The 109,469-nt window shown below is 60.2% G+C and carries 111 protein-coding genes, 2 tRNA genes, 4 pseudogenes and 1 riboswitch (2 of these 118 only partly in view); of the genes and pseudogenes, 53 read left to right on the top strand and 64 right to left on the bottom strand.

The window, feature by feature from the left end; all coding sequences use genetic code 11:
• A protein-coding gene (istB, locus tag ACA058_RS07025) for an IS21-like element ISPsy14 family helper ATPase IstB (RefSeq protein ID WP_024264899.1) crosses the window boundary here: on the bottom strand, positions 1-671 show its 5' portion. Its footprint begins 85 nt before the window's first position; 671 of the gene's 756 nt are visible here — the first part of the coding sequence; the start codon lies at positions 669-671; the stop codon falls past the left edge of the window.
• Between the two features lie 20 nt (positions 672-691).
• Entirely contained in the window at positions 692-2,206 is a 1,515-nt protein-coding gene (gene istA / locus ACA058_RS07020; protein ID WP_497635052.1) for an IS21 family transposase, read from the bottom strand.
• A 94-nt stretch (positions 2,207-2,300) separates the two neighbouring features.
• Here istA and ACA058_RS07015 point away from each other — a divergent pair, with 94 nt between their 5' ends.
• Positions 2,301-3,059 carry an Abi family protein gene (locus tag ACA058_RS07015; protein ID WP_497638454.1) on the top strand — a complete coding sequence of 253 codons (759 nt, stop codon included), beginning with the start codon at positions 2,301-2,303 and terminating at the stop codon, positions 3,057-3,059.
• A 65-nt stretch (positions 3,060-3,124) separates the two neighbouring features.
• On the opposite strand, the gene ACA058_RS07010 is transcribed toward ACA058_RS07015, so the two are convergent.
• From ACA058_RS07010 to dapA, 5 genes are all read right to left on the bottom strand, one after another.
• A tRNA-Ser gene (locus ACA058_RS07010) sits at positions 3,125-3,214 on the bottom strand.
• 84 nt (positions 3,215-3,298) lie between these two features.
• Complete coding sequence (gene purC / locus ACA058_RS07005; RefSeq protein ID WP_497638453.1) at positions 3,299-4,012, bottom strand: phosphoribosylaminoimidazolesuccinocarboxamide synthase; 714 nt, start codon at positions 4,010-4,012, stop codon at positions 3,299-3,301.
• Positions 4,013-4,040: 28 nt separating this feature from the next.
• Entirely contained in the window at positions 4,041-4,799 is a 759-nt protein-coding gene (locus ACA058_RS07000; RefSeq protein WP_497638452.1) for an MBL fold metallo-hydrolase, read from the bottom strand.
• A gap of 4 nt (positions 4,800-4,803) precedes the next feature.
• Positions 4,804-5,919, bottom strand: coding sequence for an NlpB/DapX family lipoprotein (gene bamC / locus ACA058_RS06995; RefSeq protein ID WP_497638451.1), 1,116 nt, complete (start codon positions 5,917-5,919; stop codon positions 4,804-4,806).
• A 17-nt stretch (positions 5,920-5,936) separates the two neighbouring features.
• Positions 5,937-6,815, bottom strand: coding sequence for a 4-hydroxy-tetrahydrodipicolinate synthase (dapA, locus tag ACA058_RS06990; RefSeq protein ID WP_110752523.1), 879 nt, complete (start codon positions 6,813-6,815; stop codon positions 5,937-5,939).
• A 330-nt stretch (positions 6,816-7,145) separates the two neighbouring features.
• Between dapA and ACA058_RS06985 the strand changes: the two genes are divergently transcribed.
• Together ACA058_RS06985 and ACA058_RS06980 are read left to right on the top strand one after the other, a co-directional pair.
• Positions 7,146-7,706, top strand: a complete 561-nt coding sequence (locus ACA058_RS06985) for a glycine cleavage system transcriptional repressor (RefSeq protein WP_497638450.1) — start codon at positions 7,146-7,148, stop codon at positions 7,704-7,706.
• Positions 7,707-7,716: 10 nt separating this feature from the next.
• On the top strand, positions 7,717-8,190 hold the full coding sequence (locus tag ACA058_RS06980) for a peroxiredoxin (RefSeq protein WP_497638449.1): 474 nt from the start codon (positions 7,717-7,719) through the stop codon (positions 8,188-8,190).
• 143 nt (positions 8,191-8,333) lie between these two features.
• Here ACA058_RS06980 and ACA058_RS06975 read toward each other — a convergent pair whose 3' ends face one another.
• Together ACA058_RS06975 and ACA058_RS06970 are read right to left on the bottom strand one after the other, a co-directional pair.
• Positions 8,334-9,404, bottom strand: coding sequence for an AI-2E family transporter (locus ACA058_RS06975; RefSeq protein WP_497638448.1), 1,071 nt, complete (start codon positions 9,402-9,404; stop codon positions 8,334-8,336).
• Positions 9,405-9,435: 31 nt separating this feature from the next.
• The gene (locus ACA058_RS06970; RefSeq protein WP_020797803.1) at positions 9,436-9,675 is read right to left on the bottom strand and encodes a sulfurtransferase TusA family protein; all 240 of its coding nucleotides are present in this window, start codon (positions 9,673-9,675) and stop codon (positions 9,436-9,438) included.
• A gap of 98 nt (positions 9,676-9,773) precedes the next feature.
• Here ACA058_RS06970 and ACA058_RS06965 point away from each other — a divergent pair, with 98 nt between their 5' ends.
• Positions 9,774-11,207, top strand: a complete 1,434-nt coding sequence (locus ACA058_RS06965) for a M48 family metalloprotease (RefSeq protein ID WP_497638446.1) — start codon at positions 9,774-9,776, stop codon at positions 11,205-11,207.
• Between the two features lie 64 nt (positions 11,208-11,271).
• Here the strand turns inward: ACA058_RS06965 and ACA058_RS06960 are convergent, their stop codons facing one another.
• The 4 genes from ACA058_RS06960 to rpoE form a co-directional block, all read right to left on the bottom strand.
• Positions 11,272-12,699, bottom strand: coding sequence for a DegQ family serine endoprotease (locus tag ACA058_RS06960; RefSeq protein WP_497638445.1), 1,428 nt, complete (start codon positions 12,697-12,699; stop codon positions 11,272-11,274).
• A 178-nt stretch (positions 12,700-12,877) separates the two neighbouring features.
• Positions 12,878-13,837, bottom strand: a complete 960-nt coding sequence (locus tag ACA058_RS06955; protein ID WP_497638444.1) for a MucB/RseB C-terminal domain-containing protein — start codon at positions 13,835-13,837, stop codon at positions 12,878-12,880.
• Between the two features lie 8 nt (positions 13,838-13,845).
• On the bottom strand, positions 13,846-14,433 hold the full coding sequence (locus ACA058_RS06950) for a sigma-E factor negative regulatory protein (protein ID WP_497638443.1): 588 nt from the start codon (positions 14,431-14,433) through the stop codon (positions 13,846-13,848).
• Between the two features lie 31 nt (positions 14,434-14,464).
• Positions 14,465-15,046: an RNA polymerase sigma factor RpoE/AlgU gene (gene rpoE / locus ACA058_RS06945; protein WP_003172477.1), complete on the bottom strand. Its 582-nt coding sequence runs from the start codon at positions 15,044-15,046 to the stop codon at positions 14,465-14,467.
• 557 nt (positions 15,047-15,603) lie between these two features.
• On the opposite strand from rpoE, the gene nadB reads away from it, so the two are divergent.
• Entirely contained in the window at positions 15,604-17,220 is a 1,617-nt protein-coding gene (gene nadB, locus ACA058_RS06940; RefSeq protein ID WP_497638442.1) for an L-aspartate oxidase, read from the top strand.
• Here the strand turns inward: nadB and ACA058_RS06935 are convergent.
• Positions 17,189-17,641 (bottom strand): protein YgfX, encoded by a 453-nt coding sequence (locus ACA058_RS06935; protein ID WP_497638441.1) that lies wholly within the window; start codon positions 17,639-17,641, stop codon positions 17,189-17,191. The genes nadB and ACA058_RS06935 overlap by 32 nt on opposite strands.
• On the bottom strand, positions 17,625-17,879 hold the full coding sequence (locus ACA058_RS06930; protein WP_007898624.1) for an FAD assembly factor SdhE: 255 nt from the start codon (positions 17,877-17,879) through the stop codon (positions 17,625-17,627). The genes ACA058_RS06935 and ACA058_RS06930 overlap by 17 nt, the downstream gene beginning before the upstream one ends.
• A 149-nt stretch (positions 17,880-18,028) precedes the next feature.
• On the opposite strand from ACA058_RS06930, the gene ygfZ reads away from it, so the two are divergent.
• Together ygfZ and ACA058_RS06920 are read left to right on the top strand one after the other, a co-directional pair.
• The gene (ygfZ, locus tag ACA058_RS06925; RefSeq protein WP_497638440.1) at positions 18,029-18,970 is read left to right on the top strand and encodes a CAF17-like 4Fe-4S cluster assembly/insertion protein YgfZ; all 942 of its coding nucleotides are present in this window, start codon (positions 18,029-18,031) and stop codon (positions 18,968-18,970) included.
• A gap of 36 nt (positions 18,971-19,006) precedes the next feature.
• The gene (locus ACA058_RS06920; protein ID WP_497638439.1) at positions 19,007-19,828 is read left to right on the top strand and encodes an HDOD domain-containing protein; all 822 of its coding nucleotides are present in this window, start codon (positions 19,007-19,009) and stop codon (positions 19,826-19,828) included.
• A 108-nt stretch (positions 19,829-19,936) separates the two neighbouring features.
• On the opposite strand, the gene ACA058_RS06915 is transcribed toward ACA058_RS06920, so the two are convergent.
• On the bottom strand, positions 19,937-21,325 hold the full coding sequence (locus tag ACA058_RS06915) for a sensor histidine kinase (protein ID WP_497638437.1): 1,389 nt from the start codon (positions 21,323-21,325) through the stop codon (positions 19,937-19,939).
• The gene (locus ACA058_RS06910; protein WP_497638436.1) at positions 21,318-21,989 is read right to left on the bottom strand and encodes a response regulator; all 672 of its coding nucleotides are present in this window, start codon (positions 21,987-21,989) and stop codon (positions 21,318-21,320) included. Before ACA058_RS06910 ends, ACA058_RS06915 begins: the two co-directional genes overlap by 8 nt.
• 438 nt (positions 21,990-22,427) lie before the next feature.
• On the opposite strand from ACA058_RS06910, the gene ACA058_RS06905 reads away from it, so the two are divergent.
• Genes ACA058_RS06905 through ACA058_RS06890 form a run of 4 tightly spaced genes read left to right on the top strand, consistent with a single transcriptional unit; the run spans position 22,428 to position 26,465 of the window.
• Complete coding sequence (locus ACA058_RS06905; RefSeq protein WP_497638435.1) at positions 22,428-23,405, top strand: Bug family tripartite tricarboxylate transporter substrate binding protein; 978 nt, start codon at positions 22,428-22,430, stop codon at positions 23,403-23,405.
• 58 nt (positions 23,406-23,463) lie between these two features.
• The gene (locus ACA058_RS06900; RefSeq protein WP_497638434.1) at positions 23,464-23,922 is read left to right on the top strand and encodes a tripartite tricarboxylate transporter TctB family protein; all 459 of its coding nucleotides are present in this window, start codon (positions 23,464-23,466) and stop codon (positions 23,920-23,922) included.
• Between the two features lies 1 nt (position 23,923).
• On the top strand, positions 23,924-25,438 hold the full coding sequence (locus ACA058_RS06895; protein WP_497638432.1) for a tripartite tricarboxylate transporter permease: 1,515 nt from the start codon (positions 23,924-23,926) through the stop codon (positions 25,436-25,438).
• Entirely contained in the window at positions 25,431-26,465 is a 1,035-nt protein-coding gene (locus ACA058_RS06890; protein WP_497638431.1) for an AbrB family transcriptional regulator, read from the top strand. Before ACA058_RS06895 ends, ACA058_RS06890 begins: the two co-directional genes overlap by 8 nt.
• A 113-nt stretch (positions 26,466-26,578) precedes the next feature.
• On the opposite strand, the gene ung is transcribed toward ACA058_RS06890, so the two are convergent.
• Positions 26,579-27,277 carry a uracil-DNA glycosylase gene (gene ung / locus ACA058_RS06885; RefSeq protein ID WP_497638430.1) on the bottom strand — a complete coding sequence of 233 codons (699 nt, stop codon included), beginning with the start codon at positions 27,275-27,277 and terminating at the stop codon, positions 26,579-26,581.
• 132 nt (positions 27,278-27,409) lie between these two features.
• Here ung and dspII point away from each other — a divergent pair, with 132 nt between their 5' ends.
• A complete protein-coding gene (gene dspII, locus ACA058_RS06880; RefSeq protein WP_497638429.1) occupies positions 27,410-28,522 on the top strand; it encodes an enoyl-CoA hydratase/isomerase DspII in 1,113 nt (370 codons plus the stop codon).
• Between the two features lie 79 nt (positions 28,523-28,601).
• Here dspII and ACA058_RS06875 read toward each other — a convergent pair.
• Positions 28,602-28,843 (bottom strand): annotated as a pseudogene (locus ACA058_RS06875) (group II intron reverse transcriptase/maturase); the annotation flags it as partial.
• 125 nt (positions 28,844-28,968) lie between these two features.
• Here ACA058_RS06875 and ACA058_RS06870 point away from each other — a divergent pair.
• Positions 28,969-29,409 carry a P-loop NTPase family protein gene (locus ACA058_RS06870; protein ID WP_497638427.1) on the top strand — a complete coding sequence of 147 codons (441 nt, stop codon included), beginning with the start codon at positions 28,969-28,971 and terminating at the stop codon, positions 29,407-29,409.
• Positions 29,410-29,621: 212 nt separating this feature from the next.
• Here ACA058_RS06870 and ACA058_RS06865 read toward each other — a convergent pair whose 3' ends face one another.
• Positions 29,622-30,071, bottom strand: coding sequence for a hypothetical protein (locus ACA058_RS06865; protein ID WP_497638426.1), 450 nt, complete (start codon positions 30,069-30,071; stop codon positions 29,622-29,624).
• A gap of 167 nt (positions 30,072-30,238) precedes the next feature.
• Positions 30,239-30,466 (bottom strand): hypothetical protein, encoded by a 228-nt coding sequence (locus ACA058_RS06860; RefSeq protein WP_497638425.1) that lies wholly within the window; start codon positions 30,464-30,466, stop codon positions 30,239-30,241.
• Positions 30,467-30,742: 276 nt separating this feature from the next.
• Positions 30,743-30,843: riboswitch (guanidine-I (ykkC/yxkD leader) on the top strand.
• A gap of 60 nt (positions 30,844-30,903) precedes the next feature.
• On the opposite strand from ACA058_RS06860, the gene ACA058_RS06855 reads away from it, so the two are divergent.
• The 17 genes and pseudogenes from ACA058_RS06855 (at position 30,904) to ACA058_RS06775 (ending at position 47,659) form a co-directional block, all read left to right on the top strand.
• Positions 30,904-31,971: a putative urea ABC transporter substrate-binding protein gene (locus ACA058_RS06855; protein ID WP_497638423.1), complete on the top strand. Its 1,068-nt coding sequence runs from the start codon at positions 30,904-30,906 to the stop codon at positions 31,969-31,971.
• Positions 31,972-31,986: 15 nt separating this feature from the next.
• Positions 31,987-32,802: an ABC transporter permease gene (locus tag ACA058_RS06850; protein ID WP_497638422.1), complete on the top strand. Its 816-nt coding sequence runs from the start codon at positions 31,987-31,989 to the stop codon at positions 32,800-32,802.
• Positions 32,799-33,578 carry an ABC transporter ATP-binding protein gene (locus ACA058_RS06845; protein ID WP_497638421.1) on the top strand — a complete coding sequence of 260 codons (780 nt, stop codon included), beginning with the start codon at positions 32,799-32,801 and terminating at the stop codon, positions 33,576-33,578. The genes ACA058_RS06850 and ACA058_RS06845 overlap by 4 nt, the downstream gene beginning before the upstream one ends.
• A gap of 22 nt (positions 33,579-33,600) precedes the next feature.
• Positions 33,601-34,326: an urea amidolyase associated protein UAAP1 gene (locus ACA058_RS06840; RefSeq protein WP_497638420.1), complete on the top strand. Its 726-nt coding sequence runs from the start codon at positions 33,601-33,603 to the stop codon at positions 34,324-34,326.
• Positions 34,327-34,337: 11 nt separating this feature from the next.
• Positions 34,338-34,991: an urea amidolyase associated protein UAAP2 gene (locus ACA058_RS06835; RefSeq protein WP_497638419.1), complete on the top strand. Its 654-nt coding sequence runs from the start codon at positions 34,338-34,340 to the stop codon at positions 34,989-34,991.
• Between the two features lie 282 nt (positions 34,992-35,273).
• Entirely contained in the window at positions 35,274-38,909 is a 3,636-nt protein-coding gene (gene uca / locus ACA058_RS06830) for an urea carboxylase (protein WP_497638418.1), read from the top strand.
• A gap of 25 nt (positions 38,910-38,934) precedes the next feature.
• Positions 38,935-40,713: an allophanate hydrolase gene (gene atzF, locus ACA058_RS06825; RefSeq protein WP_497638417.1), complete on the top strand. Its 1,779-nt coding sequence runs from the start codon at positions 38,935-38,937 to the stop codon at positions 40,711-40,713.
• Between the two features lie 145 nt (positions 40,714-40,858).
• A pseudogene (locus tag ACA058_RS06820) lies at positions 40,859-41,086 on the top strand (GGDEF domain-containing protein); the annotation flags it as partial.
• A complete protein-coding gene (locus tag ACA058_RS06815) occupies positions 41,083-41,301 on the top strand; it encodes a cysteine-rich CWC family protein (RefSeq protein WP_032831586.1) in 219 nt (72 codons plus the stop codon). The pseudogene ACA058_RS06820 and the gene ACA058_RS06815, both read left to right, overlap by 4 nt.
• Positions 41,302-41,336: 35 nt before the next feature.
• Positions 41,337-42,029 (top strand): pseudouridine synthase, encoded by a 693-nt coding sequence (locus tag ACA058_RS06810; protein WP_497638416.1) that lies wholly within the window; start codon positions 41,337-41,339, stop codon positions 42,027-42,029.
• A gap of 311 nt (positions 42,030-42,340) precedes the next feature.
• On the top strand, positions 42,341-43,225 hold the full coding sequence (locus tag ACA058_RS06805; protein WP_497638414.1) for an alpha/beta fold hydrolase: 885 nt from the start codon (positions 42,341-42,343) through the stop codon (positions 43,223-43,225).
• Between the two features lie 168 nt (positions 43,226-43,393).
• Positions 43,394-43,467 (top strand) — tRNA-Gly (locus ACA058_RS06800).
• A gap of 306 nt (positions 43,468-43,773) precedes the next feature.
• Positions 43,774-45,318 (top strand): Fic family protein, encoded by a 1,545-nt coding sequence (locus tag ACA058_RS06795; protein ID WP_497638413.1) that lies wholly within the window; start codon positions 43,774-43,776, stop codon positions 45,316-45,318.
• A 69-nt stretch (positions 45,319-45,387) separates the two neighbouring features.
• The gene (locus tag ACA058_RS06790) at positions 45,388-45,690 is read left to right on the top strand and encodes a type II toxin-antitoxin system HigB family toxin (RefSeq protein WP_497638412.1); all 303 of its coding nucleotides are present in this window, start codon (positions 45,388-45,390) and stop codon (positions 45,688-45,690) included.
• The gene (locus tag ACA058_RS06785; protein ID WP_497638410.1) at positions 45,690-46,049 is read left to right on the top strand and encodes a helix-turn-helix domain-containing protein; all 360 of its coding nucleotides are present in this window, start codon (positions 45,690-45,692) and stop codon (positions 46,047-46,049) included. Before ACA058_RS06790 ends, ACA058_RS06785 begins: the two co-directional genes overlap by 1 nt.
• Positions 46,050-46,522: 473 nt before the next feature.
• Positions 46,523-46,792, top strand: coding sequence for a short-chain dehydrogenase (locus ACA058_RS06780; protein ID WP_497638409.1), 270 nt, complete (start codon positions 46,523-46,525; stop codon positions 46,790-46,792).
• Between the two features lie 138 nt (positions 46,793-46,930).
• Entirely contained in the window at positions 46,931-47,659 is a 729-nt protein-coding gene (locus ACA058_RS06775; RefSeq protein ID WP_497638408.1) for a class I SAM-dependent methyltransferase, read from the top strand.
• An 8-nt stretch (positions 47,660-47,667) separates the two neighbouring features.
• On the opposite strand, the gene tam is transcribed toward ACA058_RS06775, so the two are convergent.
• On the bottom strand, positions 47,668-48,438 hold the full coding sequence (tam, locus tag ACA058_RS06770) for a trans-aconitate 2-methyltransferase (RefSeq protein WP_497638407.1): 771 nt from the start codon (positions 48,436-48,438) through the stop codon (positions 47,668-47,670).
• Between the two features lie 596 nt (positions 48,439-49,034).
• Between tam and ACA058_RS06765 the strand changes: the two genes are divergently transcribed.
• Positions 49,035-50,060, top strand: coding sequence for an IS110 family RNA-guided transposase (locus ACA058_RS06765; RefSeq protein ID WP_497634895.1), 1,026 nt, complete (start codon positions 49,035-49,037; stop codon positions 50,058-50,060).
• Between the two features lie 534 nt (positions 50,061-50,594).
• The gene (locus ACA058_RS06760; RefSeq protein WP_497638406.1) at positions 50,595-51,005 is read left to right on the top strand and encodes a low affinity iron permease family protein; all 411 of its coding nucleotides are present in this window, start codon (positions 50,595-50,597) and stop codon (positions 51,003-51,005) included.
• Between the two features lie 45 nt (positions 51,006-51,050).
• On the opposite strand, the gene ACA058_RS06755 is transcribed toward ACA058_RS06760, so the two are convergent.
• From ACA058_RS06755 to ACA058_RS06735, 5 genes are all read right to left on the bottom strand, one after another.
• Positions 51,051-51,554, bottom strand: a complete 504-nt coding sequence (locus tag ACA058_RS06755) for a DUF4142 domain-containing protein (RefSeq protein ID WP_497638405.1) — start codon at positions 51,552-51,554, stop codon at positions 51,051-51,053.
• A gap of 74 nt (positions 51,555-51,628) precedes the next feature.
• A complete protein-coding gene (locus ACA058_RS06750) occupies positions 51,629-51,784 on the bottom strand; it encodes a KGG domain-containing protein (RefSeq protein WP_497638404.1) in 156 nt (51 codons plus the stop codon).
• 118 nt (positions 51,785-51,902) lie between these two features.
• Complete coding sequence (locus ACA058_RS06745; RefSeq protein WP_497638402.1) at positions 51,903-53,249, bottom strand: sensor domain-containing protein; 1,347 nt, start codon at positions 53,247-53,249, stop codon at positions 51,903-51,905.
• Between the two features lie 104 nt (positions 53,250-53,353).
• Entirely contained in the window at positions 53,354-53,992 is a 639-nt protein-coding gene (locus ACA058_RS06740; RefSeq protein ID WP_497638401.1) for a LysE family translocator, read from the bottom strand.
• Positions 53,989-54,942 (bottom strand): LysR family transcriptional regulator, encoded by a 954-nt coding sequence (locus tag ACA058_RS06735; RefSeq protein WP_497639875.1) that lies wholly within the window; start codon positions 54,940-54,942, stop codon positions 53,989-53,991. The genes ACA058_RS06740 and ACA058_RS06735 overlap by 4 nt, the downstream gene beginning before the upstream one ends.
• A gap of 77 nt (positions 54,943-55,019) precedes the next feature.
• Here ACA058_RS06735 and ACA058_RS06730 point away from each other — a divergent pair, with 77 nt between their 5' ends.
• Positions 55,020-55,508, top strand: coding sequence for a DMT family transporter (locus ACA058_RS06730; protein ID WP_497638400.1), 489 nt, complete (start codon positions 55,020-55,022; stop codon positions 55,506-55,508).
• Positions 55,509-55,518: 10 nt separating this feature from the next.
• Here the strand turns inward: ACA058_RS06730 and ACA058_RS06725 are convergent.
• The 3 genes and pseudogenes from ACA058_RS06725 to ACA058_RS06715 all read right to left on the bottom strand — a co-directional run.
• A pseudogene (locus tag ACA058_RS06725) lies at positions 55,519-56,169 on the bottom strand (MFS transporter); the annotation flags it as partial.
• Between the two features lie 188 nt (positions 56,170-56,357).
• On the bottom strand, positions 56,358-57,284 hold the full coding sequence (locus tag ACA058_RS06720) for a hydroxymethylglutaryl-CoA lyase (RefSeq protein ID WP_497638399.1): 927 nt from the start codon (positions 57,282-57,284) through the stop codon (positions 56,358-56,360).
• A pseudogene (locus ACA058_RS06715) lies at positions 57,281-58,027 on the bottom strand (CaiB/BaiF CoA transferase family protein); the annotation flags it as partial. The pseudogene ACA058_RS06715 and the gene ACA058_RS06720, both read right to left, overlap by 4 nt.
• A 237-nt stretch (positions 58,028-58,264) precedes the next feature.
• Between ACA058_RS06715 and ACA058_RS06710 the strand changes: the two are divergent.
• Positions 58,265-59,284, top strand: coding sequence for a DUF4917 family protein (locus ACA058_RS06710; protein ID WP_497638398.1), 1,020 nt, complete (start codon positions 58,265-58,267; stop codon positions 59,282-59,284).
• A 125-nt stretch (positions 59,285-59,409) separates the two neighbouring features.
• On the opposite strand, the gene ACA058_RS06705 is transcribed toward ACA058_RS06710, so the two are convergent.
• On the bottom strand, positions 59,410-59,952 hold the full coding sequence (locus ACA058_RS06705) for a helix-turn-helix domain-containing protein (RefSeq protein WP_497638397.1): 543 nt from the start codon (positions 59,950-59,952) through the stop codon (positions 59,410-59,412).
• 111 nt (positions 59,953-60,063) lie between these two features.
• Between ACA058_RS06705 and ACA058_RS06700 the strand changes: the two genes are divergently transcribed.
• Both ACA058_RS06700 and ACA058_RS06695 read left to right on the top strand, forming a co-directional pair.
• Positions 60,064-60,846 (top strand): aldolase, encoded by a 783-nt coding sequence (locus ACA058_RS06700; RefSeq protein WP_497638396.1) that lies wholly within the window; start codon positions 60,064-60,066, stop codon positions 60,844-60,846.
• 31 nt (positions 60,847-60,877) lie between these two features.
• A complete protein-coding gene (locus ACA058_RS06695) occupies positions 60,878-61,765 on the top strand; it encodes a dihydrodipicolinate synthase family protein (RefSeq protein WP_497638395.1) in 888 nt (295 codons plus the stop codon).
• Positions 61,766-61,889: 124 nt separating this feature from the next.
• Here ACA058_RS06695 and ACA058_RS06690 read toward each other — a convergent pair whose 3' ends face one another.
• The 3 genes from ACA058_RS06690 to ACA058_RS06680 all read right to left on the bottom strand — a co-directional run bounded on the left by ACA058_RS06690 (position 61,890) and on the right by ACA058_RS06680 (position 63,230).
• Positions 61,890-62,234, bottom strand: a complete 345-nt coding sequence (locus ACA058_RS06690) for a YegP family protein (RefSeq protein WP_497638393.1) — start codon at positions 62,232-62,234, stop codon at positions 61,890-61,892.
• Positions 62,235-62,328: 94 nt separating this feature from the next.
• Entirely contained in the window at positions 62,329-62,634 is a 306-nt protein-coding gene (locus ACA058_RS06685; RefSeq protein ID WP_180203085.1) for a ribbon-helix-helix domain-containing protein, read from the bottom strand.
• 14 nt (positions 62,635-62,648) lie between these two features.
• Entirely contained in the window at positions 62,649-63,230 is a 582-nt protein-coding gene (locus ACA058_RS06680) for a DJ-1/PfpI family protein (protein WP_008055591.1), read from the bottom strand.
• Between the two features lie 303 nt (positions 63,231-63,533).
• Between ACA058_RS06680 and ACA058_RS06675 the strand changes: the two genes are divergently transcribed.
• On the top strand, positions 63,534-64,424 hold the full coding sequence (locus ACA058_RS06675) for a DMT family transporter (RefSeq protein WP_497638392.1): 891 nt from the start codon (positions 63,534-63,536) through the stop codon (positions 64,422-64,424).
• Between the two features lie 12 nt (positions 64,425-64,436).
• Here ACA058_RS06675 and ACA058_RS06670 read toward each other — a convergent pair whose 3' ends face one another.
• From ACA058_RS06670 to ACA058_RS06655, 4 genes are all read right to left on the bottom strand, one after another.
• Complete coding sequence (locus ACA058_RS06670; RefSeq protein WP_497638391.1) at positions 64,437-65,651, bottom strand: class I SAM-dependent methyltransferase; 1,215 nt, start codon at positions 65,649-65,651, stop codon at positions 64,437-64,439.
• 131 nt (positions 65,652-65,782) lie between these two features.
• Positions 65,783-66,145 carry a hypothetical protein gene (locus tag ACA058_RS06665; protein WP_497638390.1) on the bottom strand — a complete coding sequence of 121 codons (363 nt, stop codon included), beginning with the start codon at positions 66,143-66,145 and terminating at the stop codon, positions 65,783-65,785.
• A gap of 2 nt (positions 66,146-66,147) precedes the next feature.
• Positions 66,148-66,426: an Ogr/Delta-like zinc finger protein gene (locus ACA058_RS06660; RefSeq protein WP_497638389.1), complete on the bottom strand. Its 279-nt coding sequence runs from the start codon at positions 66,424-66,426 to the stop codon at positions 66,148-66,150.
• Positions 66,423-66,656, bottom strand: coding sequence for a hypothetical protein (locus ACA058_RS06655; RefSeq protein ID WP_497638388.1), 234 nt, complete (start codon positions 66,654-66,656; stop codon positions 66,423-66,425). Before ACA058_RS06655 ends, ACA058_RS06660 begins: the two co-directional genes overlap by 4 nt.
• Before the next feature lie 68 nt (positions 66,657-66,724).
• On the opposite strand from ACA058_RS06655, the gene ACA058_RS06650 reads away from it, so the two are divergent.
• Positions 66,725-67,153, top strand: coding sequence for a helix-turn-helix domain-containing protein (locus ACA058_RS06650; RefSeq protein ID WP_497638387.1), 429 nt, complete (start codon positions 66,725-66,727; stop codon positions 67,151-67,153).
• Between the two features lie 78 nt (positions 67,154-67,231).
• Here the strand turns inward: ACA058_RS06650 and ACA058_RS06645 are convergent, their stop codons facing one another.
• From ACA058_RS06645 to ACA058_RS06625, 5 genes are all read right to left on the bottom strand, one after another.
• Positions 67,232-67,588, bottom strand: coding sequence for a putative holin (locus ACA058_RS06645; RefSeq protein ID WP_497638386.1), 357 nt, complete (start codon positions 67,586-67,588; stop codon positions 67,232-67,234).
• On the bottom strand, positions 67,575-67,877 hold the full coding sequence (locus tag ACA058_RS06640) for a helix-turn-helix domain-containing protein (RefSeq protein WP_497638385.1): 303 nt from the start codon (positions 67,875-67,877) through the stop codon (positions 67,575-67,577). The genes ACA058_RS06645 and ACA058_RS06640 overlap by 14 nt, the downstream gene beginning before the upstream one ends.
• 135 nt (positions 67,878-68,012) lie before the next feature.
• The gene (locus ACA058_RS06635) at positions 68,013-68,630 is read right to left on the bottom strand and encodes a TPM domain-containing protein (protein ID WP_497638383.1); all 618 of its coding nucleotides are present in this window, start codon (positions 68,628-68,630) and stop codon (positions 68,013-68,015) included.
• Between the two features lie 43 nt (positions 68,631-68,673).
• A complete protein-coding gene (locus ACA058_RS06630; RefSeq protein WP_497638382.1) occupies positions 68,674-69,426 on the bottom strand; it encodes a TPM domain-containing protein in 753 nt (250 codons plus the stop codon).
• Positions 69,427-69,467: 41 nt separating this feature from the next.
• Positions 69,468-70,073 (bottom strand): LemA family protein, encoded by a 606-nt coding sequence (locus ACA058_RS06625; RefSeq protein WP_497638381.1) that lies wholly within the window; start codon positions 70,071-70,073, stop codon positions 69,468-69,470.
• Between the two features lie 260 nt (positions 70,074-70,333).
• Here ACA058_RS06625 and bglX point away from each other — a divergent pair, with 260 nt between their 5' ends.
• A complete protein-coding gene (gene bglX / locus ACA058_RS06620) occupies positions 70,334-72,625 on the top strand; it encodes a beta-glucosidase BglX (RefSeq protein ID WP_497638380.1) in 2,292 nt (763 codons plus the stop codon).
• A 121-nt stretch (positions 72,626-72,746) separates the two neighbouring features.
• Here bglX and ACA058_RS06615 read toward each other — a convergent pair whose 3' ends face one another.
• The 5 genes from ACA058_RS06615 to ACA058_RS06595 all read right to left on the bottom strand — a co-directional run bounded on the left by ACA058_RS06615 (position 72,747) and on the right by ACA058_RS06595 (position 77,119).
• On the bottom strand, positions 72,747-73,904 hold the full coding sequence (locus ACA058_RS06615) for a phospholipase D-like domain-containing protein (protein WP_497638379.1): 1,158 nt from the start codon (positions 73,902-73,904) through the stop codon (positions 72,747-72,749).
• Between the two features lies 1 nt (position 73,905).
• Positions 73,906-74,496: a YceI family protein gene (locus tag ACA058_RS06610; RefSeq protein WP_497638378.1), complete on the bottom strand. Its 591-nt coding sequence runs from the start codon at positions 74,494-74,496 to the stop codon at positions 73,906-73,908.
• A gap of 250 nt (positions 74,497-74,746) precedes the next feature.
• On the bottom strand, positions 74,747-75,070 hold the full coding sequence (locus tag ACA058_RS06605; RefSeq protein WP_497638377.1) for an amidase: 324 nt from the start codon (positions 75,068-75,070) through the stop codon (positions 74,747-74,749).
• A complete protein-coding gene (locus ACA058_RS06600; RefSeq protein WP_497638376.1) occupies positions 75,067-76,161 on the bottom strand; it encodes a serine hydrolase domain-containing protein in 1,095 nt (364 codons plus the stop codon). The genes ACA058_RS06605 and ACA058_RS06600 overlap by 4 nt, the downstream gene beginning before the upstream one ends.
• A 79-nt stretch (positions 76,162-76,240) precedes the next feature.
• Positions 76,241-77,119, bottom strand: coding sequence for an acyl-CoA dehydrogenase family protein (locus tag ACA058_RS06595; RefSeq protein ID WP_497638375.1), 879 nt, complete (start codon positions 77,117-77,119; stop codon positions 76,241-76,243).
• Between the two features lie 155 nt (positions 77,120-77,274).
• Between ACA058_RS06595 and olsB the strand changes: the two genes are divergently transcribed.
• Positions 77,275-78,030: an L-ornithine N(alpha)-acyltransferase gene (gene olsB, locus ACA058_RS06590; RefSeq protein WP_497638374.1), complete on the top strand. Its 756-nt coding sequence runs from the start codon at positions 77,275-77,277 to the stop codon at positions 78,028-78,030.
• Positions 78,030-78,824, top strand: coding sequence for a lysophospholipid acyltransferase family protein (locus ACA058_RS06585; protein ID WP_497638373.1), 795 nt, complete (start codon positions 78,030-78,032; stop codon positions 78,822-78,824). Before olsB ends, ACA058_RS06585 begins: the two co-directional genes overlap by 1 nt.
• Before the next feature lie 108 nt (positions 78,825-78,932).
• On the opposite strand, the gene ACA058_RS06580 is transcribed toward ACA058_RS06585, so the two are convergent.
• The gene (locus ACA058_RS06580) at positions 78,933-79,502 is read right to left on the bottom strand and encodes an acyl carrier protein phosphodiesterase (RefSeq protein WP_497638372.1); all 570 of its coding nucleotides are present in this window, start codon (positions 79,500-79,502) and stop codon (positions 78,933-78,935) included.
• 171 nt (positions 79,503-79,673) lie between these two features.
• Between ACA058_RS06580 and ACA058_RS06575 the strand changes: the two genes are divergently transcribed.
• The 3 genes from ACA058_RS06575 (at position 79,674) to ACA058_RS06565 (ending at position 82,308) form a co-directional block, all read left to right on the top strand.
• Positions 79,674-79,976: an ArsR/SmtB family transcription factor gene (locus ACA058_RS06575; protein ID WP_034146718.1), complete on the top strand. Its 303-nt coding sequence runs from the start codon at positions 79,674-79,676 to the stop codon at positions 79,974-79,976.
• Between the two features lie 94 nt (positions 79,977-80,070).
• Complete coding sequence (locus ACA058_RS06570) at positions 80,071-81,237, top strand: MFS transporter (protein WP_497638370.1); 1,167 nt, start codon at positions 80,071-80,073, stop codon at positions 81,235-81,237.
• Between the two features lie 21 nt (positions 81,238-81,258).
• Entirely contained in the window at positions 81,259-82,308 is a 1,050-nt protein-coding gene (locus tag ACA058_RS06565) for an alkene reductase (protein ID WP_497638369.1), read from the top strand.
• A gap of 473 nt (positions 82,309-82,781) precedes the next feature.
• On the opposite strand, the gene ACA058_RS06560 is transcribed toward ACA058_RS06565, so the two are convergent.
• Positions 82,782-83,414, bottom strand: coding sequence for a TetR family transcriptional regulator (locus ACA058_RS06560; RefSeq protein ID WP_497638368.1), 633 nt, complete (start codon positions 83,412-83,414; stop codon positions 82,782-82,784).
• A gap of 267 nt (positions 83,415-83,681) precedes the next feature.
• On the opposite strand from ACA058_RS06560, the gene emhA reads away from it, so the two are divergent.
• From emhA to ACA058_RS06540, 4 genes are all read left to right on the top strand, one after another.
• The gene (gene emhA / locus ACA058_RS06555; protein ID WP_497638367.1) at positions 83,682-84,839 is read left to right on the top strand and encodes an efflux RND transporter periplasmic adaptor subunit EmhA; all 1,158 of its coding nucleotides are present in this window, start codon (positions 83,682-83,684) and stop codon (positions 84,837-84,839) included.
• Between the two features lie 3 nt (positions 84,840-84,842).
• Entirely contained in the window at positions 84,843-88,004 is a 3,162-nt protein-coding gene (gene emhB, locus ACA058_RS06550; protein WP_497638366.1) for an efflux RND transporter permease subunit EmhB, read from the top strand.
• Positions 88,004-89,464 (top strand): efflux RND transporter outer membrane subunit EmhC, encoded by a 1,461-nt coding sequence (gene emhC / locus ACA058_RS06545; protein WP_497638365.1) that lies wholly within the window; start codon positions 88,004-88,006, stop codon positions 89,462-89,464. The genes emhB and emhC overlap by 1 nt, the downstream gene beginning before the upstream one ends.
• Before the next feature lie 270 nt (positions 89,465-89,734).
• Positions 89,735-90,994 carry an OprD family porin gene (locus ACA058_RS06540; protein WP_497638363.1) on the top strand — a complete coding sequence of 420 codons (1,260 nt, stop codon included), beginning with the start codon at positions 89,735-89,737 and terminating at the stop codon, positions 90,992-90,994.
• Positions 90,995-91,125: 131 nt separating this feature from the next.
• Here ACA058_RS06540 and pcaC read toward each other — a convergent pair whose 3' ends face one another.
• From pcaC to pcaR, 10 genes are all read right to left on the bottom strand, one after another.
• Complete coding sequence (gene pcaC, locus ACA058_RS06535; RefSeq protein ID WP_020798348.1) at positions 91,126-91,518, bottom strand: 4-carboxymuconolactone decarboxylase; 393 nt, start codon at positions 91,516-91,518, stop codon at positions 91,126-91,128.
• Between the two features lie 10 nt (positions 91,519-91,528).
• A complete protein-coding gene (gene pcaD / locus ACA058_RS06530; protein ID WP_497638361.1) occupies positions 91,529-92,335 on the bottom strand; it encodes a 3-oxoadipate enol-lactonase in 807 nt (268 codons plus the stop codon).
• Between the two features lie 11 nt (positions 92,336-92,346).
• The gene (locus ACA058_RS06525; protein ID WP_497638359.1) at positions 92,347-93,711 is read right to left on the bottom strand and encodes a 3-carboxy-cis,cis-muconate cycloisomerase; all 1,365 of its coding nucleotides are present in this window, start codon (positions 93,709-93,711) and stop codon (positions 92,347-92,349) included.
• 187 nt (positions 93,712-93,898) lie between these two features.
• The gene (pcaG, locus tag ACA058_RS06520; protein WP_497638358.1) at positions 93,899-94,465 is read right to left on the bottom strand and encodes a protocatechuate 3,4-dioxygenase subunit alpha; all 567 of its coding nucleotides are present in this window, start codon (positions 94,463-94,465) and stop codon (positions 93,899-93,901) included.
• Position 94,466: 1 nt separating this feature from the next.
• Positions 94,467-95,171 (bottom strand): protocatechuate 3,4-dioxygenase subunit beta, encoded by a 705-nt coding sequence (pcaH, locus tag ACA058_RS06515; protein WP_497638356.1) that lies wholly within the window; start codon positions 95,169-95,171, stop codon positions 94,467-94,469.
• Between the two features lie 38 nt (positions 95,172-95,209).
• Positions 95,210-96,415: a 3-oxoadipyl-CoA thiolase gene (gene pcaF, locus ACA058_RS06510; protein ID WP_497638355.1), complete on the bottom strand. Its 1,206-nt coding sequence runs from the start codon at positions 96,413-96,415 to the stop codon at positions 95,210-95,212.
• Positions 96,412-97,191 carry a CoA-transferase subunit beta gene (locus ACA058_RS06505; protein WP_497638354.1) on the bottom strand — a complete coding sequence of 260 codons (780 nt, stop codon included), beginning with the start codon at positions 97,189-97,191 and terminating at the stop codon, positions 96,412-96,414. The genes pcaF and ACA058_RS06505 overlap by 4 nt, the downstream gene beginning before the upstream one ends.
• Entirely contained in the window at positions 97,191-98,048 is an 858-nt protein-coding gene (locus ACA058_RS06500; RefSeq protein WP_008054173.1) for a CoA transferase subunit A, read from the bottom strand. Before ACA058_RS06500 ends, ACA058_RS06505 begins: the two co-directional genes overlap by 1 nt.
• A 279-nt stretch (positions 98,049-98,327) precedes the next feature.
• Positions 98,328-99,674 (bottom strand): 4-hydroxybenzoate transporter PcaK, encoded by a 1,347-nt coding sequence (pcaK, locus tag ACA058_RS06495; RefSeq protein WP_497638353.1) that lies wholly within the window; start codon positions 99,672-99,674, stop codon positions 98,328-98,330.
• Positions 99,675-99,804: 130 nt separating this feature from the next.
• Positions 99,805-100,647 carry a pca regulon transcriptional regulator PcaR gene (gene pcaR / locus ACA058_RS06490; RefSeq protein WP_150769781.1) on the bottom strand — a complete coding sequence of 281 codons (843 nt, stop codon included), beginning with the start codon at positions 100,645-100,647 and terminating at the stop codon, positions 99,805-99,807.
• A gap of 422 nt (positions 100,648-101,069) precedes the next feature.
• On the opposite strand from pcaR, the gene ACA058_RS06485 reads away from it, so the two are divergent.
• The 3 genes from ACA058_RS06485 to ACA058_RS06475 all read left to right on the top strand — a co-directional run bounded on the left by ACA058_RS06485 (position 101,070) and on the right by ACA058_RS06475 (position 103,371).
• Positions 101,070-101,330: a hypothetical protein gene (locus tag ACA058_RS06485; protein WP_497638351.1), complete on the top strand. Its 261-nt coding sequence runs from the start codon at positions 101,070-101,072 to the stop codon at positions 101,328-101,330.
• Positions 101,327-101,527 carry a hypothetical protein gene (locus ACA058_RS06480; RefSeq protein ID WP_008056863.1) on the top strand — a complete coding sequence of 67 codons (201 nt, stop codon included), beginning with the start codon at positions 101,327-101,329 and terminating at the stop codon, positions 101,525-101,527. Before ACA058_RS06485 ends, ACA058_RS06480 begins: the two co-directional genes overlap by 4 nt.
• Positions 101,528-101,895: 368 nt before the next feature.
• Positions 101,896-103,371, top strand: a complete 1,476-nt coding sequence (locus ACA058_RS06475; protein ID WP_497638349.1) for an inorganic phosphate transporter — start codon at positions 101,896-101,898, stop codon at positions 103,369-103,371.
• 268 nt (positions 103,372-103,639) lie between these two features.
• Here the strand turns inward: ACA058_RS06475 and ccoM are convergent, their stop codons facing one another.
• The 3 genes from ccoM to ACA058_RS06460 form a co-directional block, all read right to left on the bottom strand.
• Entirely contained in the window at positions 103,640-103,756 is a 117-nt protein-coding gene (ccoM, locus tag ACA058_RS06470) for a cytochrome c oxidase subunit CcoM (protein WP_306167737.1), read from the bottom strand.
• A 145-nt stretch (positions 103,757-103,901) separates the two neighbouring features.
• On the bottom strand, positions 103,902-104,063 hold the full coding sequence (locus ACA058_RS06465) for a hypothetical protein (RefSeq protein ID WP_095945394.1): 162 nt from the start codon (positions 104,061-104,063) through the stop codon (positions 103,902-103,904).
• A gap of 99 nt (positions 104,064-104,162) precedes the next feature.
• Positions 104,163-104,504, bottom strand: coding sequence for an aspartate-semialdehyde dehydrogenase (locus tag ACA058_RS06460; protein WP_497638348.1), 342 nt, complete (start codon positions 104,502-104,504; stop codon positions 104,163-104,165).
• Between the two features lie 231 nt (positions 104,505-104,735).
• On the opposite strand from ACA058_RS06460, the gene rapA reads away from it, so the two are divergent.
• Positions 104,736-107,582, top strand: a complete 2,847-nt coding sequence (gene rapA, locus ACA058_RS06455; protein WP_497638347.1) for an RNA polymerase-associated protein RapA — start codon at positions 104,736-104,738, stop codon at positions 107,580-107,582.
• A 192-nt stretch (positions 107,583-107,774) separates the two neighbouring features.
• Here rapA and ACA058_RS06450 read toward each other — a convergent pair whose 3' ends face one another.
• A complete protein-coding gene (locus ACA058_RS06450; protein WP_497638345.1) occupies positions 107,775-109,124 on the bottom strand; it encodes a spinster family MFS transporter in 1,350 nt (449 codons plus the stop codon).
• A 291-nt stretch (positions 109,125-109,415) separates the two neighbouring features.
• Between ACA058_RS06450 and ACA058_RS06445 the strand changes: the two genes are divergently transcribed.
• A protein-coding gene (locus tag ACA058_RS06445) for a putative bifunctional diguanylate cyclase/phosphodiesterase (protein ID WP_497638343.1) crosses the window boundary here: on the top strand, positions 109,416-109,469 show its start. The gene runs 2,163 nt beyond the window's last position; the window shows 54 of its 2,217 coding nt (coding positions 1-54); its start codon is at positions 109,416-109,418; its stop codon lies beyond the right edge, outside the window.

The following is a 109,469-nucleotide window of genomic DNA, read 5'->3' as shown; positions in this document are numbered from 1 at the left end:
ACCAGCCGGTCGAGGATCGCATCGCCCAAGGTCGGATCGCCGATCAGCGCGTGCCATTTGTCCACTGGCATCTGGCTGGTCACTAGCGTCGAGCGGTTACCGTAGCGGTCGTCCAGCAGTTCAAGCATGTCGCGCCGTTGCGCAGCGGTAAACGGCGCCAGGCCCCAGTCGTCCAGGATCAGCAAGTCAGTCTTGGCATAACCCGCCATCAGTTTCGCGAAGCGGCCGTCGCCGTGGGCCAGGCCTAGTTCTTCCATCAAGCGCGGCAAGCGCAGATAACGCACGCTGTAACCGTCGCGGCAGGCCTTATGAGCCAGCGCGCAGGCGAGCCAGGTTTTGCCTACGCCAGTTGGGCCGCCGATGATCAGGTTCAGACCATCGCGCAGCCACTGGCCGCTGCCCAGTTGCAGGATCAAGGCCTTGTCCAAGCCACGCGGACTGCGATAGTCAATGTCTTCCAGGCAGGCGTTATGGCGCAGTCGGGCCGCCTTGAGGCGAGTAGTCAGGCGGGCGTCTTCGCGCTCGGTCAGCTCGCGATCGACCATCAGACCGAGGCGTTCGTCGAAGCTGAGATCGTTGATGTCAGGCGTTGCGTGTTGTTCGCCAAGGGCCTTGATCATGCCGTGCAGGCGCAGGGTTTGCAGCTTGTCGAGTGTCGGGTTGGGCAGCATTTTGGTGCTCCTTTTTCAGGTCAGTGGTAGTAGCCAGGGCCGCGCAGGTTGATGTGTTCTTCAGGCAGTAACGGCAGGTTTTGCTGGGCCAGCGGCAGCCGTTCCAGCCCTTGGCGCAGGATCGATTCCAGGCTTTTGTAGCTGCACGCGCCCAGTGCCAGTGCTCGCTGGCAAGCGGCTTCCAGCCGCTCTTCGCCGTGCTGTTTGCTCAGGCGCAGGATCCCCAGGCAGGCGCGGAAGCCGTGCTGCGGATGGATCCGGCGTTCGAGGATGTAGGCGATGACACCAGCGGTGTTCGGCCCGGTCTGCTCAGCCCAGTGGATCAGTCGCTGCGGCGTCCATTCGGCATGTTCGCGGTGACTTTTGGGCATGTGCTCGGTTTGGGTGGTGTGGCGGCCTTTGTGCGGTGAGCGCAGATGGCTGGCTACCCGCTGGTTGGCGTGGAAGCACTCGACAGTCCTAGCGGTTAGCCGCACTTCGAGTTGGTGCTTCACCAGCTGGTATGGCACCGAGTAGTAATGACCATCGACCTCGACGTGGTAGTCGATGTGCACCCGCACCTTTTTCCATTCGGCGTAGACATACGGATGTTCTGGTAGCGGTTGCAGTGCGGGTTGGTCGATGGTCTCGAAGGCTGAGCGCCGTGAGCCGGGCAGCTTCTTGAAGGGCTTCTGATTGAGGCGATCGAGCAGCAGCGCGATGGCTGTGTTGAGTTCGCCCAAGGAGAAGAACTGGCGGTTGCGCAGCACCGCCAGGATCCAGCGCTCGACTACCTGTACGCCGACTTCAACCTTGGCTTTGTCCTTGGGTTTACGCGAGCGCGCGGGCAGCACAGCTACGCCGTAATGCTCGGCGAGATCGCGGTAACTGGGGTTGATATCCGGCTCATAGCGATGCGCCTTGGTGACGCCGCTGCGCAGATTGTCCGGTACCAGGATCTGCGATGTACCGCCGAGAAAGGCGAAGCAGCGCACGTGCGAGCCCAGCCAGTCGGGCAGTTTCTGCGACCAGGTGGCCTCGGCGAAGGTGTAGCTGGACGCGCCGAGGACGGCGACGAAGATCTGCGTTTGGCGGATCTCGCCGGTTCGCCGATCAATGACTGGCACGGTCTGGCCGGCGTAGTCGACAAACAGCTTTTCGCCGGCGCGATGTTCCTGGCGCATGACCACATCGATCTTCGCGGCCCAGAGGCGGTAGTGCTCGCAGAACCAGCTGTACTGGAAGCCTTGCGGGTGGGTGAGCCGATACTCTTGCCAAAGCAGGGCCAGGGTGACGCCGGGGCGACGTAACTCGGCATGGACATGAGCCCAGTCCGGCATCGGGCGTTGGTCGCTGGGAACATCGGGCGGAGGCGGAAAAAGGCGCCGTTGCAACTCAACGTCGCTCAAAGCACACGGCCAAATCAGCCCGCTGGCAGCAAAGCGATTGAGGTACTCACCGATGGTCGCGCGACCCACTTCCAAGCTGACAGCGATCTGGCGAGCAGACAGGCCGACCTCGAATTTGAGACGTAGCACTTCCTTAATTTTACGCATGGATAACCGCTCCACGACGACCTCTCTGCTTCGATAAAAGAGGTCGATGGTAGTGAATTAATCCTGCGTTGCTGCCTGCCTTATGAGTGGCCGGATGGCCGTGGAATGGGTGGCCGGATCATCGTGGAATCAGTGGCCGGATGTTCATGGAATAGATGGCCGGATGCCCGTGGAATCCGCATGCGATCGAGAAATTCGGGCAATCATTATGGAGTCGGCGGAAAGGCTTGAGGTCGCAGTCCGCACCGTGATCTGCAACATGCTGAGCCTCAAGTATTCCCCGCACTGGTATCTGAAAACAGAAATCTTTGCGCCAAAAGGACGAAATGGCATCGGACAAATGCTGTCGAAGATCGAAGGCGAGGTTGAGCGAGCCTCCTCTCGGCGTTACATAAAAGCCTACTATGAAAGTTATGAAGATCCCTACCTTCCACCCAGCTGGGCTATGAGCGAATGCGTAACGCTGGGCACCTGGTCTAAAATTTTCGCGATACTAAGAGATCCGATTGATCGGAAAGTCATTTCGTCAAAGTTTGGTATAGCGCAAGTGGAGGTGTTTGAAAGCTGGCTGCATGCGTTGACGGTGCTTCGGAACATGGCTGCTCATCACGACCGATTCATAGACGTGAAAATTGGAGTTTCCCCAACCAATCTGAAGCGAAAAGACATCAAATTCACCGACAACAAAACGGTGTATTCCTCGCTGACAGTGATTCATGTCTTACTGAGTTCTATAGGATTCAACGGCACCTTCAAATCAAGGCTTGCGTCAATGGAAGAAAGGTATGGTGCCGCGCATTTTCAGCGCATGGGCTTTCCTGAATACTGGAAGACTGACGCGAACGGCTGGTGAAACCCCAGAAACGAAAAAGCCCCCGTAATCATCAATGATTACAGGGGCTTAGTCTTATTCAATAATGGCGGAGAGATAGGGATTCGAACCCTAGGTACCGGTGAAGGTACAACGGATTTCGAATCCGTCCCATTCGGCCACTCTGGCATCTCTCCAACGGCGCGCATCATAACAACACTTTTGCCGGAAGCGAAGCCCCTAAGCGAAATATTTTCTGTGCTATCAGATGCTTGCGTCGATTAAAGCGGTACACCCAGACGATTGGCGACTTCTTCGTAGGCTTCGATGACGTCACCGAGGCCCTGGCGGAAGCGGTCCTTGTCCATTTTCTTCTTGGTGGCCTTGTCCCACAGGCGGCAGCCGTCCGGGCTGAATTCGTCGCCCAGGACGATGGTGCCGTCGTGGAATACGCCGAATTCCAGTTTGAAGTCGACCAGCAGCAGGCCGGCGTCGTCGAAGAGTTTGCTAAGGACTTCGTTGACCTTGAGCGACAGCTCTTTCATGCGCACCAGTTGCTCGGCAGTGCCCCAACCGAACGCCACGACGTGGGATTCATTGATGAACGGGTCGCCCTTGGCGTCGTCCTTCAGGAACAGTTCGAAGGTGTAAGGGTTGAGCTTCAAACCTTCTTCAACGCCCAGGCGCTTGACCAGGCTGCCGGCGGCGTAGTTACGCACGACGCACTCGACCGGGATCATGTCGAGCTTCTTCACCAGGCATTCGTTGTCGCCCAGCAGTTTGTCGAATTGGGTCGGCACGCCGGCAGCTTCGAGTTTCTGCATGATGAAGGCGTTGAACTTGTTGTTCACCATGCCTTTGCGGTCGAGCTGTTCGATGCGCTTGCCGTCGAACGCCGAAGTGTCGTTGCGAAACAGCAGGATCAAGCGGTTAGCGTCGTCGGTCTTGTAAACCGATTTGGCTTTGCCGCGGTAGAGTTCTTCACGTTTTTCCATGATGGGCTCCGCTTGCTAAGTAGGTGGGCTAGGCGATGTGTCGCCAGTCGAGCCCTGAATCTTGATCGGCCAGTTGCAGCCAGTCCGGGTCGCACCCGAGGGTGTCGACAAAACATTGCCGGGCCAGCCGCGGCAGGTTGTTCTTGCTGCTCAGATGTGCCAGGACCAGGTGTTGAAGGTCTTTCCAGCCCAACTCGGCCACCAGGAATGCCGCCTGATGGTTGTTCAAATGTCCCAGTTCACCGCCCACCCGCTGCTTGAGAAAGTACGGGTAATGACCGCGAGCCAGCATGTCCCGGCAATGGTTGGCCTCGATCATCAATGCATCGAGGTCGCGATAGCCGTCCAGCACCTTGTCGCAATACGAGCCCAGGTCGGTCAACAGGCCGAAGCGCCGCTCACCGTCACTGAAAACGTATTGCGTCGGCTCCTGCGCATCGTGGGCCACGGCAATGACACCAATGCTCAAGTCGCCGATCTGCAGTAGTTCGCCACCGGCCAGGAAGCCCGCGGGCTCGACCGGTTTGCGCATCCCGCGCAGGGTCCCGCGACTGAGGTAGACAGGCAGATTGTAACGCCGAGACAGCAAACCCACGCCATGCACGTGGTCGGCATGTTCGTGGGTCACGAGTATCGCGCTCAGCTGCGCAGGGTCTACACCCAGGCGCAGCAAGCGTTTTTCGGTTTCCCGCAGGGAGAAACCACAATCCACCAGCACATACGTATCAGCGCTGGCTATCAGCGTGCCATTCCCTTGGCTACCGCTGCCGAGAACGGCAAAACGCATGTGATCAGCCCAGGTTGTCCTGAATCACGCTCAACACTTTTCGCGCCACGTCAGCCGGCGCCACGGTGTTGATGTTTTTCTCGACGGTGACCTGGACGCTGTCGCCCACCTTGCTCAGGCGAACCTGATAGCGCTCGGCACGGGACTCGACTTCTTCCTTGCTCGGCGCACTGCCGAACAGGCTGCTGAAGAACCCTGGCTTGTCGTCCTTCTTCTCGGCTTTTTCAGCGATGTTGATGTAGTACAGGCCCAGGCTGCGGTTGATGTCTTCAACGCGCCATTCGCCCTGCTCCAGCGCACGACCGACGCTCGACCAGGCACGATCCAGGTCGGTACCGACGTTCAGCACCGGGTTGCCGCTGCCGTCTTCGCTGAGGCTGACGCGACTTGGCGCGTCGGAATCGCGAGAGGCCAGCATGGAGACCGAACCGCCCTTCTCGGAGATACGGCTCATGCTCGCCAGCATGTCGTCGACCAGTGCCGCGTCCAGGCCAGTGTTGACCGAACGGTTGGTGAAGGCGACGTCGGCAGTGCTGCCGGCAGGACGCTCGGCGCTGACCACGTAGATTTCACTGGTGTTGCGCTGTACGCCTGGCTCGATGCGTACCCGCACGCGGGTTTCGCTGTCAGTGCTGACACCGGCCGCGCTCAGGCGCTTGGCCATGGCGGCGGACAGTTCGTCGGCACGCTGCCAGGTGGTGGTGAATTCACCGGTTTGCGGACGTTGTTCGTCCAGGCGGAAACCGTTGTCCTGGAAGAACTGTACGGCCACGGGCCAAGCTTCCGCTGGCGGGTTCTGCGCCAGGATCGAACGCGTATCGCCGCTCTTTTGCAGGGAGTAGGCACTGGCGTCGGCTGCGGCCGTCAACGGCTGCGGACGAGGCACGATGTATTCGCCCTTGGCGGTGTCATCGGCGACGTTGCGCGGAATCGGCAACAGCGGATCCAGACGCTTGGCGGTGGTGATGTCCGGTGGAAGTTGCATCGGTGCAGTCTGTTGCGCTTCCAGGTAATCGCTACCACGGTCACGGAAATAACCTTCCGGGCCCCAGACCCATCCACAGCCACTGGTGCTGGAGATGATCAAGGCAAGTGCGGAAAGTCCGGCCATTCGCTTCATGCGTTGTACTTCCTCAATTAAACCAGGACGCCGGACTGGCGCATGGCCTGCCGCAGCGGTTCGTGACATTCAGCGCTGAGCCAGGTGAGCGGCAGACGGATTCCGTCCGGCATCAGGCCCATTTCATGCAGCGCCCATTTCACGGGAATAGGATTGGATTCGATAAACAGGGTTTTATTGAGTGGCATCAGCTTTTGGTGAATGGCACGTGCCTTCTCGGCTTCGCCGTTCAGCGCGGCAATGCACAGGTCGGCCATGTCACGCGGGGCGACGTTGGCCGTTACCGAAATGTTGCCCTTGCCGCCCAGCAGGATCAGCTCGACGGCGGTAGCGTCGTCACCGGAGATCACCAGGAAGTTGCTGTCGACACCGTCGATGATGGCCTTGGCGCGCTGCAGGTCGCCGGTGGCTTCCTTGATACCGATGATGTTCTTGACGCTCGACAGGCGGATCACGGTCTCGGCGAGCATGTCGCAGGCGGTGCGGCCTGGCACGTTGTAAAGGATCTGCGGGATGTCGACGGCTTCGGCGATCGCCTTGAAGTGCTGGTACAGGCCTTCCTGGGTCGGCTTGTTGTAGTACGGCGTGACCAGCAGGCAAGCATCGGCGCCTGCGGTCTTTGCATTGGTGGTCAGCTCGATCGCCTCGCGAGTCGAGTTGGCGCCGGTGCCGGCGATGACCGGAATGCGACCGTTGACCTGCTTGACAACGCGACGGATCACTTCGATGTGTTCGCTCACATCAAGAGTGGCCGATTCACCTGTGGTGCCGACCGCCACGATGGCGTGGGTGCCGTTTTGCAGGTGAAAGTCCACCAGTTTGCTCAGGCTGTCCCAGTCGAGACGACCTTGTGCATCCATGGGTGTGACCAGTGCCACCATACTGCCCGCAATCATGCAACCGCTCCTGCCGGAAAAAGAGAGCCGTAATGGTACTGGCGCCAAGATGCTTGCACAAGCGAAGTACTGCGCTGCCGCCATTCCCCTTGGCGCCGCTTTTCGCTACCCTTCAGACTTTGATCGATACTGCTAAGCTCGTATTTCGGGTTTGCGCCTCCGTTTTCGACATCACAAGCCCCCGATCCAGCGTTGCCACCCCCGCTCCTGTCACTCTGGAGCCACGTTGCGACCTTGTGCCCGGGGCTTTGATAATTCGCATGCGCAGGCGCGCTCCTGGCAAAACCAGCCGACAGAAGTACCGACCGCTCATCGCTTTAGGAATGCTGCATGTCCACCCCCACAGTTCGCGAACAATTCCTTGTCATCAGTGCCCTCGGCGCCAACCCCATGGAGCTGACTAACGTCCTGTGCCGCGCCAGCCATGAAAACCGCTGCGCCGTGGTCACCTCCCGCCTGACGCGTCATGGCGAATGCAGTGCGCTGATCCTCGAAATCTCCGGCAGCTGGGACGCCCTGGCTCGTCTGGAAGGCAGCCTGCCCACCCTGGCAAAACGGCATGCTTTTACCGTCAATGTGGTGCGCAGCGCCGCCCTGGAGAACCGTCCCCAGGCCCTGCCCTACGTGGCTTATGTCAGCTCTGCCTACCGCTCGGACATCATCAACGAGCTGTGCCAGTTCTTCATGGACCACAATGTCGAACTGGAAAACCTGACCTGTGACACCTATCAGGCACCCCAGACCGGCGGCACCATGCTCAATGCCACGTTTACCGTGACCTTGCCGGCCGGTGTGCAGATCAGCTGGTTGCGCGACCAGTTCCTGGACTTCGCCGACGCGCTGAACCTCGATGCCCTGATCGAACCGTGGCGCCCACAGAACCCAATGTAAGGAAGCATTCATGGCCGTTGCACTCGACCAACCGGTTGCCGACTTCGAAGCATCCGCCACCAGCGGGCAAACCGTCCGTCTCGCAGACCTCAAGGGCAAGCAGGTAGTGATCTACTTCTACCCCAAGGACAGCACGCCGGGCTGCACCACCCAGGGCCAGGGCTTTCGCGATCAGCTGGACGCCTTCGAGAACGCCAACACCGAAGTGTTCGGCGTGTCCCGCGACAGCCTGAAGTCCCATGAGAACTTCAAGGCCAAGCAGGCATTCACCTTCGAGCTGATCAGCGACAAGGAAGAAGCGCTCTGCCAACTGTTTGATGTGATCAAGTTGAAAAAGCTCTATGGCAAGGAATACATGGGCGTGGATCGCAGCACCTTCCTGATCGACAAGGATGGAGTGTTGCGTCAGGAATGGCGCGGCGTGAAGGTGCCGGGGCATGTGGATGCGGTTTTGGCGGCTGCCCAGGCCCTCAACCAAGCCTGATTAACTGGGCGTCTGTTCCGACGCCTTCGCGAGCAGGCTCGCTCCCACAGTTAACCGATATGACTGGACGACTCGGTCAACTGTGGGACCGAGCCTGCTCGGGAAGAGGCCATCAGCCCCACTGAAATGATCAGGGATGATAGTTAAAGCAACGGCGCCACCACGGGTTCCTTGCGCGGCCACGCATCCAGCACAGCCTTGAACAGCGTCGCCAGGGGAATCGCAAAGAACACCCCCCAGAAGCCCCACAGCCCGCCAAACAACAACACCGCGCAGATGATCGCCACCGGATGCAGGTTCACGGCTTCCGAGAACAACAGTGGCACCAGTACGTTGCCGTCCAGCGTCTGGATAATCCCGTAGACCGCCATCAAATAGATGAACTGATCGCTCCAGCCCCACTGGAACAGCGCAATCAGGAACACAGGCACGGTCACCACCACCGCCCCGACGTAGGGCACGACCACCGAGATGCCCACCAGCAAGGCCAGCAGCGCCGCATAGTTGAGATCCAGGACGACAAAGGCGACGTAGGTCACCCCGCCACAAATGAAAATCTCGATGACCTTGCCACGAATGTAGTTGGCGATCTGCCGGTTCATCTCATGGGCGACGCGGGTGATCAGCGCCCGCTCACGGGGCAGGTAGCCGCGCACCCACTCGCCGATCATTTGCCGGTCCTTGAGAAAGAAGAACACCAGGATCGGCACCAGCACCAGATAGATCATGATGTTGACCAGCAGCGGCAGGCTCGACAGCGAAAACGTCAGTGCCCATTGGCCAAACTTGCCGATCTCGCCCCGCGCCACTTCAATGGCTTGCAGCACCTGCTCGTCGGACACCAGATGCGGATAGCGCTCCGGCAGCAGCAACAACAGCGTCTGCCATTTGGCGAGCATGCCGGGCAATTCGTTGAACAAGGTGATCAGTTGATGCCAGAGCAAAGGCACCACGACCACGATGAACACCAGCAGCAGCCCCATGAACAGCGCGAAGACCAGCCCCACCGCGACCCCGCCAGGCACCCGCATTCGCTCCAGGCTCACCACCAGGCCCTGCATCAGGTAGGCCAGCACCATCCCGGCCAGCACCGGCGCAAGCATGCCGCCCAAGGTCAGCACGGCGGTGAATGCCAGGAACAACAGGACCGCCAGAACCACGGCCTCTTCATCGGAGAAGTAGCGCTGAATCCAGTCGCGCAACACTTTGAACATCAATATTCCTTAGGAACGAACGCTGCAGGTTTCAGGCTTTTTTCAACCAGTAACGGTAGATGCCCGCTTCATCTTCTTCACGAAGCAGCGTATGACCGGCCAATCGGGCAAAGGTGCGGAAATCACGCTGCGAACCTGCATCGGTGGCAATCACCTTGAGCACCGCGCCACTGGCCATCCGGTTGAGTTCCATCTTGGCCTTGAGCAACGGCAGCGGGCAATTGAGGCCACTGGCGTCGAGCTCAACGTCATGGGCTACAGCGTCGATCATTGCATCACTCCGGTTCAGGTGGTTGAGTTGCCTAGAATATCTGGTCGCAGGGCTGGTGTCCGGCTACAGTAAGCTCTTTGTCGACTAAGGCTTTGTGCATGACTTTTCTGCGCCCTACCCTGCTGACGCTCGCTTGCCTGCTTGCCTCACCAGGCTTCGCCGACGACCTGCCGTCACTCGGTGACGCCAGTTCTGCCATCGTCTCGCCGCAACAGGAGTACCAGTTGGGCCGCGCCTGGCTTGCCCTGTTGCGCAGCCAGGTAGCGCAGCTCAACGACCCGCAGCTCAAGGATTACGTCGAATCCAGCGTCTACCGGTTGGTGGAGACCAGCCAGGTCAATGACCGGCGCCTGGAGTTCATCCTGATCAACAGCCCACAGCTCAACGCATTCGCGGCGCCCGGCGGGATTGTCGGGGTCAATGGCGGCCTGTTCCTCAATGCGCAGACCGAAGGTGAATATGCCTCGGTACTGGCTCACGAATTGGCTCACTTGTCGCAGCGCCACTTTGCCCGTGGCGTCGAGGCCCAGCAGCGCATGCAGGTACCGATGATGGCCGCGTTGCTGGCCGGCATCGTGATTGCGGCGGCCGGTGCTGGCGACGCCGGTATTGCGGCGATTGCAGGGACGCAGGCGGCAGCCATCCAGGAACAGCGGCGATTCTCTCGCCAGAACGAACAGGAAGCCGACCGCATCGGTATCCTCAATCTAGAAAAGGCCGGCTACGACCCGCGCTCCATGCCAACCATGTTCGAACGCCTGGGGCGTCAGTACCGCTTCGACGCCAAGCCACCGGAATTCCTGCTGACTCACCCGGTCACCGAATCGCGGATCGCCGACACCCGCAACCGTGCCGAGCAGGCCTCAAAAGGCGGTATCGAAGATACCCTGCGTTATCAGTTGATTCGTACACGGGTTCAGCTGATCTATGAAGAAACCCCAGGCCTGGGCGCCAAGCGCTTTCGCGCCCTGCTGGAAGAAAATCCAAAAAACGATGCGGCTCGCTACGGCCTTGCGATCGCCCAGATCAAGGGCGGCCAGCTGAACGAAGCACGGGAAAACCTCAAGTTGCTGCTGGCCAAAGCCCCGAACGAGATCATCTACAACCTCGCTCAGGTCGATCTGGACATTACCAACAATCGCCTGCCGGATGCACAGTCCAGGGTTGACCGGTTGCTGACGCAATACCCCGGCAATTATCCGCTGAACCAGGTACGCGTCGACCTGCTGCTGAAACAGAACCGCGCCGCCGATGCCGAAAAGGCCCTCGAAGGCCTGCTCAAATCGCGCCCGGACGATCCGGACGTGTGGTATCAGGTTGCCGAAACCCGCGGCCTGTCAGGCAATATCATCGGCCTGCACCAGGCGCGCGCCGAGTATTTCGCGCTGGTGGGCGACTATCGCCAGGCCATCCAGCAACTGGATTTTGCCAAGCGCAAGGCGGGTACCAATTTCCCGCTGTCATCGCGAATCGATGCCCGCCAGCGAGAGCTGATGGAGCAGGAGCGCATGATCAAGGACATGATGGGCTGACAGGTTTGCGCACCAAAAAAAACCGCCTCTTTCGAGGCGGTTTTTCATTCAGCCGACCAGCGGATTATTCAGCCAGCTTGAAGGTGATGAAGCTCGCACGGTTCTGACGCAGTACGCGCATCGACACCGAGCGGTTCTTGGGCAACGCTTTGGCGATGTCCGTGAACTCCTTGGCCGAACCGATCGCCTGATTGTTCAGGTGAGTGATGATATCGCCTGGCTGCAGGCCGATCATCGAAGCAGGACCGTCCTGGACCTCCTTGATCACCACGCCACCCTTGAGTTCGTAGGTTTTCTTCTGTTCGTCCGTCAGCTCGGCCACGGAAACGCCAAGGCGGTTGCTGCTGCGCTCGATACTCGACTGTGGCAGGTTGTCCAGCTCCTTGCCTTCTTCCGGGATAGCGCCAACAGTCAGCTCGACATTCTTGCGCTTGCCTTCGCGGATCACTTCCAGATTGGCCTTGGAGCCCGCCTTCAATGCGCCCACCAGGTGTGGCAGATCGGCGGACATGACGATCGGCTGACCATTCATGGTCAGGATCACATCACCTACCAGCAGCCCACCCTTGGCAGCCGGGCCGTCATCCTGGATCTGAGCGACCAGTGCACCGGCCGGCTTTTCCAGGCCGAACGATTCGGCCAGATCCTTGTTCACTTCCTGGATCACCACTCCCAACCAGCCACGGCTGACCTTGCCACCGGCTTTCAGCTGATTGGAAACGTCCATCGCCACGTCGATAGGGATCGCGAACGATACGCCCATGAAGCCGCCAGATCGGGTGTAGATCTGCGAGTTGATCCCGACCACCTCACCATTGAGGTTGAACAGCGGCCCACCCGAGTTACCCGGGTTGATCGGCACGTCGGTCTGGATGAACGGCACATAGTTTTCATTCGGCAGGCTGCGACCGACGGCACTGACGATGCCCTGGGTCACGGTATGGTCGAAGCCGAACGGCGAGCCGATGGCCACGACCCATTGCCCGGCTTTCAGATCCTGGGATTTGCCCAGTTTCAGGACCGGAAGATCCTTGGCTTCGATTTTCAGCAACGCCACATCGGATCGCGGATCGGTGCCGATCAGCTTGGCCTTCATTTCACTGCGGTCGGACAGACGTACGAGGATTTCGTCGGCATCGGCGATCACATGATTATTGGTCAGGATGTAGCCGTCAGGCGAAATGATGAAACCCGAACCCAACGATTGCGCTTCGCGTTGGCGATCGCCTCGGGGCGATCGAGGCTGCGGCGGCATGCCGCGTTCGAAAAACTCGCGCAGCATCGGCGGCAAGCCTTCGAGGTCAGGCATCTGCTGGTTCACTTTGCGGTCAGGCAGTTTTTGCGTAGTGCTGATGTTCACCACCGCAGGCGACGCCTGTTCGACCAGTTGCGTGAAGTCAGGCAATTCGACCGCTTGAACAGCGACCGCCTGACCGAGCACCAGCACGGTGGCAAAAATGGAGAGGTAAGACTTCAAGCGTGGTATCGACATACGGCTCCCGTTACGACGAGCATGGTTAAGCGATATGGAGCAAGGAACACCGGGAAAGATACGCCGGTATTTTTGTTCCGGGAACAACAAACAAGGCCAGAGCCGAGGGGCTCTGACCTATAAAAAATTCTGGGGGGATTTGCAAATTGAAATGTTCACGAAACATTTCGACTGCGCATCACTGCTGGGTCGCAGTGGCGTCGGTGCGCATGGATAAGGCAATCCGTTCAGCGGTGCCGATCGGGATCTCGCCCACGACAGTCACGATCATCTCGCCTTGAGGTGTGCTCAAGCGCCGGGAAACGGCAACGGTTGGCCCTAGTTGAGTACGGGTGTCGGCGGCCCCAGAACCACTCAAAGGCTCGAGGAACACTGAAAACCGGGCGAGGCCATCGTCATACATCAGGCTGTTGACCAGAGCCTTGGTCTCTGGATCCTTGCGAGCCGAACTACTGGTCAGTTCGAAGCCCGGCGGCAACCAATCGGAATGCCAGACTCGCGCGTCCTTGACTGTGGAAGCCTTGTCGCTGTCGACCAAGACCTTCTTGCAATCGGAACCGGGCTGCAGGTCACTGTCGGACGGAACTGCGGCGGGATCGAGTCGAGTGAACTGGAAGCGCTCGAGCAGCCGCCCTTTGTCATCCAATAGCAATGACTTCAGAGGCAGGCCGGTTTCTTTATCCAGATGCAGTTCAAAACCGTAGCGGTGCTGGTCACGCGGGGTCAATGAGACAATCACTGCCGGGCGCCCAGCGACGCGCGACTTGCCGATGACAGCAAGGTCATACCAATTCTTGAGCTTTTGTGGATCAAGTGCACGAGCTGCGGAGCTGGAGGAATCCCCAACCCCTGCCATCAGGTTGCCGCTGACGCATTGAGTATGCCCATCAACGCGCACGACTTCCTGAGCAGTTCCATCGAGCTGGATCAAGCGCTCGCGGACCTTGCCATCCTGGACGCGGTGCCAGATGTTGTGGGTAGAAAAACTACCGTTACGCTCGTAGACAAAAGTACCTTGAAAGCTTTGCTGCTGCTCGGCCTGGCCCAGACGGGTCAACCAGTCTTGAGCCTCATCGGCGTGGGCTGGAACAACGAACCAGCCACTGAGCAAAAGCGTAAGTAGAGGTATGGCGCGCATGATCCTCCTTAACGGTTTTCCAGGCTTGCTGCACGAGCGTAAGGCAGAGCGCTCTCAGTACCTTTCAGTGCAGCCTGTTGAGCATGTTGGCGCAAGTAGCCTGGCAGACGCTGATCGTTCAAGCCTGGCTGACCTTGCAATACGCCATTGGCCATGGGGCCGGTGGCTTCCGAACTCTCATTGTAGCCTGCCAGAACAGCCGGACCCTTGACTTGAGGAACGGCCAGGCCTGGTTGGGTGGATTGCTGCGCCAGCTCGACACCAGCGATCTCGTCCTGGTTGTACAGACGAACACCTGCCAATACCGCCAGGGTCACCGATGCGGCAACGGCCAGACGACCCAGGCTGCGCCATGGACCACGGGTGGCTTTTGCCGGTACGGCTTCGTCAGCCAATGCAGCAGAAACAGCCGCGGCAATATCCAGGCGTGGCAGCAGGAGATCCTTGTGCATCACCGCCCGAGCGATCTGATAACGAGCCCAGGTTTCACGGGTTTCAACATCGTCGAAGGCATTCAATACCCGACGCAATTCCAATTCGTCCGCTTCGTTATCCATCACTGCGGACAGCGATTCCTGCAGGGCTTCACGACTCATGGCGTTCCTCTCTTGGCTGTCGCCGCTGTCTTTAGTTTTCCTGCAACAACGGCTGCAGGGCTTTATCGATGGCCTCCCGGGCGCGGAAGATCCGGGAGCGCACGGTACCCACCGGACACTGCATGACGCTCGCAATGTCCTCGTAACTCAGACCATCGAATTCACGTAAAGTTAAAGCCGTACGCAAATCTTCTGGCAGTTGCTGAATGGTTCGATGGACGGTGCCTTCGATCTCATCCCGCAGCAAAGCCCGTTCTGGCGACTCGAGGTCCTTGAGGCCATGATCGCCATCGTAGAACTCTGCATCCTCGGAACTGACATCGCTATCCGGCGGCCGACGGCCGCGTGAAACCAGATAGTTCTTCGCCGTGTTGATGGCGATGCGGTAAAGCCACGTATAAAACGCGCTGTCTCCGCGAAAATTACCAAGTGCGCGATAGGCCTTTATGAAGGCTTCCTGCGCTACATCCTGGGCTTCATGGGTGTCGTGCACGAAACGCACGATCAACCCGAGAATTTTGTGCTGGTATTTCAGCACTAGCAGATCGAATGCACGCTTGTCGCCGCGCTGAACGCGTTCGACCAGCTGCTGATCCTCTTCCTGGGTTAGCATGAACACTCCTCGATAAGCTCGGAGGAGGCTTGCATTACTAAATGACCGGGCTTGCAAACATAGACTCGGGCTTTTCGCAAAAGTTCTCCCCCTCCAGGCAAGTTTCCTGCGGGCTCTGATTCGGCACGCACGAAAAACGCAGCGCGAGATTCCCCGGCTGCGCGAATAATCTTGTCATCGGTTTGACCGGCAAGGATCCAACCGCGATCCTGCGATGAAACCGACACTGTCCCTTGATTCAGGCAACCGTCTATTGATCTTGGGCCTTTGGCAAAAGTTCCAAATATTTATAGCTGCGCAGAACCGACATTGTGCAACCCCGAAGCGAAAAAGAGTGTTAAATCCACGATACAGTTCGCTTGTCGCCGAACCAATGGAAAAAACATCCGACGAAGCGACAGCAGTTTTCCGTCACAGTAGTTTCACAATGCCATATCGGCTCGGCTATTGTGCCGCTCCCCCCCTCTATATACTAGTGGGCTGTGCGGCTGCCGGGCATGCCTGTCCAGATGTCTGGCGCCTACCCCGACCCGGGGCGCTTTGAGCGGAATCCTGAAATGAGCCAACAGTTTCAACACGATGTCCTGGTAATTGGCAGCGGTGCTGCCGGCTTGAGCCTTGCGCTGACCTTGCCCGGTCATTTGCGCATCGCCGTACTGAGCAAAGGCGACCTCGCCAATGGCTCGACGTTCTGGGCCCAGGGAGGGGTCGCCGCGGTTCTGGATGACACCGACACCGTCGAGTCCCACGTCGATGACACCCTCGACGCCGGCGGCGGGTTGTGTCACGAAGACGCCGTGCGCTTTACCGTCGAGCACAGCAAAGAGGCCATTCAATGGCTGATCGACCAGGGCGTGCCGTTCACCCGCGACGAACAGTCCGGCACCGAAGATGGCGGATTCGAATTCCACCTGACCCGTGAAGGCGGTCACAGCCATCGCCGCATCATCCATGCAGCCGACGCCACCGGCGCGGCGATTTTCAGAACGCTGCTCACCCAGGCCCAACAACGGCCCAACATCGAGTTGCTGGAACAGCGGGTCGCGGTCGACCTGATTACCGAAAAGCGCCTGGGTCTTGAAGGCGATCGCTGCCTGGGTGCCTACGTGCTCAATCGCGGCACCGGGGAAGTCGACACCTACGGCGCCCGTTTCGTGATCCTCGCCTCCGGTGGCGCAGCCAAGGTCTACCTCTATACCAGCAACCCCGACGGCGCCTGCGGTGATGGCATCGCCATGGCCTGGCGCTCGGGCTGCCGGGTGGCGAATCTGGAATTCAACCAGTTCCACCCCACCTGCCTGTATCACCCGCAAGCCAAGAGTTTCCTGATCACCGAAGCCCTGCGCGGAGAAGGTGCGCACCTGAAGCTGCCCAATGGCGAACGCTTCATGCAGCGCTTCGACCCCAGGGCGGAACTGGCGCCACGGGACATCGTCGCCCGGGCCATCGACCATGAGATGAAGCGACTTGGCGTCGACTGCGTGTACCTGGACATCAGCCACAAGTCCGAAGCGTTCATCAAGTCGCACTTCCCGACGGTGTACGAACGCTGCCTCGAATTTTCCATCGACATCACCAAACAACCGATCCCGGTGGTGCCGGCGGCGCATTACACCTGTGGCGGCGTCATGGTCGACCAGCAAGGTCGCACCGACGTGCCAGGGCTCTACGCGATTGGCGAAACCAGCTTCACCGGCCTGCACGGTGCCAACCGCATGGCCAGCAACTCATTGCTGGAGTGCTTCGTCTACGCCCGCTCGGCAGCGGCGGACATCCTGGAACAGTTGCCACAGGTGTCGGCACCTGTTGCCCTGCCCATCTGGGACGCGAGCCAGGTTACCGATTCCGATGAAGACGTTATCATTGCGCACAACTGGGATGAGCTGCGGCGATTCATGTGGGACTACGTCGGCATCGTGCGCACCAACAAGCGCCTGCAACGGGCGCAACACCGGGTGCGTCTGTTGCTCGACGAAATCGACGAGTTCTACAGCAACTACAAGGTCAGTCGTGATTTGATCGAATTGCGCAACCTGGCCCAGGTGGCCGAGCTGATGATCATTTCAGCCATGGAGCGCAAGGAGAGTCGCGGCCTGCACTACACCCTCGACTACCCGAACATGCTGCCGGTCGCCCGGGACACTATTCTGGTGCCGCCCACCTACGCCGACTGAACTTGAGCCGCACTCGCAGGCGTCGGTGCAGATCCGCCGCCTGCGAATCCCGGGGCACGCAAAGGGTCCTGACGCGCCGCTCGCCGCGCAGACGAAAACGCAACACCACCGCCAATGGCAGCGCCAGGCTGTCCGGACGCAGTTGCACCGGCTGCCATCCCCGCGCCTGATTCCATAATTGCCAGCCATCGGCGTCACGACGCAAGCCGCGAAAAGCCTGTGGGTGCGTCAGTAGTATCTGTCGAGGCAGCATCCAGGCGCCGTGCAACAGACAGCACAAGGCACCGGGCAGACTGGCCCACAGCGGTATGGCGAGCAAAAACAACGAACCCAGCGCGAACAGCTGGGCCACAAGATACGCCGCCAGCAACTGCCGTGAGGCATGCCAGCGGCATTCGAAGCCATTACTTGGGCTGGACACGATCCAGGATCATGCGAACCATGCGCTGAAGCTCCGGATCTTCCGATTCGGCGCGCTCCATGAACCAGCCGAACATGTCCTGATCTTCGCATTCGAGCAGCCTGACGTAGCAGGCGCGATCAACTTCGTTGAGGTGCGGATAAACCTCTTTCACAAACGGCACCAGCAACACGTCAAGCTCAAGCATGCCGCGGCGGCTGTGCCAGTAGAGGCGATTCAGTTCAACATCTTCGACCATGGAGCGCTCCTCAAATAGGCCGCAAGTATACAGCCCCGCGCCCCATCGAACAGTCGGCTTTGGTCGGGCACCGACGATCCTTTGTGAACTACCCATTTCAAGGGCAGCCCCTTATCATGTCCGCCAGACTCTTTACCCTGCGATGACCCATGGCCGATTCTGCTTTTTTCTGCACGCTGTCTCATGAAGGTGTTCTGGCGGTCCGCGGCGCGGACGCCGGCAAGTTCCTGCAAGGCCAACTGACCTGCAACCTCAATTACCTGAGCGACACCCGGGCCAGCCTCGGCGCGCGTTGCACGCAGAAAGGCCGGATGCAGTCGAGCTTCCGCATCCTGCTTGAAGGTGATGGCGTGCTCCTGGCCATGGCCAGCGAGTTGCTCGAACCGCAATTGGCGGACCTGAAAAAATACGCGGTGTTTTCCAAGTCCAAACTGACCGATGAAAGCCCTGCCTGGGTTCGCTTCGGCGTCGAGCATGGCGATGGTGCATTGAAAAGCCTCGGCCTTGAACTGCCGGCAGACACCGACAGCGTCGCGCGCCATGTCGGCTTGATCGCCGTTCGCGTCTCGCCCGAACGCGCCGAGCTATGGGTTGCCGCCGATCAAGCCGATGATATCAAGGGCCAGCTGTCTGCCCTGCTGAGCGTAGGTGAGCTCAATCAATGGCTACTGGGCCAGGTCCGTGCAGGGATCGGCCAGGTGATGCCAAGCACCCGTGAGCTGTTCATCCCGCAAATGCTCAATCTGCAAGCCGTCGGCGGCGTGAGTTTCAAGAAAGGCTGCTACACCGGCCAGGAAATCGTCGCGCGCATGCAGTACCTGGGCAAACTCAAGCGCCGCCTGTATCGCCTGCGACTGGATGCCAGCGAACTACCGGAACCCGGCACCCAGCTGTTTGCCCCGAGTCACGGCAGTTCGATCGGTGAAGTAGTGCTGGCCGCCGATGCCGCCAGTCACATTGAATTGTTGGCCGTGTTGCAAGCCGAAGCGGCAGAAGGCGGCGACATTCATCTGGGCGCACTCGACGGACCGGCCCTGCACTTGCTCGACCTGCCGTACCCACTGGACCGCGATCGCGAAATCCAGCGTTAAACGCCGTACTTTTTTTGCAACACCTAGAGAAGCGTAATGAGTGAGCTGGCGGAAAAGGTCCAACAGGATTTGGTTGAGGCCATCGATAACGATGACCTGGTTCTGCCAACGTTACCGGAAGTGGCTTTGCAGATTCGCAAGGCCGCCGAAGACCCGGAAATCAGTATCAGTAGCTTGAGCAAAGTGATTGGCCGCGATGCCGCGCTGTCGGCGCGCCTGATCAAGGTGGTCAATAGCCCACTGCTGCGCGCGGCGCAGGAAGTCACCGATTTGCACACGGCGATCACGCGCCTGGGCATCAACTACAGCAGCAACCTGGCCATCGGCCTGGTCATGGAACAGATTTTCCATGCCCGTTCCGAGGTAGTGGAACAGAAAATGCGCGATGTCTGGCGCAAAAGCCTGGAAATCGCCGGCGTCAGCTATGCGCTGTGCCGCAACTACACCCAGCTCAAGCCTGATCAGGCGGCCCTTGGCGGGCTGGTGCACCAGATCGGGGTATTGCCGATCCTGACTTACGCCGAAGATCACTATGAACTGCTGTCCGATCCGGTCAGCCTCAATCATGTGATCGACCACATTCATCCGTTGCTCGGCGACAAACTGCTGCGGGTCTGGGAGTTTCCGGAGCCGCTGGTGCAGGTGCCGCAGCTCTACCTGGACTTCAAGCGACAATCCGCGCAGGTCGATTATGTCGATCTGGTTCAGGTGGCCAGCCTGTACTGCCACAAAGACACAGATCATCCGATCTCGCGCATTGATCCTTTCAGCGTGCCGGCCTTCACCAAGCTCGGGATCGATCCGGATAACAAGGCGATGTGCGAAGATCTGGAAGAAACGCGTTTGATGTTTTACTGATCAAACACCGCGTCGCCCCATTCGCGAGCAGGCTCGCTCCCACATTGGATAGCGCCACAAATCCCTGTGGGAGCGAGCCTGCTCGCGAAGAGGCCAGAACAAACACCATCACTCCCTGGCTATAAAACTCACCCGCACCTTCAACCCCGCCCGCTCCCCATCATGCAGGCTGATCTGAGCCAGGTGCGCGCGGCAGATCTCGCCGACAATCGCCAAACCCAACCCCGACCCGGCCACCTGCTGATTGCGCCGGTAAAAGCGCTCGAACACTCGATCACGCTCATCAAGGGGAATCCCCGGCCCATCATCCTCAACCTCCAGCACCGCCGGGGCCGAAACCCGCAAAATCACGTTGCCACCCGCCGGCGTATGGGCCAGCGCGTTATCCACCAGATTGCTCAACAGTTCGTTTAGCAGCGTCGGTTCGCCGCGCAACCAGACCGGTTCGTCAGCTTCCAGCGCCAGGGCCACGCCGCGCTTATGGGCCAGCGGCGCCATGGCCATGCCCAGCTCACGCGCCAATTGACTGAGGTCGAGCAATTGCGCGCCGCCCTCGGCAATCGCCCTGGCGCCATTTTCAACTCTTGCCAGCGAGAGCAATTGATTGGCCAGATGGGTCAGGCGATCAGTGCCCTGGGCGGCGGTTTCCAGCGTGCTGCGCCAGGTTTGCGGCTCGCTCGAGCGCAAGCCCAATTCCAGCCGAGCCTTGAGTGCCGCCAACGGCGTGCGCAATTCGTGGGCGGCATCGGCGATGAATTGCGCCTGCTTCTCGAACTGCCCGCGCAGACGCTCGGTGAAGTGATTGAGCGCACGCACCAGTGGCCACAACTCGCGTTGCACTTCGACCAGGGGCAACGGCCGCAGGTCATCCGGCTGACGCTCCTCCACCGCCGTACGCAAACGCTCCAGCGGACGCAGCGCCGCACTGACCGCAAACCACACGATCATCAGTGCCCCGACCGCCAGCATGCCCAGGCGCAGCAAGGTATCGCCGGCCAGGCTGCGGGCCATGCTGACGCGGGCCTCATCGGTCTCCGCCACGCGGATTTCCGCCATGCCGTTCATGTTCGGTTCGCTGACCGCCTTGAGCAGACTGACCACGCGCACGTTCTGCCCCTGGTAAGTCGCGTTGTAAAAACGCGCCAGCGCCGGGTAGTTGTCGGTGCGCGGCGTACCGGGTGGCGGCGGCGGCAGATTTTCATAGCCGGAGATCAGCTTTTGGTTGATGTCGTTGACCAGGTAGAAAATCCGCCCCGCACTGTCGTAGGCGAACGTATCGAGGGCCACGTAAGGCACGTCCAGACTGAGGCTGCCATCACGCTCGGACAGGCCGGCGGCGATGGTCCGCGCTGATGCCAGCAACGTCCGGTCATAAGCAGTGTCGGCCGCTTCGCGACCGTTCCAGTAAGCGCTCAGGCCACTGGCCAGCATCAATACCACCAGCAACAGCGCCAGGTTCCACAACAACCGCCAGCGCAGGCTGCTGGCCTTATGCATCACGGCTTTCCAGCAAATAACCGAGACCGCGGAACGTCACGATGGCCACCGGGTTGCCGTCGAGTTTCTTGCGCAAGCGGTGTACGTAGATTTCGATGGCGTCGGGACTGGCCTCCTCGTCCAGGCCGAAGACCTGTGAAGCCAGTTGCTCCTTGCTCATCACCCGACCGGGACGGGCGATCAGGGCTTCGAGTACCGCTTGCTCGCGGGAGGTCAGGGTCAGCAGTTCCTCACCGAGGGTAAAGCGCCGGGTCTCCAGGTCGTAGGCCAGCACACCACAGCGCTGCAGGCGTTCGCCACCCAACACGCTGCGGCGTAGCAAGGCCTTGACCCGGGCTTCAAGCTCGGTGAGTTCGAAAGGTTTGGCCAGGTAGTCGTCGGCGCCCAGGTTCAGGCCATGGACCCGATCCTTGACGTCGCTGCGGGCGGTCAGCATCAACACCGGAAGGTTCTTGCCCCGGGCACGCAGGCGCGCCAGCACTTCGAAACCATCCATGCGCGGCAGGCCGACGTCGAGAATCGCCATGGCGTATTCCTCGCTGCCCAGCGCCAGGTCGGCTGCCACGCCGTCGTGCAGCACATCCACGGTCAAGCCGGTGCTCTTGAGCGCCTGGGCGACGCTTTCAGCGAGCTGCAGATGGTCTTCGACGAGCAGGACACGCATGGATCATTACCTCGTTCAGGGATGGTCGACGCCATTCTTTGGCGCGGAGTTTACAGCGGCCTCCGCCGCTGTGAAGCCCGAAAAACCTTGAAAGCCCGATGAAAGGTTAGCGAAAGGTTGAGTGGTTAGAGTCAGGTTACGGAATGTTTCGACTTGACGTTCCAACCCTCGTTTGCACCTGCTGTGAAATGTAGCTCCCGAAAAACGCCATGAAGCGTTTTCGCCAATAAGAACAATAACCGAGGTACTGCACCATGCTGTCCACACAGCTCCAGGCTTGCCCGTATCGCCCTTCCCTGCAATTCCCGTCGTTTATGCTTGCCAGCGCCGAAGCCGGCTGCTCGTCGTTCAGTCCCTGCGGATTTGAATGCTCCGGCACCGCGCGAAATCGTCGCACCTGAATCATCCCGAAAAACAAAAACTCCTGTGGAGACAAAAATGAATCGATCACTGCGCCGTTTCGCCCTCGCCGCCAGCTGCGTGCTGTTTGCCGGCCAACTGATGGCCGAGCCCAAACGCCCGGAATGCATCGCCCCGGCCTCGCCCGGCGGTGGTTTCGACCTGACCTGCAAACTGGCGCAAAGCGCGCTGATCAACGAAAAACTGCTGACCAAGCCGATGCGCGTGACCTACATGCCCGGCGGTGTCGGCGCGGTGGCTTACAACGCAGTGGTCGCCCAGCGCCCGGCGGATGCCGGCACGCTGGTGGCCTGGTCCAGCGGTTCGCTGCTGAACCTGGCCCAGGGCAAGTTCGGTCGTTTCGATGAAACCAACGTGCGCTGGCTGGCCGCCGTCGGCACCAGCTACGGCGCCATTGCGGTGAAAAGCGATTCGCCCTACAAGACCCTGGACGATCTGGTCCAGGCGCTGAAGAAAGATCCGAGCAAAGTGGTGATCGGTTCCGGCGGCACCGTCGGCAGTCAGGACTGGATGCAGACCGCCCTGATCGCCAAGGCCGCCGGGATCAACCCGCGTGACCTGCGTTACGTGGCTCTCGAAGGCGGCGGCGAAATCGCCACCGCCCTGCTCGGCGGCCACATTCAGGTCGGCAGCACCGACATCTCCGACTCCATGCCGCACATCCAGAGCGGCGACATGCGTCTGCTGGCGGTGTTCTCCGAAAAGCGCCTGGACGAGCCGGAAATGAAAGACATTCCGACCGCCAAGGAACAAGGCTACGACATCGTCTGGCCGGTGGTGCGTGGTTTCTACCTCGGGCCAAAAGTCAGCGATGAAGACTACGCCTGGTGGAAGGACTCCTTCGACAAACTGCTGGCATCCCCCGAGTTCGCCAAGCTGCGCGATCAGCGTGAACTGTTCCCGTTCGCCATGACCGGCCCGGAGCTGGACACCTACGTGAAGAAGCAGGTGGCGGACTACAAAGTGCTGGCCAAAGAGTTCGGCCTGATCCAGTGATCGTCTCTGTCTAGCGGTCACGGCTGGCGATTGCGCAGCCGTGACCCAGGAGTTCCCCATGCTCTTACAACGCATTTTTGCTTCGGTGCTGTTGCTGGCCTGCCTGAGCCTCGTGGCGATGGCCTGGCCCTACCAGGCACCTTTTTCCTACGAACCGATCGGCCCGCGCGCCTTCCCCCTGCTGATGCTGGGGCTGATGGGCCTGGCGCTGGTGTACATGGTGTATCGCCCCTCGGTAATCAAGCACACCGATGAAGATCCACCGATGGATCGCGAAACCCTGACCAAGATTGGTGTTTGCGTGCTGTTGCTGCTGGTCTTCGCCGGGCTGTTCGAACCCTTGGGCTTTATCCTCAGCAGCATGCTGGTCGGCATTCCGATGGCGCGCCTGTACGGTGGACGCTGGTTGCCGGGCGCCGTGATCATCAGCCTGATGAGCGTCGGTCTGTACCTGCTGTTCGACAAAGTCATGGACGTGCCACTGCCTCTGGGCCTGCTCGACGTTCTGGAGAACTGATATGGATACGCTTGGTTATTTGAGTCACGGCTTCGGCGTTGCACTAACCCCTTACAACCTGGTGACCGCACTCAGCGGCACGCTGATCGGTACGGTCGTCGGCCTGCTTCCGGGACTGGGCCCGATCAATGGCGTGGCGTTGCTGATCCCGATCGCCTTCGCGCTGGGCCTGCCGCCGGAGTCGGCGCTGATCCTGCTGGCAGCGGTTTATCTGGGGTGTGAATACGGCGGCCGGATCAGTTCGATCCTGCTGAACATTCCGGGCGAAGCCTCCACCGTGATGACCACACTCGACGGCTACCCGATGGCCCGTCAGGGTCTGGCCGGCGTAGCGTTGTCGCTGTCGGCGTGGAGTTCGTTCATCGGCGCTTTCATTGCCACCTGCGGGATGGTGGTGTTCGCGCCGATGCTGGCGAAATGGGCGATTGCCTTCGGCCCGGCGGAGTACTTCGTGCTGATGGTGTTTGCGATTGTCTGTCTCGGCGGCATGGCCGGCGATCGTCCGCTAAAGACTTTTATCGCCGCGCTGATCGGGCTGTTTCTGTCGACGGTCGGCATTGACGCCAACAGCGGTGTGTACCGCTTTACCGGCGACAACATCCACCTCACCGACGGCATTCAATTCGTGGTGTTGGTGCTGGGCCTGTTCTCCATCAGCGAAATCCTGTTGCTGCTGGAAAAAACCCACCGTGGGCAGGAAGCCTTCCAGGCCACCGGACGCATGCTGTTCAACTTCAAGGAAGCTGCCTCGGTATTCTGGGTGAACATGCGTTGCGGTGTGCTCGGCTTCATCATGGGCGTACTGCCAGGTGCCGGTGCGACGCTGGCCAGCGCCGTGGCCTACATGACCGAAAAACGCATAGCTGGCCCCAGTGGTAAATTCGGCCAGGGCGACAAACGCGGTCTGGCTGCCCCGGAAACCGCCATCGGCGCAGAAGCCTGCGGCGCGCTGGTGCCGATGCTGACCCTCGGCGTTCCCGGCTCGGGCACCACGGCGGTGATGATTGGTGCACTGTCGCTGTACAACATCACACCGGGGCCACTGCTGTTCCAACAGCAACCGGACATCGTCTGGGGTCTGATCGCGTCGTTGTTTATCGCCAACATCATGCTGGTGATCCTCAACATTCCGATGATCCGCATCTTCACCAAAATCCTCGCCGTGCCGAACTGGGCGCTGGTGCCGATGATCGCGATCATTACCGCCATCGGCGTCTACGCCGTGCATGCCACCACCTTCGACCTGTTCCTGATGATCGGTATCGGCATCTTCGGCTACATCCTGCGCAAGCTGGACTTCCCGTTGTCGCCGGTGCTGCTGGGTTTCATCCTCGGTGGCTTGATGGAGCAGAACCTGCGTCGGGCCTTGTCGATCTCCAACGGTTCGCTGGACATTCTCTGGTCGAGCGGGATCTCCGTCGGTGTCTGGGCGTTGATCGGGGTCATGCTACTGGTGCCCATTGTGCGGATCTGGCGCAAACGTTCGGTGGCACGGCGCGTTATCGCCGATGCCTGATCGAACACCGTTCAAAGCCTGGTGGGGTACCCCGCTGGTCGGCCTGCTGGGCGGATATCTCGCCAGCCAGGTCGGCTGGCCGCTGCCGTGGATGGTCGGCTCGTTGTTGGCGATTATCCTGGTGCGCTGCCTGACACCCTGGCAATTGGCGGAAATCCCTGGCGGGCGCAAGTGCGGCCAGTGGATCGTCGGTATCGGCATCGGCCTGCACTTCACCCCGGTGGTGATGGAGCAGGTGCTGAGTCATTTCGGTTTGATCTTCTTCGGTGCGTTGGTCACCAGCCTCTCGGCGGTGGTCGGGGTCTGGCTGATGCGCCGCACCGGTGAAGATCGCGCCACTGCATTTTTTTCCAGCATGCCCGGCGGTTCCGGGGAGATGGTCAACCTCGGCGCACGCAATGGCGCGGTGCTCAGTCGGGTGGCGGCGGGACAGAGTTTGCGGGTACTGGTGGTGGTACTTTGCGTACCGGCAGCGTTCAAATACCTGCTGGGTGACGGCGCACCGATTTCCCACGCTGGCAGCATCGATTGGCGCTGGCTGGCGGTGTTGTTTCCGGCAGGGGCGGTGGCGGCCTGGATCTGGGAACGCCTGCGTCAACCCAATCCCTGGCTGTTCGGACCCTTGCTGGTGAGCGCAGCGGTCAGCATCGGTTGGGACCTGCATATCGGCTTGCCCAACGGCGGCAGCCAGATCGGCCAATGGCTGATTGGCAGCGGTCTGGGGTGTCACTTCAATCGGCAGTTTTTCCGTCGCGCGCCGTCGTTCATGGGTCGGACATTGATCGGCACGGTGCTGACCATGTTGATCGCCACGGTGGCTGCGCTGGGATTGAGTGCGCTGACCCACCTGGACTTGCGCTCGCTGACGCTGGGCATGATGCCCGGCGGGATTGCCGAGATGAGCCTGACGGCCGAAACCTTGCAACTGTCGGTGCCGTTGGTGACGGCGATGCAGGTGATGCGGTTGTTGTTTGTGTTGTTTCTGGCGGAGCCGTTGTTCAAGTATTGGCACCGAAACCCTGAGTAATTGATCGTTCCCACGCTCTGCGTGGGAATGCAGCCCGGGACGCTCCGCGTCCCAAATCAAGAGCCGAACGCGGAGCGTCCGTTGAGGCATTCCCACGCAGAGCGTGGGAACGATCACAAGACGACCGGCGGCAACCGCCACTCGATCGGCGTCTCGCCATTCTGCTCCAGAAACTTGTTGGTCCGGCTGAAGTGCCCGCACCCGAGGAAGCCACGATAGGCCGACAGCGGTGACGGGTGTACCGAGGTCAGCACCAGGTGCTTGGTGGCATCGATCAGCTTCTGTTTGCTCTGGGCATGGGCGCCCCACAGCATGAACACCAGATGCGGCTGCTGCTGGCTGACCACTTCAATGATCCGGTCGGTGAAAAACTGCCAACCCTTGTCCTTGTGCGCGTTGGCGTTGGCACGCTCCACGGTCATGGTGGTATTGAGCATCAACACGCCCTGCTCGGCCCAGCTTTGCAGGTAGCCGTGGCTGGGGATGTCGATGTTCAGGTCGCGCTTCAACTCTTTATAGATATTGACCAGCGACGGCGGCGCCGGCACGCCCGGTTGCACCGAAAAGCACAGGCCGTGGGCCTGGCCTGGGCCGTGATAGGGGTCCTGGCCGAGAATGACCACCTTGACCTTGTCCAGCGGCGTGGAATTGAGCGCGTTGAAGATCATCGGGCCCGGCGGATAGATTTCCTTGCCCGCCGCCCGCTCGTCCTGGAGGAATTTTCGCAACTCTGCCATGTAGGGCTGGTCGAATTCGGCACGCAGTGCCTCCTTCCAGCTCGGTTCGAGTTTGATACGGTCGTCAGCAGTCATGGTTACATCCGGCAAAAACAATGGGGCGCACCCTAGGAAAGCCCATCACGCTTGTCAATTGATCTGACGCCGATCCGGCACTTTCCCTCACAGCGATCATACTTAACCCTCAAATTCCCGAGCGAGGTCACGATGAATCTGCACTTCGAAGAACACACCGGTACTGACGGCGCCCGCATCGGCGTTGCCACACTGGATGCCGAGAAATCGTTGAACGCCCTGTCCTTGCCGATGATCAACGCCCTGCGCGACAGGTTGGACGCCTGGGCCAAGGAACCGCAAATCGTTTGCGTCATGCTGCGCGGCAACGGCATCAAGGCCTTCTGCGCTGGCGGTGAAGTGCGCAGCCTGGTCGAGGCCTGTCGTGCCCATCCGGGCGAAGTGCCGTCCCTGGCCGCACACTTCTTCGCCGCGGAATATCGCCTGGACTTCAGTCTGCACACCTATCCCAAACCATTGATCTGCTGGGGGCATGGTTATGTGCTCGGCGGCGGCATGGGGCTGCTGCAGGGGGCGAACATTCGTATTGTCACACCGAGCAGCCGGCTGGCGATGCCGGAGATCACCATCGGCCTGTACCCGGACGTCGGTGCCAGTTGGTTCCTGTCACGCCTGCCCGGCAAGCTCGGATTGTTTCTCGGCCTGACCGGCGCCCACATGAACGGTCGCGATGCGATCGATCTGGACCTGGCTGATCGTTTCCTGCTCGATGAGCAGCAGGGAGAGCTGATCGAAGGCCTGCTGCAGTTGAACTGGCAGGAACAGACGCCGATGCAGCTCAACAGCCTGCTCAAGGCCTTGCAGCAGAAAGCCGTTGCGCAAATGCCCGAAGCCCAGTGGTTGCCGCGCCGGCAGCAAATCGATGAACTGCTGGATGTCAGTGATGTGCGCTGCGCCTGGAAGGCCATCAGCACGCTGCGCGATCACACCGACCTGCTGCTCAACCGCGCCGCGCGCAACCTGATCGAAGGCTCGCCGCTGACCGCGCATCTGGTCTGGGAACAGATCAAACGTGCCCGCCACCTGTCACTGGCGCAAGTCTTTGAGATGGAGTACACCCTGAGCCTCAACTGCTGTCGTCATCCCGAATTCAGCGAAGGTGTGCGCGCACGGTTGATCGACAAGGATCAGAAACCCCACTGGCACTGGCCGGACGTCAACAACGTGCCGGATGCCGTGGTGGAGGCGCATTTCCAAAAGGCCTGGGAAGGCCGTCACCCGTTGGCGGATTTGTCGAATTACTGAAATCCGGATTGAGTAGGTGGCGGACTTACATCCGCCGTCCTCTCACACCAACCGAACGTACGGTTCCGTATACGGCGGTTCAGGTTACACGGCTAAGCCGGTTTATCGTATCCAGTATCGAGACCAGTCCCAGTCGGCCCCACAGTTTCTTCGGCAGGACCTGATTCATATGCGGCGCTCCGGAGTTCCACCATTGACCTCGGCCATTGAACGCGGATGAACAGGCGCGTCCTTCCTCGAGCCCCAGCTCAGGTTACGCGCCCTCGTTGAGGGCTGCTTCCATTGACGCCAGATGACACAGCGAAGTTTGTGACGCACCCATGTGTGATAATTGAAAAATGAACACTACAGCTTCGGCAATTAAAATAAGACCCCTTCGAGTATTGATCATGGGAGGGCCGGGTTCCGGTACGTCGACGTTGGCAGCCGCGTTGGCTGAATAACTGTTGTGGCGTCATCTTGAAACGGATGACTTTCAATGGTTGGACAAGGCGCCCCCCTTTACACGAAAGGTAGATGAAGCGACGCGTTTGTGGAATATTCTCGATGCCCTGAATCGTGAGCAGAATGTTGTTGTCGCCGGTTCGATTGTCAATTGGGGAGACGCTTTGGAAAACGCTTTCGACCTTATTGTGTTCAGGGTGCTGGATACATCGATACGTTTGCAGCGGTTGATCGAGCGTGAGCGGCGTTTATATACGGATATAGATCTTGCTTTTATTGATTGGGCAACTCAATACGAGCAGGGCGGCCGGCCAGGACGGTCCCGTGCGTCACATGAAGCCTGGCTGGGCCAGCGCAGAGGCAAGGTGTTAAGGCTGGAGGGAGATCTTGAGGTGGCGCTGCAAGTGTCCTTGGTTGCTGAGGCAGTGGAGGCGCTGAGCTGAGCGGTTCAAGTTACATCGAGCTGGGCGTGGACACCTCTTCCTGCTTACGCCTGTTCGGGTCTACGTCGCAGCGTTCCGTGGTAAGTACTGGGCTTTAGTAATCATGGCCACCTTACCCCGCTGCGCAGCCAAGTTGGTTGCGTTTCGCGCAACGCGCCATGCCTCGCGCACCACAAAAAGCGGCGCTTGATGCGCCGCTTGGTCATGCGTGATTAACGGTGATTACCCCGGCCGTCGTGATCGCCGCGCCCATTGCGGTCGCCTCGACGATCGTGATTGTCGTTTCGGCCGCGACGATGATCATTGTCCCAGCCGCCACGGCTGCGACCGTCCCAACTTTGGTTCTGGTGCGCCCTGTAGTCCGGCCGGGACTGATAGTAACGGGGAGCCGGTTGGTAATAGCGTGGCGCCGGTTGATAGACCCGCGGCTGATGGTAATAGCGGGGCGTTGGCTGGTAATACCGCGCTGGTGGCGCGTAATACCGACGCGGTGGCGTGTAATAACCGCCCCCATTGGAGTAGTAGGAGTTGCCGCCCGCGTAGTAAGGCGCTGGCGAGGTGTAAACCTCGGAACTGTAATAACCGCCGCCTCCATCGGAATAAGGTACGCATCCACCCAATGACAAACCCAACACGACAATCAGAAGAATTCGTCGATACATGGCGGCCTCCTGGACCGCGAGTGAGCCACACCAGCGACGCTGGCGAGCGACAGTCAATTATTCGGTGACTGTCGATAGATCAGACATCAATTTCGAAATCTGGTGCGTTCTTGCAACACGCTGAAACATCTCGCCGATGAAAGGTTTTTTATCTATTCACGCACTGATTAGTGGTGGCCGTGACGATATCCACCGCCGTAATAACGCGGCGCGTGACCGCCCCAGTAGAAATAGCGATAGCCGCCATAAAAGCGCGGGCCGCCGTAGTAGTAATAAGGCGAATAACCGGGATAGTAATAAGGTGCGGGATAGGCGACGTCGTAGCCATCGGAATAGTAATAACAACCGGCCAAGCCCAAACCGAGCACACAACCGAGCAACAATCGACGATACATGGCGGCCTCCTGAAAGACCCGCAGCCGGTACAGGACGGCTGGCACCTGTTTTGACTCGCAATCCTCGACCAAGTGCATCGCCCCGGCGACCTTCAGATCAGTGGCCAACACGTCCCATTGCGGTGCGCCCGCGCACCATCACAAGGCAACCGCGCACTACCTTCCTACAGCAACAGTCGAACAATCCCCGCCCCAGAGCGCTTCAGCCGACTTGGCACGCCTCTCGCTTTAGCAAAGACGTGCAGGAGTCAACACAGGTTCGCGGCACCACAATTTGCAATGGCTGACTAGGGTTCCGGCTCGCAAGTGCGAGTGACTGGTCCGAGAGTTGGCGACCTCCAGCTGAGGTTACACGGCGGGACAAAAGCCCGGGAGACAAGCCACCGTTCGCGGTGCCGCTGCCATCCTGTCCGCCCTTGATCAACTGGAGAACCACCATGTCCCAGCATCGTTTACCCGCCCTGCTCGCCGCTGCCTTCGCAGCCCTCGTGAGCGTCTCGTCCCATGCCGCCCAGAAAGACCACTTCAGCGTCTGCTGGACGATTTACGCCGGCTGGATGCCCTGGGAATACGCCGGCAGCCAAGGCATCGTCGACAAGTGGGCGAAGAAGTACGGCATCAAGATCGATGTGGTGCAGCTCAATGACTATGTCGAATCGATCAACCAGTACACCGCCGGCCAGTTCGATGGCTGCACCATGACCAACATGGATGCGCTGACCATTCCGGCCGCTGGCGGCGTCGACAGCACCGCGCTGATCGTCAGCGACTTCTCCAACGGCAACGACGGCATCGTGCTCAAGGGTGAAGGCAAGAAAATCGCCGATCTCAAGGGCACGGACGTCAATCTGGTCGAACTCTCGGTGTCGCACTACCTGCTGGCCAGGGCCCTGGATTCAGTGGACCTCACCGAGAAAGACCTGAAAGTGGTCAACACCTCCGACGCCGATATCTCCGCCGCCTTCAACACCGATCAGGTCAACGCCGTCACCACCTGGAACCCAATGCTTTCGGACATCAAGGCCAAACCCGGAGTGACCGAGGTGTTCAATTCCAGCCAGATCCCCGGCGAGATCATGGACATGATGGTGGTCAACTCCCAGACCCTCAAAGACAACCCGACCTTGGGTAAGGCGCTGACCGGCGCCTGGTTCGAAGTGGTCGCGTTGATGAACGCGAAAAACGCCGCGAGCAAGGCTGCACTGGAGCACATGGCCAAAGCCTCGGGCACCGATCTGGCCGGTTTTCAGGCGCAACTGGACACCACCAAATTGTTCGCCACCCCTCAAGAAGCCCTGGCGTTCAGCACCAGCAAGCAACTGCCGGAAACCATGCGCAAGGTCGCCGAGTTTTCCTTCCAGCACGGCTTGCTCGGTGAAGGTGCCAAGGACACCAGCGCGGTCGGCATGGCCTTCGCCAACGGGGTGACCAGCGGCGACAAGGGTAATCTCAAGCTGCGCTTCGACCCCAGTTACGTGCAGATGGCTGCCGACGCCAAGTTGTAACAAGAGGACTTGGCCATGCGCCTGATCAATCGCCACCCGGATAGCCCGAGCCGCCTGTTGCTGGTGATCCTGCCGTTCGCCCTGCTGCTGTTCGCCTACTTCATGGGCTCGGCAGAGCGACTGGCGGACAACCCCAACGACAAACTGCTGCCCAGTGCCGTTCAGATGACCGACGCAGTGAAGCGCCTGGCCTTGGTTGCCGACAGCCGCACCGGCGAATACCTGCTTTGGCAGGACAGCGCCTCCAGCCTGCGCCGCCTGGCCATCGGCCTGGGCATCAGCGCGCTGGCCGGGCTGTGCCTGGGCATCGCCGCTGGCACCTTGCCGTTGTTCGGTGCGCCGTTGTCGCCTTTGCTGACCGTGCTATCGATGGTGCCACCGCTGGCGATCCTGCCGATCCTGTTCATCGTCTTCGGCCTGGGGGAATTGTCGAAAGTGATGCTGATCGTGATCGGCATCACCCCGGCCCTGGCCCGCGACCTGGAACAGCGCGCCCGGGAAATCCCCGTGGAACTGCTGATCAAGGCCCAGACCCTCGGTGCATCGACCTGGACCCTGATGCTGCGGGTGGTCCTGCCGCAGTTGCTGCCGCGCCTGCTGATCTCGCTGCGCTTGATGCTGGGTTCGGCGTGGCTGTTCCTGATTGCTGCCGAAGCCATCGCTTCCACCGATGGCCTTGGCTACCGGATTTTCCTGGTGCGCCGCTACCTGGCGATGGACGTGATCCTGCCGTACGTGGTGTGGATCACCCTCCTCGCCTGGCTGATGGATTGGGGCCTCAAACGCCTGACCCTGCGTGCATTCCCCTGGTATGAAGGAGCGCGGGCATGAGTTTCATCACGGTGAAAAATGTCTGGCAGCAATACGCCGACCAGGTGGTACTCGAAGGCCTGAACCTGAACGTCAACGAGGGTGAGTTCTGCACCCTGGTCGGCGCTTCCGGTTGCGGTAAATCGACCTTCTTGCGCCTGCTGCTCGGCCAGGAACGCGCCAGTCGTGGCGAGATCCTGCTTGACGGCCAACCGCTAGCCGCTGAACCGGATGCCAGCCGTGGCGTGGTGTTCCAGCGCTATTCGGTGTTCCCGCACTTGAGCGTGCTGGACAACGTCGCCCTGGGCCTCGAACTGCCCCGTTCGCCGTTGCTCGGGCGGCTGTTTGGCAGCGCTAAACGCGAAGCCCGGGAACAGGCTTCGATACTGCTGCACAAAGTCGGCCTCGGTCATTCGCTGGACAAGTACCCGGCGCAACTTTCCGGCGGCATGCAACAACGCCTCGCCATCGCCCAGGCACTGATCATGAAGCCGCGGGTGTTACTGCTCGACGAACCCTTCGGCGCCCTCGATCCAGGTATCCGCAAGGACATGCACGCCTTGCTCCTGGAGCTGTGGCGCGAGACCCAACTGACGGTATTCATGGTCACCCATGACCTGTCCGAAGGTTTCAGCCTCGGCACCCGTTTGCTGGTGTTCGACAAGGTCCGTGTCGACCCGCACGCCCCCGGCGCCTATGGCGCGCGCATTACCTATGACATCCCTTTGAACAGCGATCGCCGCGCCTGCCGTGCCGCCGTCGATGCCTTGCCAGGGCAACTGGCAAGCGCGCTTTGAACCGCTTGAGAGGACTTTCAAAATGATTGATTCGACCCAACTTTTCCCGCCCTTCGCCGAAGAAATGCTGCCCGGCGGCGGCCATCGTTCCTTCGTGCTCAAACGCGGCCAACTGCTGCGCCTGACCGACCTGCGCGGTGGCGCCAATGTCAGCCTGACGTTGCTCAACGCCAATGAAAAAACCGAACGCCTGAACCTGCCCGACAGCCTCAAATGCCAACACACCGCCAAGCTCACTGCCGGCCATTGCCTGTACTCGGACATGGGCCGCGTATTGGCCGCCATCACCGCCGATACCTGCGGTTGGAGCGACAGTCTCGGCGGCGTGCTCTGCGCTGAAGAAGTGGCAGAAAAGTACGGCCAGGGCCGCTATCAGGAACTGCGCAACGGCTTCTTCCGCAACGGCACCGACAACCTGTTGGTGGAACTGGGCAAGTGGGGACTGGGCCTGTCCGACCTGTTGATGACCCTCAACCTGTTCAGCCGCGTGAACGTCGACGACGCCGGGCGTTTCCATTTCGTAGAAGGCAATTCCAAGGCCGACGACTACATCGAGCTCTACGCGCCGATGGACACGCTGCTGGTGCTCACCGCCCTGCAGCATCCGATGGACCCGGCAGCGGAATATGCACCGAAACCGCTGAAGCTCAGCTGGATGAACGCCGACCCCAGCGTCGCCGAACACTGCCGCACCTCGCGCCCGGAAAACGAGCGCGGCTTCATCAACACCGACCGTCTGTTCGCCTGAGGATCGCTGCCATGTCACTCGCTATTGCTACTGCTGACGTTATTAAAAGCAGGCATCCCGAAACCGCGGTCTACCGCGCCACCATCCCCGCCGGCGAACCCTGGCTGATGGAGGTCAAGGCCGGCCAGACCCTGCGCATTCTCGATCTGGAAGGCAACCAGGCCGTCGACACCCTGTTCTACAGCGTCGCCAATCCCAAGGAACGCTACGACGTGCAGCGCACGTTGCGCCGCCAGAACAGCGTGTACCTGAGCACCGGCAGCGTGCTCTATTCCAACCTCGGCAAGCCGATGCTGACCATCGTCGCCGACACCTGCGGACGCCATGACACGCTCGGCGGTGCCTGCGCGCAAGAGAGCAACACCGTGCGCTACGCCCTGGAAAAACGCTACATGCACAGTTGTCGCGACAACTACCTGCGCGCCTGCGTTCACGACGGACGCCTGGGCAAAGGTGACATCGGGCCGAACATCAATTTCTTCATGAACGTACCGGTCACGGCTGATGGCGGGCTGACCTTCGAAGACGGGATTTCCGCACCGGGCAAATACGTCGACCTGCGCGCCGAGATGGACGTGATCGTGCTGATCTCCAACTGCCCGCAACTGAACAACCCGTGCAACGCCTACAACCCGACCCCTGCGGAGCTGCTGGTATGGAACTGAGTCGCTTACGCCGCTGGCTGTTTGCCCTGTGTCAGGCCCGTTCAGGGCAGTGCCTCAAACATTCCGAACACCACCGCCCCCTGTAGGAGCGAGCCTGCTCGCGAAAAACCCAGGGACGCCGCTGGGCATCTGGTTTTACGCGTAATCGTTCACGACCATCGCGAGCAGGCTCGCTCCTACAAGGGGCCGGCGTTTCAAATCGGGTGATTCTGCCGCCGGGGACGACCCCGGCGCTCATCGAAAAACTGCGGGACGGCCCGCATCCCCTCCAGGGGTTATGCCATGTTCGAAAAAGTCCTGATTGCCAATCGTGGCGCCATTGCCTGCCGCATCCTGCGCACCTTGCGCGAACTGCACGTCGCAGGCGTTGCCGTATACTCCGAAGCCGATGCCGCGAGCCTGCACATCCTGCAAGCCGACGAGGCCCACTGCCTCGGTGAAGGCGCGGCCGCTGGTACCTACCTGGCGGTAGAAAAAATCCTCGCCATCGCCAAAGCCACCGGCGCCACCGCGATCCATCCCGGCTACGGTTTTCTCTCGGAAAACGCCGCCTTCGCCCAAGCCTGCGCAGCCGCCGACATTGCCTTCATCGGCCCGACCCCAGAGCAGCTGCGCGTGTTCGGCCTCAAGCACACCGCCCGCGCCTTGGCCAGACAACACGGCGTGCCGATGCTCGAAGGTACCGAACTGCTCGACAGCCTCGAAGCGGCATTGATCGCCGGCGCACAGGTCGGCTACCCGGTGATGCTCAAAAGCACCGCCGGCGGTGGCGGCATCGGCATGCGGGTGTGTCGCAGCGCGGCCGAATTGAGCGAATCCTTCGAAGCGGTCAAGCGTCTCGGGCAGAACAATTTCAGCGACGCCGGCGTGTTCATCGAGAAGTACATCCAGCGCGCCCGGCATCTGGAAGTGCAGGTGTTTGGCGACGGCCGTGGCGAGGTGATTGCCCTCGGTGTGCGCGACTGCTCGGTGCAGCGGCGCAACCAGAAAGTCCTCGAAGAAACCCCGGCGCCAAACCTGCCCGAGGGTATGGCCGATGAACTGTGCGCGGCGGCGATCAAACTGGCCAAAGCGGTGAATTACCGCAGCGCCGGCACGGTCGAGTTCGTGTTCGACAGCGATGCCCAGCGTTTCTACTTCCTTGAAGTGAACACCCGTTTGCAGGTGGAACACGGCGTCACCGAGCAAGTCTGGGGCGTCGACCTGGTGCGCTGGATGGTGCAACTGGCAGCGGGTGATCTGCCTCCGTTGAGCGAGTTGAGCCAAGGCTTGAAAGCGCAGGGTCATGCGATTCAGGCACGCTTGTATGCGGAAGATCCAGGACGCGATTTTCAACCCAGTCCGGGGTTGCTGACCGCCGTAAACTTTCCACCCGCCAACGGCCTACAACTGCGCATCGACACTTGGGTCGAGGCCGGTTGCGAGATCCCGCCCTACTTCGATCCGATGATCGCCAAGGTCATCAGTTGGGCTCCAACCCGCGAACAAGCCGCTGCCGATCTGCATCAAGCCTTGGGCGAAAGCCTGCTCTACGGGGTGGAAACCAACCGTGATTACCTCAGGCAAATTCTGCTCGATGCGCCCTTCGCCAGCGGTCAACCGTGGACCCGTTGCCTGGAAGGCCTGGTGTATCAGGCCAACACCTTCGAAGTGCTCAGCGCCGGCACCCAGACCAGCGTCCAGGACTATCCCGGTCGCCTCGGCTATTGGGCGGTAGGCGTGCCGCCATCGGGGCCGATGGACAGTCGTGCGTTGCGCCTGGGTAACCTTTTGCTGGGCAATGACGAAGGCTTTGCGGCGCTGGAAATCACCATGAGCGGGCCATTGCTGCGCTTCAATTGCGACGCGGTCGTTGCCGTCACGGGCGCGGTGATTGCGCTGGCGCTGAACGGTGAAAGCGTGCCGATGAACAGCGCACTGCTGGTTCCGGCAGGCGCGACATTGACCCTGGGCACCATTGCCGGCGCTGGCGCTCGCAGCTACCTGTGCCTGCGTGGCGGGCTGCAAGTGCCGGAATACCTGGGCAGCAAAAGTACCTTCACCCTCGGCCAGTTTGGCGGGCATGGCGGTCGTGCCTTGCGGGCAGGCGACGTGTTGCATGTACCCGCCTTGAATGACCGCAGCGTCGGTGCGCGATTGGCCGACAATCAACTCAGCGAGTTGCCTGCCGTGCGGCAGATCCGGGTGATCTACGGTCCACACGGCGCACCGGAATACTTCACTGAAAACTACATCGGCACCTTCTTCGCGACTCAATGGGAAGTGCATTTCAACTCCAGCAGAACCGGCGTGCGGCTGATCGGGCCGAAGCCGGAATGGGTACGGGCGGATGGCGGTGAGGCAGGTCTGCATCCGTCGAATATCCACGACAATCCGTATGCGATCGGCGCAGTGGATTTCACCGGTGACATGCCAGTGATCCTCGGCCCGGACGGCCCGAGCCTGGGCGGATTCGTGTGCCCGGTAACAGTGATCGAGGCCGATCTTTGGCAACTGGGGCAGCTCAAGGCTGGGGACAAGGTGCAGTTCCAACCTGTCGATCTGAAAACCGCCCGAAATCTCGCCCTGAAATGGAATCCCCCCTGTGGGAGCGAGCCTGCTCGCGAAGAAGTTGATGCGGTGTCTGATCTGGCCCCTTCGCGAGCAGGCTCGCTCCCACAGGGGATTGTGTCGCCTGTGGTGTTGGACATTGGGCAGGACGATACTCGGCTGGTTGCGCGGTTGTCGGGGGATACGCATCTGTTGCTGGAAATAGGCGCCCCCGAACTCGACCTCGTCCTGCGCTTCCGCGCCCACGCCCTGATGCAGGCCCTGGAAAGCAAGCACCTGCACGGCGTGATCGACCTGACCCCAGGCATCCGCTCGCTGCAAGTGCACTACCAACCCGAGCAATTGCCGCTGGCGGATCTGCTCGGCATCGTTGCCGGCGAATGGGACGCGGTATGCGCCGCCAAAGACCTGCAGGTGCCCTCGCGCATCGTCCACCTGCCGCTGTCCTGGGACGATCCGGCCTGTCAGTTGGCCATAGAGAAATACATGACCACCGTGCGCAAGGACGCCCCCTGGTGCCCGAGCAACCTGGAATTCATCCGCCGCATCAACGACCTGCCGAACCTCGATGAAGTGCAACGCACAGTGTTCGACGCCAGCTACCTGGTGATGGGCCTGGGCGATGTCTACCTCGGCGCACCGGTCGCCACCCCGCTCGATCCGCGCCATCGCCTGGTGACCACCAAATACAACCCGGCCCGCACCTGGACCGCGGAAAATTCGGTGGGCATCGGTGGCGCTTACATGTGCGTGTACGGCATGGAAGGCCCCGGCGGTTATCAGTTCGTCGGGCGTACGCTGCAGATGTGGAATCGCTACCGCGAAGTCGCCGCGTTCGATGGCAAACCGTGGCTGCTGCGCTTCTTCGACCAGATCCGTTTCTACCCGGTCAGCGCCGATGAACTGCTGCGCATTCGCCGGGATTTCCCCCTCGGGCGCTTCCCTATGAACATCGAGCACAGCCAGCTGAACCTGGCGGACTACCAGGCATTCCTGGCCCAGGAAGCCCAGAGCATCAACGCGTTTCGCGATCAGCAAAAAGGCGCATTCAACGCCGAACGCGAACGCTGGATCGCCAGCGGCCAGGCGCATTTCGACAGCGAAGAACTCATCCCGCAAGTGACCGAGGACGCAGCGCTGGCCAGCGGTCAACAAAGCGTCGACAGCCACATCGCCGGCAACCTCTGGCAGGTTCAGGTGCAGGCCGGCAGCCGGGTCGAGGCCGGTGATGTGCTGGTGATTCTGGAGTCGATGAAGATGGAAATTCCGCTGCTCGCCCCCATGGCCGGCGTGGTGCGCGAGATTCGTGTGCAACCGGGTTCGGCAGTGCGCGCCGGACAGCGCGTCGTGGTGCTGGAACTCGACTGAAACCATTTTGAAAAGGATTAACGCCATGAACATCAATCTGCAACTCGACGCCCTGCGCAACGCCTACCGCGAAGGCAGCACCACGCCCCGGCAAGTGCTGCTTGGCCTGCGGGAAAAAGCGGCGGCACTGAACCCGGACTATCACCTGTTCATCCATTTGCTCAGCGCCGAAGAATTGGAACCCTATCTCGCCGCCCTCGACGACCGCGACATCGACAGCCTGCCACTGTACGGCGTGCCATTCGCGATCAAGGACAACATCGACCTGGCGGGCATTGCGACCACGGCAGCCTGTCCGGCGTTTGCCTACGTGCCAGAACGTTCAGCGACCATCGTCGAGCAACTGCTGGCGCTGGGCGCAGTGCCGCTGGGCAAGACCAACCTCGATCAGTTCGCCACCGGCCTCAACGGCACTCGCTCGCCCTATGGCGCGTGTCCCAACAGCGTGTTGCCGGAGTATCCGTCGGGTGGTTCCAGCGCCGGCTCTTCGCTGGCGGTAGCGCTCGGTGTGGCGAGCTTTTCCCTGGGCACCGACACCGCGGGCTCCGGGCGCGTGCCGGCGGCGTTGAACAACCTGGTCGGGATGAAAGCCACCAAGGGCCTGATTTCCACCGCTGGCGTGGTGCCGGCCTGTCGCACGCTCGATTGCGTGACGACGTTTACCGCGACCGCCCGGGAGGCGAGTCGGTTGCTCGCATTGACCGCAAGACTCGACCCACGGGACGAGTACAGCCGCAGTAATCCATTGTGGAATGACGGCTCGGCGTTCGGCGCAGAGCGTGCGTTCCGTTTCGGTGTGCCCCGTGCGCAAGACCTGGAATTTTTCGGCTGCGCTGAAGGCCCGTTGTTGTTCGCCGATGCCATCGAGCAACTCAAGGCTTTGGGCGGCGAAGCCGTGGAGCTGGATCTGTCACCGTTCCTCGAAGCGGCGCGTTTGCTGTACGAAGGCCCTTGGGTGGCCGAGCGCTACAGCGTGGCCGGCGAGCTGATGGAAGAAAACCCACAAGCCGTGTTGCCGGTGATCCGCGCCGTATTGGCCAAGGCGCCGGCGGTCAGCGGCGTGCAAACCTTCCGCGCGCAGTATCGACTGCAAGCGCTGAAAGCCTTGTGCGACAAAGCGCTGGATGGCCTCGATTGCGTGGTCACGCCCACCATTGGCCGCCCGGTCACATTGGCAGAACTCGACGCCGAACCGGTACTGCGCAATAGCGAACTGGGCTACTACACCAACTTCATGAACCTGCTCGACTACACCGCCGTCGCCGTGCCCAGCGCTTTCATGGACAACGGCTTGCCCTGGGGCGTGACCCTGTTTGGGCGCGCGTTCACCGATCATTATCTGTTGAGCCTGGCCGATGGCTTGCAGCGTCAGCAAGGATTGGCCGCACCGGCGCCGACGGCTGTTGCACGCAATGACCGGGCGCGGCTGGTGGTCTGTGGCGCGCACCTGGATGGACTGGCGTTGAACTGGCAGCTCAAACAGCGCGGCGCGCGCTTGGTGGAAACCACGTTCAGCTCGGCCGATTATCAACTGTATGCCTTGGCCGGTGGCCCGCCGTTTCGTCCGGGCATGGTTCGGGTCAAGGACGGCGGCGTAGCGATTGCCGTGGAAGTCTGGGAATTGCCGAGCAGCGAACTGGGTTCGTTCCTCACTGGCATTCCGGCACCGTTGGGGCTGGGCAAGGTGCAACTGGCGGATGGTCGCTGGGAAAGCGGGTTTATCTGTGAGGCCTATGGCTTGGAGGGGGCGGTGGATATCAGCCATTTGGGCGGGTGGCGTGCCTACCTGAAAACCCTCGCCTGACCCGCCCCTTTAGGAGCTGCCGCAGGCTGCGATCTTTTGACTTTTGCTTTGAAAGATCAAAATCAAAAGATCGCAGCCTGCGGCAGCTCCTACAGGGAATGCGAGTTATCTTCGTCATGTATAGGAACGACCATTCGCGACGCACGTGATCGCCGAGAAAATACGCCAGCATGTGGAACGCCAGCCCTACGCCTACAATGGCAACCGCTTGCGACTGACCGTCAGCATCGGCCTCACCACCCTGCAGCCCGATGACACCTTGCAAACACTGCTGTCACAGGCCGATCATGCGATGTATCGGGCCAAACAATCGGGCCGCAATCGAACCTGCGTGGAGCTGCCGCACCCTTTTTATGACAAAGCCTGTTCATGACAAAGCCTGACCTCTGCCCCGCCTGCGGCGCACCCAACGACTGCACCCTGGCCGACCCACGAACCGCTGACCGGGCGTGCTGGTGCTACGGCGTCAGCATCGATCCGGCGGTGCTCCAGGCGCTGCCAGCCGAACTGCGCAACGCTGCCTGTCTGTGCCCGCGTTGCGCCGAGGTCGAGGCGCAGTTGCAAGCAACGGCGCAGTCGATCAAGTAAGATGCGCGCCCCCGTTCTTCACTGATCCTCAAGACATGCGCGTCGACCGCTTTCTCAGCAACCTGCCCTGCTTCAACCGAAAGCAGGTGCGCCTGTTGCTGGTGGAAAAACGCGTCAGGATCGACGGCAAAATCGTCAGCGATCCCCACGCCGACGTCCGCGAATTCAGCCGCGTCGAAGTCGACGACGAGGTACTGCAACCCGGCAAACCGCTGCGTCACTTCATGCTGAACAAACCCGCCGGATGCGTCAGCGCCACCCGCGACCCGCAGCACCCCACCGTACTGGACCTTATCGCAGAACCGGCCAAGGATGACTTGCACATCGCCGGCCGTTTGGACTTCAACACCACCGGGCTGATGCTCATCACCAACGACGGCAGTTGGTCGCGACGCCTGACCCAGCCGCAGACCAAACTGGCCAAGGTCTACTACGTTGAAACCGAGCAGGACATCGGTCCCGAATACGCGATCACATTCCGCGAGGGGCTGTACTTCGCCTTCGAAGACCTCACCACCCAACCTGCCGGACTAGAGCTGCTGGGCCCAAAATGCGCGCGCCTGAGCATCGTCGAAGGTCGGTACCACCAGGTCAAGCGCATGTTCGGTCACTTCAACAACAAGGTAATGCGCCTGCATCGCGAACGCATGGGCCCACTGGTGCTCGACAACGCGTTAAAACCAGGCGAATACCGCCCGCTGAGCGTTGAAGAGATCGAATTGATCTAAGCAGCCTACCGCTCAGCAGAGTTGTAGAACAATTTGCCAATAGCACTTGCGCGATGACGTGACGCCTGCTTGAATCAGGACGTCGGCCGAAATGTGACCGATGAGTCACAAGATGCTTCTTAGAAACTTTTTGCCGGTAGGAACCCTTGGGTTCCGGCCTCGCCCGGCAAACTGCCCGCCAATAATAATACCCGTCGACCGGGCTGTAATGGATCGACATGGGCTAACAATTTCCAAGGCGTATGCCTACCTGTCACAAAGCTCGTGCAATCTCTTTTGCGCGCACACCCGCTTGCCAGGAGTCTTATGACATGAGGCCAGAAATCGCTGTGCTGGATATACAGGGTCAGTATCGGGTTTACACGGAGTTCTATCGCGCAGACGCCGCAGAGAAGACCATTATTCTGGTCAACGGCTCGATGGCCACGACTGCGTCGTTTGCACAAACCGTGAAAAACCTCCACCCGCAGTTCAATGTGGTCTGCTACGACCAGCCCTACGCGGGCAAGTCCAAAGCCCACAACCTGCATGAGAAATTGCTGACCAAGGAAGTCGAAGGGCAAATCCTTCTGGAGCTGATCGACCACTTCGCCGCCGAACACGTGCTGTCGTTTTCCTGGGGTGGCGCCGCGACTCTGGTCGCATTGGCCCAACAGCCACGGCGCATCGAAAAAGCCGTGATCAGCTCGTTCTCCCCGGAGATCAATGCGCACATGCTCGACTACCTCGAGCGCGGGGTGGATTACCTCGGCAGCCGCGACGGTGACCGGGTCGGCAACCTGGTCAACAGCACCATCGGCAAACACCTGCCGACGCTGTTCAAGCGTTTCAACTACCGGCACGTCAGCAGCCTGGCCGATCATGAATACGGGCAGATGCACTTCCACATCAGCGACCTGCTGCACAGCGACCGCCAATGCTTCTTCAAAGCGGCCGAGAAAATCAACGTACCCTTGCTGTTCATGAACGGCGAATGGGACGAATACACCGCCGCCGAAGGCGCCCGGTTGTTCGCCAACCATGTGCAAGACGCGACCTTCACGACCCTGGGAGCCACCGGCCACTTTCTCGACATGGAACACAAAGCCGCCTGCCGAGACAGCCGCAATGCACTGCTGGGGTTCCTGAAGCCGGCACAGCACGATAACCGACCGCGTTACCACTACGTTCAGGACCACCATGCATTGTCCCTCTGAAACAGCGTCATCGCGAGCAAGCCCCACCCTGCCCTGTTGTAGGAGCGAGGCTTGCCCGCGAATGACCGTTTCACGACCCCTGTTTGTGTTTCACCCGCGCTAAAGCCATCAAACGCAAAGAAAAACTTCATTTCCACGCGCACATCTGGTACAAAGTCACCGCTCTGAGCGGGTGTCGTATAATGGCATTACTCCAGCTTCCCAAGCTGATAACGAGGGTTCGATTCCCTTCACCCGCTCCAATCGAATTTTTGTCTCACGTTGTTTTTTGACGGGGGATGCAGGTAAACAAAAAACCGGCCTTTATGGCCGGTTTTTTTGTGCCTGGGGTTTGGTGAGATCCGGCTTGGCATTTCCGCTGGTCGACAAGCAAGTACCCTCGCCGCTGTCGTGACTATTCTGAGTTCGTTAACGTTTTTTTGTAGAACCCCCGATTTATTATCAAATTTCATCAAGCATTAGCCTTTTCACACCTGCGTAAATTAGCGTTTTCGCATAGGATCGACGTTCTGTTAGCGTTTTTCTCGCCTCAGTAAAGGATTTCGTCAATGCAAGTCGGTTTCAAGACCCTCGCGAACCGCTACGACATCGCATTAGCGCAGCCCCTGCGCGTCGAGTCCATGATCGGCAGCACACGGGTCACCCGCGAAAGCGACGGACATGTGGAGAACCGGTACCCGCCAAGCTATCGGCCCGCAGACGACTTCGCAGGACATTTCGAATTCGGCCTCAAGTACGAAGAAATTCATCTCGAGTTCTTTGCTCGCCTGTTTGCGGCCGTAGGTCCGCTGCCGGTCGAAGACTGGTGTCGACGGGAGCCTTTCGGCCAATACGCCCGTCGCACAGGATTCCTCTACGAATGGCTGACAGGTGAACATCTGGATGTGCCTGACGTGACCAATGGCGCCTATGTTGATGCACTTTCGGCAAAAAATTATCTGACTCGTCGCGAGTCGTTACGAACGCGGCGTTGGCGAATCAATAACAATCTGCCGGGAACGGCTCAGTTCTGTCCCTTGGTTCGTCGTACGGTGCCCGTGCAGGAAGCTTTGCAATTCAATCTGCGCGAAGCATTGGCCGAGTTGGATCAGGCCTTTGGCGCCGACATCCTGATGCGCACGGCCAGTTGGCTGACGTTCAAGGAATCGCGTGCGAGTTTCCTCATAGAAAAGGAAGCCGACCAGGCTGATCGCATCCAGCGGTTTGCCCATGTCATTGCCCAGTACTGTGGACATATCAAAGACCCGTTGAGCAACGATAGCTTGCAGTCGCTGCAGGCCGGCATTCTTGGCCGTGACGCCATCGGACTGGGCTTGCGGCGCTCTCCTGTATTTGTGGGGCAAGCCACGATGCGCGAGGACATCGTGCACTACATTGCCCCCCACTCCAGGGACCTGGACCCGCTACTGGCGGGGCTCAACGAATTTGAGGTCGCGACGCGTGGCGCGGAGTCACTGGCACGTGCCGCTGTGTTGGCATTTGGCTTCGTCTATATCCATCCCATGCGCGATGGCAATGGCCGGATTCATCGCTTCCTGATCAACGACACCTTGATTCGGGACAAGGCAGTGCCCGACGGTGTAATCCTGCCGGTGTCAGCCACCATCACCAGTTCTATCGACTTCAGGGCCGGCTACGACCGTACGCTCGAAGTGTTCTCAAGGCCGTTCATGCGACGTTACGCGACGGCCTATCGGTTCGGCGAACTGGTGACCTACGAGGACGGAACTCCCAGCAACTTAATCTTCGATGAATACGAGGATGCCTGTTTTGCCTGGCGGTATCCGGATCTGACCGAACACGTGCTGTACACCGCACGCGTCGTCGAGCACACGATTCGCACGGAGATGGCGGATGAAGCGCGCGTGCTGGTGATCTTTCAGAGAGCGCAGGAGCAGCTGAAAGAGGTGCTGGAGATGCCCGACCAGGATGCGAATCGCGTCATCCGTTCGATCAAGGAGAATGGTTGGGTAGTGTCCGGCAAGCTGAAGAAAGGGTATCCGCAGCTTGAAGATGGGCGCATGGCGGAACAGGTTGTTGAGGCTGTGCGTTCGGCGTTTGAAGATCGCTGGATGGGAGGCAGTGAAAAGTGATTTTCGGCGAGTTCGGATTGCATCCCCTCAAAGCGTAGACTACCATCTCCCAAAACGGGAGGACGTACGGTGCGAGTGATTGCAAAAGGGACCTTGCGGGAATTCTGGGAAAGCAACTCAGCTTACTCTGACGCCGAAACACCGCTTGTTGAATGGTACCGACATATGGAAAAGGCCATTTATCGCACGCCACAAGAGGTAAAGGCGGAGCTGAGAACGGCTAGCATCCTCAAGGGCGGCAGGGTCGTATTCAACATTGGCGGTAACAAATACCGGGTAATTTTGGCAATCGATTATCAGCGCCAGCTCGGTTTCATACGATTCGTTGGCACCCACGCCCAGTATGATCAGATCAACGCGGAGACCGTGTGATGAACATTAAACCTATTCGCAGCCAAGAGGACTTGACCGCTGCATTTGCTCGCGTGGAGAAACTGTGGGGCGCAGAAATGGGTTCGCCTGAAGGCGATGAGCTGGAAATCCTGGCGCTGCTCATCGAGAAGTACGAAGACGAACATTACCCGATGCCACCCTCAGACCCGATTGAGGCAATCAAATTTCGCATGGATCAGCAAGGTCTGACTCCTCGTGACCTGGAACCCTTCATCGGCACGAGTGGCCGCGTTTCCGAAGTGCTTAACCGCAAACGTAAATTGAGCTTGTCGATGATCAAGAGACTGCACGACGGGTTGCGAATTCCTTACGAAAGTCTGCTCGCGGGCGTTGCCTGATGCGTTGAATCCATCAGGTCTCCATGGTTTTCGACAGGCGATCTTGATGCACAAATTGACCGGTCCGGGGTGACCGGTTTTTTTATGGGTGGGATTCAGGGGGGTCAGCGTGCGGATTGCACCCATCTCCGATGGTTACAAACAGCCTGACCTTCAAACAAGCCACGTCCTACACGACACTAGGAAATGTCCGTACACTCGCGCATTGCTGTGCCTTTGTCGTGAGATCTATAGTCCGAGCGCGCCCCAAATGGCGTATCGGGTTTGGCGACTCGATGGCAAGGCACAGAAATCTCCGAGCCAGCTCGGAGCGTTTCTGAACGCACTTGGCTACCTGTTTTTTGGTGGCTGCGCGTGGGAGATCTTCGGGTCTGCCGGTTTGTGCCTTGTCCGGTTCGCCAACCCGCGTACAGCTACCACCCTTTGTTTGGCGACGATGAGTGGTAGTTCACCTAACCTCAAGGTAATTACTCATGAAAGAATTTATGGCTTTAACCAGCAACGCCGACGACCTCCCCTCGTTGTATGTAAACACCACCCAACCGCTGCACTCACTTCTTAGCACCGCCATCTACAGAATCCGGGCCGTCACGCAGATCCTTGAAAACCTCGCGATGCGGGGCGATATCACCACCGACTCGGTCATCCTCAGCGACTTTGCATTGCTCTGCTGCGTGCCGTTGCGCGACGGTTGTGATGTGCTGGACGTTATTGCTCGACGCATGGATGCAAAGCCGTCCTGATGTAACACTAGGCTCACGATGGCGGCCTGGCAGGCAACACGGATGTGAATATGTGCGACCGTCATCGCGAGCAGGCTCGCTACCACATTGTTTGCAGTACCCAAACGCATTGATCGATCTCAGTAGAGCACCCCAACCATGGCTCAAAACATCTACGACGACCCTGGCTTCTTCCAGGGCTACAGTCAAATGGCCCGTTCCATAAACGGCCTCGATGCCGCACCGGAATGGCCTGCGCTGAAGGCGATGTTGCCGCCGATGCAAGGTTTAAAGGTGGTGGATCTCGGTTGCGGTTATGGCTGGTTTTGCCGTTGGGCCAGTGAGCAAGGCGCCCACAGTGTGCTTGGCCTGGACGTTTCGCAGAAAATGCTCGATCGGGCTCAAAGCACAACGTCCGCCAGCAACATCCGTTACGAACGCGCAGACCTGGAACAGCTCGATCTGCCGGCAGACAGTTTCGATCTGGCCTACAGCTCTCTTGCGCTGCATTACATCAAGGATTTGCCAGGGCTATTCGCGAATATCCACGCAGCGCTCAATCCCGGCTCACGTTTTGTGTTTTCCATTGAGCATCCGATCTTCATGGCGCCGCGCAACCCCGGCTGGATCACCGATGCCGAGGGCCGCAAGAGCTGGCCGGTAGATGGCTATCAAATGGAAGGCGAGCGCGTGACCAATTGGCTGGCGGACGGCGTGATCAAGCAACATCGAACCGTTGGCACGTTACTCAACAGTCTGATTGGCGCCGGTTTCAGCATCCACCATGTCAACGAATGGGGACCCACGGATGCCGAGGTCGAAGCGCAACCGGCATTGGCCGAAGAGAGGGAACGGCCGATGATGATTTTGGTCGGTGTTCAGCGCTGATTGATGAATCAGCGCGTCGCCACCAGAAACAACCGCGGGAACGGCAGCAATACCGAGCCATCGTCCAATGCCGGATATACCTGTTCAATTGCAGCCTGATACTGCTTCAGATACTGCGCGCGTTCCGCCTCATCCAGCGGATCGAGGAACGGCCGCAATCCGCTGCCCTTGAACCACTCCACCACCCCCAATGCGCCTCCCGCCAGCGGATGATGGTAAGTGGTGTGCCATACATCGACGCGGGTACAACAGGCTTTCAACATCGAGTAATAAGCGCTGGCATCGGCCATTTCGGTCCGTTGTCCGGCGGCGCTTGCCAGTTTTTCGGCCCATGGGCCTTGTGCCGCAACTTCGCGCATCAAGCGGTGCGAAGGTTGATTGAGGTTGTCCGGCATCTGGATCGCCAGGCTGCCACCCTGTGCGAGCTTGCTCACCAGCGAAGGCAGTAACGTTGTGTGATCGGGTACCCACTGCAGCACCGCGTTCGCAAAAATCACATCGAACGGGCCGCCGTCATTCCAGGTGTCGATGTCAGCAACATCGAACCGCACCTGCGGCAGGCGCTTGCGTGCGGCCTCGATCATGTCGGTCGAACTGTCCAGCCCACGTACGGTGGCATCGGCAAAACGTTCCACCAGCAACTCGGTCGAGTTACCGGGACCGCAACCGATGTCGATGGCCGAGCGCACGTTCCCGGCGGGGATGGCGGCCAGCAGGTCGCGGGCGGGACGGGTGCGTTCATCTTCAAAAGCGACGTATTTTTTGGCGGACCAACTCATGGCGTTCTCCTGTCGGTGCGTTGTCTGGGCGTTGGCTGACTGCCGGTTCGCTACGATACATCGACTGGGGGGCGGTGCTCTATTGCACCTTTGGCGGGAATCGTCGGTACAGGTTCCCGCCCGGTCTGTAGCCAGCGGTACCGCAATCCGACTTGCCGACGAAAACAGTCTTGAGCATTGAGTTGGTCTTGCGGGCTTCATCGCTGGCAAGCCAGCTCCCACAGGGGATCGGGTACACCCGCAAAATCAGGTCGGCTCGTAGGCCGCCTCGCTTTGGCTGCGGCTTTTGATTTTCTTGCCCCATCGAGAGGCCGAGTGGAGGTTCTGCGCAGTGGGTAAACCGGCATGGATGCCGGTTTAGCCGCGCTGGGCCAAGGATGGCCCATCGCGGCGGGCCCTGTAGGAGCGAGCATGCTCGCGAAAAACCAGAGAGCACCGCGGCGTGTCAGGCTCCCCGCGTAATCGTTGACCTCCATCGCGAGCAGGCTCGCTCCTACAGGGCTCTTCCAAGTGACTCGCTAATGAAATGGCTACCCCCGCCGCCCCCTGCGATCGCCCACTAAGCTTTCGCAGGGGGCTCACCGGAGACTGTTGCCATGAACGAAATATCTATCGCCGCCATCGATTTGGGAAAACACACTTTTCACCTGCATGCGCAGGATGATCGTGGTCATGAAGTTTGCCGCAAAAAATTCACCCGGTCGGCACTCATGCAGTACCTGATGAATCTCCAACCCTGCACCGTCGTGATGGAAGCCTGTGGTGGCGCCCATTTCATGGCACAGGAGGTGGCCAAGCTTGGGCATATACCCAAGCTCATTGCCCCTCATCTCGTGCGCCCTTACGTGAAAAGCAACAAAAACGACTTCGCTGATGCCGAAGCGATTTGCGAGGCCGCTACTCGCCCAACGATGCGCTTTGTGCCGGTCAAAAACCAAGCCCAGCAAGCGCTGGCCATGCTCAACTCGACACGTGATGCGTTCATCAAGGACCGCACTGCGGCCGTCAATCGTATTCACGCCGCTCTTCTGGAGGTCGGCGTCAGCCTGGCCCCGAGCCTCAAATCGATTCGATCTCTTTCGGCGCTGCTTGAAGCGAGCTCAATGGCTCAGCCCTTCAAAAACACTCTGACGAGGCTGTATCAACACTTCAAGCATTTGGACGAGGAGATCAAATCGCTGGACAAGGATGTGGAGTGCCAGGCCGCTGAAGATGATCTGGCGACTCGTTTGATGACCATGCCGTGTGTCGGTCCGATCACCTCCACCGTCCTGGCTGCCGAATTGGGCGATGGCAAACAGTTCAAATGCGGCCGAGACTATTCAGCCTCGATCGGGCTGGTGCCCAAGCAGCATTCCACGGGCGGCAAAACCGTACTGCTGGGCATCAGCAAGCGCGGCGATCGCAACCAGCGACGCCTGCTTGTCCAGTGTGCCCGCGTTTACGTGAGGTATCTGGACCGCCAGAAAGGCTGGCTGGCGGACTGGGTCCGGCAGCTATTGGCCCACCATCACTCCAACCATGTGGTTTGCGCGCTGGCCAACAAGCTGGCGAGGATCGCCTGGGCGATTGCGGCACACCACACTGAATTCGATGCAGGGCCAAGCGCGATGAACGCCTGACCCTGCTGTCACCCGAGCATCACCCACCTGGTTTTGCGATGCTGGATAACTGATGACGTGAACGGCCAACCGGCCTGACGACAACCCTGGGCTTTTACACGGCTGAAAGGCCGTCTCGCTAATAAGGATCGTCGGGCATCGATTCTCATCGAGGCGCGGGGCTACACCCCCACTCAGACGCCGGATAGATGAAAGCAAGCCAACCACTCATCAAAAACAGTATTGCAGAAAAGGGGGTAACCATAGATGTAAAAGCGAAACCATAGGTGGCCGTTACCGCAGGAATGGATATGTACTCCGTCAACCAACAATAGGTCGTCTGTCAGGACGCCATCGCCGGCAGGCCAGCTCCCACAGTAGATCGGGGACAGCCGCGAGCGACTGGTCGGCTATGAGGCCGCCTTCGCCGGCAAGTCGGATCGCCGCACCGCTGGCTCCTACAGGGTTCGCCATTGGGTAGCCGGTAAAAAGCCGAATTTTCATCTCGCCACCGATGTCTGAACTTCAGGTTCATCCCCAATAAGGAAAACGGCCATGAAATTCGCAAAAATCGCCCAGAAACTTGCCCTGTGGACCGGCAGCCCAACGACGTTCCTCGGGGCGATCATCCTGATTTTGGTGTGGGGGCTGAGTGGGCCGATTTTCGGTTTCAACGATACCTGGCAGTTGGTCATCAATACCTCGACCACCATCATCACTTTCCTGATGGTGTTCCTGATCCAGAACACGCAAAACCGTGACACGGACATTCTGCATCTGAAGGTCGATGAGTTGCTGCGGGTGACGAAAGAGGCGCAGAACGCGATGCTGGGGCTCGAGGCGCTGGACCTCAAGGAACTGGAAGCCTTGAGAAAGCACTACCGCAGCCTTGGCGAAGGCCAGACCATTTCCATTGATGGCACCGTGGTCCAGGAGAAAGGCAAACAGAATCTGAATGAATGCTGATCGAAAGTGCGCGGGTGACCGCAAGTCACCCGCGCACGCGAAGGGTTAGCGACTGGCTTGCAGGGCCCTGGCCATTTGCAGGTGATTCTGCAGTTTCGGCAGGGTCTCTTCAGCGAACGCCTTGATTTGCGGCACGTCGGTGGTCTGGGCCGTTTGCTCCAGCTGCTCTATGGCCTCCTGGGTGGTCTTGACCTGACTGGCCGCGTAAGCCTCATCGAAGGTCGCGCCTTCCATGACTTGCGGCATCAGGGCCTTGGCCTTTTCCATCACCTCTTCGCGCGGCGCCACCGGCAGATCCAGTTGCTTGGCGATTTTCGCCAGGTGCTGGTTGGCGGTCGTGCGATCGTTGATCACGACGATGGTGTAGTCCTTGACCTCCCTGGATTCGGACTTCTGGTGCGCCAGGCGACTGGCTTCGATGTCGGCGATGCCCTTGGCCGACGCATCGTTGATGAATTCGGTGGGTGTCTGGGCGAAGGCACTGTTGGCACACAGGCCCAGTAACGCGGCTAAACCGCAGTTGCGTAATCGGGTGGCCATGCGGTTCATGGTCGCGCCCTCCTCAGTAAAAATTCAAACGGGAGCTTTCGCTCCCGCTTCTCAATCAAAACTACCTTCATCCGCTACTTGGATTTCTGTCCAGGTTTGCGGCCCATGTCGGGTTTCGCAGGCTCTTTATCGACAGTCGTGGTGGTAGTTTTCCCACCTTTGCGACCGGCTTCAGACGCCTTCGTTCGATCGTTGGCGTTTCCCGAGTTCGAGTTTCTTGAGTTAGGCATGATTCTCTACCTCTTGATGATGAACGCGGCGAGCCGTAGCCCGCATAGAATCTGAATTTCCACGCAGCAAAAGGTTTAGAAAACATGAAATCGCCACGACGAACGGTGGCGATACTTTTCAGACAAGACGCAGGTGATTCTCACGCTTGGCGGTGTACATCGCCTCGTCGGCGTGCCTGAACAGCTGCTTTTCTTCGGTGCCGTGCTCGGGGTATTGGGCGACGCCGATGCTCGGCTGGATGTGCAGGCTGTGCCCGTCCAGGCGCAGCGGAGCAGACAATACCTGACGAATTTTCCCGGCCACACAGTCGGCATCGCCCGAGGCGTTGATGCTGTGCAGCAACACCACGAATTCGTCACCGCCGATGCGCGCCACCGTGTCGGTTTCACGCACGCAGCCCTTGAGCCGATTGGCCACTGTTTGCAGCAACATGTCGCCGACCGCATGACCGTGGGTGTCGTTGACTTGCTTGAAGCGGTCAAGATCGACGTACAACAGGGCCATGCGTCCGCGTTCTTCGCGCGCCGAGTCCAGGGCCAACTTCAGCCGGTCACGCAGCAGTTCGCGGTTGGGCAGCTGGGTCAACGGGTCGTATTGGGCCATGTGCTGCAGGCGCGTATGCAACTGCTTGCGCTCGATCGCGGTCGCGACTTGCGCGCAAACATATTGCAGCAACTCCTTGTCCTGCTCGGTGTAGCGCTCGCCTCCCGGCACGCTTTTGACGATCAGGGCACCAATCGTGCCGTTTTGCGAGTTCAGCGGCACACCCAGCCAGCACGGTGAATGCTGCCCGCTCACCAGCGCCTCGAACCCCAAGGGCACGTCGCTCTGGTCCGGCGTCAGCAGGATCGGCAGGCCGCTGCGGATGACCTCCGCGCACAGGCGTACGGTGATGGTTCCGGGCTGTTCGGGTTGCGGCTCGTGGTCGTCGACGTGATAGGGAAATTTCAGCTGCGCACACTGCTCGTCAAACAGCGCCACGGAAAAATTCAGCGCCGGCAACCATTCGCCGATGATCAGGTGGACACGTTTGAACAACGCCAGCAAGTCTTCCGCCGCATGTGCCGCTTCGGAAATCGCATACAACGCCGCTTGCCGGGATTCGGCCTGCTTGCGCTCGGTAATGTCGCGGGCCACGGCGATGCGCAGCTGATCGACCTCTGACCAACGCGCCGACCACAGGATATTGACCACCCGGCCATCCTTGCGCAGGTAGCGGTTTTCGAAATTGAGCTTGGGCTCGCCGCCCATGATTTCCCGCGCGGCGTCGAGGGTGCGCTGACGATCGGCCGGGTGCACCAGGTCGATCATTGGCTGGCCGATCAGCTCGTCGGGGCTGTAGCCGAAAATGCGCTCGCAAGCCGCGCTGACAAATACGAAGCGGCCTTGTTTGTCGACCGCGCAAACGGCGTCCAGCAAGAGGTCAATGTAGCTCGCCAACGGCGCGGAGTTTGTGCTGGTCATGGTGCAGTGAGCATGTCCCGGACATTGCAGCCATTAAGAACCTTCCCTGACCGGTCAGGCGCCCGAGCGCCGACTGTGCAACTGATGCGTCCCTGCGATCAGCGTCAAGCCTTGTTCGTCACCAGCCCCGGCAGTGCATGCGCCAGGGCGTTGATGGCAAAACCGATAAACATTACCCCGCACAAGCGGGTGATAGCCAATTCATGACGTTGATACAAGGTGCGCACCGGGCGCGCGCCGACAATGCCGATGAGGATAGCGTAGGCCAGCAGGCCACCGACGAAGCTCAAGACGATCAGCCACGGCAACATCGACCAGGTCAGCAACTCTGCCCGGCTGGACAATAGCGCAGTGAAGGTGGCCACTGCCACCGGGTAAGCTTTCGGATTGGTCAGGCCGAACAGAATGCCGTGCCAGAACGGTTGCCGCGCCGGCCCCTGCGGCGCCTCGACACCCCTTTGACGCGCCCGCACCGCGCGCCAGCCGAGCCAGAACAGGTAGAGCCCGCTGAGCACGCCGAGCACATCGAACGCGGTGCTGCCGATTTCCCGCGCACCGACAATCGCCACCAGCGCGGTGCTGCACCAGACCACATCCCCCAACAAATGCCCGCAGAGAAACCCCGCCCCCGCCCGCCGTCCGTGCGCGGCGCCGATGCCGAACACCGCCAATACGCCCGGCCCTGGCGTAATGCCATAGATGAAGCCCGAGGCGAGAACGGCCATTAGCAGCGAGGGGGTCATGGGAAGTCCTTTTGAGCTGTTTTGGGGAATGGGCGCCAGTCTAAATCAGCTGAGGCTCGCTCGATTTGCGCACTCAACCAATTCAACGCCTGGTCCCCTCCCCGGCGCTTGTGCCAGACCAGGACAAAGGTAAACGACGGAATCTCGAACGGCGGCGGCATGACTATCAATGACTGCTCATCGATGTCGCGCAGGGCCCGGGAGGCGACGGTGAGGATCAGGTCCGTTGCGCTGATGAAATCCGGGGCGACACTCCAGTGCGGCAGGCTGACAGCGACTCGACGACGCTCGCGCAGGCGGGTCAAGGCGCGCTCGATTTCCGGGGTGTCGCTGCCACGCATTTCCAGCAGGACATGGGGGCGGCTCAAATAGGTGCGAAGATCGAACACGCTCGCGTCAGGCAGGCTGTTGCGGTCCACCAGGCAAACATAGTGCTCTTCGAACAACGACGTGCTGCGCAACTCGTTGGGCATTTCCGGAAACACCCCGGCGGCGACATCGATATCACCGTTGAGCACCCCTTCGAGCATGCCTTCACGACTGGCGTGACTGATTTTCAGGTCGATGCCCGGCGCTTCGCGCCGCAGCGTGCGGATCAGACCCGGCAGGACGATGGCGGCGCCGTAGTCAGACATCGCCAGGCGAAAGGTGCGTTTGGCGGTGGCCGGATCGAAGGCGTTCGGTGCCAGCAGTGATTGCACCTGGGCCAGAACCTCGGCCAGCGGTGCCATCAGCTCCAGCGCTCGCGGGGTCGGCACCAGATTTGCGCCGGCACGCACCAGCAATGGATCTGCGAGCAGATCGCGCAAGCGTGCCAGGGCATGGCTGACGGCAGGCTGGCTCAGGTGCAGGCGCTCGGCCGCGCGAGTGACGTGTTGCTCGCTGAGCAAGGCGTCGAGGATCACCAGCAGGTTGAGGTCGATGCGGCGCAGATCATTCATGTGGTGCATGTTCGGCATAGCAAATCGGAATTTAAATCTGCGCGACGAATACTCTAGAGTCCAGCAAAACCCGTTGGAGAATAAATATGAGTACGTTGCATTGGGCGGGTCTGTTGCTGCTTGCCGCGTTCGCCGGTGCGGTGGTGCCGTTTCAGAGCGCGATCAACGTCAATCTCGGGCGCGGCCTGGGTCACCCGTTGTGGGCAACCCTCGCTTCATTGGTGGTGAGCATTCTGGTGTTGGTGCCGATCATGCTGGCGATGCGCTTGCCGTTGCCGTCACTGGCGTTCATCGGCAAGGCACCGGTGTGGATGTGGGCTGGCGGTGCGTTTGGGGTGTGCTTTATTTCGTTGGCGTTGGTTTTGCTGCCCAAGCTTGGCGCTTCAGGGTTCATGGCGTTGGCGCTGGCGGGGCAAGTGGTGGCTTCACTGGTGCTGGATCACTTTGGGTGGTTTGGGCTGGTGGAGCGGCAGATGACTATGCCGCGGGTATTGGGGGCATTGTTATTGATAGGCGGGGTGGTGTTGATTCAGTTTGGTGATTCGACTGGTAAAGCGATCACAGCAACGTCTTGAAGATCAAAAGATCTTCGATGCGGTCCTTGAGCAAGGTCAGCACCAGCAAGCCGAGGCCGATGCAAGGCACACCGCCGAGCAGGAACAACCAGTGCCAGCCGCGCATTTGCAGAAAACCGTCCAGGTGTTGCAACACCAGCCCGGAAAACGGCGCACCGACCAGACCGGCAAAGGCCGACGACAAAAACAGCATCGACGTGATGCGCCCGCGGCAGTGCTGCGGGAACCACAGCGTCAGGTAATACAACACGCCTGGCGCAAAACCCGCCTCCATCGCGCCAATCACGAAACGCAGGGTGTAGAACTGTCATTCGCTGTTGACGAATACCATCAACGCCGTGGCCACGCCCCAGGACATCATGATCCGCGCGATCCAGCGACGGGCGCCGACCTTGTACAGCATCATGTTGCTCGGCACTTCGAAAATCACATAACCGACCACGAACAGCCCGGCGCCGAGGCCGTAAGCAGTGTCGCTCAGGCTCAGGTCGGTCTGCAGCTGAATCTTGGCGAAGCTGATATTGATGCGGTCGAAAAACGCGAATAGGTAGCAGACCATGATCAGCGGCATCAACCGCCAGGCGACTTTGCTGACCAGGGCTTTTTCTTCATCGTGGCTAACGGCCGGGCTCGCGCCGACCTCCAGTGCATTCAGGCTCATTGCGGTTCTCCAGGCGGACTTCCCTTGGGGTGTCCGATTGTTTTTGTTGTCTGGTTAAGATGATCTTTGTGATGTGCTTTTCTGTGGGAGCGAGCCTGCTCGCGAATACGGTCTGACATTCAACGATGATGTCGACTGATACTCCGCTTTCGCGAGCAGGCTCGCTCCCACAGGGGTTCTGTGGTGGGTCAGGACGGCACGGGGTGCAGGTCGCAATTGCGTCCCGCCTTGGCCAGTTGGCCGGGTACGTCGTGGCCGAGCAGCGCCGGTAATCCTCGGGACAGCTTGAGCAACAGTGGCAAATCGACGCCGGTTGCAATCCCGATTTCATCGCACAGGTTCACCAGGTCTTCAGTACAGATATTGCCCGAAGCGCCCGGCGCAAACGGGCAACCGCCGAGCCCGCCGAGTGCCGCGTCGAAACGCCGGGCACCGGCCTCGTAGGCGGCCAGCACATTGCACAAACCAAGGCCACGGGTGTTGTGGAAATGCAGGGTCAGGTCCGCTGGCGATACCCGTTGCAACACCCGTCGCACCAACCGGTCGACCTGCCGCGGATTGGCCATGCCGGTGGTATCGGCCAGGGTGATGCCCTGGATGCCGAGTTCCTGATAGGCCTCGACGATTTGCAGTACCCGGTCCTCATCGATCTTGCCTTCGAACGGGCAACCAAAGGTGGTGGCAATGCTGGCGTTGAGACGCACCGGTGTGCCGTGCACAAACGTCACGATCTCGCCGAAGGCGGCCAACGAGTCTTCGCAGCGCATGCGCATGTTCGCCAGGTTGTGGGTCTGGCTGGCGGACATCACCAGGTTCAGTTCATCGGCACTGCAGGCCAGTGCCCGTTGCGCGCCCTTCAGGTTGGGGATCAACGCGACGTAGATCACTCCCGGTTGGCGGGTGATGCCCTTGAACACCAGCTCGCCGTCACGCAACGCGGGAATGGCCTTGGGCGACACGAACGACCCGGCCTCGATACGGCTGAACCCGGCCACCGACAGTTGATCGATCAGCGCGATCTTGTCGACGGTTTCAACCCAGGTCGGCTCGATCTGCAAGCCGTCGCGCGGGGAGACTTCCTGAACGATCAGGCGCTCGGAATAATCAGTGATCATTGCACCACTCCTTCGACTTTCAGGCGTTCGATGTCCGCCACGGTGAGGCCCAGTTGCGCGAGGATGCCGTCGGTGTGCTGACCCAGTCCCGGACCCGACCAGTTGACGCCACCGGGGGTTTCCGAGAGTTTCGGCACGATGCCCGGCATCTTCACCGTGGCGCCACCCGGCAGTTCGGCACTGAGCAGCATGTCCCGCGCCTGATAATGCGGATCGGCAACGATGTCGGCTACCGAATAGATGCGTCCGGCCGGAACTTCGGCGGCTTCCAGCGCCGCCAGTACGTCGTCGATCGGCAGGCTGCTGGTCCAGTGAGTGATCGCCGCATCGAGCAGGCCGCTCTTGGCCGCACGCCCGTCGTTATGGGCGAACTCGGGGGCTTCGGGCAGATCCTGGCGGCCAATGGTTTGCATCAGTCGCTTTGTAGATCGGATCGCTGTTGCCGGCGATCACCACGTAGGCGCCATCGGCCGTGAGGTAACTGTTGACCCGCAGCAGCGACTTCAGTGCGCCGATCACAGCGTGCAGCGATGCCAGGGAATCGCCGAGGCTGACGCCAACCCGTGCCGGTGGCGAACCGGGGGTGCCGGTGGTGTAGCGGATGCCGCCCATGGCCTCGCCGATGGCGCCGAAACCCGGACGGTCCGATAGGGGCCGGTCTGGCCGTAACCGGAAATCCGCACCAGGGTCAGGTTGGGGTTGAGGGCATGCAGCACGTCCCAACCAAGGCCGAGTTTTTCCAACTTCACGCGCGGCGGCACGGGTGAGCGTGCCCTCTTCGTGGACAGCGACAAACAGTTGCAGGGTGATCAGGTCGAGACGGCGGATCAGGCTTTTTTGCAGCATCGGACACTCGGCAATGGCGGCTCGGGCGAAAGTCGCAGCATAGCGCCCTTCGCCCGTGACGTGCCGTGGTTGAAGCGCCCGACCATGATAAAGTCGCCGCCCATCAGACCTTTTGCTTCGAGACGACCACCGCAATGACCGATTTCAAGGATGTCGACGCCCAACTTGAAGACTGGAACGTCTTGCGCAGCAGCGCTGCGTTCGACGGTCTGCTGGTGGGTAATGGGGCCAGCCGTGCGGTGTGGGACGACTTCGGCTACGACTCGCTGTTCGAAAACGCCCGCACCGTCGAAGAAAAACCCCTCAGCCCGTCCGAGCTGAGTGTGTTCGAGGCGCTGCAGACACGCAGTTTCGAGCAGGTGCTCAGCGCTTTGAAAACCACCAGCCGGGTCAACAAGGCCCTGGCCGTCAGCTCCGCCGCACCGCGTAATCGTTACTACGCGATCAAGGAAGCGCTGATCAACACCGTGCACGCGGTACACATCCCGTGGCGGTTGGTCGAGGCGTCGAGCCTGGCGACGATCAGTCAGGAACTGGGCCGCTATCGCACGGTATTCACCACCAACTACGACTTGCTCAATTACTGGGCGATCCAGCAGCAACCCGAGGCGATCACCGATCTGTTCCAGGGTTCTGAACCGGCCTTCGACCTGAGCGTTACCGCCACCGACAAAACCCGCTTGCTCTACCTGCACGGCGGTCTGCACCTGGTGCGCAATCAGGACGGCACGGCGCGCAAACTGATGTCGACCGAAGGCACGTTGCTGGGCAATTTCGCCATCAACAACACGATCAAGACCCTCGACGATGTGCCGTTGTTCATCAACGAAGGGCCGAGCGCGGACAAGCTCAAGACCATCCGCAGTTCGGATTACCTGTCGTTCTGCTACGACCAGTTGCTCGGCCATGGTGACGGGTTGTGTATTTTCGGGCATGCATTGGGCGAGCAGGACGGTCATATCGTGCACGCCTTGCGCCTGTCGAAACCGCAGGTCGTGGCGATCTCGATCTACCCGCGCAGCAAGGCGTTCATCCAGCATCAGAAGCGGCATTACGCGAAGGTGTTCGAGGGGACGGGTGTTGAGTTGCGGTTTTTTGATTCGAAGACGCATGCGCTGGGAAGTCCGAAACTATCGGTTCCAGTCGAAGTTTAGCGGCGCATCGGCTGGCCTCATCGCGAGCAAGCTCGCTCCCACAGGGATCTGTGTGCACCGCAGCTCCACTGTGGGAGCGAGCTTGCTCCGGTCGGCATTCCGACGATGGCGTCAGTCCGGTCAATTCATTCCTCAGCGCTATGTACCACCACCAACAACTGCGCCTGAACCTCGCCCACCGAGCGGATCCGGTGCGGTTTCTGCGAGTTGAAGTGCAGCGCATCGCCACGGCTGAGCAGTACCCGCTCGTTGACGAAATCCACTTCCACCTGCCCCTCGTGAACGAATAGAAACTCTTCTCCAAGGTGCTCCTTGAAGGCTTTGTCGGTAAATTCTGTCGGCGGATAAATGATGAACGGCAACAAGCTGCGTTCGCTGACCTGATGGGCCAGCACCGCGTAACCCGGATTGTCGTCGCTGGCACCCAGTGGCTGACGCTCATGGCTGCGCACCAGGCTGTAGCTGTCGAGGCTGACCTTGTCTTCGGAAAACAGCTCCTCGACCTTCACGTTGAGTGCCTTGGCCAGTTTCAATGCGGCCGCAATCGACGGCGTGTTCAGGCCGCGTTCGACTTTTGACAGATAACTCTTGGTCATGCCGGATTTTTCCGCCAGTGCCTCAAGGGTTACGCCAAGTTTTTTTCTCAATAATTTCAAACGGATAGACATGTAGAACGATTAATCCATCAAGGAGGTGACGAATTGCCCTTGCTCATGACACAAGGTGTCATATATCATCTTTCGTGTCATATGCATGACCCAGCCAAAGAGGACACCGATATGGCCAAGACATTAGCACTGCCCAAGGATCAACTGGTCAAGCAAGCGCTGAGCCAGATGCAAAACACCCTCGCGGATAATACGTGGACCGACCGGCAAAAGCTGGCCCTGACCTGCCGCATTCTGTTCGAAAATGGCCATGACTCTGGCCTGGCCGGGCAAATCACCGCCCGCGGCCCGCAGCCTGGCACCTATTACACTCAACAACTGGGCCTGGGTTTCGACGAAATCACCGCGGGCAACCTGTTGCTGGTCAACGAAGACCTGGACGTGCTCGAAGGCCACGGCATGCCGAACCCGGCCAACCGCTTCCACAGCTGGGTGTACCGCGCCCGGCCGGATGTGAACTGCATCATTCACACCCACCCGACTCACGTCGCGGCGTTGTCGATGCTGGAAGTGCCGCTGCAGATCTCCCACATGGATCTCTGCCCGCTCTATGACGACTGCGCCTTTCTCGAAGGCTGGCCCGGTGTACCGGTGGGCAATGAAGAAGGTGAATTGATTGCCGGCGCCCTGGGCGACAAACGGGCGATCCTGCTTTCCCACCACGGCCAGTTGTCCACCGGCACCACCATCGAGGAGGCCTGTGTGATTGCCCAACTGATCGAACGCGCCGCCAGGTTGCAGCTGCTGGCGATGAGCGCCGGAACTATCAAGCCGATCATTCCCGAGCTGGGCCGTGAAGCCCATGACTGGATTGCCCGGCCCAAGCGTCACGCCGCCGCTTTCAACTACTACGCCCGGCAGAACCTGCGTCGACACGCCGATTGCCTGAACTGAACCCCAGACCTTTTTTGAACGGAGAGACACCATGTCCAGCGCCAACATTCACGGCATCATCGGCTACACCATCACCCCATTCACCGCCAACGGCGAGGGTGTTGATCTTGACGCGCTCGGGCGCTCCATCGACCGTTTGATCGACGGCGGCGTGCATTCCATCGCGCCACTGGGCAGCACTGGCGAAGGCGCTTACCTGAGCGACGCGGAGTGGGACCAGGTCGCCGAGTTCAGCATCAAGCACGTGGCCAAGCGTGTGCCGACCATCGTCAGCGTGTCCGACCTGACCACCGCCAAAGCGGTACGTCGCGCCCGTTTCGCCGAAGCCCATGGCGCCGACGTGGTGATGGTGCTGCCGACGTCATACTGGAAACTCAGCGAAGCGCAAATCCTCGCGCACTACCGCGCCATCGGCGACAGCATCGGCGTACCGATCATGCTCTACAACAACCCGGCCACCAGCGGCACCGACATGTCGGTGGACCTGATCCTGCGCATCGTCAAGGGCGTGGAAAACGTGACCATGGTCAAGGAGAGCACCGGCGACATCCAGCGCATGCATCAACTGTATCGCCTGGGCGAAGGTCAGGTGCCCTTCTACAACGGTTGCAACCCGCTGGCGCTGGAAGCCTTCGCGGCCGGGGCAAAAGGCTGGTGCACGGCAGCGCCGAACCTGATCCCGCAGCTCAATCTCGACCTGTACGACGCCGTGCTGGCCAACGACCTGAACAAGGCACGTGAACTGTTCTATCGCCAGTTGCCCTTGCTGGACTTCATTCTCAAGGGGGGGTTGCCAGCGACAATCAAGGCCGGTTTGCGCCAAACCGGGCTGGAGGTGGGTGATCCGCGGCTGCCGGTGTTTCCGCTGGATGACGAGGGTGTTAGTCAGCTGCAAGGCCTGCTGAAAGCCCTGCGTTGATCTCAAGGTCCACACAAACCTCTGTAGGAGCAAAGCTTGCTCGCGATGGAGTGTCAGTCGACATCAATGCAGCTGACATACCATCGCGAGCAAGCTTTGCTCCTACAGGGGGAATGTGTCGGATTCAGAGGACGGGAAGGGTTTTGTCCTTGATCACCTTGGTCGGGCCGTTCGCCTTCACACTGGCGATGCCTTTCTCCAGCGCGGATGCAGAGGAATAGGCTTCGCTGCTGCCGATAGTCTCGTGGTTACCCGCCTTGAGGTTGAAATAAGGATGGCCATCCTTGGTGGTTTTCTTCTCGTAGCGCTCATCGAGCGGGCTGTTGGCCTGCACCGACGCGATGCCTTTGTCTGCCGCGGCGCGGGTGCTGTACAACTCGCTGGTCAGAATGGTTTCGGCATTCGCCGCCTTCAGCACAAACCTGAACTGACCGCTGCTGCTCTTGCTCACTTCGTACCATCCGGACATGCTCTTTCTCCTTGGCGATTGAAAGGTTGCGCGCTTCAGAGTAAAGACCAGGCCAGTATTTTTGTCGCCTGTTCCGGCCTCATCGCAAAACCATCTACTTCACTACCGCGCGCACCACCGACAATTCGGGAGCAGCCACCCGCCGCTGACTCAAATACCGCGTACAACTCACCCGCAAGAACGAGGCAAAATTGACCACCTCGCCGCGGTAGTCCATGACCTCTTCATACAGCTTGGCAATCAGCTGGTTGGTGGTCATGCCGTCGGTCTCTGCGATTTCGCTGAGGATGTCCCAGAACTGATTCTCCAGCCGCAGGGTGGTGACCACCCCGCAAATGCGCAGCGAGCGGGAGCGCGATTCGTAGAGAATCGGGTCGGCTTTGACGTACAGCTCGCACATGGATGGGTCTCCCGTTACAGCGTGATTTTGGTGCCCAGCAAGCCGAGAAAACCGGCGAGCCAACTCGGGTGGGCAGGCCAGGCTGGTGCCGTCGCCAGATTGCCTTGAACATGGCCGTCCGTCACCGGGATATCGATAAACGTACCGCCCGCCAGGCGCACTTCTGGCGCACAGGCCGGGTAGGCGCTGCATTCACGCCCCTCGAGAATCCCGGCGGCGGCCAACAATTGTGCACCATGGCACACGGCGGCGATCGGCTTGCCGGCCTTGTCGAAATCGCGCACCAGTTCCAGGACTTTTTCATTCAGACGCAAGTACTCCGGCGCACGACCGCCCGGTATCAGCACGGCGTCGTAATCCGCCGCTTTGACCTTGGCAAAATCGAAGTTCAGGGCAAACAGGTGACCGGGTTTTTCGCTGTAGGTCTGGTCGCCTTCGAAGTCATGGATAGCGGTGCGCACGGTCTGGCCGGCGCTCTTGTCCGGGCAAACGGCATGCACCGTGTGACCGACCATCAGCAGGGCCTGGAACGGCACCATCACTTCATAGTCTTCGACGTAATCGCCAACCAGCATCAGAATTTTTTTCGCCGCCATGGGGAGGACTCCTCTGGGAAATGCATGGGCATGCAGGAGTATTCAAGGTAGTCCTTATCCGACCGGTCGGGTAACAACCGGCTACTACCTGATGGACCGCGTTATCGTTCATCGCGGGCAAGCCATGCTCCTACAGGTCCTGCGCCGTTCTCCAAATCGATGCGATACCTGTAGGAGCATGGCTTGCCCGCGAAGGCGTCCTTGAACTGTACGGATAATTCTGTGTCCAGCTGTAAGCGCCAAAAACAAGGGTTTATGGCTAGATGAAGGCACCTCCCATCCCCCAAGATTCTGGTTGCCATCATGTCCACCCGCGAAAACACCGGCATGGCCCTGGGCCTGCTCGGCGTTGTGATCTTCAGCCTCACCCTGCCCTTCACTCGCATCGTCGTGCAGGAACTGCATCCACTGCTCAACGGCCTGGGCCGGGCACTGTTCGCGGCGATTCCCGCGGCGTTGCTGTTGTTGTGGCGTCGTGAGAAATGGCCAACCTGGAAGCAGGTCAAAGGCCTGACGCTGGTTATTGCCGGGGTGATCCTCGGGTTCCCGGTCCTGTCGGCCTGGGCCATGCAAACCTTGCCGGCGTCCCATGGCGCACTGGTCAATGGCTTACAGCCACTGTGTGTGGCGCTGTACGCCGCGTGGCTGTCCCACGAACGCCCGTCGAAAGCCTTCTGGGCCTGCGCCGCGCTGGGCAGTGCACTGGTGCTCGGTTATGCGCTGATCAGCGGGGCCGGCAGCATTCAGGCCGGTGACCTGTTGATGCTCGGCGCGATTGCGGTGGGCGGCCTGGGGTACGCAGAGGGTGGCCGATTGGCCAAGGAAATGGGCGGCTGGCAAGTGATCTGCTGGGCGCTGGTGCTGTCGACGCCGCTGCTGGTCGGGCCGGTGCTGTACCTCGCGTTGCAACATCAGGGCGAGATTTCGGCCAAGACCTGGTGGGCCTTCGGCTACGTCTCGCTGTTTTCGCAATTCATCGGGTTCTTTGCCTGGTATGCCGGGCTGGCCATCGGTGGCATTGCCCGGGTCAGTCAGATCCAGCTGCTGCAGATTTTCTTCACCATCGGCTTTTCGGCGCTGTTCTTTGGCGAACACGTCGAGCCGATTACCTGGCTGTTTGCCGGCGGGGTGATCCTGACCGTCGTGCTGGGACGCAAGACGGCAGTCAAGCCCGCACGTATTGCCACGGCGTAAATCAGGCGGTAATTAGAGGTAACCGTCAGCCCGCAACAGGGTTTCCAGGCAATGCTCGGTGATGTGGTAGAACGCCTTGAGCTCCTGGATCTTCGCCAACAGCTGGGCCGGATCACCCGGCTCGGCACGCTTGACCGCCAGGATCATCTTGTTCTTGTTGGTGTGGTCCAGCGAAATGAACTCGAACACCTTGGTCTCGTAGCCGCAGGCTTCAAGGAACAGCGCACGCAAGCTGTCGGTGACCATTTCCGCCTGCTGTCCCAGGTGCAAGCCGTATTGCAGCATCGGCTTGAGCAATGCCGGGCTCTGGATTTGCAGGCGAATCTGTTTGTGACAGCACGGCGAGCACATGATGATCGAGGCACCGGAACGAATGCCGGTGTGAATCGCATAGTCCGTGGCGATGTCGCAGGCATGCAACGCGATCATCACATCCAGCTCGCTCGGTGCCACGCTGCGTACATCACCGCACTTGAAGACCAGCCCTGGATGCTCAAGCTTTGCCGCGGCGGTGTTGCACAGGGTGACCATGTCTTCACGCAACTCGACGCCGGTCACTTGCGCTTCGGCCTTCAGGGTATTGCGCAGATAGTCATGGATCGCAAAAGTCAGGTAACCCTTGCCGGAGCCGAAGTCTGCCACGCGGACCGGGCTGTCCAGCGCCAGTGGCGACGAGGTCAGCGCATGGCTGAAGACTTCGATGAACTTGTTGATCTGCTTCCACTTGCGCGACATCGCCGGGATCAATTCATGCTGCTTGTTGGTGACACCCAGGTCGGCGAGAAACGGCCGGTTCAGATCGAGAAAGCGGTTTTTCTCGCGGTTGTGCCCGGCGGACGGTACTTCGCGCAATTGCTGGGGTTTGCTCTTGAACAGCGAAGATTTGCCCTTTTTGCTGTATTCGAGCTGGGCTTCATCGGTCAATGACAACAAATGCGCGTTCTTGAACGATGCCGGCAACAAGCCTTTGATGACCGCCACACCTTCGGCCAATGACAAGTTCTTGGTGATGTCGCGGGTCTTGTACCGATAGACGAAGGACAGACAAGACTGCGCCTTGACCGACACCGGCTTGATGATGATCCGCTGCAGGTCCGCTTCATCGCCAGCGTACTTGGCCAGCACCAGCTTGATGAAGGCGTTCTGCTCCAGGCTCGATTGCAGCAGGTCGATGAACTGGGCGTGATGGTCCGGCGCGAGGCTGGCGGGAGTGGCGGTGACGGACATGGAAATACGGCCTCGGGCAGTACGAATCGGAGAATGCCCGGTATTTTAGGGGGGATGCGGGTTTTGGGCACGGGGTTATTTTTCGCAGGCCCGGTAATGCCCCCCAGACCTGCTTTGTATTCGCCGATACCTCACGGCTCCACCAGCCGAAGTTTGCGATTGCTCGGTGAATTGATCACATATCTGACGATCAATCCCACCGGTACGGCCCACGTCAGGCCGCTGGCCGGGTCAGTGATGACAGCGACGGTTTCGGAGCTTGCGCCGATGTCCAGGCGTCGTCGATCGTTGCAGGACTTGAGCTCCCCATAGGCGTGGCTGACCAGGCGCTCCGCCAGGTGCATCGGCACATCAATCCCTTGCAAGTGCTTCACGGCACGACAGAACAGCACCTGGTCATCAACGACCGCATCGCTTTCATGACGGGCCAGAAATGCCTGGGCAATGGCCAACAACTGCTCGTTCAAATCCTCGTCTTCAACAATTGCGCTCATATTCATGACTCCAGCGGCGCCGACGTCGTCGGTGCACTTGGCGCAACCGGCCGGGCGGCGCGCCGCAAGTCGGGTCCAGCGAAAGGCAAACGCACGGCGGGGTTAGGCATTCCACTGGGTGAGAGTTCGTGAGTCATTTCGAACTCGGCCCGAACCGACCAGCCGCAGGCTTCCGACGTGCATTGCAAGTAGGCCACCCGCAGGAAAATATGTCGGCCCTCGCTGGTGCGGATACGCATCCGGCTCAAGCAGTGCGGACACACCATTTTGTAAGTACTCATGCCTGGATCCCGCTGTTCATTGGGTGGTAATCAACATAATCAAACGCAATACTGCTGGAAGCGATGATCGCTGCAACCCGGCACTGCAAGTAACGCCCACCAGAAAAAAGAAAGTGCAATGAACAACGGCGCATTGGGTAAGAACCAAACATGTAGGAAATCCCCCTGCTACTATTAGGAAGTTTCGACATCAAATTCATCTGACTCATAGTTGAAGATTGATTACTCATTATAAAAAATACTCATTGCGCATACATTAAGCACTCAAACAGCATGTGTCAAAAGGAAGAGGCTCAAATTGCGTAGCAAAAAATCTCAGGCTGTTTTAGCGCGACTCAAGCAAATTACCGGCACAAAAAGCGATGCCTCTTTGTCTTCGGCGCTACAAGTCAGCCCGCAGACCCTCAGTAGCTGGAAGGGTCGCGACAGCACACCATACTCATTATGCGTAGACATCGCTCAATCGCGCGGCATTTCACTCGACTGGTTGTTGCTGGGTGAAGGACCGGTCCTGCGCCACAGCGCTGCTGCCAATGCCATTGAACACAATCAGGAAACGGCCACTCGGGAAAACACGATTATCGCGATGTGGCGATTGCTCAATGAAGAAGATCGCTGCGCTATACAAAATTCCTTGGAGGAAAAACGCCGCCTGCGTGAAATGGAACTCAAACTTTCAGAGATGGCGTCTATTCTGTCGACACTTCAACAGTCGAACGAAACATAATGTCATATGCTGTTTACTTGAAGGCACATCCCACCCGCGATGTTGCCAAGGCACCTAATGATGGCAAGTTAATACTCATCAGCCTCGTCCCTTGAGGCGCTCAATGATTTCACCCAAGCCAGCGCCGTCGACCCACTGCATGACCTTGACGCTGATGGGAATAATGATCAGCGCACACAGAAATGCCGTCACCCCAGCGGTCAGAAAAGGCGCCAGCGGCAGCGCGACGGGGGTAAACAGATAACCAACGCCCGCCGACAGCAACCAGGAGCCGATACGCTGCCAGGCCTTGAAGTCAACGCGAGTGGTGGTGACCAGCCACGCTCCGAGCGATGCACCGAACAGTGCTTCGCCATCAATCGCAGGCAGTGTCGCGATCCCCAATCCCAGCAGGAGTCCGCTGATACTGTTGTAGGCGGAATCAGTCAGGCTCATGGACACCTCGCTCATCGACGCTGTCGATGACAATGACTCCCGCCTCAATAGCTTTGAGCAAGGCGGCATGACGGGACCTGACAGCAAACTTGCGACGAATATTGGAAAAGTGGAAGTTGATCGTGGTTGGCGAGCAATTCTGGATCCTGGCGATTTCCCACGAAGTCTTGCCTCTGAAGCACCACATTAAGGCTTGTATTTCTTTCGCCGTCAGATGTACCGACGGTACGTTTCCCTCGCCGTCGGGCGCGGCACCGGCAAAAGAGTCGAGCGGTAGATGCATTGACATAAGTACTCCCTCTACGTCAGAACGCCCGTCACAGGGCGCTCGCTATTGGAGGGAGATGTTGAAGACTGAACAGAAGCCAAACAACTTGCCGCAGTTGTACCGCCAAGCGTTACAAAAGTGTTCGTCCGAACAGCCCTAGCCGAGCACGACCAAGCGGTTTGGCAGCTCGTTGCGCACATGCGTCACCGGAACGTGCACCTTGAGCAACTCGCCGCACGCCTCGACGCAGGCGACAAAGCCCTGCAACGTCTGGCCCTGTCGCACCTGCCGGGTGAACGCCGCGACAATCGCGTCCCAATTGCTGTTGTCCAGCCGACTGGAAATACCCTCATCCACCAGGATTTCCACATAGCGCTCGGCTTCAGAGACGAAAATCAGGATTCCGGTGCTGCCCACCGTGTGGTGCAGGTTCTGTTCCAGGAATTGCCGGCGCGCCAGGTTCGACGCGCGCCAGTGACGCACCGAACGCGGAATCAGGTGTGTGGTGATTTTCGGTATCCGCAATACCAGGCACAGCACGATGAAGGTGATCCATTGCACCAGCAGCAGACTGTGCAGGGTCAGCCAGCCCGTCAGGTAATGCACGATACCCGGGAGCACCAGTGCCAGCAGGCTGGCCCAGAGCAGCGGAATGTACACATAGTCGTCGGCGCGGGCCGCGAGCACAGTGACCAGTTCCGCGTCGGTGTCGCGCTCGACCCGGGCGATCGCTTCGGCGACCTTACGTTGTTCGTGTTCAGTCAGTAATGCCATGTGATTGAATGCCTGCTCGCTATTGTTTTTATCTGCTGTGTCATTACCAGCCGCCCGACGAACCGCCGCCACCGAAACTGCCCCCTCCGCCGCTGAAGCCCCCGCCGCCACCGCCGCCGAAGCCACCGCCACCAAAACCGCCACCGGAACCACCGGAGCCGCCACGACCAGCAGGAAGGATACCGAGCATCTGGCAAACAAATACTGTCAGGATGAACAACAACACCAGGAACACGAACAACCCCGGATGCCGCGACATGAAATCAGCACTCGGATCGCCGCTGGACTCATAGACCGTCGAGGGCTCGTCCAGGGGATTGCCGCCCAGTACCACCAGCATCGCCGCCACCCCGTCGCTGATGCCTTTACTGAAATTGCCAGCCTTGAACGCCGGGGTGATGACCTGATGGATGATCACCGAACTCTGGGCGTCGGTCAGGCGATCTTCCAGGCCATAGCCGACTTCGATGCGCAGTTTGCGCTCATCACGGGCAACAATCAGTAACGCGCCGTTGTTCTTGTCTTTCTGGCCGATACCCCAGTAGCGGCCCAGTTGATAGCCGAAATCGGCGATGTCGGTGCCCTGCAAGTCCGCAAGGGTGACCACCACCAGCTGCTCACCGGTGACTTTCTCATGGGCCTGCAACTGCTGAACCAGCTGCTCGCGCACCGATGGCTCGATCATCTGGGCGTTATCCACCACCCGCCCGGTCAGCTCCGGGAACTTCAATTGGGCCTGGACCGCCAGGGCAAGCACCCACAGCAACAACACCAGGCCGATCTTCAACGCTCGCATTGGCAACCTCGCAACCCCGGTATTTATCCGCCATCAAAAATTCAGAATTTGACCTCGGGTGGCTTCTCCGACCCCGGCGTGGCCTCAAAGGTCTCGCGTTCCGGCAGGTTGCTGTACATCACGCTGTGCCACAGGCGACCGGGGAACGTGCGGATCTCGGTATTGTATTTCTGCACCGCCAGGATGAAGTCGCGTCGGGCCACGCTGATCCGGTTCTCGGTGCCTTCAAGCTGCGATTGCAGGGCCAGGAAGTTCTGGTTGGCCTTCAGGTCCGGATAGCGCTCGGACACCACCATCAGGCGGCTCAAGGCGCCGCTGAGTTGATCCTGGGCCTGTTGGTACTGCTTGAGCTTTTCCGGGTTGTCGAGCGTAGAGGCATCAACCTGGATCGAGGTGGCCTTGGCCCTGGCTTCGATCACCGCAGTCAGGGTTTCCTTTTCATGCGCGGCATAGCCCTTGACGGTTTCCACCAGGTTGGGAATCAGGTCGGCACGGCGCTGATACTGGTTCTGCACCTGACCCCAGGCAGCCTTGGCCTGTTCATCGAGGGTCGGGATGTTGTTGATGCCGCAGGCGCTCAGCAACGTGGCCAGCATGAGCAACGTGGCGGCTTGCAGGCTCGACCGGTAAGACTGTCGTACATTCATCAGAGTGATGCTCCCTTCACATTTCATGGAAAAAACAACCGGCGACCCTCTCGGCCGGCTCTTCGGGCATAATCGGCGCGGCACTGGATTGCGTCGGGACAAATGGGCTAAAAGATGCCCTGCGCAAAAGCCGCATCCGGCGTTCGGCTGCCGTTTTCGGCTGTCGCTTTTTGAGTCAGCTCCCGAACAACAATAGTCGCTCCCTAAATTTTGGCTGGCCGGCGTGTACATCGCCGCTTGGGCCCTTGAGAAAACTATTCATGAATAAGCTGTGTTTGCTGGGCCTGTTCGTCAGCCTGGCCAGTCATAACGTACTGGCCGCCACGACGCCCGCACCTCTGGAGAACAAGGACGCCTTCGTCAGCAACCTGATGAAGCAGATGACCCTCGATGAAAAAATCGGCCAGTTGCGCCTGATCAGCATCGGCCCGGAAATGCCCCGGGAGCTGATTCGCAAGGAAATCGCAGCGGGCAACATCGGCGGTACGTTCAACTCGATCACCCGCCCGGAAAACCGTCCGATGCAGGATGCGGCGATGCGCAGCCGGTTGAAGATCCCGATGTTCTTCGCCTACGACGTGATCCACGGCCACCGCACCATTTTCCCGATCCCGCTGGCCCTGGCCTCGAGTTGGGACATGGACGCCATCGGTCTGTCCGGACGCATCGCCGCCAAGGAAGCCGCGGCTGACAGCCTCGACCTCACCTTCGCGCCAATGGTCGACATCTCTCGCGACCCGCGCTGGGGCCGTACATCCGAAGGCTTTGGCGAAGACACCTACCTGGTGTCACGCATTGCCGGGGTGATGGTCAAGGCGTTCCAGGGCTCCGGCGCGAACGCGGCCGACAGCATCATGGCCAGCGTCAAGCATTTCGCCCTGTATGGCGCAGTCGAGGGCGGTCGCGACTACAACGTGGTCGACATGAGCCCGGTCAAGATGTACCAGGACTACCTGCCGCCGTACCGCGCCGCGATTGACGCCGGCGCTGGCGGGGTAATGGTCGCGCTGAACTCGATCAACGGCGTGCCGGCCACCGCCAACACCTGGCTGATGAACGACCTGTTGCGCAAGGAATGGGGCTTCAAGGGCCTGGCGGTCAGCGACCATGGAGCGATTTTCGAGCTGATCAAGCACGGCGTCGCCGCTGACGGTCGCGAAGCCGCGAAGCTGGCGATCAAGGCCGGCATCCACATGAGCATGAACGACACGCTCTACGGCAAGGAACTGCCAGGGCTGTTGAAGGCTGGCGAGATTGAGCAGAGTGATATCGACAACGCCGTGCGCGCGGTGCTCGACGCCAAGTACGACATGGGCCTGTTCAAGGACCCGTACCTGCGCATCGGCAAGGCCGAGGATGACCCGGCCGACACCAACGCCGACAGCCGCCTGCACCGTGCCGAGGCCCGTGATGTGGCGCGCCGCAGCATGGTGTTGCTGAAAAACCAGGGCGAAACCCTGCCGCTGGAGAAAACCGCAAAAATTGCCCTGGTCGGCCCGCTGGCCAAGGCGCCGATCGACATGATGGGCAGTTGGGCCGCCAACGGTCGCCCTGCGCAGTCGGTGACCCTGTTCGATGGCATGACCACCGCACTCGGTGCGCAATCGACGCTGATCTATGCCCGTGGCGCCAACATCACCAGCGACAAGAAGGCGCTGGATTACCTGAACTTCCTCAACTTCGATGCCCCGGAAGTGGTGGATGATCCGCGCTCGGCGCAAGTACTGATCGATGAAGCGGTGAAAGCCGCCAAGGAGGCCGATGTGGTGGTGGCCGCTGTGGGCGAGTCCCGTGGCATGTCCCACGAGTCGTCGAGCCGCACCGACCTGAACATCCCGGAAAACCAGCGGGAGTTGATCCGCGCCCTGAAAGCCACCGGCAAACCGCTGGTGCTGGTGCTGATGAACGGCCGTCCGCTGTCGATTCTTCAGGAGAAGGAGCAGGCCGACGCGATCCTGGAAACCTGGTTCAGCGGTACCGAAGGTGGCAACGCCATCGCCGACGTGCTGTTTGGCGATTACAACCCGTCGGGCAAACTGCCGATCACCATCCCGCGTTCGGTGGGGCAGATTCCGACTTACTACAACCACCTGAGCATTGGCCGGCCGTTCACACCGGGCAAGCCGGGCAACTACACCTCGCAGTACTTCGATGACACCACCGGCCCACTGTTTCCGTTCGGTTTCGGCTTGAGCTACACCGATTTCAGCCTGAGCGACATGGCCTTGTCGTCGACCACCCTGAACAAGACCGGCAAGCTCGATGCCAGCGTGGTGCTGAAGAACACCGGCAAGCGTGACGGCGAAACCGTGGTGCAGTTGTACATCCAGGACGAGACCGGCTCGATGATTCGGCCGGTGAAGGAGCTGAAGAGTTTCCAAAAAATCATGCTCAAGGCCGGAGAACAGAAAGTCGTGCACTTCACCATCACCGAAGACGACCTGAAGTTCTACAACACCCAGCTCAAGTACGCGGCGGAACCGGGCAAGTTCAACGTGCAGATCGGCCTGGATTCGCAGGATGTGACGCAGCAGAGCTTTGAACTGCTGTAATCCCCGAGCACTGATCGTTCCCACGCGCAGCAAAGGAATGCCTCAAGGGACGCTCCGCGTCCAGTGACGCGGAGCGTCACGGGCTGCATTCCCACGCGGAGCGTGGGAACGATCTGGATCACTAACCCCTCCGATCCAGCAGATTGACCACCAACCGATCCACCCACCCCCACACCCTCTGCTTGACCCGCTTCCACAGCGGCCGGCGTTGCCATGCCTCCAGGCTGACTTCCTGGCTCAGCGAGAAGTCCTTCTCGAAGCTCGCCACCACGTCACGGGTCAATCCAGGGTCCAGTGCTTCAAGATTGGCCTCCAGGTTGAAACGCAAATTCCAGTGGTCGAAGTTGCACGAACCGATGCTCACCCAGTCATCGATCAGGACCATTTTCAGATGCAGGAAACACGGCTGGTACTCGAAAATCTTCACCCCGGACTTGAGCAATCGCGGGTAGTAGCGATGCCCGGCGTAACGCACCGACGGGTGATCGGTGCGTGGTCCGGTCAACAGCAGCCGCACATCGACACCCCGGGAGGCCGCGCGGCGCAGTGATCGGCGGACTTTCCAGGTCGGTAGAAAATACGGGGTAGCCAGCCAGATCCGCTTCTGTCCGCTGTTCAATGCACGAATCAGCGATTGCAGGATGTCCCGGTGCTGGCGGGCGTCGGCATAGGCGACCCGGCCCATGCCCTCGCCCATGGCAGGCACGCGGGGCAGGCGCGGCAGACCGAAATGCGAGGACGGTCGCCAGGCGCGACGATGGCGGTTGGCGATCCATTGGCGGTCGAACAGCAATTGCCAGTCGAGCACCAGCGGGCCGGTGATTTCCACCATCACTTCGTGCCACTCGCTGACGTCTTCGTTCGGTGTCCAGAATTCATCGGTCACGCCGGTGCCACCGACCACTGCCATGCTCTGGTCCACCAGCAGCAGCTTGCGGTGATCGCGGTAGAAATTGCCGACCCAGCGCCGCCAGCTCAGGCGATTGTAGAAGCGCAGTTCGACGCCGGCGGCCATGAGCCGCTGGCGCAGGGTCAGGGAAAAGGCGAGGCTGCCATAGTCATCGAACAGGCAGCGCACCCGCACACCGCGCTCGGCGGCCTGGACCAGTGCCTGAACCATGGCTTCGGCGCAGGCGCCCGCCTCCACCAGGTACAGCTCAAGCTCGACCTGTTCTTCGGCGCGAGCAATCGCCACCAGCATGCGTGGGAAGAATTGCGGACCGTCGACCAGCAACTCGAAGCGATTGCCTTCACGCCAGGGAAAGATCGGGCCGGCCATGTCAACGTGCCGTGAAGATCAGCACCGCACCCACCGGCACCGACAGACTGATGGCCGACAGGCCGGCGACCTTGCGCAGCGCTTCCAGGCCGGGTGCCAGATCGAAGTCTTGGGCATTGATCACCACCGGTTCCAAAGTCACCACCTGGAAACGCCGGTCATCGAGGCGGGTGGCCAGCAGTTCGGCGTTGTAGGTGTGTTGCTTGCCATGCAGGTCGACGGTCAGCGGCAGGCGTAACTCCAGTTGCGCACCGGGGGCGAGGTCGTTGATCGGCCGCAGGTCGATTTGCGTGGTGATCAGGGCTTCGGGAAAGGTCTGGATGTCGAACAGGTCCTTGCGCATGCGTTCATCGCGCAGCGGAATGCCGCTGTTGACCGATTCCAGCTCGACTTCTACCTCGGCCTTCCCGCTGGGATCGACTTTGCCGTGCAACACCAGAAAGCGCTGCACTTCGGAAACATTGGTGTTTTTGGTGCTGACGAAAGACAGCCGCGAGGATTCGCCGTCCAGATACCAGTTGGCCTGGGCCGACAGCGAAGCGCCAGCCAACAGCAGGCAGGCGAGGGTTTTGGTGACAGACCGCTTGAACATAGAAACTCGTGGGGCAGATAAACCTGTGCTGAACCTTAACTGCCCTGACACAGGTTGCAAACTTTCTTCGAGTGCACCGCATCTCCTGTGGCGAGGGGATTTATCCCCGTTGGAGTGCGAAGCGCTCCTGAAACCACGCAATGAGTTGTATCAGACAGACTGCATTTACAGGTTTTAGCGCTGCTACGCAGCGCAACGGGGCGGTGCGACGTTTCGCTAAATCCCCTCGCCACAAAGAGCGTCACCCTATTCAGGGCTGCAAGCGACAGCCCTGATGCTCGCCGATCCACGCGGCGCTGTTGCTGCGACCCAGGCCGCTGACGGTGATGCGCTTGCTGGCGGCGTCATCGGTAAAACCGCTGGTGGGCAGCCACTGCTTTACATAGCTGTGGCAGTACTCGGTGTCGTTACCCATCACGTAGCGGCATGAGCAATATTCCTTCGCGGTGTAGGCGCTGATGATGTCGGGGAACGCCCACAGCGCCACTCGCTCGTGCCAGATCCAGCCGAGCAAGGCGAGCAACAGGACCAGCAGCAGTGAACTGAAGGGACGGCGACGAATGAAACCGCTCATGGCTGCTCCCTCCCGGCAAACGCCTTGAGCGCAAGCCTGAGCAATTCGTTGTGCCGGTAGCTGCCGTCGCGGTCATCGCCGTAACGTACGATCACCAGGTTCGCACCGGGAATCACGTACATTGCCTGACCCCAATGACCCAGCGCGGCGAAGGTGTCGGCGGGAGCATCGGGCCAGGGTCGGGCGCCGCCGTCTGCTGCACGATTGAGCCACCAGTGGCCGCCGGGCACCGCATCATCCTGGTTGGCGCGATAGCGAGCGAAGGGTTCGCGATTGAAGGCAACCCAGTCCTTGGGCAGCAGTTGTATATCGCCCCAGCGACCGTCCCGCGCCATCAACAGACCGATGCGGGCCAGATCCCGAGCGTTGAGGTAGGCATAGGACGAGGCGACGAAGGTTCCCGCAGCGTCGGTTTCCCAGATCGCTCGGCGAATACCCAGAGGTTCGAACAGCGCGGTCCACGGATAGTCCGCGTAGCGCTGCGCACCGACGATGGTTTTCAATGCGGCGGACAGCAGATTCGTGTCGCCACTGGAATAACGAAACGCCTGCCCCGGTGCGGCGTAGCTGCCGTGATCGGCAGTGAAGACGGCCATGTCCCGGTGACCCCGGGTGTAGAGCATGGCCACCACCGAGGATTTAAGCGGTGCGTATTCGTAATCTTCCTGCCAGTCGAGGCCGGAAGCCCAGTGCAGCAGGTCGGCCATGGTCAGGTCCGGGTGTTTTTGCAATGGCGGATAGAATTTGGCCACCGGGTCCTGGAGCTTGAACCGGCCTTCACCATAGGCCACGCCGAGGACCGTGGCCATCAGGCTTTTGCTGATGGACCAAGTGAGATGCGGCGTCTCGGCGGTGGTCGGGCCGGCGTAGCGCTCGTAGATCAGCTGGCCATCGCGGATTACCAGCAAGGCGTCGGTACGGATGCCTTGGCGGGTGGTGTCGTCGCGGGATGGAAAGGCGTAATGCTCCAGGGCTTCAAGCGCTGGCCCGGTGACGGTCGGGCCGGACGACCATTGCTCGGTGGGCCAGTTTTCAGCGTGGGCCGTGAGGCTGAGCAGCAGCATGAAAAACAGGGACAGGCCTTTGGGCATGGCGGGGGCTCGTGGGGAATAACCTGCTGATCCTAGCCCAGTTAAATGACACTCCCGAGATCCCTGTGTAGGGGGATCGTCATATTCCTGCTAGTGCCTTGGCCAAGCGCTTGCCCCGCGCCCCCGCTGCCAGATCCATCACCGCCTGATCCCGCTGCCACATTGCCGCCCACTCCGGCGGTCCTTCGACCAACGCCTGATTCACTTCAGCCTTGAGCCCCTCGAACTGCGCAAACAACCCACCGAGCAACACATGCCCCGCCGGACTGACGGGGGGTTGTCGACTGACTTCCGCACACCCGGCCAGCAGCGCCAGCAAACGCAACTGCAAGGCCTGCGGCCAGTCACTGTCCTGACCGACGCCATACAGCCAGGCGGTCATGGCGCTCAATACATAGATGTCTTCCAGCGTTCGGAACGGCTTGACGTAGGCATCCCAGCCATCCCCCGCGAGCAATTCGCACAGTGCGTTATCCAGAAACAAGCGGCCATGGCTGATGTCCGGCATCAACGGCATCGGCGGCAGTTTTTCCACCCGCACGCCCGGCTCATCGGGGTAGACCACCGCCAGGCTCAGGCGCGCAGTGTCGCCGGGCTGTTCACTGCGGGCGGCAATCAGCAGCCAGTCGGCGGCATCGCCTGCGGTGACAAAATCCTTGCGTCCGCTCAAGCGCAAATCGTGCAGACGGGTCTGCATGTCAGCCACCCGCAGGCTGCGTTGCTCGGTCGCGCACAACGCGCCAAGGCTCAACGGTGCGCTTGGCCACAGCATGCGCAACGCCGCCTGATAGCCCACCAGAAACGCCAGCCCGGGCGTCGCCATCATGCGTGCACCGACCACGGCCAGTTCAAACGGAGTGACGTTGCCCAGCTGCTGCAACAACGTTGCGAACCCCTCGCCCAGATCCGGGTTGGCGGGCAAGCGAGCGTGGCGGTTCAACAGGGTTTGCCAGGGCATAAAAGGCTCCTTGTGGGCTGTCATACAAGCATCACCAAAGCTTCATGGCGATGACACCGGGGCTACATAGCCTGACTTTGCACAACACGGCTGGATAAAGAAAGTCGATTCGCTGTAACCCCAAGACGGGTAAGCAGCCCGCACGGAGATTCGCCATGACTCAGATCGCCCGCATCAGCGACACCGGCAACGAACGCCGCCTGCAAGCCGAACGTCTGATAGGCGCCGAGGCTTTGCAGCAAGCCCAGGCCTTGCGCTTCAACGTGTTCAGCGGCGAATTCAACGCCAGGCTGAAAGGTGCGGAGTTGGGTCTGGACATGGACGACTACGATGTTCACTGCACCCACATCGGCGTGCGCGACCTGAACACCGGGCGCCTGGTGGCGACCACCCGACTGCTCGACCACACCGCCGCCAGTAGCCTGGGCAAGTTCTACAGCGAAGAAGAATTCAGCCTGCACGGCCTGATCCATCTGCAAGGCCCGATCCTGGAAATCGGTCGCACCTGCGTCGACCCGGCCTACCGCAACGGCGGCACCATCGCCGTGCTCTGGGGTGAGCTGGCGGAAGTGTTGAACCAGGGCGGATACAGCTACTTGATGGGGTGCGCAAGCATTCCGATGCAGGACGGCGGGATCCAGGCCCACGCGATCATGCAGCGCCTGCGTGAACGTTACCTGTGCACCGAACACTTGCGGGCCGAACCGAAAAAACCGCTGCCGGCGCTGGATATTCCCTCGAACGTGATCGCCGAAATGCCGCCGCTGCTCAAGGCCTACATGCGCCTGGGCGCGAAGATTTGCGGCGAGCCGTGCTGGGACGAAGATTTCCAGGTGGCCGATGTGTTCATCCTGCTCAAGCGCGACGAACTCTGCCCGCGTTACGCCAAACACTTCAAGGCGGCTGTGTAATGCGTCGCTTGCGCGTGTACGCGCGAATTGCCCGGGTGTTGCTGGTGGTCGGGCTTGGCTTGGGCATGGCAACCGTGTTTGGTGTCTTCGAGCGGCTGGGGCTGGCCCATTCGATGGAACGCCGCCAGCGCTGGTCGCGGTTTTTCATGGCGCGCCTGAGCAACGCCCTGCCCTTCGACGTCTCGGTGCACGGCAAGCTGCCGAAAGCGCCGATGCTGTGGGTCAGCAACCATGTCTCCTGGACCGACATACCGTTGCTGGGCATGCTCACACCGCTGTCGTTCCTGTCCAAGGCCGAAGTGCGCACCTGGCCCGTCGCGGGCTGGCTGGCAGCCAAGGCCGGCAGCCTGTTTATCCGTCGCGGTTCGGGTGACAGCCAGTTGATCCGCAAACAGATGACCCGCCACCTGGCGCACGCCCACCCGCTGCTGATGTTCCCGGAGGGCACCACCACTGACGGCCGCTCGCTACGCACTTTCCATGGTCGCTTGCTGTCAGCCGCCATCGACTCCGAAGTGGCGCTGCAACCGGTGGCTATTCGATATGTGCGCAACGGCGAGCCCGATACACTGGCGCCGTTCATTGGTGATGATGATTTGTTGTCGCACTTGATGCGCCTGTTTGCCAATGACCGGGGCGCGGTAGAGATTCACCTGCTCAAGCCGATTGCTTGCGAAGGTCGTGAGCGCGCGGCCCTTGCGTTCGAGGCGCAGCAGGCGGTGCAGAAGGCGTTGTTTGGTGAAGTGGCGAAACCTGTCGAGCCACGGCGTGCCGGCGAACTGATCGCCGCGTAACCCCTTTTCTGTAGGCGCAAAGCTTGCTCGCGATGGGATCACCACGGTTCAACTGATGACCGCGTTATCGTTCATCGCGAGCAAGCTTTGCTCCTACAGGATCGGGTATCAGCGGTTTTGTGCGAAATCCTGAAGCTGCGGATAGAACAACCTGAAGTCCTCGCTCAGCGGCTCATATAACACCCGCAGTTCCTGCATCGCAGCGGCCAGTTCTTCCGGCCGGGTCAAGCGCCGTGAAATCCCCCGCAACACCTGCTCCAGCACTTCGAACTCGCGGTAAGACCCCAACCAGTCATTGGCCACCATGTGCGGCGCGATTTTCGCCAGGCGTTCCGGCAGTTGAGATTGGGTGGACAGCACCCGGTACACGTCCGAGGTAAATAGCTCCAGCGGCCGGTCCGCGTAGAGCACCCAGTCCCGCGCCAGGCAATGATCGAAAAACACATCGAGCACGATCCCGGCGTAGCGCCGGCGCGTCAGGGAAAACCGTGACAACGCGGCATCCACCAGCGGATGACGGTCGGTAAATACGTCGATGCTGCGATGCAGCTGGATGGCCGCTTCGATCTCCGGATCGAACTGCCCTTGCAGCCGCCCTTTGACGAAATCGCCATACAGACTGCCGAGTAATTGACCGGGACGCTGGCCACCGAGGTGAAGATGTGCGAGATAGTTCATGGGCGCAGCTTAGCACTGCCCCATTGTTTCTTTACAGCCCACATATCGTTATAACCCGATATACCGATTTACTCGGTCATCAGACCAAAATCATATTGGTATATCGCGAAATACCGATTTAAAGTTCGCTTCATCGCGATATAGCGTTTTACTGATCACGAGCCCCCAACCATGAACCTTGAACTCGACGAAATAATAAAAGCCCTGGCGCACCCGGTACGGCGAGAAATCCTGCACTGGCTGAAAAATCCGGACGTCGAATTTCCAGACCAGTCCCACAGCAACGAGCACGGCGTCTGCGCCGGGCAGATCGATCAACGTTGCGGTTTGTCGCAGTCCACTGTGTCCGCGCACCTGGCAACCCTGCAACGCGCCGGCCTGATCAGCAGCCGCAAAGTCGGCCAGTGGCATTTCTTTAAACGTAATGAGGAAACCATTCAGGAGTTCCTCAAAATCTTCAGCAAAGAGCTCTGACCCTGTGGGGGCGTTCTCAATTGGTTTTCACGCAGCGCCAGCCAAACCAATTGAGAACGCCCCCCACGTCAGCCAGCCGAAAAGGATTTAGACCATGCCCCTCTCGCTACTCATATTGGCCTTGAGCGCCTTCGCCATCGGCACCACCGAGTTCGTCATCATGGGCTTGCTGCCCGACGTGGCCGCCGACCTGGGTGTCTCGATCCCCGGCGCCGGCTGGCTGGTGACCGGTTACGCCCTGGGCGTGGCCATTGGTGCGCCGTTCATGGCACTGGCCACCGCCCGACTGCCGCGCAAGGCCGCCCTGGTGGCGCTGATGGGCATTTTTATTGTCGGCAACCTGCTCTGCGCGGTGGCCAGTGACTACAACGTGCTGATGTTTGCCCGTGTGGTAACGGCGCTGTGCCACGGCGCATTCTTCGGCATCGGTTCGGTGGTGGCGGCAGGCCTGGTGCCAGCCAACAAACGCGCCTCGGCCGTGGCCCTGATGTTCACCGGCCTGACCCTGGCCAACGTCCTCGGCGTGCCGCTTGGCACCGCGCTCGGTCAACAAGCCGGTTGGCGCTCGACCTTCTGGGCGGTGACCGTGATCGGCGTGATTGCGCTGATCGGCCTGATTCGCTTCCTGCCGGCCAAGCGCGATGAAGAAAAACTCGACATGCGCGCCGAGCTGCGCGCCCTCAAGGGCGCCGGTATCTGGTTGTCCCTGAGCATGACCGCACTGTTCGCCGCCTCGGTATTCACCCTGTTCACTTATGTGGCGCCATTGCTGGGCGAAGTCACCGGCGTTTCGCCCCGAGGCGTGACCTGGACCCTGATGCTTATCGGCCTGGGCCTGACCGTCGGCAACATCATCGGCGGCAAGCTGGCGGACAAGGGCCTGGCAGCAACGCTGATCGGCGTCTTCATCGCGATGGCCGTGGTGTCCACGGTGCTGACCTGGACCAGCGTCGCGCTGATCCCGACCGAAATCACCCTGTTCCTCTGGGCCACCGCTTGTTTCGCCGCCGTGCCTGCCCTGCAAGTGAACGTGGTGACCTACGGCAAGGCCGCACCGAACCTGGTCTCGACCCTGAACATCGGCGCATTCAACGTCGGCAACGCCCTGGGCGCCTGGGTCGGCGGCAGCGTCATCGCCCACGGTTTCGGCCTGACCAGCGTACCCCTCGCGGCAGCCGTACTGGCGGTACTCGCCCTGCTAGTGACCCTGATTACTTTCCGTCAGAGCGGCAATCCCGAACTGGCCCCCGCTACCAACTGATCTCCAAAAGAGAGCTATTTGATGACCACTATTTTCGATCCGATCAAACTGGGCGACCTCGAGTTGGCCAACCGCATCATCATGGCCCCGCTGACCCGCTGCCGCGCCGACGAAGGCCGTGTACCGAATGCACTGATGGCCGAGTACTACGTACAACGTGCCTCGGCTGGACTGATCCTCAGCGAGGCCACTTCGGTCACGCCGATGGGCGTCGGCTACCCGGACACCCCGGGTATCTGGTCCAACGACCAGGTGCGCGGCTGGACCAACGTGACCAAGGCGATCCACGGTGCGGGCGGCAAGATTTTCCTGCAACTGTGGCACGTGGGTCGTGTATCGCATCCGTCGTACCTGGGCGGTGAAGCACCGGTCGCACCAAGCGCCATCCAGCCAAAAGGTCACGTCAGCCTGGTTCGTCCACTGTCCGACTACCCGACCCCGCGCGCCTTGGAAACCGCTGAAATCGCCGACATCGTCGACGCTTACCGCACCGGTGCAGAGAACGCCAAGGCAGCTGGTTTTGACGGCGTGGAAATCCACGGCGCCAACGGTTACCTGCTCGACCAGTTCCTGCAAAGCAGCACCAACCAGCGCACCGACCAATACGGTGGCTCCCTGGAGAACCGTGCCCGCCTGTTGCTGGAAGTGACCGACGCCGCGATCGAAGTCTGGGGCGCCGGCCGCGTCGGTGTGCACCTGGCACCGCGCGCCGACTCCCATGACATGGGTGACGACAACCTGGCCGAAACCTTCACCTACGTCGCTCGTGAACTGGGTAAACGTGGCATCGCGTTCATCTGCTCGCGCGAGAAAGAAGGCGCCGACAGCCTCGGCCCGCAGATCAAGGAAGCCTTCGGCGGCCCGTACATCGTCAACGAGCGCTTTACCAAGGACAGCGCCAATGCCTGGCTGGCCAGCGGCAAGGCTGATGCGGTCGCCTTCGGCGTGCCGTTCATTGCCAACCCGGATTTGCCGGCGCGCCTGAAAGCGGATGCGCCGCTGAACGAAGCGCGTCCGGAGCTGTTCTACGCCAAAGGTCCGGTTGGTTATATCGACTACCCGACGCTGTAACCGCTTCCCGTAGAAATGCAAAAGCCCCGATTCGAAAGAGGAGGGGCTTTTTTGTAAAAATTCATGCACGTAAAAAAGCCGAGTACGAACGTAATGCTGTTCACTTAATTGTGAGCCCCACATTTGTGGCGAGGGGATTTATCCCCGTTGGGTCGCGAAGCGGCCCCAATCCGGACAACTCGGTCTGTTTGAACGGTCGCTGGGAGCCGCTTCGCAGCCCAACGGGATAAATCCCCTCGCCACAGGTTTCTTCTTCGCCTGAACATATTCTTAAGTGAACAAACGGTTGGTCGCTCGGCATTCACCCTTTCTCACCGACTCAACACAAAATCCCTACAAAATACTGAGCCTGCTACCTGTCAACCTGCCGAACAGGCGTATATAAAAGCACCCTTCTGCCGCAGCGCCCGTGAAGAACTGTTCATCTACGGCTTCCACGGTTGACACACGGGAAGCTGATTACGCATTTTGTTTCACTTACGCAGGCTGGGACTGAAACGCAGCATGTCCAGCGCGATATCGACCCAACGCTCGGCCTCGGTGTGCAACTCGAAGCTGTCCGGCGCGAGCAACCACTGGTACAGCAGGCCATCGATATAGGCATGAATGCTGACAGCCGCACGGGCGGTGTCGAGATCTTCCGGCAACTGCCCACGATTGACGGCATTACGCAGGGTCAGGCCGATGCGCGTATTGCATTCGAGGCTGGCTTCCCGGCGCTGCTGGCGCAGATCGCACATTTCATCGGTGAACTCGCACTTATGAAACAAAATCTCGTTGATGCGCCGGGTCTTGGGATCCAGCGCAACTTCATGAAACAAATGAATGAGCAGCCTGCGCATGCAACCCAGCGGGTCGAGTTCGTCTTCGCTCTCGGCGGCTTTGGCCAGTTCATCAAGGGGCTCTTGCAGTGTATCGAGCATGGCCTGCACCACATCCGCCTTGTTGCTGAAATGCCAATAAATCGCCCCGCGGGTGACGCCGGCCAGGGTCGCGATGTCCGCCAGCGTCGTGCGCGCCACGCCCCGCTCGAAAAAGGCTTTCTCGGCCGCTTCGAGTATCTGGCTGCGGGTTTCTTGAGCTTCCTCTTTGGTACGACGGACCATGGCAGTACAACCTCAATCAGGATGCTTCAGCGATGTCTGGATATCAGCTGAATAAAAGTGGGGCGAGCGCTCTAGGGCTCGTCCCCGGGCCTACAATTCGAACCTTGCGACGGCCTCTGTAACAACAAGGGTACACAGCCAAGGTATTTACAAACAACCGTGAATGTAAGTATATTCCTTAGCATGCTACTTATCCACTCGAGCCCCACTTTTTAACCTTCAATCTTTTCTTGTGCGTTTTTTTTCGCGCCTGACCCGAGGATTTTCATGCAATTCAAGCCAGCTGTTACCGCTCTGGTCGCCGCCGTCGCCCTGGCATCGCTGCTCAGCGGATGTAAAAAGGAAGAGGCCGCTCCGGCCGCACCACCGCCTCAGGTCGGCGTCGTTACCCTGCAACCACAATCCTTCACCCTGACGTCCGAACTGCCGGGTCGTACCAGCGCGTTCCGCATTGCTGAAGTTCGCCCGCAGGTCAACGGCATCATTCTCAAGCGTCTGTTCAAGGAAGGCGGCGACGTCAAGGCCGGCCAGCAGCTGTATCAGATCGATCCGTCGGTCTATGACGCTACGCTGAAAAGTGCCGAAGCCAACCTGCGTTCGACCAAGTCGATCTCCGACCGCTACAAACAACTGGTCGACGAACAGGCCGTAAGCCGCCAGGAATACGACACTGCTGTGGCCAACCGCCTGCAATCGGAAGCCGCACTGCAATCGGCCCAGATCAACGTGCGCTACACCAAGGTGTATGCGCCGTTGACCGGCCGGATCGGTCGCTCGTCGGTCACCGAAGGCGCGCTGGTCAGCAACGGCCAGACCGAAGCGATGGCGGTGATTCAGCAACTGGACCCGATCTACGTCGACGTCACCCAGTCCTCCGTAGAACTGCTGCAACTGCGTCGCGAACTGGAAAGCGGTCGCCTGCAAAAGGCCGGCGACAACGCAGCGAAAGTCAAGCTGACCCTCGAGGATGGCAGCCAGTACAAACTCGACGGCAAGCTGGAGTTCTCCGAGGTCTCGGTTGACCAGACCACCGGCTCTGTGACGCTACGCGCCGTGTTCCCGAACCCTGAACACACCCTTCTGCCGGGCATGTTCGTGCACGCCCAGTTGCAGGCCGGTGTGAACAGCGCCGCGATCCTGGCTCCGCAGCAAGGTGTCACCCGCGACCTCAAAGGCACGCCAACCGCATTGGTCGTGGGTCCCGACAACAAGGTCGAACTGCGTCAGCTCAAGGCTAACCGTACCGTCGGCAACGAATGGCTGATCGAGGACGGCCTGAAGGCCGGCGATCGCCTGATCACCGAAGGCCTGCAATTCGTCAAGCCTGGCATTGAAGTCAAGGCCACTGACGCGACCAACGTAGGCGCAAAAAACCCGGCCCCCGCCAAGCCAGCTGAGCAGGCTTCCAGCGGCAAAGGGGAGTAATTCATGTCTAAATTCTTCATTGACCGTCCGATTTTCGCCTGGGTAATCGCCCTGGTGATCATGCTGGTCGGGGCTCTATCGATCCTCAAACTGCCGATCAACCAATACCCGAGCATTGCGCCGCCGGCCATCGCCATTTCCGTGGCCTACCCGGGCGCTTCTGCACAAACCGTGCAGGACACCGTGGTCCAGGTGATCGAGCAACAGCTCAACGGTATCGACAATTTGCGTTATGTGTCCTCGGAAAGTAACTCCGATGGCACCATGACCATTACCGCGACCTTCGAGCAAGGCACCAACTCAGATACCGCGCAGGTTCAGGTCCAGAACAAGCTGAACCTGGCCACCCCGCTGTTGCCGCAAGAAGTGCAGCAACAAGGTATCCGCGTGACCAAGGCAGTGAAAAACTTCCTGCTGGTCATCGGCGTGGTTTCGCGTGACGGCAGCATGACCAAGGACGATCTGTCCAACTACATCGTATCCAACATGCAGGACCCGGTCTCGCGGACCGCCGGTGTCGGCGACTTCCAGGTATTCGGCTCCCAGTACGCCATGCGCATCTGGCTCGACCCGGCCAAGTTGAACAACTTCAACCTGACCCCGATCGATGTCAAAACCGCAATCGCCGCACAGAACGTCCAGGTGTCCTCCGGCCAGCTCGGCGGCCTGCCGGCCCTGCCCGGCACACAGCTGAACGCGACGATCATCGGCAAGACCCGCCTGCAGACCGCTGAGCAATTCAACAAGATCCTGCTCAAGGTCAACAAGGATGGCTCCCAGGTTCGCCTTAAAGATGTCGCCGAGGTCGGTCTGGGTGGCGAGAACTACAGCATCAACGCCCAGTTCAACGGCGCCCCGGCGTCCGGTCTGGCCGTGAAGCTGGCCACCGGCGCCAATGCCCTGGATACCGCCAAGGCGTTGCGCACGACCATCGACAACCTCAAGCCGTTCTTCCCCGAAGGGATGGAAGTGGTGTTCCCGTACGACACCACGCCGGTGGTGACCGAATCGATCAAGGGCGTGGTTCACACCCTGGTCGAAGCGGTTGCGCTGGTGTTCCTGGTGATGTTCCTGTTCCTGCAGAACTTCCGTGCCACCATCATCACCACGATGACCGTGCCGGTGGTCTTGCTCGGTACATTCGGCATCCTCGCGGCAGCCGGGTTCAGCATCAACACCCTGACCATGTTCGGTATGGTGCTGGCCATCGGCTTGCTGGTGGATGACGCCATCGTCGTGGTGGAAAACGTCGAACGGGTCATGAGCGAAGAAGGCCTGTCGCCCAAGGAAGCGACCAAGAAGTCCATGGGGCAGATCCAGGGTGCACTGGTAGGTATCGCCCTGGTGCTGTCGGCGGTGCTGCTGCCGATGGCCTTCTTCAGCGGTTCCACCGGTGTGATCTACAAACAGTTCTCGATCACCATCGTCTCGGCCATGGCCCTGTCGGTACTGGTTGCACTGATCTTCACCCCGGCGCTCTGCGCCACCATGCTCAAGCCGATCCAGAAAGGCGAGCACCACACCCCGAAACGCGGCTTCTTCGGCTGGTTCAACCGCAACTTCGACCGCGGCGTCAAAAGCTACGAGCGTGGCGTGGGCAGCATGCTCACGCACAAGGCGCCGTACCTGCTGGCCTATATCATCATCGTCGTTGGCATGATCTGGCTGTTCACCCGTATTCCAACCGCGTTCCTGCCGGAAGAAGACCAGGGCGTACTGTTCGCCCAGGTACAGACCCCAGCCGGTTCGACTGCCCAGCGCACCCAGGTGGTCGTGGACGAAATGCGTGAATTCCTGCTGCGTCCGGGCAAGGATGGCGGTGAAGGCGATGCGGTGAACTCGGTATTTACCGTGACCGGCTTCAACTTCGCCGGCCGTGGTCAGAGCTCGGGCATGGCGTTCATCATGCTGCGCCCATGGGAAGATCGTAACGCCGACAACAGCGTGTTCAAGGTCGCAGCCCGTGCCCAGCAACACTTCTTCACCTTCCGTGACGCCATGGTGTTTGCCTTCGCGCCACCGGCGGTACTGGAGTTGGGTAACGCCACCGGTTTCGACGTGTTCCTGCAGGACCGCGCCGGTATCGGTCACGACAAGCTGATGGAAGCCCGTAACCAGTTCCTCGGCATGGCGGCGCAAAGCAAGATCCTGACTCAAGTGCGTCCGAACGGTCTGAACGACGAGCCGCAATACCAGCTGGAAATCGACGACGAGAAGGCCAGTGCCCTGGGCATTACCATCGCCGACATCAACAACACCCTGTCGATCGCCCTGGGCAGTAGCTACGTCAACGACTTCATCGACCGTGGTCGGGTGAAAAAGGTTTACGTGCAAGGCCAGCCCGGTGCACGCATGAGCCCTGAAGACTTGAAGAAGTGGTACGTGCGCAACAGCGTCGGCACCATGGTTCCGTTCTCGGCGTTCGCCAAGGGTGAGTGGATTTACGGTTCGCCGAAACTGGCCCGTTACAACGGCGTGGAAGCGGTGGAAATCCTCGGCGCTCCGGCACCGGGTTACTCCACCGGTGAAGCCATGGCCGAGGTCGAAGCCATCGCCAAGAAACTGCCGGCCGGTGTCGGTATTTCCTGGACCGGTCTGTCCTACGAGGAACGTCTGTCCGGTTCGCAAGCGCCAGCACTGTACGCCCTGTCGTTGCTGATGGTGTTCCTGTGCCTGGCGGCACTCTATGAAAGCTGGTCGATTCCGATCGCGGTGATGCTGGTGGTGCCACTGGGGATCATCGGTGCGCTGATGGCCACCAGCCTGCGCGGCCTGTCCAACGACGTGTACTTCCAGGTGGGCTTGTTGACGACCATCGGTCTGGCGGCGAAAAACGCCATCCTGATCGTCGAATTCGCCAAGGAACTGCACGAACAAGGGCGCAGCCTGCGCGAGGCGGCCATCGAAGCCTGCCGCATGCGTCTGCGACCGATCATCATGACCTCGCTCGCGTTCGTTCTCGGTGTGGTACCACTGGCGATATCCACGGGCGCAGGTTCCGGTAGCCAGCATGCAATCGGCACCGGGGTGATTGGCGGTATGATCACGGCAACCGTTCTGGCGATCTTCTGGGTCCCGCTGTTCTTCGTCACCGTGTCGGCCATGGGTCAGCGTAAAAACGTCGACCAGGAAGACGCTACTGAAACTCCTAAAGAGGCTGGCTAATGAGCAAGTCGCTACTCTCCCTGGCAGTCGCCGCCTTCGTGCTCGGTGGCTGCTCGCTGATACCTGACTACCAGCAGCCGCAAGCACCGGTGGCAGGTCAATACCCGCAGGGCCCGGCGTATTCGCCGGCCCAGGCACCGGCGCAGGCCGCTGCCGAGCAGGGCTGGAAGCAGTTTTTCCATGACCCGGCGCTGCAGCAGCTGATTCAGGTATCCCTGGAAAACAACCGTGACCTGCGTGTCGCGGCCTTGAACATCGACGCTTTTGCGGCTCAATACCGCATCTCGCGCGCGGACCTGTTCCCGGCCGTTTCGGCGAACGGTACCGGCAGCCGTCAGCGCTTGCCGGCTGACGCTTCGCAGACCGGTGAAGCCGGGATCAGCAGTTCCTACTCGGCCACGGTCGGCATCAGTGCCTATGAACTCGATATGTTCGGCCGCATTCGCAGCCTGAACGAAGAAGCCCTGCAGAAGTACTTCGCCACCGAAGAAGGCCGCCGCAGTACCCAGATCAGCCTGGTGGCCAGCGTGGCCAATGCCTACCTGACCTGGCAGGCCGACAAGGAACTGTACAAGCTGACCCAGGACACCCTTGCCGCGTTCGAGGAGAGCTACAAGCTCACCGCCCGCAGCAACGAAGTGGGGGTCGCTTCGGCCCTGGACCTGGCGCAGTCGCGCACCTCGGTGGAAAACGCCCGTGCGCAACTGGCCAAGTACACCCGTCAGGTCGCCCAGGATGAAAACAGCCTGGTGTTGCTGCTTGGCACCGGCATCCCGGCCAACCTGCAAGCGGCCAAACCGCTGAACGACGATCTGCTGGCCGAAGTGCCGCCTGGCCTGCCGTCGGACTTGCTGCAGCGTCGTCCGGACATCCTGCAAGCCGAGTACAACCTCAAGGCCGCCAACGCCAACATCGGCGCGGCGCGGGCTGCGTTCTTCCCGAGCATCAGCCTGACGGCCAACGCCGGGACCCTGAGCCCGGACCTGTCCGGTCTGTTCAAGGGTGGTTCGGGTACCTGGCTGTTCCAGCCGCAAATCAACCTGCCGATCTTCAACGCCGGCAGCCTGCGCGCCAGCCTGGACTACTCGAAAATCCAGAAAGACATTGGCGTGGCGAACTACGAGAAGTCCATTCAAACGGCCTTCCAGGAAGTCGCCGACGGCCTGGCCGCGCGCCAGACCTACGTTCAACAGTTGCAGGCACAGCAGGATTTCGTCAATGCTAACCAGGACTACTACCGTCTGGCCGAGCGTCGTTACCGCATCGGTGTCGACAGCAACCTGACCTTCCTCGATGCCCAGCGTCAGCTGTTCAGCGCCCAACAGGCACTGATCACCGACCGTCTGGCTCAACTGGTCAGCCAGGTCAACCTGTACAAGGCCCTGGGCGGTGGCTGGAATGAACAGACGGCGAAGAACGAGCCGTTGAAAGAAGAAGCGCCGAAGTTGAAGTTGTTCTGATAGCGCTGTGAAAACACGAAGCCCACCTTTTGGTGGGCTTTTTGTTGTTCGATTATCGCCCAAAACCTGCTTTCACAGATTGAACCATCTAGTACGTTCCATTCACCATTCGATCCACAAAACCAATAACAACAGGTTCGATGCCATGCCCCCGCGCCCTGCCCTCTCCGGCTGATCCGCCTCGTTTGTCCTGATTTCGAATGCACGTCTGCAACCCCGGGTTGCGGCATCACCCTGTTTCACCCCCAAGAATTAGAGAGACCCGAGCCCATGACGCCTTTTTCCGCGCAGTATTTCGTTCCCAGTCTGATCGCCGTAGCCCTGGCGAACGCAGCCCTGCCCGCCCAGGCCGAGGAGTCGGGTTTTGTCGAAGGGGCCAAGGTCAACCTGAACCTGCGCAACTTCTACATCAACCGCAACTTCACCAACCCGACCAAGGCCCAGGGCAAGGCCGAAGAGTGGACGCAAAGCTTCATTCTCGACGCCAGGTCCGGGTTTACCCAGGGCACCGTCGGTTTCGGCATGGATGTGCTGGGGCTGTACTCGGTGAAACTCGATGGCGGCAAAGGCACCGGCGGTACCCAGTTGCTGCCGCTGGACAGTGACGGCCGCCCGGCCGACAACTTCGGCCGCACCAACGTGGCGTTCAAGGCCAAGCTGTCGCAGACCGAAGCGAAGGTGGGCGAATGGATGCCGGTGCTGCCGATCCTGCGTTCGGACGACGGTCGCTCGCTGCCGCAGACGTTCCGTGGCGGTCAGATCACCTCGAAGGAATTCGACGGCCTGACGCTGTACGGCGGCCAGTTCCGGCAGAACAGCCCGCGCGACGACAGCAGCATGAGCGACATGTCGATGACCGGCAAAGCCGCGTTCACCTCCGACCGTTTCAACTTCCAGGGCGGCGAATACCTGTTCAACGAGAAACGCACCCAGATCGGTGTGTGGAACGCTGAACTCAAGGACATCTACAGCCAGCAATTCATCAACCTGACCCACAGCCAACCGATCGGCGCCTGGACCCTGGGCGCCAATCTCGGGTTCTTCCACGGCAGGGATGACGGCAGCGCCCGGGCCGGCGAGCTGGACAACAAAACCCTGTACGGCCTGCTCTCGGCCAAGTTCGGCGGCAACACCTTCTACGTCGGCCTGCAGAAACTTAACGGCGACAGCCCGTGGATGCGGGTCAACGGCACCAGCGGCGGCACCCTGGCCAACGACAGCTACAACTCCAGCTACGACAACGCCCGGGAAAAATCCTGGCAAGTGCGCCACGACTACAACTTCGTTGCCGTTGGCGTGCCGGGGCTGACCCTGATGAACCGCTACATCAGCGGCGATAACGTCCACACCGGCACTATCACCGATGGCAAGGAATGGGGTCGTGAAAGTGAACTGGGCTACACCGTGCAGAGCGGTGCGCTGAAAGACCTGAACGTGAAATGGCGCAACTCGACGATACGCCGCGACTACAGCAACAACGAGTTCGATGAGAACCGCGTGATCATCAGCTACCCGATCAGCCTTCTCTAGAGGCCGATCGTTCCCACGCGCCGCAAAGGAATGCAGCCCGGGACGCTCCGCGTCCCTTCCAAAGCCGAACGCGGAGCGTCCGTTGAGGCATTCCCACGCAGAGCGTGGGAACGATCAACACCTCGCCAGGATCACTCCCGCGATTCAACCCCCAACTCATCCCACACCGACTCGGCCAGGTGGAACGTCGCGTTGGCCGCAGGGATGCCGCAGTAGATCGCGCTCTGCATGATCACTTCCTTGATCTCGCTACGGCTCACACCGTTGTTGGCGGCGGCGCGCAGGTGCAGTTTGAGTTCACCCTCACGATTCATGCCGATCAGCATGGCGATGGTGATCAGGCTGCGGGTGTGGCGCGGCAGGCCCGGGCGAGTCCAGATATCACCCCAGGCGTGGCGCGTGATCATTTCCTGGAACTCCGAGTTGAACTCGGTCAGGGTGGTCAGGCTGCGGTCGACATGGGCGTCGCCCAGTACCGCGCGACGGACTTTCATGCCTTCGTCGTAACGTTGTTTCTCGTCCACGGAGTTTTCCTCAACGAGCCTTCAGAAAGGCCAGTACGCGATCGCTGAAATCAGCGCCTGCCTGAACGTTGGACAAGTGCGCGGCATAGAACTCGGCGTACTCGGCGCCCGGCACGTGTTCCTGAATGAAGTGCCCGCCGGACGGCGGCGTGACCGCATCCTGGGTGCCGGCGATTACCAGCAGCGGAACCTTGATCGAGGACAACTGATCGCGCAAGTCAGCGTCACGCACCGCCGCGCAATTGGCCGCATAGCCTTCAGGCGAAGTGGCCGCGAGCATGTCGGTAATCTGCTTGGCCGCCGCCGGGTTGGCCTCGGAGAAATCCGGGGTGAACCAGCGCGCGATCGACGCATCACGCAAGGCAACCATGGCCGCCGAGCCGTCACGCAGAACGGTTTCGATGCGCGGGTTCCACACCGACGGATCGCCGATTTTCGCCGCGGTGTTGCACACCACCAGTTTGTTCAGGCGCTCGCCAGCGTTGATCCCCAGCCACTGGCCGATCAGACCGCCCATGGACAGGCCGCAGAAGTGCGCGCGTTCGATGTGCAAGGCATCCAGCAGCGCCAGTACATCCCGCCCCAGTTGCTCAATGCTGTAAGGCCCAGGGGTCACCAAGGACTGGCCATGGCCGCGGGTGTCAAAACGCAGCACGCGAAAATGTTCGCTGAACGCCGGTATTTGCGCGTCCCACATGTGCAGGTCGGTGCCCAGCGAGTTGGACAGCACCAGCACCGGCGCATCGACCGGCCCATCGAGTTGCGGCCCTTGAATTTGGTAGTGCAGTTCGCCATCGGCGAGTTGTACGAAAGCCACAGCAGTCTCCTTCAGGCAGTCAGTGCAGAATGTTCAGCCACCGCTCGCTCGACCCAGGTGCGGGCCTGACCGAGATAATGGGCGGGGTCCAGCAGATGATCGAGTTCAGCGGCCGACAGCTCGGCGGTCACTTGCGGTTCGTCGCCGAGGACGGCGCGCAGATGACGCTGTTCGGCCACGGCGCGTTTGCAGCATTGCTCCAACAGGTGATGCGCGGTGTCGCGGCCGACCCGTTGCGCGAGGACGATGCTCACCGCTTCGGCGAGCACCAGGCCCTGGGTCAGATCGAGGTTGCGGGCCATGCGTTCGGCGTCCACTTCCAGCCCGCCCGTGACCAACAGCGCTTGCTTGAGGCTGCCGGACACCAGGCAGCAAATCTCCGGCAGGGTTTCCCACTCGGCATGCCACAGCCCCAGGCTGCGTTCGTGCTCCTGCGGCATGGCGCTGAACAGTGTCGAAAGCAGGCCCGGCACGCGAGTCGCCGCGCCGATCAGCACCGCCGCGCCGACTGGATTGCGTTTATGCGGCATGGTCGAGGAACCGCCCTTGCCCGGCGCCGAAGGCTCGAACACCTCGGCGGCTTCGGTCTGCATCAACAAGCTGATATCGCGACCGAGTTTGCCGAGGCTACCGGCGATCAATCCGAGTACCGATCCAAACTCCACCAGGCGATCGCGCTGGGTGTGCCAGGGCTGGTCGGGCAAGCTCAGTTGCAGCTCCTCGGCCAACGCCTGGGCAATCGGCATCGCCTGCTCACCGAGGGCCGCGAGGGTTCCCGATGCGCCGCCGAACTGCAGCACCAGCAGACGCGGCTTGAGTTCCAGCAAGCGCTGGCGACTGCGGGTCACTGCACCCAACCAACCAGCGATTTTCATACCGAGGGTGACCGGCGTCGCGTGTTGCAACCAGGTGCGCCCGGCCAGTGGCGTGGCCACATAACGTTGGGCCTGGGTGGCGAGGGTTTCGCCCAGTTGCGCCAGATCGCTGTCGATCAATTCGAGCGCCCGGCGCAATTGCAACACCAGGCCGCTGTCCATTACGTCCTGACTGGTGGCGCCCAGATGCACATAGCGTTCGGCTTGCGCGTCGCTCGCGGCGATCTGCTTGCCCAACGCCTTGACCAACGGGATCGCCGAATTACCCGCCGTGGCAATCGCCTCGCCGAGGGCAGCAAAATCGTAATGCCCGGCCTGGCAGGCCGCTTCAATCGCCGCGACCGCCGTTTGCGGAATCAGGCCGACCCGCGCTTCGGCCCGGGCCAGCGCCGCTTCGAAATCGAGCATGGCCTGGACCCGGCCCTGATCGCAGAACACTTCGCGCATATCGCGGGCAGTGAAATAGGCATCGAACAATTGATTGCCCGGTCGCTCGTTCATAAACAGTCCCTGGAGGAGTTGTCATTGTTTTTAACCCAATGGAGACTGTGAGAGTCTAGACATACTTTGCAACAGTCCCGTTCCGCAGCATCCAACATCAAAAGATCGCAGCCTTCGGCAGCTCCTACAGGGTGCACGACGTATATATGTAGGAGCTGCCGAAGGCTGCGATCTTTTGATCTAGATCTTAATAATCGAAGAACACCGTCTCCGCATCAGTGCCCTGCAGGATCACATTCCACTGATAAACACCCGACGCATCCTTCTTGGCCAGCAAGGTGCTGCGGCGCTCGGCCGGCACGCATTCGAGCAGCGGGTCCGACACATTGGCCGATTCGCCATCGAAGTAGATCCGCGTCAGCAGGTGCTTCACCAGGCCACGGGCAAACACCAGCACCACCAGATGCGGTGCCTGGGTCGTGCCTTTGAGGCCTTCAACCGTGCCCGGCTTGATGGTGGTGAAACGGAAACGCCCCTCGCCGTCCACCGGAACCCGGCCAAAGCCTTCGAAGTTAGGGTCCAGGGGTTTGTCCTGATCGTCTTCAGGGTGGTCGTACTTGCCGGCGGCGTTGGCCTGCCAGACTTCCAGCATCGCGTCGTTGACGACATCACCGTTGCCATCGACCACTTGCCCGGTGATCGCCACGCGCTCGCCCAGGGTTTGTTCGACGGTCAGGTTTTCGCGATTCAGCCAGGTCAGGCCGATGTGGTAGTACGGCCCGACGGTGTGGGACGTGGTCGCAGTCAGCGTCATCTTATTTCTCCATCGGCGTGGCGTCGCGGCCGCGCAAAACGATGTCCCAGCGATAACCGAGGGCATAGGAAGGGATGGTTTTTTCCAGATCGAACGTGGCGATCAAACGCTCTTTGGCGCGGGTATCGGGCACGCAGTTGTAGATCGGGTCGTACGCCAGCAGCGGATCCCCCGGGAAATACATCTGGGTGACCAGGCGCGTCAGGATGCTCGGCCCGAACAGCGAGAAATGGATGTGCGCCGGACGCCAGGCGTTGTGATGGTTACCCCACGGATACGCGCCGGGCTTGATGGTCTGGAACTGGTACCAGCCATCGGTGTCGGTCACGGTGCGGCCGGTGCCGGTGAAGTTCGGATCCAGCGGGGCGTCGTGCAGGTCACGGGCATGGTTGTAGCGACCGGCGGCGTTGGCCTGCCAGATCTCCACCAGAATCCCCGGCACCGGCAGACCGTTTTCATCCAGCACACGGCCGTGGACGATGATGCGCTCACCCTGAGGCTGCCCCTCGTGCTGGGCGGTCAGGTCGTTGTCCTTCTTGTTGATGCGCTCGGCACCGACGGTAGGACCGGTGATTTCCGACAGCGAATGCGGCAAGAACACCAACGGTTTAGACGGCGAGCGCAGGTTGGTGGATTGATAGGTCGGGTGCAGGTACGCAGGCTGGGTGCCTTCCTGCGGGCGACGGTAACCAGGCTTGTCAGTCATGAAACATTCCTCAGTTCTTATAAATCTTTTCGAGCGCGTCAGACGCGTTCGATCGCCAGGGCCAGACCCTGGCCGACACCGACGCACATGGTCGCCAGACCTTTCTTGCCACCGGTTTTTTCCAGCTGATGCAACGCAGTCAACACCAACCGCGCACCGCTCATGCCCAACGGATGGCCCAAGGCAATCGCGCCACCATTGGGGTTGACCTGGGTCGCGTCGTCGGCGATCCCCAGTTCACGCAGCACCGCCAGACCCTGGCTGGCGAAGGCTTCGTTGAGTTCGATCACATCGAAATCGCTGACTGCCACACCGAGGCGTTCAATCAGTTTGCGCACGGCCGGCACCGGGCCGATACCCATCACCCGTGGCGCAACACCGGCGCTGGCCATGCCCAGCACTTTGGCACGGGCGGTCAGACCGTGTTTCTTCACCGCTTCGGCCGAAGCCAGGATCAACGCGGCGGCACCGTCGTTGACACCCGAAGCATTGCCGGCAGTGACGGTTTTGTCGGGACCATTGACCGGTTTGAGTCTGGTCAAGGCTTCCAGGGTGGTGTCGGCACGAGGATGTTCGTCCTGGCTGACCACGGTTTCACCCTTCTTGTGGGCAATGCGCACTTCGACGATTTCTTCGGCGAAAAAGCCCGCGGCTTGCGCGGCTGCGGTGCGTTGCTGACTGCGCAAGGCGAACGCGTCCTGATCTTCGCGGGACACCTGGTAATCGTCGGCGACGTTGTCGGCGGTCTGCGGCATCGCATCCACACCGTACTGGGCTTTCATCAACGGGTTGATGAAGCGCCAGCCGATGGTGGTGTCTTCCAGCTTCATGTTGCGCGAGAACGCGGCGTCGGCCTTGCCCATCACGAACGGCGCGCGGGACATCGACTCGACGCCACCGGCAATCGCCAGCTCCATTTCACCGCTGGCGATGGCGCGGAACGCGGTGCCGATGGCATCCATGCCCGAAGCGCAGAGGCGGTTGAGCGTCACGCCGGGAATGCTCTCCGGCAGCCCCGCCAGCAGCAACGCCATGCGCGCCACGTTGCGGTTGTCTTCACCGGCCTGGTTGGCGCAGCCGAGGAACACTTCGTCCACCGCCGTCCAGTCCACCGAAGGATTGCGCTCCATCAAAGCCTTGATCGGCACGGCGGCCAGGTCGTCGGCGCGAACCGCCGACAGGCCACCGCCGAAACGGCCGATGGGGGTGCGAATCGCGTCGCAGATATAAACCTCACGCATCACGCTTCTCCCGGTGCTTGGCCGTGGGCCGCTGCGGTGCGGGCTTCGAGATCACGCAGTGCGGTCAGCTCGACCTCGGTCGGCTCGGCGCTGGTGTCGACGCTGTCGGCAAAACGGATCGGCCAACCGGTCGCGGCGACCACTTGCTCGCGGGTCACGCCCGGGTGCAGTGCGGTGACCACGAACTCATGGGTGCCGGCTTCCGGCTCCATGATGCACAGGTCGGTAATGATCCCCACTGGACCGGCGCCCGGCAGGCCCAGACGCTTGCGGGAATCACCGCCCTCGCCATGGCCGACCGAAGTGATGAAGTCGAGTTTGTCGACGAAGGAACGCGCCGACTGCTTGAGGATGATCAGCACGCTCTTGGCGGAACCGGCAATCTCCGGCGCGCCACCGGCACCCGGCAGACGCACTTTCGGTGCGTGGTAATCACCGACCACGGTGGTGTTGATGTTGCCGAAACGGTCGACTTGCGCGGCGCCGAGGAAACCGACGTCGATACGTCCGCCCTGCAGCCAGTAGCGGAAAATCTCACCGGTCGGGACCACGGTATCAGCGGTTTCCGCCAGTTCACCGTCACCGATCGACAGTGGCAGTACGCTCGGCTTGGCACCGATCGGGCCCGATTCGTAGATCAGGACCACGTCAGGCGAGGAGGTCAGGCGCGCCAGGTTGGCAGCTTTCGACGGCAGGCCGATGCCCACGAAGCATACAGAACCGTTCTTCAGGCGGCGGGCGGCGGCGACGGTCATCATTTCATTGGTGGTGTAAGTCATTACTTCGCCTCCGAAGCGGCGGCCAGTTTGGCCTGGAACTCGCTGAAGTCAGCGCTGCCATGGATGTACTCGTTGATCCACGCGGTGAAGGTTTCACGGTCGCGGGCAATCGGGTCCCAGGCCTGGTAGAAACGGTTGTCGCGTTCGTTGTAACCGTGGGCGTAGGACGGATGCGCACCGCCAGGGACATGGCAAACCGCGCTCAGGGCCCAGGTTGGCAGCACACAGGAGTTCATCGGCGCATTCAGGTCGTCGACGATTTCTTCAACAGTGACGATGCAGCGCTTGGCAGCCAGTGCAGCTTCTTTCTGTACGCCGAGAATGCCCCACAACAGCACGTTGCCCTTGCGGTCGGCTTTTTGCGCGTGAATCACGGTGATGTCCGGGCGTACCGAAGGCACGGCGGCCAGCACTTCGCCGGTGAACGGGCAGGTGACGGACTTGATCAGCGGGTTGACCTTTGGCAGGTCGGAACCGGCGTAGGCACGCAGCACCGCGAACGGCAGGCCGGAAGCGCCGGCGACATAGGCGTTGGCCAGATCGGCGTGGCTGTGTTCTTCAATTTCCAGGGCGTGGGGCCACTGCTTCTCGACGGCGTCACGCAGACGATGCAACGAACCGACGCCAGGGTTGCCACCCCAGGAGAAAATCAGTTTGCGAGCACAACCGGCACCGATCAACTGGTCGTAGATCAGGTCAGGGGTCATCCGCACCAGGGTCAGGTCTTTCTTGCCCTGGCGAATGATTTCGTGACCCGCCGCCGTCGGGATCAGGTGAGTAAAGCCTTCGAGTGCGACCGTATCGCCGTCGTTTACGAATTGCTTCACCGCGTCGTGCAGCGAAAGAATTTCAGCCATTGGGGCAGGCTCCCATTTGTTATTAACCAACGTGGTGGAAAAGGCGCCGATGCGCAGCGCCGGAATGGTTAAAGATTAAGCCCCTGATATACGCCAAACAATCCGATAATCGACTGAGTGTTCGATTATCGAACACATTGTTACCTGGCTACCGGTTCTATGATCGTTCCCACGCGCCGCAAAGGAATGCAGCCCGGGACGCTCCGCGTCCCAAAAGCGGACGCAGAGCGTCCATCGAGGCATTCCCACGCAGAGCGTAGGAACGATCAAGGTAAAATGTCAGGTCGCATCCGCATGACTGACCACACCCTTGATCACCACCGCCGCAGTCGCCAAAGCCGCCGGAATCACCAATGCCGTCAGCACTTGCTCGAAATTCCAGCCCAGCCCCAGCAGTGTCGCGCCCATCCATGCACCCAGGATCGCGCCGAAACGACCAATCCCGAGCATCCACGACACCCCGGTAGCACGCCCTTGAGTCGGATAAAACCGCGCCGCCAGTGACGGCATCGCCGATTGCGCACCGTTGACACACATGCCGGCCACCAACACCAGGGTCGCCAGGAGGGTGATATTGCCCAGGCTCTGCCCTACCGCGTAGGCGAATATGCCGGCCAGCAGGTAGAACGTGCCGATGACCTTGTGCGGATTGAAGCGGTCCATCGCCCAACCTACGCCCACCGCGCTCAACACCCCGCCGAACTGGAACAGCGCGCCGATGAACGCGGCCTGCTCCATGCTCGCGCCACTGTCGCGCATCAGGGTTGGTAGCCAGCTGGTCAACAGGTAAACGATCACCAGACCCATGAAGTAGGTCAGCCACAACAGCAAGGTGCCAACGCTGTAGGCGCCGGAGAAGATCACGGCAAACACGTTGCGCGCCTTCACGGTTTTCTGTTCCGGCACGCTGAAGCTCGATGCCAGGGCGACCACCTTCGGGTCGATGGGCGCCAGGGTCTTGCGTACTTTGTCGGTGTCGCGATTACGCACTACGAGATAGCGCGCCGATTCCGGCAGCCAAAGCAGTAAAACGACGGCAAGGATCAACGGCAGAATCCCGCCGATCAGCAACAGGCTGTGCCAGCCGAACGCCGGAATCAGTTTGGCCGAAATGAATCCGCCACCCGCCATGCCGAGATTGAAACCACAGAACATGCTGGTCACCAGCAAGGATTTCTTGCGCTCCGGGGTGTATTCCGACAGCAGCGTGGTGGCGTTCGGCATCCCGGCACCCAACCCCAGGCCAGTGAGGAAGCGCAAGACCAGCAACTGATCGACATTCGTGCTGTAAGCCGACGCCAGGCTGAATGCACCGAACAAGAACACGGCACCCACCAGTACGATTTTTCGCCCGAAGCGGTCAGCCAAAGGGCCGGAGCCCAATGCGCCGAAGACCATGCCGATCAGCGCCGCACTCATGACCGGACCCAGGCTGGCGCGGTCGATGCCCCAGTCCTGTGACAGGGCCGGGGCGATGAACCCCATGGCCGCCGTATCGAGGCCATCGAGGAAGACAATCAGGAAACACAGGATCACTACTCGCCACTGATAGCGCGAAATGGGTTGGGCATTGATGAAGGACTGCACGTCGAGGCAGTTTCCTACAGCAGACTGAGGCTGATTCATTATTTTTATTCCACGCAAAAGTACACAGTCGAACAGCTGCCAGCGAAGGGTTGGCGCAGCCGCGACAGTAATAATCCGGAGGAAACAGCGTCAATTCACTAAAAGCGACTCCGTGCGATTATCGAACAGCTTAGGCAAACAACTGTGCGCTGAGGTCGCGGCTGGCGCTCAGCAGACCGGGAAGGAAACGCTGCTCCAACTCGTTTCGGCTGACCCGCCCCGCATGGGTACTGACATTGAGGGCCGCGACCACCTGACCGGAAGCGTCGTACACCGGGACGGCAATGGAGCGCAGGCCCTGTTCGAGTTCCTGATCGACGATGCACCAGCCTTGTTGCCGCACTTCTTGCAGGCATTCGAGCAATGCCTCGGGGGTATGGATGGTGCGACTGGTCTTGGCTTGCAGGTCGGCGTGGTCAAGGTACTCGCGCAACGAGGTGTCATCCAGGGCCGCCAGCAGAATTCTGCCCATCGACGTGCAATAGGCCGGCAAGCGCCCGCCCACCGAAAGGTCGACCGAAATCAGGCGCTGGGTGGTCGCCGAGCGGGCGATGTACAAAATGTCATCGCCTTCCAGGGTGGCCATGTTGCAGGCCTCATGGAGTTGCTCGCTCATGCGGTCCAGGTACGGCTGCGCAGAAACAGCCAGCGGCGTCGAGGACACATAGGCATGGCCGAGGGTCAGCACTTTGGGTAACAACGAATACGTACGGCCATCGGTCGTGGCATAACCGAGTTTGATCAGCGTGTGCAGGCAACGTCGCACGGCGGCGCGGGGAATTTCCGTACGGTGGCTGATCTGGGCAATGGTAAGGTGCCGCTTGCGCTCCTGGAAGGCTTGCACCACGGCCAGTCCACGCGCCAGCGAGGTCATGAAATCCGGATCACCGGTCAGGGCCTGGATTCGTTTGGCGGGTGAAGCAACGATCGGCGGTGCCACCGAAGCGAAGGAGTTGCGCAGTTGATCATTCATGTAAGGTCCTTTTCCCGGACGGATCGGCGAACTATTACAGGGCACTGGCGGTAGGGTACACAAGCCCGGCTCAGCAAGATTGGGCGATTATCGAACCATCGCTCGATAATCGCAATCCGTGCCGTTCATGATGCATCCGGCTATGCAGCCATCAATACATGTTTTGTGCAGGCGCCAGTGCAGACTTCAAGGGGCAATGTAACTGTCTTAAGTTGTGCGAGTTAATGGCGCCAGAAAGGCATCGCCGTACAGTGGCATCATCCTGTGCCCTAGTTGCCAGTAAAGGTTATGGGCAGAAAAACAATCACACATCAAGATCCACTTTTAACTCTATCGTGATAGTGTTCTGTAAATCGCTCGCTATAATGTAATTCAGTAGCCATTCGGATTTTTATTAGCCGATCCCGCTACCCGGTGGCGCGATGTTCCATCGCCGCTCTCCACAGCAAGCACCTGTCGCCGACTGCATCTGCATCGCGCCAACGCGCTCGCTGAAACAGGATCTGATGCTACGTCAGCTGTTTATCTCTGGTGCCGTGGCCGCCTGCAACATGGAAGTAATGATCGCACTGTCGCAAAAACGATGCCTGCAAGGGCTTTTTGCTTTCGACGCGTGCGCTCAATACATTAGGTGCAGCGCGTTTCACCAGAATTCATCTCAACTCAATCAGGTAGCACCGTGACAAAAGACGAACTGCGCGCGGAACTTGAGCGCCAGGAACAACGTTACAAGGAAGTTTACGGCGGGGAAGTCACCACCTACGCCGCCCAGCCAGAACCGGAACGCAAGCCATGGCGCAAACGCGCCACCGTTCAGGATCAGGTTTTCAAGCAAGAACTGGAAAAAATGGAAAAGGAACTCAAAGCCGAGGAGCCATGATGGCCTGGGCTTGAATACTTGCAGGTTGCATCCGTTAAAAACGGGATGTATAGATGTTGCCTTTTGCGCCCGCTACGAGCGGGCAGCGGCCGCCTTGCCCACCGGACGAGGTTGAAGGCTCGAATCTGACCCTTTTTTCAGAAATTTCATACAAGCACGCTCACAGTCCCTACTGGTGAGGCAAACCCCTGTGCCTGCGGGCTTTTCAAAGAAATTCAAGCACTTGCAGGACCCGGAAATTCGCTGGGTTTGTGGGCACCGTTGCAAAATAATTCGTTGAAGAATGTTACCGATGAGCTGCAAGTGCATCGATTTCCAGTCTTTTCTGGCATAATCGCGCCCCCTTATGACCGGGTCAGAAAACCTTCATGATCGATTTATTCAGCGGACTGGATGCTTGGGTGCTTGTGAGCCTCTTGCTCGCCCTGGCTTTTGTCCTCGCCTTCGAGTTCATCAATGGATTTCATGACACCGCTAACGCGGTAGCCACTGTTATCTACACCAAGGCCATGCCCCCACATCTGGCGGTGTTCTTTTCCGGTGTGTTCAATTTCCTCGGCGTATTGCTCGGTGGCGTTGGCGTGGCGTATGCCATTGTTCACCTGCTACCGGTTGAACTGCTGATCAACGTGAACACCGGCCACGGCCTGGCGATGGTTTTCTCGCTGCTCGCAGCGGCCATTACCTGGAACCTGGGCACCTGGTACTTCGGTATCCCGGCCTCCAGCTCCCACACGCTGATCGGTTCGATCCTCGGCGTGGGCCTGGCCAACGCCCTGATCAACGATATTCCGTTGGCCGACGGGGTGAACTGGCAGAAGGCGATCGATATCGCCATGTCGCTGGTGTTCTCGCCGATGGCAGGCTTCCTGATCGCCGCGCTGATATTGATCGGCCTTAAGTGGTGGCGTCCGCTGTCGAAGATGCACAAGACGCCGGAGCAGCGCCGCAAGATCGACGACAAGAAACACCCGCCGTTCTGGAACCGCCTGGTGCTGGTGATCTCGGCCATGGCCGTGAGTTTCGTGCACGGTTCCAACGATGGCCAGAAAGGTATCGGCCTGATCATGCTGGTGCTGATCGGTATTGTGCCGGCGCAGTTCGTTCTCGACCTGAACAGCACCACCTACCAGATCGAGCGTACCCGCGACGCCACCTTGCACTTGAGTCAGTTCTACAAGCGCAATGCCGACTCCCTGGGCGAGTTCCTGGCCCTGGGTAAAAGCGTTGAAGGCGATCTTCCGGAGAAATTCCGCTGCAACCCGCAGCAGACCGAACCGACCATCGACGCGCTGCTGGGCACCCTCAAGGGTGTAGCCGACTACCACTCGCTGTCGTCGGAAAGCCGCATCGAAGTACGCCGTTATCTGCTGTGCCTGGACGACACTGCGAAGAAAGTCAGCAAATTGCCAATCCTGGCCGCCCGTGAAAAGGCTGACCTGGACAAGCTGCGCAAAGACCTGACCACCACCACCGAATACGCGCCGTTCTGGGTGATTCTAGCGGTCGCCCTGGCCCTCGGCCTGGGTACCATGGTTGGCTGGAAACGCGTGGTACTGACCATCGGCGAGAAGATCGGCAAGCAAGGCATGACCTATTCCCAAGGCATGTCGGCGCAGATCACCACCGCGAGCCTGATCGGTATGGCCAACATCTTCAGCCTGCCGGTGTCCACCACCCACGTCCTGTCCTCGGGCGTGGCCGGCACCATGGTCGCCAACAAAAGCGGCCTGCAAGGCGGTACCGTCAGGACCATCCTGCTGGCCTGGGTCCTGACCCTGCCGGCAACCGTGGCCCTGTCGGCCGGTCTGTTCTGGCTGGCATCGAAGGCACTCGGTAGCTGATAGGCAGCCGAACGAAAAAAGGCGCGCTCCGAAAGGACCGCGCCTTTTTTATGCCTGCACAATTTACTGCTTACTGTAGGAGCGAGCATGCTCGCGATGAACCCGAGAGCGCCGTGGGGTGTCAGGCTCCCATCGTTATCGTTGACCTCCATCGCGAGCAAGCTCGCTCCTACAGGGTTTGCGCTAACCGAAAGATTTTTCGCAGGCGAAAAAAAAGGCAACCGAAGTTGCCCAAAATGCCTTGCGTGCTCATTGCATCCAGAAAGACCTACGGTTTTTTCCGCTTGTGCGAGTCTTTCCAGATAAAAAATCCGAACCCTGCGAAAAACATAAGCATGAGGCTGACGGTCAGCACTCCGGCGATCACCACGTTGTCGAAAAACATGACGCGTCTCCTGCAGTTGCCTTGTTGCGATGGAGCCAAGGTAACCAATCGGGCAGGAGAGAATATTGACCGGGATCAATGTCGCCCGGGACCGGGCGCAGAAGGAGGGGAAAAACTGACCTGCATCAAATCGATGCAGGGGGATTCAACGCTTTTTCGGTTTGCTCTTCGGCTTTTTCTTCGCTTTGCCCAACGGCATGGCCTGCTCGAACGCCTGGCGCACTTCATTCAGGCGCTTGTCGTTAAGATCATGGACACGCTTGGCGCGTTCGGCATTAAGGTCGATCAGCTTGTCATCTTGGCTCATGGCGTCAGTGCATCGCTTGAAATGAAATTCAATTGCCGCAGGGTTCGGCAGGATTGTGCCAATAATGCGGTCTGGCGACGGCGCTGACCAGCCACGGACTCAAATCTCGATATCGACCCACAACCCCTGACGAGGCTGGCCATCCATCAACGGGGCCACCGGCACGGTGTTGTCGGCATTGAGTTCGTTGCCCGGGATCGCCAGGTGCGCTTCAGGGTCCTCGTCAGCTTCACGGCGGCGTCTTTGCTGCTCTTGCTTGCGCCGCTGCTCCTCGCGCAACAGTAGGGCGGCCTCTTGCGGATCGCGTTTTTGCAGGTCGATGGTGCTGTCGCTGGCACTTTCCTGCATCGGCACGACGGGCGCGATGTCCGGGCGCGGGCGGACCGGGTCGTGCTGGGAAGTGATCGGCACGGCACTCAAGGGGAGCATCGGTGGCAGCATATTTATCAGTCTCCTGTCAGCAGGCTGTCGGCCGCGACGACGGCGACTTGAGCCATCGGTCGCAAACTGTGTCCCTATCGGCACGGCGAGAACTGTCGCAGGCTACGATTTCTTCAGCCTGGCAAGATCAAAAGATCGCCGCCCAGGGCAGTTCCTGCACAGGTATTCCTTTGGTCTGGAGACCTGATTCCGTTAAGATAGCCCGCTTTTTCAAGGTGGGAGTCAGGCAGCATGGCGCAGCAGTATCAACCGGGGCAACGCTGGATCAGTGACAGCGAAGCGGAGCTGGGTTTAGGCACCGTTCTGGCACAGGACGGCCGCTTGTTGACCGTGCTCTACCCGGCCACTGGCGACACTCGCCAGTATGCGCTACGGAATGCGCCCCTCACACGCGTGCGGTTTTCACCAGGTGACACCATCACTCACTTCGAAGGCTGGAAACTGACCGTACGCGAAGTCGACGACGTCGATGGCCTGCTGGTCTATCACGGCCTCGACGCGCAGAACGAAGTGGTCACCCTGCCGGAAACCCAACTGTCGAACTTCATCCAGTTCCGTCTCGCCAGCGACCGTCTGTTCGCCGGGCAGATCGACCCCCTGGCCTGGTTCGCCCTGCGTTATCACACCCTGGAACACACCAGCCGCCAACTGCAGTCCTCGCTGTGGGGCCTGGGTGGCGTGCGTGCGCAACCGATCGCGCACCAGCTGCACATCGCCCGCGAAGTGGCCGACCGCATTGCGCCACGGGTTTTGCTGGCCGACGAAGTGGGCCTGGGCAAAACCATCGAAGCCGGTCTGGTGATCCATCGCCAACTGCTCTCGGGCCGCGCCAATCGCGTGCTGATCCTGGTGCCGGAAAACCTCCAGCACCAGTGGCTGGTGGAGATGCGCCGCCGCTTCAACCTGCAGGTCGCGCTGTTCGACGAAGAACGCTTCATCGAAAGCGATGCCTCCAACCCGTTCGAAGACACCCAGCTCGCCCTGGTGGCGCTGGAGTGGCTGGTGGACGACGAGAAAGCCCAGGACGCGCTGTTTGCGGCCGGTTGGGACTTGCTGGTGGTCGACGAAGCACACCACCTGGTGTGGCACGAAGATCAGGCCAGCCCAGAATACTCTCTGGTCGAGCAGCTTGCTGAAACGATCCCGGGCGTCCTGCTGTTGACCGCGACCCCGGAACAGCTGGGCCAGGACAGTCACTTTGCCCGTCTGCGCCTGCTCGATCCGAACCGCTTCCACGACCTGGCTGCGTTCCGCGCCGAGAGCGAAAACTATCGTCCGGTGGCCGAGGCCGTTCAGGAGCTGCTGGAAAAAGGTCGCCTGTCGCCGCAAGCCCATGAAACCATTCACGGCTTCCTCGGCAACGAAGGCGAAGCCCTGCTGACCGCCGTCAACGATGGCGACACCGAAGCCAGCGCCCGCCTGGTGCGCGAACTGTTGGATCGCCACGGCACCGGCCGTGTGCTGTTCCGTAATACCCGTGCCGCGGTCCAGGGTTTCCCGGAGCGCAAACTGCATCCTTACCCGCTGCCGTGCCCGGACGAATACCTCGAACTGCCGCTGGGCGATCACGCCGAGCTGTACCCGGAGGTCAGCTTCCAGGCCCAGCCGGACGCCAACGAAGAAGAGCGCTGGTGGAAATTCGACCCACGCGTCGAGTGGTTGATCGACCAGTTGAAAATGCTCAAGCGCACCAAGGTGCTGGTGATTTGCGCCCACGCCGAAACCGCCATGGACCTGGAAGACGCCCTGCGCGTGCGCTCCGGCATCCCGGCCACGGTGTTCCACGAGGGCATGAACATCCTCGAGCGTGACCGCGCCGCCGCCTACTTCGCCGACGAAGAGTTTGGCGCGCAAGTGCTGATCTGCTCGGAAATCGGCAGTGAAGGCCGCAACTTCCAGTTCTCCCATCACCTGGTGTTGTTCGACCTGCCATCCCACCCGGACCTGCTGGAACAACGTATCGGTCGTCTGGACCGGATCGGCCAGAAGCACACGATCGAACTGCACGTGCCGTACCTGGAAACCAGCCCGCAAGAGCGCCTGTTCCAGTGGTACCACGAAGCACTGAACGCGTTCCTCAACACCTGCCCGACCGGCAACGCCCTGCAACATCAGTTCGGCCCGCGCCTGCTGCCGTTGCTCGAAGAAGCCGACGATGGTGAATGGCAAGCGCTGATCGACGAAGCCCGTACCGAGCGTGAGCGCCTGGAAGCCGAACTGCACACCGGCCGTGACCGCTTGTTGGAACTCAATTCCGGTGGTGCCGGCGAAGGCGATGCGCTGGTCGAAGCCATCCTCGAGCAAGACGATCAGTTCGCCCTGCCGATCTACATGGAAACCCTGTTCGATGCATTCGGCATCGACAGCGAAGACCATTCTGAAAACGCCCTGATCCTCAAGCCGAGCGAAAAAATGCTCGATGCCAGCTTCCCGCTGGGCGACGACGAAGGCGTGACCATCACCTACGACCGCAACCAGGCGCTGTCACGCGAAGACATGCAGTTCATCACCTGGGAACACCCGATGGTCCAGGGCGGCATGGATCTGGTGCTGTCCGGCTCCATGGGCAACACCGCCGTGGCGCTGATCAAGAACAAGGCGCTGAAACCCGGCACCGTGTTGCTGGAACTGCTCTATGTCAGTGAAGTGGTTGCCCCGCGCTCGCTGCAACTGGGCCGCTACCTGCCGCCGGCCGCCCTGCGCTGCCTGCTCGATGCCAATGGCAATGACCTGTCGGCCCGGGTGTCGTTCGAGACCTTGAACGATCAACTGGAAAGCGTGCCACGCGCCAGCGCCAACAAGTTCATCCAGGCCCAGCGCGATCAGCTGACGCCAAGGATCAACGCTGGCGAAGACAAGATCTACCCACGTCACGCCGAACGCGTGGCAGAGGCGCAACGTCGCCTGGCCGCCGATACCGACGAAGAACTGGCACGCCTGACCGCGTTGCAGGCGGTCAACCCGACCGTACGTGACAGCGAACTGGTTGCCTTGCGCAAGCAACGCGAACAAGGCCTGGCCATGCTCGACAAGGCTGCGCTGCGACTGGAAGCGATCCGGGTGTTGGTGGCGGGTTAGTCCCCTGCTCCACCGTTTGAACAAAGAGGCCCGCAGCGATGCGGGCCTGATCGTTCCCACGCTCTGCGTGGGAATGCCTCAAGGGACGCTCCGCGTTCCAGCTCTCGAAAGGGACGCGGAGCGTCCCGGGCTGCATTCCCACGCGGAGCGTGGGAACGATCAACATACAAGCGAGCCTGCTCGCGAGGGCGGTTATGCAGTCGCCGCAGCACCCTCAGGCTCAACCACCGCCACCAACCCATCCTTCATCCGCTTGGCATCGCGCACGAAACACCGCGAAGCCAACACCAGGAACACCATGGTGAAAAACAGCGCCACCGGGATCAGGTACATCGCATCATGCAGGCCCACCGCCTTGAACGCCTCGGTCATCTGTTCGGCGCCGGCCGAGAGCATGGCCGTGTGGGCAAAGTGATCGGACAACGCGCCCACCACGACGGGTCCAAGACCGCCACCCAGCAAGTACAACCCGGCAAAGAACAGCGCCATGGCCGTCGCACGCAGGCGTGGCTCGACCACGTCCTGAATCGCCGTGTAAACGCAGGTGTAAAAGTTATAGGCAAACAACCAGCCCAGACTGAACACAGCCACGAACACGCCAATTTCGATCCGCCCTGAATGCAGCGCCCAGGCAGTACACAAGGTCGAGATAATCAGGCTGAACGCGGCAAACAGCAGACGACCATTGGCGACCCGCTGGTGGATCTTGTCCGCCACCCAACCGCCCAGTGTCAGGCCGAACAAGCCGGTCACGCCGACGATCACCCCAGTTGCCACTGCGGCCTCCTGCAACGGCATCAGGAAATAACGTTGCAGCATTGGCACCATAAACGAGTTGCAGGCATAGGTGGCGAAGTTGAAACACAATCCGGCCATCACCAGCCACAGGAAGGTCGGTACTGCCAATACCCGGCGCATCGGTCGGTCAATCTTCTCCTGTGACACCTGCACGCTTTCAGCCGCGCCGCGTTTCGGTTCCTTGATGAAAAACATGAAGATCGCCAGGATCAGCCCCGGTACCGCGGCAATGAAGAACGGAGCACGCCAGCTGTCAAATGCCTCGACCATCGCGCCGATGGTGAAGAACGCCAACAACAGACCCAACGGCAGCCCGAGCATGAATATGCCAATGGCACGCCCCCGGCGATGCGCCGGGAACAAGTCGCCGATCAGCGAGTTGGCGGCCGGTGCGTAACTGGCTTCACCGATACCGATGCCCATGCGCACGATCAGGAAACTCCAAAAGCTGCCGACCATGCCGTTGACTGCAGTCAGGCCGCTCCACGCCGCCAGGCCCCACCCCATCAACTTGCTGCGCGAGCCAGTATCGGCCATTCGTCCCAGCGGCAGGCCGGCGATCGCATAGACGATGGTAAAGGCAGTACCGATAATCCCCAGTTGAAAGTCGCTGAGGTGCCACTCCATGCGAATCGGTTCGACGATGATGGCCGGGATCGTGCGGTCGAAGAAGTTGAACAGGTTGGCCAGGAACAGCAGGAACAGAATGCGCCAGGCATTCGCCGCTTGGGTCGAGTTCTGCATGGGTCCGTCTCTTTTATTGTTTTGGGGGCTTCACTGCCAGTGCAACCGAGCCCGGAACCTGCAATCTAGTCAGGTGGGCCAGGACTGTCTGTAATTATTCGTAAAGCTGATATCCGCCCATGGGAACCGACGCGACCCATGCAACATTTTATTTCCAAACGAACTAAGCCCCATTCCAAAATCATTGGGAGACAATGTGCCACTATTCCTTGCGTTCAATGCACGGCCTCTATACTCCAACACATTCGCCAGCGTTGATTGCCGGCCAAGGAGACAACCACGGGGCATGCTATGGAATGGCTTGGTCTGCATTTCACTACAGAGCTAGCAGACAGCGGACAGGTC

The organism is Pseudomonas sp. LBUM1649, from assembly GCF_059716155.1.
This window is presented reverse-complemented; position numbering and strand designations above follow the sequence as displayed.

What these genes read in the sequence shown, in the direction of transcription:
- istA (WP_497635052.1), bottom strand. Translation starts at nt 2,206, where the DNA reads ATGCGTAAAATTAAGGAAGTGCTACGTCTCAAATTCGAGGTCGGCCTG.
- ACA058_RS07015 (WP_497638454.1), top strand. Translation starts at nt 2,301, where the DNA reads ATGGCCGTGGAATGGGTGGCCGGATCATCGTGGAATCAGTGGCCGGAT.
- purC (WP_497638453.1), bottom strand. Translation starts at nt 4,012, where the DNA reads ATGGAAAAACGTGAAGAACTCTACCGCGGCAAAGCCAAATCGGTTTAC.
- ACA058_RS07000 (WP_497638452.1), bottom strand. Translation starts at nt 4,799, where the DNA reads ATGCGTTTTGCCGTTCTCGGCAGCGGTAGCCAAGGGAATGGCACGCTG.
- bamC (WP_497638451.1), bottom strand. Translation starts at nt 5,919, where the DNA reads ATGAAGCGAATGGCCGGACTTTCCGCACTTGCCTTGATCATCTCCAGC.
- dapA (WP_110752523.1), bottom strand. Translation starts at nt 6,815, where the DNA reads ATGATTGCGGGCAGTATGGTGGCACTGGTCACACCCATGGATGCACAA.
- ACA058_RS06985 (WP_497638450.1), top strand. Translation starts at nt 7,146, where the DNA reads ATGTCCACCCCCACAGTTCGCGAACAATTCCTTGTCATCAGTGCCCTC.
- ACA058_RS06980 (WP_497638449.1), top strand. Translation starts at nt 7,717, where the DNA reads ATGGCCGTTGCACTCGACCAACCGGTTGCCGACTTCGAAGCATCCGCC.
- ACA058_RS06975 (WP_497638448.1), bottom strand. Translation starts at nt 9,404, where the DNA reads ATGTTCAAAGTGTTGCGCGACTGGATTCAGCGCTACTTCTCCGATGAA.
- ACA058_RS06970 (WP_020797803.1), bottom strand. Translation starts at nt 9,675, where the DNA reads ATGATCGACGCTGTAGCCCATGACGTTGAGCTCGACGCCAGTGGCCTC.
- ACA058_RS06965 (WP_497638446.1), top strand. Translation starts at nt 9,774, where the DNA reads ATGACTTTTCTGCGCCCTACCCTGCTGACGCTCGCTTGCCTGCTTGCC.
- ACA058_RS06960 (WP_497638445.1), bottom strand. Translation starts at nt 12,699, where the DNA reads ATGTCGATACCACGCTTGAAGTCTTACCTCTCCATTTTTGCCACCGTG.
- ACA058_RS06955 (WP_497638444.1), bottom strand. Translation starts at nt 13,837, where the DNA reads ATGCGCGCCATACCTCTACTTACGCTTTTGCTCAGTGGCTGGTTCGTT.
- ACA058_RS06950 (WP_497638443.1), bottom strand. Translation starts at nt 14,433, where the DNA reads ATGAGTCGTGAAGCCCTGCAGGAATCGCTGTCCGCAGTGATGGATAAC.
- rpoE (WP_003172477.1), bottom strand. Translation starts at nt 15,046, where the DNA reads ATGCTAACCCAGGAAGAGGATCAGCAGCTGGTCGAACGCGTTCAGCGC.
- nadB (WP_497638442.1), top strand. Translation starts at nt 15,604, where the DNA reads ATGAGCCAACAGTTTCAACACGATGTCCTGGTAATTGGCAGCGGTGCT.
- ACA058_RS06930 (WP_007898624.1), bottom strand. Translation starts at nt 17,879, where the DNA reads ATGGTCGAAGATGTTGAACTGAATCGCCTCTACTGGCACAGCCGCCGC.
- ygfZ (WP_497638440.1), top strand. Translation starts at nt 18,029, where the DNA reads ATGGCCGATTCTGCTTTTTTCTGCACGCTGTCTCATGAAGGTGTTCTG.
- ACA058_RS06920 (WP_497638439.1), top strand. Translation starts at nt 19,007, where the DNA reads ATGAGTGAGCTGGCGGAAAAGGTCCAACAGGATTTGGTTGAGGCCATC.
- ACA058_RS06915 (WP_497638437.1), bottom strand. Translation starts at nt 21,325, where the DNA reads ATGCATAAGGCCAGCAGCCTGCGCTGGCGGTTGTTGTGGAACCTGGCG.
- ACA058_RS06910 (WP_497638436.1), bottom strand. Translation starts at nt 21,989, where the DNA reads ATGCGTGTCCTGCTCGTCGAAGACCATCTGCAGCTCGCTGAAAGCGTC.
- ACA058_RS06905 (WP_497638435.1), top strand. Translation starts at nt 22,428, where the DNA reads ATGAATCGATCACTGCGCCGTTTCGCCCTCGCCGCCAGCTGCGTGCTG.
- ACA058_RS06900 (WP_497638434.1), top strand. Translation starts at nt 23,464, where the DNA reads ATGCTCTTACAACGCATTTTTGCTTCGGTGCTGTTGCTGGCCTGCCTG.
- ACA058_RS06895 (WP_497638432.1), top strand. Translation starts at nt 23,924, where the DNA reads ATGGATACGCTTGGTTATTTGAGTCACGGCTTCGGCGTTGCACTAACC.
- ACA058_RS06890 (WP_497638431.1), top strand. Translation starts at nt 25,431, where the DNA reads ATGCCTGATCGAACACCGTTCAAAGCCTGGTGGGGTACCCCGCTGGTC.
- ung (WP_497638430.1), bottom strand. Translation starts at nt 27,277, where the DNA reads ATGACTGCTGACGACCGTATCAAACTCGAACCGAGCTGGAAGGAGGCA.
- dspII (WP_497638429.1), top strand. Translation starts at nt 27,410, where the DNA reads ATGAATCTGCACTTCGAAGAACACACCGGTACTGACGGCGCCCGCATC.
- ACA058_RS06865 (WP_497638426.1), bottom strand. Translation starts at nt 30,071, where the DNA reads ATGTATCGACGAATTCTTCTGATTGTCGTGTTGGGTTTGTCATTGGGT.
- ACA058_RS06860 (WP_497638425.1), bottom strand. Translation starts at nt 30,466, where the DNA reads ATGTATCGTCGATTGTTGCTCGGTTGTGTGCTCGGTTTGGGCTTGGCC.
- ACA058_RS06855 (WP_497638423.1), top strand. Translation starts at nt 30,904, where the DNA reads ATGTCCCAGCATCGTTTACCCGCCCTGCTCGCCGCTGCCTTCGCAGCC.
- ACA058_RS06850 (WP_497638422.1), top strand. Translation starts at nt 31,987, where the DNA reads ATGCGCCTGATCAATCGCCACCCGGATAGCCCGAGCCGCCTGTTGCTG.
- ACA058_RS06845 (WP_497638421.1), top strand. Translation starts at nt 32,799, where the DNA reads ATGAGTTTCATCACGGTGAAAAATGTCTGGCAGCAATACGCCGACCAG.
- ACA058_RS06840 (WP_497638420.1), top strand. Translation starts at nt 33,601, where the DNA reads ATGATTGATTCGACCCAACTTTTCCCGCCCTTCGCCGAAGAAATGCTG.
- ACA058_RS06835 (WP_497638419.1), top strand. Translation starts at nt 34,338, where the DNA reads ATGTCACTCGCTATTGCTACTGCTGACGTTATTAAAAGCAGGCATCCC.
- uca (WP_497638418.1), top strand. Translation starts at nt 35,274, where the DNA reads ATGTTCGAAAAAGTCCTGATTGCCAATCGTGGCGCCATTGCCTGCCGC.
- atzF (WP_497638417.1), top strand. Translation starts at nt 38,935, where the DNA reads ATGAACATCAATCTGCAACTCGACGCCCTGCGCAACGCCTACCGCGAA.
- ACA058_RS06815 (WP_032831586.1), top strand. Translation starts at nt 41,083, where the DNA reads ATGACAAAGCCTGACCTCTGCCCCGCCTGCGGCGCACCCAACGACTGC.
- ACA058_RS06810 (WP_497638416.1), top strand. Translation starts at nt 41,337, where the DNA reads ATGCGCGTCGACCGCTTTCTCAGCAACCTGCCCTGCTTCAACCGAAAG.
- ACA058_RS06805 (WP_497638414.1), top strand. Translation starts at nt 42,341, where the DNA reads ATGAGGCCAGAAATCGCTGTGCTGGATATACAGGGTCAGTATCGGGTT.
- ACA058_RS06795 (WP_497638413.1), top strand. Translation starts at nt 43,774, where the DNA reads ATGCAAGTCGGTTTCAAGACCCTCGCGAACCGCTACGACATCGCATTA.
- ACA058_RS06785 (WP_497638410.1), top strand. Translation starts at nt 45,690, where the DNA reads ATGAACATTAAACCTATTCGCAGCCAAGAGGACTTGACCGCTGCATTT.
- ACA058_RS06780 (WP_497638409.1), top strand. Translation starts at nt 46,523, where the DNA reads ATGAAAGAATTTATGGCTTTAACCAGCAACGCCGACGACCTCCCCTCG.
- ACA058_RS06775 (WP_497638408.1), top strand. Translation starts at nt 46,931, where the DNA reads ATGGCTCAAAACATCTACGACGACCCTGGCTTCTTCCAGGGCTACAGT.
- tam (WP_497638407.1), bottom strand. Translation starts at nt 48,438, where the DNA reads ATGAGTTGGTCCGCCAAAAAATACGTCGCTTTTGAAGATGAACGCACC.
- ACA058_RS06765 (WP_497634895.1), top strand. Translation starts at nt 49,035, where the DNA reads ATGAACGAAATATCTATCGCCGCCATCGATTTGGGAAAACACACTTTT.
- ACA058_RS06760 (WP_497638406.1), top strand. Translation starts at nt 50,595, where the DNA reads ATGAAATTCGCAAAAATCGCCCAGAAACTTGCCCTGTGGACCGGCAGC.
- ACA058_RS06755 (WP_497638405.1), bottom strand. Translation starts at nt 51,554, where the DNA reads ATGAACCGCATGGCCACCCGATTACGCAACTGCGGTTTAGCCGCGTTA.
- ACA058_RS06750 (WP_497638404.1), bottom strand. Translation starts at nt 51,784, where the DNA reads ATGCCTAACTCAAGAAACTCGAACTCGGGAAACGCCAACGATCGAACG.
- ACA058_RS06745 (WP_497638402.1), bottom strand. Translation starts at nt 53,249, where the DNA reads ATGACCAGCACAAACTCCGCGCCGTTGGCGAGCTACATTGACCTCTTG.
- ACA058_RS06740 (WP_497638401.1), bottom strand. Translation starts at nt 53,992, where the DNA reads ATGACCCCCTCGCTGCTAATGGCCGTTCTCGCCTCGGGCTTCATCTAT.
- ACA058_RS06735 (WP_497639875.1), bottom strand. Translation starts at nt 54,942, where the DNA reads ATGCACCACATGAATGATCTGCGCCGCATCGACCTCAACCTGCTGGTG.
- ACA058_RS06730 (WP_497638400.1), top strand. Translation starts at nt 55,020, where the DNA reads ATGAGTACGTTGCATTGGGCGGGTCTGTTGCTGCTTGCCGCGTTCGCC.
- ACA058_RS06720 (WP_497638399.1), bottom strand. Translation starts at nt 57,284, where the DNA reads ATGATCACTGATTATTCCGAGCGCCTGATCGTTCAGGAAGTCTCCCCG.
- ACA058_RS06710 (WP_497638398.1), top strand. Translation starts at nt 58,265, where the DNA reads ATGACCGATTTCAAGGATGTCGACGCCCAACTTGAAGACTGGAACGTC.
- ACA058_RS06705 (WP_497638397.1), bottom strand. Translation starts at nt 59,952, where the DNA reads ATGTCTATCCGTTTGAAATTATTGAGAAAAAAACTTGGCGTAACCCTT.
- ACA058_RS06700 (WP_497638396.1), top strand. Translation starts at nt 60,064, where the DNA reads ATGGCCAAGACATTAGCACTGCCCAAGGATCAACTGGTCAAGCAAGCG.
- ACA058_RS06695 (WP_497638395.1), top strand. Translation starts at nt 60,878, where the DNA reads ATGTCCAGCGCCAACATTCACGGCATCATCGGCTACACCATCACCCCA.
- ACA058_RS06690 (WP_497638393.1), bottom strand. Translation starts at nt 62,234, where the DNA reads ATGTCCGGATGGTACGAAGTGAGCAAGAGCAGCAGCGGTCAGTTCAGG.
- ACA058_RS06685 (WP_180203085.1), bottom strand. Translation starts at nt 62,634, where the DNA reads ATGTGCGAGCTGTACGTCAAAGCCGACCCGATTCTCTACGAATCGCGC.
- ACA058_RS06680 (WP_008055591.1), bottom strand. Translation starts at nt 63,230, where the DNA reads ATGGCGGCGAAAAAAATTCTGATGCTGGTTGGCGATTACGTCGAAGAC.
- ACA058_RS06675 (WP_497638392.1), top strand. Translation starts at nt 63,534, where the DNA reads ATGTCCACCCGCGAAAACACCGGCATGGCCCTGGGCCTGCTCGGCGTT.
- ACA058_RS06670 (WP_497638391.1), bottom strand. Translation starts at nt 65,651, where the DNA reads ATGTCCGTCACCGCCACTCCCGCCAGCCTCGCGCCGGACCATCACGCC.
- ACA058_RS06665 (WP_497638390.1), bottom strand. Translation starts at nt 66,145, where the DNA reads ATGAGCGCAATTGTTGAAGACGAGGATTTGAACGAGCAGTTGTTGGCC.
- ACA058_RS06660 (WP_497638389.1), bottom strand. Translation starts at nt 66,426, where the DNA reads ATGAGTACTTACAAAATGGTGTGTCCGCACTGCTTGAGCCGGATGCGT.
- ACA058_RS06655 (WP_497638388.1), bottom strand. Translation starts at nt 66,656, where the DNA reads ATGAGTAATCAATCTTCAACTATGAGTCAGATGAATTTGATGTCGAAA.
- ACA058_RS06645 (WP_497638386.1), bottom strand. Translation starts at nt 67,588, where the DNA reads ATGAGCCTGACTGATTCCGCCTACAACAGTATCAGCGGACTCCTGCTG.
- ACA058_RS06640 (WP_497638385.1), bottom strand. Translation starts at nt 67,877, where the DNA reads ATGTCAATGCATCTACCGCTCGACTCTTTTGCCGGTGCCGCGCCCGAC.
- ACA058_RS06635 (WP_497638383.1), bottom strand. Translation starts at nt 68,630, where the DNA reads ATGGCATTACTGACTGAACACGAACAACGTAAGGTCGCCGAAGCGATC.
- ACA058_RS06630 (WP_497638382.1), bottom strand. Translation starts at nt 69,426, where the DNA reads ATGCGAGCGTTGAAGATCGGCCTGGTGTTGTTGCTGTGGGTGCTTGCC.
- ACA058_RS06625 (WP_497638381.1), bottom strand. Translation starts at nt 70,073, where the DNA reads ATGAATGTACGACAGTCTTACCGGTCGAGCCTGCAAGCCGCCACGTTG.
- bglX (WP_497638380.1), top strand. Translation starts at nt 70,334, where the DNA reads ATGAATAAGCTGTGTTTGCTGGGCCTGTTCGTCAGCCTGGCCAGTCAT.
- ACA058_RS06615 (WP_497638379.1), bottom strand. Translation starts at nt 73,904, where the DNA reads ATGGCCGGCCCGATCTTTCCCTGGCGTGAAGGCAATCGCTTCGAGTTG.
- ACA058_RS06610 (WP_497638378.1), bottom strand. Translation starts at nt 74,496, where the DNA reads ATGTTCAAGCGGTCTGTCACCAAAACCCTCGCCTGCCTGCTGTTGGCT.
- ACA058_RS06605 (WP_497638377.1), bottom strand. Translation starts at nt 75,070, where the DNA reads ATGAGCGGTTTCATTCGTCGCCGTCCCTTCAGTTCACTGCTGCTGGTC.
- ACA058_RS06600 (WP_497638376.1), bottom strand. Translation starts at nt 76,161, where the DNA reads ATGCCCAAAGGCCTGTCCCTGTTTTTCATGCTGCTGCTCAGCCTCACG.
- ACA058_RS06595 (WP_497638375.1), bottom strand. Translation starts at nt 77,119, where the DNA reads ATGCCCTGGCAAACCCTGTTGAACCGCCACGCTCGCTTGCCCGCCAAC.
- olsB (WP_497638374.1), top strand. Translation starts at nt 77,275, where the DNA reads ATGACTCAGATCGCCCGCATCAGCGACACCGGCAACGAACGCCGCCTG.
- ACA058_RS06585 (WP_497638373.1), top strand. Translation starts at nt 78,030, where the DNA reads ATGCGTCGCTTGCGCGTGTACGCGCGAATTGCCCGGGTGTTGCTGGTG.
- ACA058_RS06580 (WP_497638372.1), bottom strand. Translation starts at nt 79,502, where the DNA reads ATGAACTATCTCGCACATCTTCACCTCGGTGGCCAGCGTCCCGGTCAA.
- ACA058_RS06575 (WP_034146718.1), top strand. Translation starts at nt 79,674, where the DNA reads ATGAACCTTGAACTCGACGAAATAATAAAAGCCCTGGCGCACCCGGTA.
- ACA058_RS06570 (WP_497638370.1), top strand. Translation starts at nt 80,071, where the DNA reads ATGCCCCTCTCGCTACTCATATTGGCCTTGAGCGCCTTCGCCATCGGC.
- ACA058_RS06565 (WP_497638369.1), top strand. Translation starts at nt 81,259, where the DNA reads ATGACCACTATTTTCGATCCGATCAAACTGGGCGACCTCGAGTTGGCC.
- ACA058_RS06560 (WP_497638368.1), bottom strand. Translation starts at nt 83,414, where the DNA reads ATGGTCCGTCGTACCAAAGAGGAAGCTCAAGAAACCCGCAGCCAGATA.
- emhA (WP_497638367.1), top strand. Translation starts at nt 83,682, where the DNA reads ATGCAATTCAAGCCAGCTGTTACCGCTCTGGTCGCCGCCGTCGCCCTG.
- emhB (WP_497638366.1), top strand. Translation starts at nt 84,843, where the DNA reads ATGTCTAAATTCTTCATTGACCGTCCGATTTTCGCCTGGGTAATCGCC.
- emhC (WP_497638365.1), top strand. Translation starts at nt 88,004, where the DNA reads ATGAGCAAGTCGCTACTCTCCCTGGCAGTCGCCGCCTTCGTGCTCGGT.
- ACA058_RS06540 (WP_497638363.1), top strand. Translation starts at nt 89,735, where the DNA reads ATGACGCCTTTTTCCGCGCAGTATTTCGTTCCCAGTCTGATCGCCGTA.
- ACA058_RS06525 (WP_497638359.1), bottom strand. Translation starts at nt 93,711, where the DNA reads ATGAACGAGCGACCGGGCAATCAATTGTTCGATGCCTATTTCACTGCC.
- pcaG (WP_497638358.1), bottom strand. Translation starts at nt 94,465, where the DNA reads ATGACGCTGACTGCGACCACGTCCCACACCGTCGGGCCGTACTACCAC.
- pcaH (WP_497638356.1), bottom strand. Translation starts at nt 95,171, where the DNA reads ATGACTGACAAGCCTGGTTACCGTCGCCCGCAGGAAGGCACCCAGCCT.
- ACA058_RS06505 (WP_497638354.1), bottom strand. Translation starts at nt 97,191, where the DNA reads ATGACTTACACCACCAATGAAATGATGACCGTCGCCGCCGCCCGCCGC.
- ACA058_RS06500 (WP_008054173.1), bottom strand. Translation starts at nt 98,048, where the DNA reads ATGGCTGAAATTCTTTCGCTGCACGACGCGGTGAAGCAATTCGTAAAC.
- pcaK (WP_497638353.1), bottom strand. Translation starts at nt 99,674, where the DNA reads ATGAATCAGCCTCAGTCTGCTGTAGGAAACTGCCTCGACGTGCAGTCC.
- pcaR (WP_150769781.1), bottom strand. Translation starts at nt 100,647, where the DNA reads ATGAATGATCAACTGCGCAACTCCTTCGCTTCGGTGGCACCGCCGATC.
- ACA058_RS06485 (WP_497638351.1), top strand. Translation starts at nt 101,070, where the DNA reads ATGTTCCATCGCCGCTCTCCACAGCAAGCACCTGTCGCCGACTGCATC.
- ACA058_RS06475 (WP_497638349.1), top strand. Translation starts at nt 101,896, where the DNA reads ATGATCGATTTATTCAGCGGACTGGATGCTTGGGTGCTTGTGAGCCTC.
- ccoM (WP_306167737.1), bottom strand. Translation starts at nt 103,756, where the DNA reads ATGTTTTTCGACAACGTGGTGATCGCCGGAGTGCTGACCGTCAGCCTC.
- ACA058_RS06465 (WP_095945394.1), bottom strand. Translation starts at nt 104,063, where the DNA reads ATGAGCCAAGATGACAAGCTGATCGACCTTAATGCCGAACGCGCCAAG.
- ACA058_RS06460 (WP_497638348.1), bottom strand. Translation starts at nt 104,504, where the DNA reads ATGCTGCCACCGATGCTCCCCTTGAGTGCCGTGCCGATCACTTCCCAG.
- rapA (WP_497638347.1), top strand. Translation starts at nt 104,736, where the DNA reads ATGGCGCAGCAGTATCAACCGGGGCAACGCTGGATCAGTGACAGCGAA.
- ACA058_RS06450 (WP_497638345.1), bottom strand. Translation starts at nt 109,124, where the DNA reads ATGCAGAACTCGACCCAAGCGGCGAATGCCTGGCGCATTCTGTTCCTG.